The following is a 115,343-nucleotide window of genomic DNA, read 5'->3' as shown; positions in this document are numbered from 1 at the left end:
TCACTCGACGCTAAGACTATTCAGCTAAACAGCCCAAGCATCACCGCATCAAGTGAAAACCCACCTTCTATTGAAGCACTGAATAAAATCGAAACCCTGTTGCGTCAACTCCATCCCTGGCGTAAGGGGCCCTACAATCTTCACGGCATCGCTATCGACACAGAGTGGCGTTCAGATTGGAAATGGGATCGTGTCTACCCACATATCACCCCACTCAAGGGCAGAAGCGTGCTGGATATTGGCTGTGGAAACGGCTATCACTGCTGGCGAATGGCAGGTGAAGGGGCCGAATTGGTTGTTGGTGTCGATCCTACCCAGCTGTTTCTGGCCCAGTTTCTGGCGGTACGTCATTTTCTCGGGGAACAGTGGCCAGTACATCTGCTACCCATGGGAATTGAAGATATCCCAGAAAATCTCCGGGCCTTTGATACGGTGTTTTCCATGGGTGTCCTGTATCATCGGCGCTCCCCTATCGATCATCTGTATGAGCTGAAGTCCACGCTCCGCTCTGGGGGTGAATTGGTGCTTGAAACCCTGGTCATAAGCGGAGAGCAAGGGCAGGTGCTGGTACCCGAGGGTCGCTATGCGAAGATGCGGAATGTCTGGTTTATTCCAAGTTCAGCCACATTAGCCGGCTGGCTGGAACGGTGTGGGTTTACTAATGTGAAAGTTGTTGACGAGACACCCACCAGTATTAATGAGCAGCGCGCGACAGACTGGATGCATTTTGAATCACTGGTCGATTATCTCGATCCCGATGACCCTAGCCGTACAATTGAAGGTCATCCAGCCCCTCTTCGGGCCACACTGATTGCCACCTCAAGCTGATCAAGTAAATGGCTGGCGGCGCTCAGCCATGGCCTAAAGCCATAGCTGAGCGCCACACACGCCAAAACAACTACTTACTGGCAGCCATTTTCAGCGCCTGCTCAATAGCATCAGGTGCATCCGATATCTTCATGAACGTACTCATAGTCAGATCAGGGAAACTCTGGGCAATTCGAAATTTACCATGCAGCATATACACCTTGTTTCCTGAAACCAGCATATCATAGGGCAGATGTGCGGTATGACGTAGATCGGCCTGATCAATTATTTGCATTACCGGTTCATCCGATCCTGCACCCTGCTTCACCGCCACATTAAACAGCACCTCATCTTTGCCACTTATTTCTATGCGGGATATCTTGCTGACCCCCCCCTTGCCTGCCGCGAGCCCTGCCTCAACAGCTTCAAGCGCGGCCTGATGAGAATCATAACTGGCCAGTTCGACCTGCTCATCAAAATACGGCATAAACATCATGTAGTGATACTCTCGCAGGTTTTCCACCGTACGACCGCCTTCTGACCCAAAGGCTTTGTCGTTACCCAGAGCCACCTGCAGCTGATTTCCCGCTGCAGCGAAATCCCCGGACATGCGATAGACGTTGCCCATCCATTGCGGGTTGGTATAGCTCACCTGAACCATGCCATCTCTCTGCGTCAGCGAAACACGTAACGCCGCACCATAGCCACCCCATTGGGTAGCTGCCGCCTGTTTGCGTAGTCCTTCACTGGTGATGACCAGGATATGTGCGCCCGCATAGGGTGCATATTCACCCTCAATAGAAAATCCCGCCTTCTCCAAAGCAGCCGTTACTGAGGATAGTTTGTCGGTTAGTGAAACTTGCGAAGTCTCAGCAAGAATAAAGGGACGAAGCCGCTCTCCTTCCTGGGCCACAAGTGAAAAACTGGAAAACAGTAGTGACAGTAGCAAGACTGCCCATTGAACAGATCGCATAGAATCCTCCCAAGATGATGATGGGTCTTTTACAGACCTCTTTTCTCCGTACTTCAGTACGTTCTTAAAATCTAACAGATACGGGATGAGAATAACATTTGAAATTTTTATTTCGGTAATAAGCTGTTAACCAAATTAACCTTATTATGTTGCAGCTTATTGCAAAACGGATCGTATAAATCAGGCATTTCACCTTGCGCTGTTGAGCGTGCAATCGATAAAATGACCTTGATGGTTCCAAACGGCATCAGCCGATGGGATTAAAACGGGAACACGGGAAGGGTAAACCTTGGCCGTGGCTGCCCCCGCAACTGTAGTCGGAGAGTTCGTGTCATCTTGCCACTGGAGAGATCCGGGAAGGCGACACAAGAACGGTGACCCGCAAGCCAGGAGACCTGCCATCATCCACTTATCTTCTCAACGGGGCGGGGCGTCCCAAAGGAACAAATTAATGATGAACACGCTTATATCAGCGGATAGTACCGCTGTTTCACTCGCTTTCCATCCATGCAATCCAACATGTCAGGTCCCGGGCTTCCGTTACTGACTTTAGCGCCATTGCGCTTTTTACTCACAGATTACATGGGAAGGAATGATGCATTACAGTGACCCTGCGGCGTTTGCACAGCGCCTGAATAGCTGCCTGAGTAAGGCCCGAGTTTCTCAACTGGAATTGGCCAATAGAACCGGCCTTAAGCCAAGTCAGATAAACCATTTTTGTTGTGGCAGACGTCTACCCAACCTCAGAAATTTTACTAAAATTTGTCAGTCACTCCCGGCCGCAGACCCACGCTACCTGATGGGACTAAAGCATACTTGAAGCCTATCGCTTCTGGTCACTTTGCAATCAATACCGTTATTGTCCATGCTAGAGATGTGATGAGAAAACCTAATTTCTATAGCAATCAGGATTATGATCGCCTGGATCGTTTTCGAGATGATCCAGACTGGCTTGCCCATGTTATGCGATCAGATCAGACCCGCTTGTTACCCTTATGGCGTGGCCGTCATTTGGTATCAGAGGATCATCGACCCATCGCCTATCCGGCCAATAAGGATCGGGGGCTGATTGATCTCGCCAGTGAATGCGTTTTACTGGGGAGAGATAATAATCAGACAGTCTGGTTGGCCCTGGATATATCAGCGATTGATGAGGCAGCCGCTTCTCTGATCGGCGATGAAACCGATTGCTTCAGTGATTTGAGGACAGTAGGCCCTCTGATCGACCGACAAAGTGGCGCCATGCTCGCCCACGCGCGGGCAATGTTGCACTGGCATCGACAACACCGCTTTTGTGGCCATTGCGGCAGTCGAACTTCATCGACACGCGCAGGCCATTTACGCCTCTGCAGTAATCCTGATTGCGCACAACAACATCATCCAAGAACAGACCCAGCGGTCATTATGCTGGTGCAAGATGGTGATTATTGTCTGTTAGGCCGACAGCCTTCTTGGCCATCCGGTATGCACTCAACACTGGCCGGCTTTGTCGAACCGGGTGAAAGTCTGGAAGATGCCGTGGCGCGAGAAGTACAAGAAGAGGCCGGCGTTCTGATCACCGACATACGCTATCACTCATCACAGCCCTGGCCATTCCCCTCCTCCATTATGCTCGGTTTTTATGCGACCGCTGTTACTACCGATATTAGTGTGGATGGGATTGAACTTGAAAGCGCGGGATGGTATCACCGAAATCAGCTGTTAAACTCACCTGAGAATGAGTTGTTTCATCTTCCCAGACGAGACTCCATCTCCTGGCAACTTATAGAAACCTGGATGAAGCAAGGCGCATCATAATCAAAACAAAAGGGGTGATGAAGCACCCTTCATCACCCCTTATATCGATCATCACATCGGCTTTATTTAGGCAGATAGGCCTGCAGACTTTCAACCATCTGTTTGGCAGAGATTCCATGGGCAAACTTGGTAATAAATTCCCCATCCGGGGCCATTAGAAACACACTGGCCGAGTGATCCATGATATAGAGATCTGGATCACCGCCTTCTTCGATCACCTTCTCATACCTCACCTTGAACTGCCTCGCTACCCGCTCCACCATTGTCGTGGTACCGGTCAGGCCGACAAGATCCTGATTAAAGTATTTGACATAGTTCTTCATCACCTTGGCATTATCCCGCGCGGGATCAACGGTAATAAAGTAGGGTTTGATGAGTGCTGCCTTTTCACCCAACATATCCAGGGCCAGCGACATTACCTGCAATGAAGTTGGGCAGATATCCGGACAAAAAGTATAGCCAAAATAGATTAGCTGGAACTTGCCCAGCATATCCTTTTCCGTAACCAACTTGCCATTGTGATCAATCAGCATGAATTTGCCCCCAACCTTCGCCGTCAATGGAAGCTCATCATCTATTTCCCGGGGTTCACTTGCCGTGCCACTGTACTGCAGACAGTTTTTGATCGTATCCGTATTCTGCTGCATAAGATCGAAGTAGAGTTCCGGGCCCGCAGCAATCGTTGTCCCAAAACTATCCAGCACGCCTATATTGATATCTACCCCCTCAGTCAGCAATGAAAACTCGGGCATTGACATCTCGCGCTCAGTCAGTAGACAGGCGTAATAGCCCTCTTTCAACTTTACGTGACTCATTAGTAACTGACTGGCGTCGACGGGTTGTTCTGGCGATTGCGCCATCACTCCCCGGATTTTTAGTGCATAGGCCTGCTCAAAATATTGCAACGTATCAAAATAAGCCATGCCAACACCGCTTTTAAGACCCCGGTAGCCATATTCTAAACGGCGATCCAGCTCCGCTACACGAGCGAGCAACTTATCTCTATTGCGTTTATAGAGGTGTGCCCTAGCCACATCCGCATCCGTGAGTGCACGCGCCAGTTCATCCACCAGTATCAAGGTGTTTCTACTGTCCATCCAAAAGAAAGGATCCCGATCTGCACTCGCCTCACTCTTCGCCCAACGCGATGGCAGTATCTTCAGTTCGGGATTATCCAGCAGCGTCAGTACCTGAATACCCTTGTCAGAAGCTGATCGAACAGGTTCGATCATAAACTTCTCCAATTCCGGCCCAACCCAGACAATGACATTGGCTGTAGCAATGCGTAATTTTTGCTGCTCGTTCAACGCATAGCCAAAGGGTATGGCATCATCCTCGAGTAACAGATCAGGTCCATCTGTACCCGCCATCAATCCAGCCAGGATAGAATGAACCGGTTTGATGGTGGTAACCACTCGAAATGGGTCATCCGCCAGAATGCTCTGACAGAAAAGCATCAGAACAAGACTCAGCAAAGTTGTGTGTCGATGCGGAAAATATTTTCGTAAGATGCGATTCACTGCTTCTGTTTACCTTTTGATAAAATCGATTCGACTCAATTATTTGTCTGCGAATGCAGCGTCAAGTTTGACAATTGCAGCATCAACTTCGGCACTGAGCATAGCTTCTTTTGGGCAAACTGATCTATTTTCTATAAAGCTCAGAAAGGCCGTATTTGTTTCAGCATCAAACACCTCTCCAAACTGTCGACGCTTGGGAAGCGCCAACACTAACGCCTTCTTCATGCGCTGGGTTTCGGCTAAGAAACGACAATTCAAAGCGATACCGTTGAGTTCCCCCAGTTTCTTGATGGCACTGTATTGCTGTTCTGTGATGCCTTCAGCGCGTACTACAGAACTGATCAGTAAGGTAATTATCGCAATACTCAACCATTTGAAACGCATCATGCAGCTCTCACTATCTGGTCTTAAAGGGTAATAATCGATTAAAGCAGGGATTATAGACAGACTTACATGATGCCGTAATTGCTTGAAATCAATCCAACGCTAACACAGAATATTTTCTTTATTAATCTGTAATTTACGATGCGTCATCAGAATCTTGAGGTCCTGTATAAAATTCAGGCCAGCGAGCCTTCACCTCAGGCCCGTCACTGGCCAGTGCGATACAGGTATCCAATATACGAGGTTTTGTTTTAACTGGCTGCTGATTGGCCCGCTCTTCCAAGGCAGAGTGCATGGTCTGGTACGCTGTTGTCGCCAGCGGCCCCAACAGCTCCATCAAATGGGTGCAACTCGCTTTCCGTTCTACACGGCTTCTGACTTCACGCATCCAGCCGGGGCCAATCTTAATACCAATCAGTTCTCGCATTGCCTCTGCGGTCTGTTTACACACGGGATAAGGGGTATCATCAGACACAGCGACCACATCATGGATGACGAAATCCAGGTCCATGGTTACTCGCAGGTGAAGACCGTGAACAGGGGCTCCGGGCTCCATATAGCCACGATGCCGCGTATCAAAACCAAAGGTCTTGGTATCAGTCAAATGCGCTTCCAGATCCCACAGCCCATCCTGTCGAAGATAACCCTCGCAGCTGATTTTCCGGGTATGGAGATGTTCGCGCTCAACAGATCTAGGTAATGGCACAGCGATAAATTCTCAACTAATTGACAAAGTGGAGGAACGATAATGTCATCCGCAATGAATATCAAATCGAATACAGGTATCAATCGATACCCCAGATCCGCCGTAACCGCTTGACATCGTCGACCATCAACATCTAGTGTGCGTGAATATGCTAATTTTTCAGTACCTTATCATCATAATAACCTTGGCTATCGCCTGCGTTTCCCCACTCTCCGCCGAACCCATTGGTCACCCCATAACAATTGACACAACCACGGGCAGCAGGGATGCCCATATGGGAATTCAACTATTGGGCAGTCTCTCACTGAAGGGAAACTCAGCACTCGCGGAATTATCGGCGCTCTCTTGGGATGAAGATGAACAACAGCTTCTGGCCATCTCAGACCGAGGTTGGCTGTTACACCTCACACCACAATTTGAGGAAGGCAAGCTGATTCAGGTCGACTTGCAAAAAACCACTCCCCTCATGAACCGACAGGGTACACCTCTGCAGGGTGGATGGCGGGATTCCGAGGGATTGACCCTGGAAAAGAGTCAGAATGGCATTCGTGGTGATACCGCACTGATCATCTCCTTTGAGCGGCATAATCGCATTGACCGTTATTCCTCCGAGGGTAAATGGCTCGCTACCGAGCCGCTCCCTAAACTACTCAAAAAGAGCAGCTACCGCCCCAAGGGTAACAAAGGGCTGGAAGCCGTCACACTACACCCCACTCTCGGCATCATTACTGGGCCAGAATATCCCCCGAAGGGTAAATCACACTACTTGGTTAATAGCGCCAATCAGAAGTGGTTCTATACGCCCAAGGAACCAAATGGTGCTTTGGTGGCCCTTGAGGCCCTGCCCAATGGGGACCTGATCTTACTCGAGCGTGCCTATACCTCGATATTCTCGCCTTGGGTGATCAGTCTGACACGGATCAAGCTGGAAGATCTGATCCCAGATACGCAAGTACCCAGTAAATTGATTGCGCGTTTTGACAGCAGCGAGGGATGGCTGACTCAAAACATCGAAGGTTTGACGCGCCATCAGGGGATGAACTTCTTTATGGTAAGTGATGATGGCAACAAACCCTGGGCACAGACCCAGTTAATCTACTTTAAAATACTTGAATAATAACTTGGACTACTGTCTGGTCAGCTTGGTACCGTTCTGGCGTTCAAGCATCGGAGCCAGTTCTTTCCAGACATGTTCCAACATGCGAGGCTGTCCCTCTGCCCTGGGATGCAGACCGTCCCCCTGCATCCATTCAGTTCGGTCAGCAACACCCTCTAAAAAGAACGGTACCAGGGGTACTTCCCGTTCCTCAGCCAATTCCTGATATATCAACAGGAACTTCTCAGTGAATGCCTTGCCAAAATTGGGTGGCAACATCATACCCAACAACAAGGGACGACTCGGAACGGCCTGAGCAAGTGTTATCATCTGAGCAAGATGTTCACGGGTCTGACGATTAGTCAGCCCACGCAGGCCATCATTGGCACCCAGTTCAATGATCAATATATCGGGGCTGAACTGGGCAAGCGCACGTGGAAGTCGCGAGAGCCCACCCGCGGTGGTATCGCCTGATATGCTGGCATTAACCACTTTATGCGGATAACCCTGCTCGGCCAGACGGTGTTCCAATAAGGCAACCCAACCCTGGCTACGTTCAATGCCATAGGCGGCACTCAGGCTATCGCCGAGGACAAGGATAACCGGCTCTTCGGCGATTGCGTCGGACATAACAATAAACAGTAGTAGGAAGAGATGCTTCATGATCACAGATCATACATCAGAAACACCGATCATAAAGGCGAGTCATGTCAGAAAACAGCTGGATGGTCCAGGCGGCAGACTCACTATCCTTGATGATATTTCACTACAGCTCGCTGCGGGTGAGGTTACTGCGATACTGGGCGCATCAGGCTCGGGCAAATCAACGCTTCTGGGGCTGCTCGCCGGCCTGGATGAAGTAACAAGCGGTAACATTGAGCTATTCGGTAACCCCTTGAGCGGTTTGAATGAGGATCAACGGGCCGCTCTGCGGGCAGGGAAAGTCGGCTTTGTTTTCCAGTCTTTTCAACTGCTTCCGGGTATGACAGCACTCGAAAATGTAATGCTACCCCTGGAGCTGTCCGGCATAAAAAAACCTGCGACAGGCGCCACGGAGGCACTAAAACAGGTCGGACTGGCCGATCGGCTTCAGCATTATCCGGGACAACTCTCTGGTGGAGAGCAACAGCGCGTCGCTATTGCTCGGGCATTTGCCTCTGGCCCAAAGATCTTGTTTGCAGACGAGCCAACCGGCAGCCTGGATCAATCCACAGGCAATCTCATTATTGACCTGCTATTTCAGATGCGGGAACAGACGGGAGCAGCGCTGTTACTGGTTACCCACGATGAGCGCCTTGCAGCACGCTGCGATCATCGCCTGCTGATTGAAAATGGCCGTCTGGAGTCTGGGCGATGAGTTGGCTCTCTCTCGCATTGCGCTTTTTCCGCCGGGACTGGCGCAGTGGTGAGATGCGGTTACTCGTACTCGCCCTGATCGTAGCAGTAGCCGCCGTATCAGCCGTTGGCTTTTTCACAGACCGGGTAGAACAGGCGATGATTCGTCAGGCCAACCAAGTGCTGGCAGCCGATCTGGTGTTATCCAGCAATAACCCAATTCCTGAATCTTTTGAGAAACAAGCCAATCAGCTTGAACTACAGATTGCACACACCCTGACCTTTCCGAGTGTCATCGTGCACCAGGATGAAACCCAGCTGGTGGAAGTCAAGGCGGTCAGTAAGAACTATCCTCTGCGCGGTGATTTGCGCATAAGGACTGAATCCACCGCTAGCGAGCAGGTTGTTACCCTACCTCCAACACCCGGAAACCTGTGGGGCGAGGCAAGACTGATGGCGGCGCTGAATCTACAACCGGGAGCAGATGTCTCACTGGGTGAAGCGCGCTTTTCCTTGCAAAATATTCTGAGCAGAGACTCAGCATTAGGTAACAGCTTTTTTCGCTTAGGTCCTGAAGTAATGATTGCCTTGGAGGATATCCCTAAAACCGGATTAGTAACTCCTGCAAGCCGTGTTCGCTATCGGCTATTGATTGCCGGTGATCAAACACAGGTAGCAACCTATAAACGTTGGGCAAGCAACGAACTACCAACGGGCGTCCGTCTGGAACACTTGAGCAGTGCCCGTCCAGAATTGCGTAACGCACTCGATCGAGGCAGCCGTTTTCTTGGGCTGGCGGCGTTGGTCGCCGTACTGGTTGCCGGTGCTACCGTTGCACTCTCTACCCGGCAATTTGTTGAACGGCAATCTGACACCAGCGCCATCATGCGCTGTCTTGGTGCCAGCCAGTCAATGATCTTTAGTGTCCTCATTTTTCGACTCTGCTTACTGGGTTTGATTGCCAGTCTGCTAGGCATTGCCGGGGGCTGGTTGGCGCAGCATTTCCTGGCAGGTCTCCTCAGTGATTGGTTTGGAGGTGAATTGCCACCGACATCACTGCGGCCGGTGCTGATCGGTTTAGGCACAGGAATGATCACCTTAATAGGATTCACCCTGCCACCCGCAATTCGATTAGGTGCTGTACCACCCTTGAGGGTGTTACGGCGCGATCTGGGGGCCCCGCCCGTGAGCACCTGGCTGCTGATATTTTTTAGCATAGGTGCAATGGCACTGCTGATGTTTTGGCAGGCCGGTGATTTCATTTTGGCCCTGTGGGTATTACTCGGAACAGTAACCACTGTTTGCCTGCTGCTCATGACGGCCTGGTTACTCGTCCGTGTTCTTACACCGCTCCGACATCGAGGGGGCGCTTTATGGCGTCAAGGTCTCGCAGGTTTGGCTCGCGCCCCAGCCATGACGGCACTGCAGTTAACCGGTTTTGGATTAGGCATACTTGCCATGTTGTTACTGTCAATTATCCGCCTGGATCTATTATCGGCCTGGCAACACACCATACCTGACCAGGCACCCAACCATTTTCTGATCAACATTCAACCCGATGACGTAAACAGTCTAAACTCGTTCTTTCAAGAAAATAACATTCAACAGGCGGGTATCTACCCCATGCTGCGGGCACGTCTTACACACATCAATTCGCAGCCTGTATCGCCAGATCAATATCAGGATGATCGCGCACAGCGTCTGGTAGCTCGAGAATTTAATCTCTCCTGGGCGACTCAAATTCAAGAAGATAATCAGATCGTGTCTGGGTCTTGGTGGGAGGAACGCAATCAAGATAAACCGCTGTTCTCGGTTGAGGTCGATTTGGCCAATACACTGGGAATAAAGATAGGCGATCAATTGGCTTTTGATCTGGCGGGTGTACCTATTGAAGCACGGGTTTCCAATCTGCGGCGCGTACACTGGGATTCATTCCAACCCAATTTTTTTGTCGTTGGCACGCCAACTCTACTCAAGAGCCACCCTACCAACTACATCACCAGTTTCTATCTCCCGCCGGGTAAAGAGGCATCACTGGCTGCCCTAGTACGACAATTTCCATCGATAACCATTATCGATGTTAGCGCCATCATGCAGCAGATCAGAGAGATTATGCAGCGCGGTTCACTGGCGGTAGAGTATGTTTTTCTGTTTACCCTCGCTGCAGGTCTGCTGATGCTGTATGCCGGCATTCAAGCGAGTCGTGATTATCGAAGACAGGAAGCGATCGTGCTACGTACACTCGGTCTACAACGCAAAGGATTACTCACAGCCGCCGCAATCGAATTTGTAACGCTTGGTCTGCTGGCGGGTACCTTAGCCACACTCTGCGCCAATGTGACGGGCTGGTTTATTGCCACAGAAGTTTTCGGCTTTCAGTTTAATATGAATGCCTGGACCCTTCTCATTGGTATCATAGGAAGTGGTGCTGCCATCGGAGTTGCCGGCATCATTGCAACCTGGCCTTTGAGTATCAAACCACCCTTGCGCATGCTACAAAACGGATAATGAAAGAGGAGACGATCAACGCCTTCCTGTTAACCCGACATTGGCGTGACACACACCAGGGCATTGATTTACAGTTCTGGGCAAGCTCACCTTCCGGTCCTATTCGGCTGCTTTATCCCGGCCAACAAGCCGTCTGCTTTATAGCACGAGATGCGACAATACCTGCGAATGGATTCCAACTCACCCGCAAGCCATTACAACTCACCGACATGCACGGCAATCCGGTGGACGGTCTCTACTTCCAAAAGCAGCGACAACTTGAACAACTACGTGATCGCATCTCGGGTAGCAGCACCCTACTGATGGAATCAGATATCAAGGTCTCTGATCGTTTCCTAATGGAACGATTTATAACCGCCCCAATGCAGATCAAAGGCCAATCAGTGCAACGCAAGGGCTATATTGAACTGACCAATCCAAAGATAAGGCCCTCTGACTATCAGCCAAACTTCAGCTATTTGAGCCTGGATATCGAAACGGATGGCACAGCAGGCAATGTCCTTTCAATTGCCTATTGCGGCAATGGCATCGAAAAGATATTAATGCAAGGCAATGCAGAAGCGTGGCCATCTGATTTACCAATCCAGTGGTGTGCAGATGAGGCGATACTGTTACGCCAGTTTCTAAGCGATGTGCAACAACTGGATCCAGATCTGCTATTGGGTTGGAACGTGATCAACTTCGATCTTGATTATCTGGAAAGGCGCTGCCAATCACACCGCATACCCTTCTCACTCGGACGTGGTGGTGAGATTGCTGCGATACTACAACCACAACAAGCAGGACAGACCAGAATTGCCAGCATTCCAGGTCGCGTGGTACTGGACGGCATTGATAATCTACGCGCCGCTTTCTGGTCATTCGAGAGCTTCGCACTTAATCATGTCGCAGAAAAACTACTCGGTCGAAATAAATTAATCTCAGGCAACCAGGATAAGCTCGCAGAAATTCAACGTCAGTTTAAAGAGGATCGCCCCGCACTTGCCGCGTATAATCTTGAAGATTGTCGATTGGTAGAGGATATCTTCCATAAAACCGACTTGATTAACTTTGCCACACAGCGCTCGGCAATGACCGGATTATCACTTGGAAGACAAGGAGGCTCTGTTGCCGCCTTTGATAACCTCTATTTACCTCCATTACACCGGGAAGGGGTTGTAGCCTATGACATCGGTGCATTTCAGCATACTCAGAGTAGCCCTGGTGGATATGTCATGGACTCACAACCGGGAATCTATAAAAACGTTCTAGTGCTGGATTTCAAAAGCCTCTATCCCAGTATCATCCGTACCTTTCAGATCGACCCTCTGGGAATGGCCTTTCCTGGCAGCGACCCAATACCCGGTTTTCTGCAAGCAGAATTCTCACGAGAGAGGCACATTCTTCCTTCGATTATTTCCGACTTATGGGCTAAACGTGACATCGCAAAAGCGCAATCGGACAAGGCTCTGTCGCAGGCCACAAAAATAATCATGAATTCATTTTATGGTGTGCTAGGTTCTAGTGGTTGTCGATTCTATGACCCTCGCCTGGCCAGTAGCATTACCCGTCGTGGACATGAAATCATTACCCGCAGTAGAGACTGGCTTGAACAAGCGGGCTACCCGGTGATCTACGGTGACACCGACTCCGTCTTTGTTTTACTCGGCGAAACGTATGACGAGGAGCATGCCTCAGAGACAGGTAAAAAACTCGCGCATGAACTGAACCAATGGTGGAACAAGATAATACAGACTGAATTCAGACTGGTCTCTGCGCTGGAGATTGAGTTTGAAACTCACTTTTTACAGTTCATCATGCCTACCATCAGGGGCACTGAGACAGGTAGTAAGAAACGCTATGCCGGGGTAGTCCGTAATAAGCAGGGCGAGTGCGAACTTATATTTAAAGGACTGGAGAGTGTTCGCAGCGACTGGACACCGCTTGCTCAGCACTTTCAACGCGAGCTTTATAGAAGAATCTTTTTTAAAGAGCCTTATGAAGCCTACATCAGTAATCTTGTTATGCAATTGCGGCAAGGTGATCTGGATGATCAACTTATTTACCGGAAACGGTTACGCAGGAAATTGGATGAGTATCAGCGCAATGTCCCACCCCATGTTCAAGCTGCACGAAAACTGGGTAAATCGAGTCGCTGGATTAGTTATGTGATTACAATCAACGGACCAGAACCTGTTGAAAAGCTGAACAGTCCCATTGACTACCAGCACTACATTGATCGCCAGATCGAACCGGTAGCAGATGGCATTCTGCATTTCCTGGATGACAGTTTTGACAGAATAACGGCTAATCAGTTAACACTTTTTTAAGCCTGATGGACTCTCTACTTGTCAATATTACCATTCAGGATTCCTGCTTAATAACATTAGTAAATTGGCATCCGTAATTCCTGCCATCTGGAAGGACGCAGAGTTCATCAAAGAAATCCTGCGGCAAAAGCTCATAACTTTCAATCAAGTTTGTCTCATCGAGCATATCCAGATAGCCCATACAGCAGCCAGTTCGGTAGTTTTTCTTTCGCCATGCCGAATCATACCACTGTATGAATGCTTGCTTTATTGCCCGCATGTCATCATCAGATCGTGCCATCTCTTGCTCAAAAGACTTTGCAATATCGGCGTAGTGTTTGAACGTGAGTAACGTATGCCACAGATCAGGCAGACCTTTCTTTTTCATGCGCCATGCAAAAAGCACAGAAAAAGCCTGTACATCAGCCTCAACCGCATAGGTCATCCGCGTCATCTCATTCATAGAATACTCGAGTGTCTGGCGAAATCCACGATTCACCTGCTCTACGTGTCGCAACTCATGCAATACAATGGCTACCTTCTGATAAAATCCTAATGATTCTCGTACCGCAATAATATTGTATCGATAGTCATAATACCCTCGTGACCCATCTGCGCGATTTTCTATGCAAAAGGCAATGCCGGTAGTAACTGCTGTTTTCATCAAGGCCTCTGAATACTCAGCATCTTTTTGAATATAGGACAGAATATTTTTGAATAATTTTGCGGCAAGATGATCGGCATCTTCATCACCTGGAAAATAACAACGATTTCGACTCTCAGGATGCCAACCCCTTATATCAGTTGCTGTATCTGACTCAAAAAACAGGTATTCGCAATAACCCGGTAGCGGAAATAATAGAATCAAAATAATTGCAATAACTCTGGCACCTATCATTATTATATATGCCCCCCCTTTATACTGCCCCGATAACACGGCATTACAATGGCCATCCTATTAGCGCCATGAATGAGTAATAGTTCTTGCGTTTACAATAAGCGGTTTATATTAGCAAATAGCTATTACCCACCTATAAGTCTAATCAACTCACCTATTTTTCTATTGAGCTTGATCATTTATTCAGCAATAAAGCAATACACTCCTTTTGTTCGCCTACAGTTTCACAACAACAATCAATCGTGAAATATTTTTTCAATTTTCCAGGTCTTTTAAAGCAAGGGCCTTTGTTGAGGTCAACAACATCAAACTGGAGAATTACTATGAAACGTCTACTTATAACCGCACTCATTTCACTCTTTACGATTGGATCTGCTTCTGCTGATTTTGCGTCGGATTCACAGTATGACTTACTCTACACGCCTGCCACTTCGGTAGAGCTAGATAATTTACCCCCAACTGCTGCTGGTCGGACTACTATAATGGAAGAACACGAAAATCATGGTGGCATGCAAGATCATCCAAGTGAGAGAGTGTCAGGAATCTAACAACTTTTAACAGCAGGAATAAGAAGGCCACGCCCATTAAGGCGTGGCCTTTTGCTTTTTCTGGTTCAGCTGTCCCATTCAAATATTTTTTTATAAGCGTGAAATATTTACATCGTCCACCAGGTCTTTTATTGCAAGGACCACTGCTTAGGTCCACCAACAAATAACTGGAGAATTAATATGAAACACCTACTCATTACCGCACTGATTTCACTGGTTTCTATTGGAACCGCTACCGCTGATATCAACTCTGATTTGAATGTTGATCAGGTTTATGGATCAACTGTTAATAGCGGGAATAATTTTACAAGTCTTCCTGCTACCGCTGCAGGTCGTACCTCTGAGGCCAGTGAGCAAGGTAAATTTGGGGGTATGCAGGATCATCCCAGTGATCGCGTATCAGGCATATAATCACTAACCCAACGCAAAAAAAAACCACGTCTAATGTAGACGTGGTTTTTTTGTTCTTGCGCCAAAAGCTAAAATTGGGCCTATTTTTTTGGCAAACGACCCAACAAATAAAACTCATCATTGGTCCGCATACTGGTCAAATTGACCATACGGTTTGAGAGACCGAAGAATGCCGAGATTGCACCAATATCCCAGATATCCTCATCACTGAAACCATGCTCATGCAGCAACGCATAATCGTCGTCATCAACCTCATTGGCATTCAGGGTAATCTTCAAGGCAAAATCAAGCATCGCTTTCTGACGGGGGGTGATATCGGCCTTGCGATAGTTGGCGGCAATCTGGTCGGCAATCAGTGGATTTTTTTCACGTATGCGCAGAATGGCACCGTGAGCCACAACGCAGTAGATACATTGATTCCTGCTGGATGTGGCGACCACAATCATTTCACGTTCACCTTTTGTCAAACCACTCTCTTTCTCCATCAGGGCATCATGATAGGCAAAGAAGGCACGAAACTCATCGGGACGATGAGCCAAAGCCAGGAAAACATTCGGTATAAAACCAGACTTCTCCTGGACAGCTAAGATTACTTCTCGGATATCATCGGGCATCTCATTGATATCGGGTATGGGGAATCGGCTAATGGGTTTGTCTGACATGAATACCTCCGCATGAAGCGCTTTTATGGTTAAGTTTTTTAATCTGGATTTAGCGGTAGGGTGGGCACGTTTTTTATGCCCACGCGGATGACACGCAGCAATTACCCACGTGGGCACAGACGACGTGCCCACCCTACCGGGGATCAGTCAGCCGCGCTTAGTGCGCGAGCGACTTTAGAGGCCGGCTCACGCTGCAGATAGCCACTGATATAACTACCGGCCTGCAGTAGTTTCTCTATATCGATACTCATTGATATCGGGTATGGGGAATCGGCTAATGGGTTTGTCTGACATTGTTACCTCCGCTCTCTATTTTGTTTGTGTCGTGTACTTTTATTTCTTTACGGTAGGGTGGGCATGCTTTTTTGCCCACGCGAACACGTATCAATTAACCGCGTGGGCACAGACGACGTACCCACCCTACATGGGATCAGTCAGCCGCGCTTAGTGCGCGAGCGACTTTAGAGGCCGGCTCACGTTGCAAATAACGACTGATGAAATCACCTGCCTGTAGCAGCCTCTCCATATCGAGACCGGTCTGAATACCCAGTCCATTCAACATATAGAGCACATCTTCAGTGGCTACATTTCCTGATGCCCCTTTGGCATAGGGACAGCCACCCAAGCCAGATACAGAACTGTCAATGATTGATACACCGCGCTGTAACACGGCAAACAGATTTGCCAAAGCCTGACCGTAGGTATCATGAAAATGGGCGGCTAAATTTTCAACGGGAACACATTTGGTGACGGCATCAATCATCTGTTGTGCTTTGGCAGGTGTACCCACACCAACAGTGTCACCCAATGAAATCTCATAGCAACCCAGTTCATAGAGACTTCGTGCAACATCTGCTACACGTTCAGGCGCAATCTCACCTTCATAGGGACAGCCGAGAACACAGGAGACATAACCCCGCACCAATAATCCGTGCTGTTTAGCCTGCACCATGACATCACTGTATCGGGCGATACTATCTTCAATAGAGCAGTTGATATTCTTTTGGGTAAAACTTTCTGAAGCCGCTGCAAAGATGGCGATCTCTTTAACGCCAACTGAGAGCGCACTCTCAAGCCCTTTCAGATTCGGAACCAGCATGGGATAACTGACACCGGGTTTCTGGTCAATCTGCTGAAACAGTTCTGCACTGGAGGCCATCTGGGGCACCCATTTGGGCGAGACAAAACTACCAGCCTCGATAACCGACACACCTGCTTTCTCCAATCGCTCAATCAGCCCCAGCTTTACTTCTACAGGTACCGGCGCGGCCTCGTTCTGCAGGCCATCCCGCGGTCCTACTTCTACAATCTTTACGCGTTCTGGTAGTTGCACTCTCTATACCTTTTCAATAACGGTAGGCTGACAAATGTTTTTACCAACCAATAGACATATAGGATGAACCGATCTACTCAATCACCAACAAGGCTTCGCCATCTTCAACCTGATCTCCAACGGCAAAGCGTATCTCTTTTACAATGCCATCACTTGGCGCCGAGATGGTGTGCTCCATCTTCATCGCTTCAACAATCATCACGGCATCGCCCTGCTTAACCTCATCACCTTCAGCCACATTAATGGCAATTACATTACCGGTCATAGGTGCCACCAGACTGCCGCTGGCCGCTTCGCCTTCAAGGGCATCAAGTCGCGGATCGGTCAGGGTAAGCTGCCAGGAACATCCCTGATGCAGTATGGTCAGCTCCTGGTCATGCCGAATCACAGCGACTTTGAAGCGACGCCCTGACAAATCAGCCAGCAGATCACCATTCTCCAGGATCTCACCCGATACCAGGCATTCGCCTTCGGGAAGCTCCAGTAGATAAGCGCCATTACGATAGTGCGCAATCACACTGCCCTGCGCACTCTCTGTCGACCAGTGCAAGGCATGGAAGCTGTCTTGATTCATCCGCCAACCGCTACCACTTCCCCAGGGAGAAAAGGGATCGTGGGAGTCGGCCTGCTGCTGCAGTGTACGTTTCTGCTCGACCAACAACCCATGAAGTGCCGCTATCGCCAGTATGTCATCCGATAAAGACTCAACTACAGGAAAGAGTTCAGCCTCATGCTTCTCAATGAATCCTGTATCCAGCTCGGCATTGGCAAACGCCGGTAAGGCACAGAGTGTGGAGAGAAATTCCAAATTGGTGGTTACACCTACAATGCGATAATCAGCCAGTGCCGCACGTAACTTATGCAATGCACTGGCCCGATCCTCACCCCAGACAATCAGTTTTGCGATCATCGGATCATAATGAATACTCACCTCATCGCCCTGCTCGACACCGGTATCAACCCGCACACAAGGGCCCTGCTCAGGTGTCTGCAGATAGCGCAGTTTCCCGGTTGCCGGGAGAAAATCTTTTGCCGGATTTTCTGCATAGACCCGCGCCTCAAAGGCATGGCCATTGATCAGCAACTCAGATTGAGCCATGGGCAGTGGTTCACCGGAAGCCACCTTCAGCTGCCACTCCACCAGATCCTGCCCGGAGATCATTTCGGTGACAGGATGCTCCACTTGTAATCGGGTATTCATCTCCATGAAATAGAACTTGCCATCACTATCGAGCAGAAACTCCACCGTACCCGCGCCGACATAGCCTATCGCTTTCGCTGCATTGGTCGCCGCCTCACCCATCTCAGCGCGCAGCTCGGGGGTCATACCGGGCGCAGGAGCCTCTTCCAGCACTTTCTGGTGACGACGCTGGACCGAGCAGTCACGCTCAAACAGATGGACGGCATTGCCCTGTGTATCAGCGAACACCTGCAGCTCCACATGCCGAGGGGACAACAGATAACGTTCCAGCAACACCTTGTCATCGCCAAATGAAGCGATCGCCTCACGCTTGGCGGCGTTCAACCCGGTTTCAAAATCTGCTGAACTACTGACCACTCGCATGCCTTTACCACCACCACCGGCTGTGGCTTTGATCAGCAAAGGGTAGCCCATTTTATCTGCTTCACTTTTCAGTGTAGCCAGGGATTGATCTTCACCATGATAGCCAGGTACCAGTGGCACATTGGCCTCGGTCATAATAATCTTGGCCTCACTCTTCGAGCCCATCGCAACAATCGCAGAGGATGGCGGACCAATAAAGGCGATACCTGCCGCCTGACAAGCTTCTGCGAATTCAGCATTCTCAGACAGGAAACCGTAACCTGGATGAACCGCCTGGGCTCCCGATGCCTTGGCGACTTCGAGTATTTTATCGGCCCGCAGATAACTCTCTTTCGCCGGAGCCGGTCCGATCAGATACGCCTCATCACACAACGACACATGCATCGCATCAGCATCCGCCTCGGAATAGACAGCCACGGTGGTGATCCCCATGCGTCGCGCAGTACGGGCAACTCGGCAGGCAATCTCACCTCGATTGGCAATCAGAATCTTGTCAAACATCTCTTTTAATCCTCTGGTATCCAGGCGGGAGGGCGCTTATTGAGGAAGGCATTCAATCCCTCTTTTCCCTCATCCGATGCACGTGCAGCAGTAATACGTTGCGCTGTATCTTTGATTACCGCCTCGCTGGTTGGTTGCCGGGATACGGCAAAGATCAGGGATTTGGCAGCGGCCAGTGAACGGGGACCACCCATCAGCAGTTGATCAATCAATGCATCGACCTGCGTCTGAAGCTGTTCTTCAGGAACCACTTCATGCACGAGACCCAATCGGTGCGCTTCTACCGCGTCAAAACGTTCTGCTGTCAGGAAATAGCGGCGTGACGCACGTTCACCCATGGCCGCAATGACATAGGGAGAGATCACTGCGGGAATCAAACCGAGTCGAACCTCAGAGAGGCAAAACTTCGCACTTTCACTCGCCACCGCCATGTCACAACAGGCCACCAGACCCACACCACCGCCAAAGGCCGCACCTTGCACAACCGCTATCGTTGGCTTGGAGAGATTGTTGAGCCGCTCCATCAGACTCGCCAGCGCCATCGCATCTTTTAGATTTTCTGACTCACTGTAGTCAGCCATGCGCCGCATCCAACGTAGATCAGCACCGGCAGAAAAACTTTTTCCTTCTGAGCGCAACACCACAATGCGTGCTTTGGGATCAACCTCAACCGATTCAAGTGCCTGCAGCAGACGATTGATCAGCGCATCATCAAAGGCGTTATGAATTTCAGGACGGTTTATGGTGAGTGTCGCCACTCCCCGATCGTCCAGGTCAAGCGTTACTGAATTTTCTGCCATCATCTTCCCATCACTCCCTGTTTACATCCTGAAGATGCCGAAGGTGGTCTTTTCAACGGGTGCATTCAATGCGGCGGAGAGCCCAAGACCCAATACGGTACGTGTCTCTGCCGGATCTATGATCCCGTCATCCCAAAGCCGTGCACTGGCATAGTAGGGATGGCCCTGGTGTTCATATTGATCTTTCACTGGCGCTTTGAAAGCCTCTTCATCTTCTGCCGACCAGTTTTCACCCCGCGCTTCCATCGCATCCCGTTTAATCTGGCTCAATACATTGGCGGCCTGATCACCACCCATGACCGAGACCCGGGCATTGGGCCACATCCAGAGGAAACGTGAGCCATAGGCACGTCCACACATGGCATAGTTACCCGCACCAAAACTACCGCCAACAATAACCGTAAATTTCGGCACCTTGGCACAGGCCACGGCTGTTACCATCTTGGCCCCATCTTTTGCGATACCACCCGCTTCATATTTTTTACCTACCATGAAGCCGGTAACATTCTGCAGAAAGACCAATGGAATACCACGTTGGGCACAGAGCTCTACAAAGTGCGCGCCCTTCTGCGCCGACTCGGAAAAGAGGATGCCATTATTGGCAATAATGCCTACCGGATAACCGTGGATATGGGCAAAGCCACAGATCAAGGTTGTACCATAAAGCTTTTTGAACTCATCCAGCTCACTGCCGTCCACCACGCGGGCAATCACTTCACGTATATCAAACGGCTTGCGCAGATCATTCGGCACGATGCCGTAGATATCTTCTTTTGGATAAAGGGGTTCAACGGGTTGTCGCAGTGTCACCTCGGGTTGTTTTGTTCGGTTCAGTGTCTTAACCACACGGCGAGCCAGTCCCAGCGCATGGGAGTCATTCATGGCATAGTGATCCGTCACACCGGAGATACGAGAGTGCACATCGGCACCGCCCAGCTCTTCCGCTGTCACCACGGCACCGGTTGCCGCCTTGACCAGTGGCGGGCCACCCAGGAAGATCGTCCCCTGTTCTTTTACGATGATGCTCTCATCCGACATGGCCGGTACATAGGCGCCACCCGCAGTACAGGAACCCATTACCACGGCAATCTGCGGTATGCCCTGGGCCGACATATTGGCCTGGTTATAGAAGATGCGACCAAAGTGTTCACGATCAGGAAACACCTCATCCTGGGTTGGCAGATTGGCACCACCGGAATCCACCAGATAGATACAGGGGAGTCGATTCTCCCGCGCAATCTCCTGGGCGCGGATATGCTTTTTTACGGTCATGGGGAAATAACTGCCCCCTTTGACCGTCGCATCATTGGCAATGATCATGCACTCCTGGCCGGAGACACGCCCTATGCCGGTAATCACACCCGCTGCAGGCACTTCATTTTTATACATGTTGTAAGCGGCAAACTGGGAGAGTTCCAAAAAGGGTGAGCCCGTATCAAGCAATACCCGGATACGTTCACGCGGCAGCAGTTTACCCCGACTGAGATGTTTATCACGGGCGCGCTCACCACCACCCTCGGCAATGGTCGCCACGCGTTCACGAAGATCTGCCACCAATGCCTGCATGGAGGCTTGGTATTCCCGAAACTGCTCGCTTTTGCGATTGATACTGCTCTTGATGACCGACATTACCAGCCTCCTGTCTCTAACCAGCGATCAACCTGTTCAAGTCGGTCATTTCCCCAGAAGGGTTCGCCATCTACAAAAATGGTAGGCGATCCAAACACGCCTCTTGTTAACGCGGCTTCAGTTTCTTGTTTTAATCGCGCTTTCACTTCGGGTCTCTGAATCGCTTCAAGCAGTTCATTTGAATCGATACCGAGAGGTACCGCCAGCTCTGCAACCAGTTGTGGATCAGCACCATCACGCCCTTCAGCAAAAGTAGCGTTATAAACGGCCTTTGCCAGCCTCTTGGCCTTCTCTGGGTCATTATCTGTCAACCAGTAAAACGCCCGTGAGGGGGCCAGCGCCGCCTTGGGAAACCCGGCTGGCAGTTGAAAAGGAACGCCTTGCATACGTGCACATCGTTGCATGTCATGCAGTGAGTAATCACCCAGCAAGGGAATATCAACCAATGGACGCGCACCGGTTACTGCGAAAGTAGCGCCAACCAGGAAGGGGCGCCAGATCACTTCCCGGCCATGCCTGGCCGCCAGCGCATCAATCCTTGAACTGGCCAGATAACCGTAGGGTGAGTAAAAATCAAAATAGAATTCGAGGGGTGCGGCCATGCGTCAATCCTCTGCAAGGGCGCGAGAGATGACGATGCGCTGGATATCGCTGGTCCCCTCATAAATCTGGGAGATACGTACATCGCGATAGATACGCTCAACCGGGAAATCCTGCAGATAGCCGTATCCACCATGTACTTGGATGGCATCTGAGCAGATCCTTTCTGCCGCCTCGGAGGCAAACAATTTGGCCATGCAGGCCTGTTTCAGACAGGGCTCACCGGCATCACGCAGAACGGCCGCGTTCATTACCATCAGATGGGCCGCTTCCAGTTGTGTGGCCATGTCCGCCAGACGAAATCCGACAGCCTGATGGTTGATAATTGGGGTACCGAAACTCTCCCGCTCCTTGGCGTAACTCAGAGCGGCTTCATAAGCCGCTCGTGCCATACCCACACACTGGGCGGCAATTCCGATGCGACCACTCTCCAGGTTACTTAATGCGATCTTGTAACCTTCACCCTCTTTACCGATCAAATGATCGGCTGGTATGCGGCACTCATCAAAAAAGATCTGCGCCGTATCAGAGGCGTGCTGCCCCAGTTTTTTCTCTACATTGGCGACTTTATAACCGGGGTTATCCGTTGGCACTACAAAGGCACTGATGCCCCGTTTACCCGCCGCAGGATCGGTCACTGCAAAGACAATGGCGGCCTGTGCGTATTTGCCCGAGGTGATGAATTGTTTGGTTCCATTCAGGACATACTCATCACCCGCTCTTACGGCACGCATCCTCAAGGCTGAGGCATCAGAGCCCGCCTGGGGTTCTGTCAGGCAGAAGCAACCGAGCATATCACCCGATGCCAGTGGTTTCAGATAGGTCTCTTTCAGATAGTCACTGCCGAATTTCAACAAGGGCCCACATACAACGGAGTTATTGACACTGAGTATGGTTGAGCAGGCACCATCACCTGCGGCAATCTCTTCAATAGCCAGGGCAAAGGAGACATAATCCGTACCGGCACCACCCCACTCTTCTGGCATGGTCATGCCAAACAGGCCAAGGGCGCCCATCTCTTTCAGCTCATCGGAAGGAAAGATACTCTCCCGGTCCCATTCCGCTGCATTCGGGGCCAGCCGCTCCTGGGCAAAGTCCCGTGCCATATCACGGATCATGCGCTGTTCTTCAGTGAGGATCATTCAATGACTCCTGTCAGCTGACTAATAGTTACCGTAGGGTGGGCACGTCTTTAGTGCCCACGCGGTTGTCTTGTTTTGTGCGTCTACGTGGGCACCTACAACGTGCCCACCCTACCAATCTCGCTTAAACCCGCTCGATCGCAACAGCCGTGGCTTCACCACCACCGATACAGAGAGAAGCGACACCCCGTTTCAACCGTAGGGTGGGTACGTCTTTGGTGCCCACGCGGTTTTCTCGTATCGTGCTTCCGCGTGGGCACTGACAACGTGCCCATCCTACCGATCTCGCTTATACCCGCTCGATAGCGACGGCCGTGGCTTCTCCACCACCGATACAGAGTGAGGCAATACCTCGCTTCAGTCCCTGATTCTCCAGGGCCGCCAGAAGCGTTACTAGTATACGTGCACCTGATGCGCCAATTGGATGTCCGAGCGCACAGGCACCACCGTTGATATTGACCTTTTCATGATCAAGATTCATCTCGCGCATGGCCGCCATGGTGACAACTGCGAAGGCCTCATTGATCTCCCACAGATCCACTTCATCCTTGTTCCATTCCAGACGCTGTAACAGGTTCTGCATCGCATAGACAGGTGCTGTGGTAAACCAGCAAGGTTCACCGGCATAACCGGCATGACCATGGATAATGGCCTTGGGAGAAAGACCACGACGTTCTGCTTCGGAGGCACGCATCATCACCAGTGCAGCCGCACCATCTGAGATAGAACTGGAGTTGGCCGGGGTGACGGTTCCGTCTTTACGAAATGCGGGACGCAGGCTGGGGATTTTCTCAGGACGGGCATTGCCTGGCTGTTCGTCAATAGTCACTTCCGTATCACCACCGCGCCCTTTGATGGTAACGGGTGTGATTTCCCGTTCAAAGCGGCCCGCTTCAATTGCAGCGTTGGCACGACTCAGCGAGGCAATGGCGAAGTCATCCTGCTGTTCGCGGCTGAATTTAAAATGATCCGCACACTGTTCCGCAAAGGTACCCATCAAGGCACCACGATCAAAGTAGGCATCCTCCAGTCCGTCGAGGAACATGTGATCCATTACTTTGCCATGGCCTAGGCGATAACCGCCGCGCGCCCTGTCCTGCAGATAAGGGGCATTGGTCATGGACTCCATACCACCGGCAACCATCACATCGTTGGTCCCAACTTTGAGTAGGTCATGGGCCAGCATCACCGCCTTCATACCAGAGCCACATACCTTGCTGACACCGGCACAGGTGGTACTTAATGGAAGGCCGGCTCCCAGTACCGCTTGGCGAGTCGGTGCCTGGCCAATGCCAGCGGTCAGTACATTACCCATCAGTACTTCCTGTACATCTTCGGGACTGATGCCGGCCCTGCTCACAGCCGCCGCAATAGCGGCTGAACCCAGCTGCGGCGCAGTCAATGATGACAGGGAACCCTGAAAACCACCCATCGGGGTACGGGCGATATCAACGATGACAATAGGATCACTCATGGGAAAACTCCGGTTTGTTCAATATTACAATTCAGCTTGTTATCGCAGGGGTCAGAGTCAATGCATAGGGGTCGGAGTCGATCTGGATCGACTCCGACCCTTTAACAAATTATCGGGTTTCGTTAAACAACTCTCGGCCGATCAACATACGGCGTATTTCTGAAGTACCTGCGCCAATCTCATAAAGCTTGGCATCTCTCAGGAAACGGCCTGTTGGATATTCGTTAACATAACCATTACCACCCAGGGTCTGAATTGCCTCCAGTGCCATCCAGGTTGCTTTCTCTGCGGAGTAGAGAATGGCACCTGCCGCATCCTTTCGAGTCGTCTCACCGCGATCACACGCTTTGCCGACGGCATAGACATAGGCTTTGCAAGCGTTCATGGTGGTATACATATCCGCCATCTTGCCCTGCATCAACTCAAACTCACCGATCGGACGCCCAAACTGTTCACGCTCATGGATATAGGGCACCACCACATCCATACAGGCCTGCATAATGCCCAGTGGCCCACCGGAGAGCACGGCTCGTTCGTAATCGAGCCCACTCATCAATACCTTCACACCCTGATTGAGTCCACCGAGAATATTCTCTTCCGGGACTTCCACATCTTCGAATACCAGCTCGCAGGTGTTGGAACCACGCATACCGAGCTTATCCAGTTTCTGGGCACTCTTAACACCAAACTCGCGCTCAATGATAAAGGCCGTAATCCCTTTTGGTCCGGCCTTAAGATCTGTCTTGGCATAGACCACCATCACATCAGCATCAGGGCCGTTGGTGATCCACATCTTGTTACCGTTTAATACGTAACGATCACCCTTCTTTTCCGCCTTCAGTTTCATTCCCACCACATCAGAGCCAGCATTGGGCTCAGACATCGCCAGGGCACCAATGTGATCACCACTGATCAATTTGGGCAGGTATTTCTCTTTCTGTGCCTGGCTGCCATTGCGCTTGATCTGATTAACGCAAAGATTTGAGTGCGCACCATAGCTCAGGCCGATCGAGGCGGAGGCCCGGCTGATCTCTTCCATGGCCACCATATGCGCCAGGTAACCCATCTCACTGCCACCAAACTCGTCCGAAACCGTGATACCCAACAGGCCCATATCACCAAATTTTTTCCAGAGATGATTGGGAAATTCATTTTTCTCATCGGTCTCTGCTGCTATAGGGGCAATCTCGGCCGCCGTAAACTCCTGCACGGCATCCCGCAACATCTCTACGGTTTCACCCAGATCAAAATTCAACGAAGGCAGATGGATCATTCACTTTCTCCTTAGGAGGGACGCATCGACACTTCGATCGACCCTAAAAATCGTGGACAGGTCAGGGATTCCGGCAAAACCAGACTACAACTGCGCATAACGGTCTAACTTATCCAGTGCATTGAGATATTTCGAGATCCGCAGTCTCCTCGACAATCAAGAAGAGAACATATATTACGTTTACGTTAACGTCAACTAGATAGTTACAGCTTAAACACATTCAAATTCAAACTGGGTGATCACACCATCAAGGGTAGTACGCTTTAGAAAGAAGAACGAAAAACAGAGGATGAAACAATAATTTCATCCGTTGGCTGGAATTATAAAGTAATAGGTACTGATCAACCCTCACCCATCTCCTCAAGCACAGTGACAGCACGCTTCTCTACACTCTCCATTTCGTGTAATACGGCCTCAATGTCCTGACGTTGCTGCTCCAGCATCTCACGTCGATCTTTGATTTTTCCCAGAAGGAATCGTAGCTGTGCCGTTTCGCCAGGGGCGGTATCATAGAGATCAAACATTTCTTTAACCTCTGACAGCGCAAACCCAAGCCGTTTGCCCCTTAATACCAGCTTTAAGCGAACGCGATCCCGCTCACGGTAGACCCGCCTACGCCCTTTGCGACTAGGTGATATCAGCCCCTGATCTTCATAAAAACGGATTGCCCGCGGGGTTATATCAAACTCTTTGGCGAGTTCGGAGATGGTATAGGTCGTGCCTTTCATGATGTCGGCAGTATCGGACATGTCAGTGTGTATTTCTTCCATTAGCATATTCTATCCCGAGTAACTGTGCTTTTATACTCCAGCGTGCTCCCAAAGTTTAACGGGAGTAGAGTGAGAGTCCCTCTGTTTTCTGGGCAAAGTCGACTGCATTAATCTCTTTTGATGCCATAATCTGGTGTGTGGTAAACGTCATGGCATTACCAGTTACCCACAGTTATAACCTACGTTTACGTAAACGTCACTATACTTTCAATTCCCAGGACTGACCATGGGACATTTTGGGACCTGCATCGCTAGACAATGCGCCATTGACGTTTACGTTAACGTAAGGTAGTTTTAGAGTGCTGAGGCGCTAAAAGATCAGCACTGCTGAGTCTGTATAGTCACCTTTAGAACAGCATTATTTACATTATTATCTGATAGTTATAGAAACAACTGGAGACATCATGTCAAACGCCCCACAGGCAAGCAATGTCGTCGGAATTGCGCAACAAAAGCACAAAATTCGCTTCGTCACCGCCGCCAGCCTCTTCGATGGTCATGATGCCTCCATCAATATCATGCGACGCATTCTTCAGTCGCAAGGCGCTGAAGTCATTCATTTGGGACACAATCGTTCGGTTGCTGAGATCGTCAACGCAGCCCTGCAGGAAGATGCCCAAGGTATCGCGATCAGCTCTTATCAAGGTGGCCATGTCGAGTATCTGAAATACATGGTCGACATGCTCAAAGAGCGTGGCGGCAGTGCAATCCGTATCTTTGCTGGCGGTGGCGGCGTCATCGTGCCCGAAGAGATCAAAGCGCTGCACGAGTATGGGGTGACACGCATCTTCTCCCCTGAAGACGGCCAGAAGTTGGGTCTACAGGGCATGATCCAGATGGCCATGGAGCAGAGTGACTTTGATCCCGGCCAATACGCTCCTGACAGTATCGATCCGTTAACGGATGGTGACTGGCGCGCCCTCTCCCAGATTATCACCCAGCTCGAAAACAGCCCGCCAAACAATGCGCTGGCAGACAAGATCACAAAGGCCGTTGATACACTCGATAGAAAGATCCCTGTACTAGGGATCACCGGAACCGGTGGATCAGGCAAATCCTCACTGACCGACGAACTCATTCGCCGTTTCAGACTGGGCCAGCAGGATCAGCTAAAGATCGCCATTGTGGCAGTGGATCCTACGCGCAGAAAGACCGGCGGTGCCTTGTTGGGCGACCGTATCCGAATGAATGCCATTGAGCATCCGAATATCTATTTCCGCTCCGTTGCCACCCGTGATGCGAGTGGTGAGGTACCGGAATATGTCGCTGATATCGTCAAGGCGTGCAAACTCTCTGGGTTTGATTTCATCATTGTTGAAACACCCGGAATCGGCCAGGGCGACGCAGGGATTGTGCCGCTAGCCGATGCCTCACTGTATGTGATGACTCCAGAGTTCGGCGCACAGAGCCAGCTGGAAAAGATCGACATGCTGGACTTTGCCGACTTTATCGCCATTAACAAGTTCGACCGGAAAGGAGCCGATGATGCTTTCCGCGATGTCCGAAAACAGGTGCAACGAAATCAGGAGGCCTTCACCACGCCCGTTGAAGAGATGCCGGTATACGGCACCATCGCTGCACGCTTCAATGACGAAGGCGTCACGGCCCTCTATCACGGCCTACTGGATAAACTCGCCACACTTGGCCTGAAAGCATCAGAAGATGCCCTGCCCCGCAGCAGCGAACGCCGCTCAACCGGAAAGCAGGTCATCGTTCCACCGCAGCGGGCGCGGTATCTAGCTGAAATTTCTGAAACCGTTCGCGACTACAAAAAGACTGTAGAGATACAGGCACGCATTGCCCGGGAACGTCAACAATTGACCGAGTCCAAACGCATGCTGAGTGAGGCAGGCACCGAGGTCGACACACTCGACAGCCTGATTACCGAACGGGACAACGCCCTGGATCAACGGGCGAAAAAGCTTTTGGAGATCTGGCCCCAGGTTAAAGAGAGCTACGCTGGCGATGAGTATGTGGTGAAGATCCGCGACAAAGAGATTCGTACTCAGATCACCCGCACGACACTTTCTGGTACCAAAATACGTAAGGTCGTTCTGCCCAAGTATGAAGATCATGGCGAGTTGCTGAAATGGCTCTTGCTGGAAAATGTTCCCGGCACGTTCCCCTACACCGCCGGTGTGTTTGCATTCAAGCGTGAAGGTGAAGATCCAACCCGGATGTTTGCCGGTGAAGGCGATGCATTTCGTACTAACCGTCGCTTTAAAAGACTCTCGGAACACGCTGATGCAAAAAGACTTTCCACTGCATTCGACTCCGTCACCTTATACGGCTGCGACCCGGATGAGCGCCCGGATATCTACGGCAAGATCGGTAACTCTGGCGTCTCCATAGCCACTCTGGATGACATGAAAGTGCTCTATGATGGCTTTGATCTGTGCAACCCCAGCACTTCGGTCTCGATGACTGTTAACGGCCCGGCACCAATGATTCTGGCGATGTTCCTGAATACCGCCATTGAACAGCAGATCAGCAAATTCGAGGCGGATAATGGCCGGCAACCCACCGATGAGGAGATCCAGAAGATCCGTGCCTGGGCACTCTCCAATGTACGTGGCACGGTGCAGGCCGATATTCTGAAAGAGGACCAGGGTCAGAACACCTGTATCTTCTCCACCGAATTCGCACTCAAGCTGATGGGCGATATCCAGGAGTATTTCGTCCATAACCAGGTGCGTAATTTCTACTCGGTCTCGATCTCCGGCTATCACATTGCCGAGGCTGGAGCGAACCCGATCTCCCAGCTCGCCTTCACCCTCTCCAACGGTTTCACCTACGTGGAGACCTACCTAGCCAGGGGCATGGACATTGACGAGTTTGCACCCAATCTCTCTTTCTTCTTCAGCAACGGCATGGACCCTGAGTACACCGTTATGGGGCGTGTTGCCCGGCGCATCTGGGCCACCGCCATGCGCTTCAAGTATGGTGCGAACGAACGCAGTCAGAAACTAAAATACCATATCCAGACATCGGGTCGCTCCCTGCATGCCCAGGAGATGGATTTCAATGACATTCGCACCACACTGCAGGCCCTGATTGCCATCTATGACAACTGCAACAGCCTGCACACCAATGCCTATGACGAGGCGATCACCACACCGACAGAAGAGTCTGTGCGTCGCGCGTTGGCTATTCAGTTGATCATCAATAACGAGTGGGGCCTGACCAAAAATGAAAACCCCAACCAGGGCGCTTTCATTATTGATGAGCTCACCGATCTGGTTGAAGAGGCCGTGCTCAGTGAGTTTGAGCGTATCTCTGAACGTGGTGGCGTATTGGGTGCCATGGAGACCGGCTATCAACGCGGCAAGATTCAGGATGAATCGATGCACTATGAACACATGAAGCACGACGGCTCGCTCCCGATCATCGGCGTCAACACTTTCCTTAACCCGAAAGGCAATCAAGAAGTGACCATAGAACTGGCCCGTTCCACCGAAGATGAAAAGCTGAGCCAGATTAAACGTCTACGTGAATTCAATCAGCGAAATCGCACTCAGGCCGGTGCAGCTCTGGAGCGTATTCGCTCCGCCGCCATCAACAATCAGAACATCTTCGTAGAACTGGTGGATGCCGTGAAATACTGCTCTTTGGGCGAAATATCCAACGCACTCTATGAGGTGGGCGGCCAATATCGCCGAAACATGTAGACAGCTGGGGGGAGCCTCAAGGCTCCACAAAACTCTAAATAACTTTAGTGTATGATCATAACTACATGTTAATTATATCTAAAGTTACTTTACACAAAGACATTACTCATTTGCAAAAAGCAACTCTTTGCAGAGTGGGCAAAAATCCTTTTTAATAAGCACTATATTTCATTCATGCTAGAGGTTCATATGCAAGTTAGTTCAGTTGGTGTCATTGGCGCCGGTACAATGGGTAATGGCATTGCTCAGGTATTTGCCGCATCCGGTTTTAAAGTAATCCTGCACGACATCGCGGATGAACCACTTCAGCGTGGCCTCTCCACCATCGAGCAAAGCCTGAGCCGCATGGTTAAAAAAGAGAAAATCAGTGAAGCTGACAAGACAGCGACACTGGCTAATATCTCTGGCGCCACCAACCTGGAAGCGCTGGCATCGGTCGACCTGGTGGTTGAAGCGGCCAGTGAAAATCTGGAGATCAAGAGTAAGATATTCCAGGAACTCGATCGCATCTGTAAACCCGAGGCAGTGCTTGCCACCAATACCTCATCCATCTCACTGACCCGCATAGCCCGCGAAACAAAACGCCCAGAGAAAGTCATCGGTATGCACTTCATGAACCCGGTACCGGTGATGAAACTGGTCGAGGTCATTCGCGCCCTGCAGACCAGTGATGAGGTCTATGCGCTGATTGATGGGCTATCGAAACAGATCGGTAAAACACCCGTTGAGGTTAATGACAGCCCGGGCTTTGTTTCCAACCGTATCCTGCTACCCATGATCAATGAAGCCATCTATGCCCACTATGAAGGTGTCGCCACGGTTGAAGCGATAGATGATGTAATGAAATTAGGTATGAACCACCCAATGGGGCCTTTGGCTTTAGCCGATCTGATCGGCCTGGATACCTGTCTCTCCATCATGGAAGTACTGCATGAAGGCCTGGGTGACACGAAGTATCGCCCCTGCCCCCTGCTCCGCCGCATGGTTGATGCAGGCTATCTGGGCCGCAAAAGCGGCAAGGGCTTCTACGACTATTAATAGCATGTGGGGGTTGGGGTCAAATTTTGGATTAGATCCAAAACCAGACAACAACTGGTCGAGTAATTTGACTCCACACCCTTTATGAAAATATCAGACACCAAACAGCCGAGATGATTATGGAATACGAAAATATTCTGCTAGAGCAGGTTGAGCCAGGTATCTATCAGCTCACAATCAATCGCCCTAGAAGCTTTAATTCACTCAACAGCGCCACTCTGGACGAAATATATGCGGCAGGGGAATCTCTAGCGAACAGTGCTGATGCTCGGGTTTTGCTCGTTACCGGGGCCGGAGAAAAGGCCTTTGTTGCCGGCGCAGATATACCTGAAATGAAGGACAAAACCGCCCTGGAGGGACAGGCCTTTTCACAAAAAGGAATGCGCGCCTTTCGTCGGCTAGAAACACTCGCAATACCCGTCATCGCTGTAGTCAACGGTTACTGCCTAGGGGGTGGATGCGAACTCGCCATGAGTTGTGACTGGATTATTGCCTCTGAAAAAGCCCTCTTTGGACAACCCGAAGTCAATCTTGGTGTGACGCCTGGATTTGGTGCCAGCCAGCGACTACCGCGTCTGGTAGGTCGAGCCAAGGCCATGGAACTACTTGTCACGGGGAGACAGATCAAAGCCGCCGAAGCCGCCGAGTGGGGGTTGGTCAATCATGTCTATGCCGCTGATGAATTGATGGAGAAGGCCCTTGAGACCGCTCGACTGATTTGCACAAAAGGACCTGTCGCCGTCAACTTAGTCAAGCAGGCGGTACAGCGGGGCCAGGATATAGACTTGGAGAACGCCTGCCTGCTCGAAAGTGAAGTATTTGGTCTCTGTTTCTCTACCGACGATCAGAAAGAAGGCATGGGGGCCTTTTTGGAGAAGCGTTCAGCCGCGTTCAAATGCCGCTGATCCGTACCTGCAGACTTTAATACAGGCTCGCCTCCCTTTAACCGCCCACCTGCTGGGCGGTTTTTTATTAAACCCGACCTGAATCACTCAGAGGTTGAAAAGAATTTTCACTCCCAATCTATCAATCTGCACTTGAAGGTATACACTCAGGCAATGTCCAAGCCTGTTGTTAATCGGATAACTCAAAAAAAAGCATCCCTGTTTCGAAATCAAGGACAATCACTTATTGACCACTCGTGATTTTTTAATTAGTGTTGCCCTATTAAGTTACGTTTACGTAAACGTAATATTATTATCACATTGATATTTAAACCGCGAATAAATTTACACACAAAAGCGGTTGGTAATCGAACGCAACGTTATTCACATGAGGGGGATACAGCTCCATGGCACTGAAAGACATTCTGGTTCATATCGACGACACGCCATATTGTGAGAGGCGCTTCAAGATTGCCCTTCAAATTGCCAAACAGAATGAGGCTGGAATCACTGCCCTGTTCGCCCGCGCAGACCCCAGTTTGAAAGGCTTTGAACCCAACATGAAAAAGCGCCATGAGGCGCACGAAGCGTTGAGCGAGAAGATCCATAGCCGTTTCGCCAAGCTGGCGGACAAGGCCGGAATTACGCTGACCTGGGTTACTGCCAAATTACCCAGCAGTTCGGATCAGGTCACCAACCAGGTAATCCAACAGACGCAACAGTCCGATATGATCATTGTTGGCCAGCATGATAATAAAAGCGCTGATGGCAGTGTGCCAGAGGATATGCCAGAGCATCTTGTTCTGGAAACCGGGCGCCCTGTATTGATCATCCCCTATGCCGGTGAATTTAAAAGTGTCGGCAAAAAAGTGGTGGTCGCCTGGACATCAGGCCGGGAATCTGTACGCGCCCTGAATGACGCTATCCCTTTGATGGGAGAAGCAAAAAAAGTGAAAGTTGTTGCCATCAATCCCAAGAAAAATACCAAGAAAGAGTCCGGTGTAACCGCTGAGCAAGCGGCGGCACACCTCACGCGCCACGGCATTAAAACAGAAAGCGATCAGTTCTCAACCCGTGGAGTTGATGAAGGAAATTTGATTCTAAACTGCCTAGCTGATGAGCGAGCTGATTTACTGGTAATGGGCGCTTATGGCCACCACAGATTCCGCGAACTGATCTTGGGTGGGGTTACTCAAAAGGTGTTTGAGAACATGACCACACCGGTTTTGATGTCGCATTAAAAACATAACAATGAGGGAAGAGATCTCCCTTAAATGGCAACCCTGGCGGATGTGCTCTGATTACCCGAGTAAAACTCCGAAAAGATTGTAAACAACAGAAAATCCAGGTTGACCATTTAGCTATTTTTAATTAGTGTTGGGCTTTAATTTACGTTAACGTAAACGGAAATATAAGCCAATTGACGTATACGTTAATTGCGGATAATAAAAAATAGCCGCCATAAAGATCCGACACGCATTTTCGAGCCGATAGTGGCGTCAATCGATTACTAAATTACTGGCGCAATGTCGCCGGATCATTGAAAGTGAGAGGAGTTGAGGGAATGTCTTTACCCCCAAACCAACCGGGTGGGCAAAACAGCGAGGTGCTTGATACTTTTCCCAAGCTATTGCTGAATCATGCCAAGGTTCGTGGCGATAAAATCGCCATGCGTGAAAAAGATCTAGGTATCTGGCAGTCATGGACCTGGTCCGAAGTCGCTGATGAAGTGCGGGCCCTGGCTTGTGGATTAGCGGCTTTGGGTTTCAAAAGCGGTGACAAACTTGCCATTATTGGTGATAACCGCCCCCGCCTCTACTGGGCAATGGCGGCAGCTCAGTGTCTCGGTGGTGTCCCTGTACCCCTCTATCAGGATTCAGTTGCTGAAGAGATGATTTATGTACTGGATAACGCCGATGTGCGTTTCGCCATTGTCGAGGATCAGGAGCAGGTCGATAAACTCCTAGAAGTAAAAGAAAAAGCCCCGAAAATTGAACATATCCTGTTTGATGATCCACGTGGTTTACGTCACTACGACTACCCCTTCCTGAGCAGCATCGATAAAGCGCAGGAGCAGGGTCGCCAGTATGATGAAGCCCATCCTGGATTTTTTGATCAGTCAGCGCTATCAGGCAGTGGAAGCGATGTGGGTATCATGCTCTACACGTCTGGAACGACGGGCAATCCCAAGGGCGTGGTGCTGACGAATGACAATGTCATAATCACCGCACGCAACGGCATCATCCGTGAAGGATTAACCGAAAACGAAGAAGTGTTGGCCTATCTGCCAATGGCATGGGTCGGTGACAACCTTTTCTCCTATGCACAATCCTACGTCGCCGGTTTTACCATTAACTGTCCGGAGAGTGGCGCGACAGTCTTGACGGATCTGCGCGAGATTGGTCCGACTTATTACTTCGCCCCACCCCGCGTTTATGAAAACATGCTGACGCAAGTGATGATCCGCATGGAGGATGCCAGCAAGATCAAACAGAAGATGTTCCACTACTTCATGGATCACGCGAAGAGCACCGGAACCCGTATCCTGGATGGCAAGCCGGTCTCGCTCATGGACAGACTGATTTACAAGCTGGGTAACTTTTTTGTCTACGGACCATTGCGTGACGTATTAGGACTCGGCCGAATCAAGCTGGCCTATACGGCCGGTGAGGCCATTGGCCCTGAAATCTTTGATTTCTACCGCTCACTCGGCATTAACATCAAACAGCTCTATGGACAGACAGAGGGCATGGTATTCATCTGCGTACAACCCGATGGCGAAGTGTATGCCGATACCGTTGGCACCCCAGCCATCGATGTTGAAATCAAGATTGATGACAACGGTGAAGTGCTTTATCGCAGCCCTGGCGTCTTCCACTCCTATTATAAGAATCCGGAATCAACCGCCAAAACCAAGACTGATGATGGTTGGGTATTTACTGGTGACGCGGGTTTCTTCGCAGAGAATGGTCATCTGAAAATCATTGATCGTGCAAAAGATGTCGGCAAGCTCAACAACGGCACCCTGTTTGCTCCGAAGTATATTGAGAACAAACTCAAGTTCTTCTCCTTTATTAAGGAAGTGGTCGCATTTGGTAATGAGCGCGACTACGCCAGCGTCTTTATCAACATCGATCTGGAAGCGGTAGGTAACTGGGCGGAGCGTCGTAATCTCGCCTACTCTGGTTATACCGATTTGGCCAACCAGGATACGGTCTACGACATGATTCAAGAGTGTGTCGAACAAGTTAATCTGGATCTGTCAAAAGATCCGCTGCTCAGTAACTCTCAGATCAAACGCTTCCTGGTACTGCATAAAGAGCTGGATCCGGATGACGGTGAGTTAACACGTACCCGCAAGGTGCGGCGTAATTTCATCGCAGAGCGTTATGGGCCTTTAATGGGTGCACTCTACTCCGATGTAGCCGTTCAACATGTCGAAACACAGGTGAAGTTTGAGGATGGACGTACCGGCGTATTAACCGCCGATGTAAAAGTACGCAACGCCAAGACATTCACACCAGTGAAAGCGGCCAGCTGAGGATCAGGTAAACACTATGAATGAACGTAATTTTGGAGAGGTCATCCTCGACCTGAAGGGCATTTCACTCTCCTTTGGCGCCATGCGCGTTCTGAATAACATCAGCTTCAACGTCAGACAGGGTGAGATCCGCTCCATCATCGGACCAAACGGTGCTGGAAAGAGTTCCATGCTCAATGTCATCAACGGCGTCTATCATCCGCAGGAGGGTGAAATCACCTTCCGTGGTGAAGTACGTAAAGAGATGAAGGTACATGAAGCCGCCGGTTTTGGCATTGCCCGCACCTTTCAGAACATCGCCCTTTTTAAAGGCATGAGCACGCTCGATAACATCATGACAGGTCGTAACCTGAAGATGAAATCCAGCATGCTTGCGCAGGCTATCTATTGGGGTAAGGCACAAAAGGAAGAGATCGAGCACCGGAAAAAGGTGGAAGAGATCATCGATTTCCTTGAGATCCAGGCAATTCGCAAAACACCGGTTGGTCGCCTCCCCTACGGCATGCAGAAGCGTGTGGAACTGGGACGTGCACTCGCCGCCGAGCCAGAGATTCTGCTGCTGGATGAACCGATGGCCGGAATGAATGTGGAAGAGAAAGAAGATATGTCGCGTTTTGTTCTCGACATCAATGACGAGTTCGGAACCACGATAGTTTTGATCGAGCATGATATGGGCGTGGTCATGGATATCTCGGACCGTGTTGTGGTTCTGGATTATGGCCGCCAGCTTGCCGATGGCACACCCGATGTGGTGCGCAGTAACCAAGACGTGATTGACGCCTATCTTGGCGTTTCACATTAATTCGGGAGATTAATCATGCGCGTCGAACGCGATGTCATCTACATCATATTTGCTTCACTTCTACTGATGGTCATCATCCCCTGGTCGGCTGGGATGCTATCAGAGGACATTTTCTTTGAGTGGCCATTCTTCTTTGAGGTTGCTATTGGCGGCTTGTTAGCTGGCGTTATGTATTCGCTGGTGGCCCTCGGGTTTGTACTGATCTTCAAGGCCTCAGGTGTTTTCAATTTCGCGCAGGGCGCCATGGTGCTGTTCTCTGCACTCACCCTGGTCGGCTTGAATGAGATGGGCCTACCCATGTGGCTCTCTATCATCGCCACATTGATTGTCATGTTGATACTGGCCATTGCCATAGAGCGCGTGGTACTCCGGTCACTGGTCAATCAGGAGCACATCATCTTGTTCATGGCTACCATTGGTATCGCCTATTTTCTGGATGGCTTCGGTCAGACCATTTGGGGATCAGAGGTCAAACTGTTGGATCTCGGTTTCTCCCAAAACCCCGACTTCTACTTTGGTGGTCTGATCCTGATCAACGATTTTGATTTGATCGCGGCAGGTATTGCCGGCGTATTGGTTATCGCGCTGGCCCTGTTTTTCCAATACACCCGCATTGGACGCGCATTGCGTGCGGTAGCCGATGATCATCAGGCCGCCTTAAGTGTGGGTATTCCCCTGAAACATATCTGGGTGATTGTCTGGGCAGTGGCGGGTATTGTGGCACTGGTCGCTGGCATCATGTGGGGAAGCAAGTTAGGCGTACAGTTTTCACTGGCGCTCATTGCACTGAAAGCCCTACCGGTATTGATCCTCGGTGGATTCACCTCGGTACCCGGCGCCATCATTGGTGGCCTAATCATTGGTGCTGGAGAAAAACTGGCTGAAGTATTCATCGCACCCATGATCGGGGGTGGTATTGAAGACTGGTTTGCCTATATGTTGGCACTGGCCTTCCTGGTGTTCCGTCCGCAAGGGCTGTTTGGCGAAAAGATTATTGAGAGGGTGTAACTGATGTTTTACCGTGAAGCTGGAGAATTCAAGGCATCCTATCAGAAGGACCAGGCCATCCTGCCGATTCGTCAGGACCGTTGGTTTATATGGGCTATTATTGCCATCGCCTTTCTGGTCATACCTGCCGTTTCAAGTGATTACTGGTTGGGCACTATCATGCTGCCGTTCCTCATTCTTGCCCTGGCAGCACTGGGCCTGAATGTACTCACCGGTTACGCCGGACAGTTAAGTCTGGGAACCGGTGGTTTCATGGCAACGGGTGCCTTTGCGGCCTATAAACTGGCCACGATGTTCCCTGGGATGCACATACTTTTTGTATTGCTGTTCTCGGGTGCAATCACTGCCGGGGTAGGCATTCTATTCGGCATACCCTCTTTACGGATTAAGGGTTTTTACCTTGCCGTTGCCACGCTGGCCTCTCAGTTCTTCCTGATCTGGATGTTCAACAAATTTGGCTGGTTTACCAATTACAGCGCCTCTGGTGTAATCACAGCCCCTCAAATGACTGCCATAGGCGATATCATGGTGACAGGTGCTCATGCTACTGTTACTGCAAAATACCTGTTTGCATTATCGATCGTCACACTGTTGGCACTGATCACAAAAAACCTGGTTCGCTCCAATATCGGCCGTGAATGGATGGCGGTACGTGATATGGATATTGCTGCTGAAATTATCGGCATAAAAATGCTGCCGACCAAACTCAAGGCGTTCGCTTATAGCTCTTTTCTGTGTGGTATCGCAGGCGCACTCTGGGCATTTGTGCACACCGGCTCTGTAGAACCCCTGGCCTTTGATGTGAACCGTTCTTTCCAGATACTGTTCATGATCATTATTGGAGGACTGGGTTCCATCATGGGCGCCTTCCTCGGAGCCGCCTTTATCGTATTGCTGCCTATCTTCTTGTCCAACGCCCCACACTGGTTTGGTTTGAATATAGCTGTCGACCTCATATCACACATCGAAGCCATGGTTTTCGGTGCGTTGATCATCTTCTTCTTGATTGTCGAGCCGCACGGCCTCGCCCGGCTCTGGCAAATAACGAAGGAAAAACTGCGGCTCTGGCCGTTCCCTTACTGATTAAGGGTCAATTGAAATGCATGATCACGAATCCGCTCAGGATAACTTGAGATTGTTCAGATGGAGGAAACAACGAGTGAATATAAATAAAGTAAAAACAGGCCTAATTGCTGCTGCAGTTGGAATGGCAAGTCTTGTTGCAGCACCCGCTGTAATGGCTGCTGACGGTCAGTTCGTCGGTTCCCTAGTGTATCGTACTGGCCCTTATGCGCCAGGCGGTATCCCCTGGGCTGATGGCTTCGCTGACTACATCAATCTGCTCAACGAGCGTGATGGTGGCATCAATGGTGTAAAACTGGATCTGGAAGAGTGTGATACCGCTTACAACACCGACAAAGGTGTTGAGTGTTACGAGCGCATGAAAGGCAATGGCCCCACTGGCATGCCTGCAGTAATGCCGCTCTCTACCGGTGTTACTTATGCTCTGTTGGATCGTGTTGTTGCTGACAAGATTCCGCTGATCACTTCAGGTTATGGTCGTGCAGATGGTGCTGACGGTACTGTCTTCCCATACGTATTCGTGCCACCTGCAACTTATTGGGGTGGTGCAGATATCGCAATCAATTACATCGCCAGTGAAGAAGGCGGTTACGGAAATCTGAAAGGCAAAAAAGTGGCCTTGGTCTATCATGACTCCGCCTACGGTAAAGAGCCCATCAAGACCCTTGAGGCGCTGGCTGGACAGCATGGCTTCGAGCTGTCGCTGTTCCCTGTTCCACATCCAGGTCTTGAACAGAAAGCAACCTGGCTGAAGATTGGTCGTCAGCTACGTCCTGACTATGTGCTGATGTGGGGCTGGGGTGTCATGAACGCGACGGCTATCAAAGAAGCTGCTGCCGTCAACTTCCCACGTGAAAAGTTCATCGGTGTTTGGTGGTCAGGTAATGACGCTGACATGGTTCCTGCCGGTAAAGCGGCTGTAGGTTACAAGTCCCTGCAGTTCAACGGTGTAGGCGCTGATTTTGACGTTCACAAGATGATCAAAACTGTTCTCTACGGCAACAACAAAGGTTCTGCTAAATCAGTCGATGGTATTGGTGAAGTCGCCTATAACCGAGGCCTCCAGAGTGCTGTAATCTTAACTGAGGCCCTGCGCAGTGCCATGGGTGAATTTGGTAACAAACCAATGACCGGTGAGCAAGTACAGTGGGCTATGGATCGCCTGGATATCACTGAAGCCCGTCTGAAAGACCTGGGTGCAGAAGGCCTGTTTGATCCCATCAAACTGAGCTGTTCTGATCACCAGGGTAAGGGTCGTGCGAAAGTCACCCAGTGGGATGGTAAGCAGTGGAAGGCCATCAGTGACTGGATTGAGCCAAACAGCAGCATGCTTCGCGGTATGTATGTTGAATCTGCGGCAGCCTATGCCAAAGAGAAAGGCATCACCCCACGTGATTGTAAATAATCACAGTTAACGATGGATTAAACCATCGGACGACGTCCCTGCGGCCACTTATTTCTGGCTGCAGGGACATCCTCCAACACTTAGAAACAACAGGCACAGCATGACTGACAACTCAACTGCCTTCTTAGAGGTCAACAACATCGAGGTGATCTACGATCACGTCATTCTGGTGCTCAAGGGTGTTTCCCTGGAAGTCCCAAAGGGTGGCATCGTGGCACTGCTTGGCGCTAACGGTGCGGGGAAATCAACCACGCTGAAAGCTATATCAAATCTCCTGGGTGCAGAACGCGGGGATGTCACGAAAGGCAACATCCTTTACAAAGGCGAAGCGGTTGAGAGTCTGAATCCATCAGATCTGGTTAAGCGCGGTGTTGTTCAGGTGATGGAAGGTCGTCACTGTTTCGAACATTTAACCATTGAAGAGAATCTATTGACCGGGGCATATACCCGAAAAGATGGACGTAAAGCAATCGCTCAGAGTCTTGAACTAATTTACGACTACTTCCCTCGCCTGCGTGAACGTAGAAGCAGTCAGGCGGGATATACCTCGGGTGGTGAACAGCAGATGTGCGCGATCGGACGCGCCATGCTGGCAAAACCCGACATGATTTTGCTGGATGAGCCCTCAATGGGTCTTGCACCTCAGTTGGTTGAAGAGATCTTCGAGATCGTCAAGAAACTGAATCAAAATGAAGGCGTCAGCTTCTTGCTGGCCGAACAGAATACCAATGTTGCACTCCGTTATTCCGACTATGGCTACATCATGGAGAATGGCCGCGTTGTAATGGAAGGCAACGCCAAAGAACTCAGTGAAAACGAGGACGTCAAAGAGTTCTATCTGGGACTCTCCTCCGAAGGCCGCAAGAGTTTCCGTGACGTGAAGAATTACCGTCGCCGTAAACGCTGGCTGGCATAATCGATTGTCTTTGTGGCGACCGCTGGTTGCCACTCCATTCACTCAACGGCAACAACAGGCGCGCTGACAAAAAGCAACCAAGCCGTTGGATGTACCCTGAAGCAACTTTGTTTTGTTCAGGAATAGCAGATCACTCAAGATGCGGGCTAGCAGCACTATGACTCACTACTACGACGAACTGGAAACCCAGGACACACAGACCCGACAAGAGGCCTTAATTAAAGCCGTTGCCGCACAGGTAGCCCACGCAAAAAACAACACCGTTGCTTACGGAAAAATATTCGCTGACATCAAACCTGATGAGTTGACTTCTGTAGGGGCGATCGCTCAACTGCCTCTTACGCGAAAATCTGCATTAATAGAACTACAAGCTGCAGCAAAACCCTTCGGTGGTCTGGCCGCTGTTAGACCACCAGAACTGACACATATTTTCGCTTCCCCCGGTCCGATTTATGAGCCCGGATCAAAGCGTAAAGATTTCTGGCGATTCAGTCGTGCCCTGTATGCCACCGGATTTAGAAAGGGTGAATTGGTGCATAACTGCTTCTCCTACCATTTCGTTCCGGCCGGCCTCATGTTGGAGAGCGGTGCCCATGCATTAGAATGCGCTGTCATTCCTGCCGGTGTGGGACAAACAGAACTGCAAGTGCAGACCATTGCGGATCTCCGCCCTGATGGTTATGTCGGCACACCCTCATTTCTCAAAATCATCCTTGAAAAAGCCGATGATATGGGTGCTGATGTAAGCAGTATGAAAAAGGCATTAGTCTCAGGTGAAGCGCTACCTCCCCCGCTACGTGAAGGTTTCAAGAAACGGGGTATCCAGGTACTGCAATGCTACGCCACTGCAGATTTGGGTGTCATTGCCTATGAAACGGAAGCTATGGAAGGACTAGTCATTGATGAAGGCGTCTATGTAGAGATCGTTAGACCAGGCACGGGTGAACCGGTTGCCGATGGCGAGGTGGGTGAAGTAGTCGTCACCAGTCTAAATCCCGATTACCCGCTAATACGCTTTGCTACCGGTGATCTCTCCGCCATCATGGCAGGCACCAGTCCCTGTGGAAGAACCAATCGACGCATCAAGGGCTGGATGGGCCGCGCTGACCAGACCGCCAAGGTTCGTGGCATGTTTATCCATCCAGAGCAAGTAGACAAGGTCATCAAGCGACATCCCGAGATCAACAAGGCCCGATTGATGGTAGACTGGATCGACGAGAGTGATTCGATTACCTTGCAATACGAGACAACAAGCCACTCAGATGCTTTGGATAGTGCCATTGCCAACAGTATCCGTGATATTTGTAAGGTAAGAGGAAATGCACAAGTTATGGGGCTTGGATCACTACCCAATGATGGAAAAGTGATCGACGATATTCGCAAGTACGATTAAATCCTCCGGCCGACCCCATTTTCTGGCAGAATAGCGTATTGACCCCTGAGTGTTGTATTCCCCCTCTCCAAAAGGAGAGGGTCTTGAGGCATGCCATGAACAACCAGAATTTTTTATCCGGATTCCGTGTCCTGGATCTCTCACAGTACATACCGGGGCCTTTTGCTACCCGAATGCTTTCCGACCTCGGGGCTGATGTTATCAAGGTAGAGCCACCTCGTGGCGATCCGATGCGCAATTTCATGCTATCGGATAACGCCATGCCTTCAGCGCTGTATCGTCACCTGAATCGTGGAAAACGCATTGTCAGGCTTGATCTCAAGTCCGATCAGGGCAAGGCAGAACTGAGTCGTTTGATAAAACAGGCGGATGTTCTACTGGAGTCCTTTCGCCCCGGTGTGATGGATCGACTCGGCTTCGACCGTAACCGATTGGAACTGCTTAATCCGCAACTCATTCACTGCGCCCTATCCGGTTTCGGGCAGAATGGCCCCTATCGGGACCATGCCGGCCATGACCTCACCTACTGTGCCGCCAGCGGCGCACTAAGTGCAACAGGCACGGTCAATCAACCCGTGATGATGTTCCCACCCTTGGCCGATCACGCCGGCGCCATGCAGGCGGTTAACACTATTCAGGCCGCCCTGTTAGGCCGTGTAAAAACCAACAAGGGTGCCTTTATTGATATCAGCTTGTTTGACTCCGCAATGGCCTGGCAATACCTGGGACTGAGTGAAGCCGAAGAGAAGTCAGGGATACAACGGGAACAGCTCCTGCTCAATGGTGGTGCTGCCTGTTACAACATCTATGAGACCGCTGATGGACACTTCTTTGCCCTGGCACCGTTGGAGGCAAAATTCTGGCAGGCATTTTGTGAAGCCGTAGATCGATCAGTCTGGATATCCCGGCATTTGGAAAACATGCCTCAGACGGCATTGATTGCTGAGCTGCGTGAGCTGTTTCTCTCGCAACCTCTGGAACATTGGCAGCAGCTACTGGATGGAGTGGATTGCTGTTTTGAAATCATACCCACGCTGGATCAAATCAAACAACATCCACAGATTGAAGCCCGTGGACTGTTGAATGATTGGGAACCCAATTATCCAGCCTGGATCAATGGCGCCCCCTGCAAAAACTTAACGCAGATGGTAAAGCTGAATGAGGGTGTTTCTGTTGATTGGTTGCCGCTAAATGCTGAGTAGGAGAAGTGAACAGGTGATCCGGTTCGCTTCTCCTACCTGTAATCTTATCCGATAGTAATAGACGGCAATTCAGGTCTCTCCAATCGCACCTTCTGGTCGGGCGCAATCACACGGGCATCCCCTTTCGCGACTAACGCACCATCTTGATTAACCACCTTACAATCAAGTGAAACATGTTTTTTCTCATCCTGCTTCCCGGTTACCGTCAAAGTAACCGTGATCTCATCGCCCGGTCTTACCGGTCTTCTGAATTGTAGATTTTGTTCGAGATAGATCGTACCAGGCCCAGGTAATACCGTAGCCACAGCGGCCGATATAACAGACCCGGTCCACATGCCATGACCAATGCGGCCTTTAAACAGGGTCTCTTTGGCGAACTCATCATCCAGATGCACAGGATTGACATCGCCCGAAATCTTGGCAAAGAGAATGAGGTCATCTTGGGTAAGGGTTTTACTGAAATCAGCCGTCATGCCGATTTCCAACTCGTTGTACGGTATGTTTTCCATTATGGCCATGCATCACTCCCGATCATCAATAAAAACCTTGCCAGGATATGAATATAGCCACAATAGGCGCTAAACCGGATGTCCCAGCTTGCGCAGATGCTGTCTCACATTCTGCCTGGCCAATGGTATCAGTTTCTGATTGATACCGCGGTAAAGTCTTTGCACCATCTGCTCCAGATCATATCCCTGCTCTAGCAGTTCTGTAATTTGTAGCTCGCGCTCTTGTCGATGCTGCAGCGTCTTCTCCACCAGATAGGTTCCACCGATAGGGATACCATGTGATGAGAGAATCGCGCGGGGTTGCAGATCAATGACGCGCTGCAGACTCTCAAAGTAGTGCTGCATGTTCCCTTCCGGCTCAGGTATCACCACGGTTGCCATGGGTTGAACCAGATCAGCCACAAAAAACCACGCCATATCCGTGGGCGCAAAGCCGATCATGCCATCATCATGACCCGGTAATTCATAGCAGTGCACATCACGCCCAAGCCATTGAGTCAGGTGCGTTCCTTCTTCGACATGAATCACCTCAATCTGATCGAGATAATCGTCACCATGCCCAGCCAACAGACGTTGCTCTGTTATGCGTGAACAGCGAATCGGTAAATTCAGTCTTCGCGCAATATCCGGCGATCGTTCATGGTGATCACGATGATGATGAGTAATCAGTATGCCATCAACCGGATACCGTTTGAGGGTATTCAGCAGACGTTCCATCACCGCGTCATCCGCTGGTGCGGGATCGACCAGATAACGTGGCGCATCACCCGTTCCGATAATCAGGGCATAGGTATACTCCGCAGGAGGAAGCGTGTTGGAGCGTGTTGGAATGTAGCCAAGACCATGAATCATCTCAAGATAGGCCAGCTCTTGGTCTGCATCGTACTCCAGGGTGATGGGGGCAATCTTGCGTATACCCATGTCACGCGCTAATGCCCGAGCTGTACGCATTACCGGGATAACCATCATCCCTTCACCGGAGGTATAACGCTGTAGAAACGCCTCGCCCTTCATCCAATCAGACCAGGCAATCTCGTTGCTATCAGGTTTAAACTGCGGCTTGGATTTGAGTACGATCTTATAATAATGCGCGTGAAAACGTACCCGTTCGAATGCAGGTGTAATGGCGATGCCCAACAACTCAATCTGTTCAACCTGATCAGCATGAATCGCCCGCTCCAGATCGAAACCCAACTCCTCCTCCACTTCCCTGATTAGGGCACGGATACGCTCGGGTTTGAATTCGGCTATCAGTGGATGATCGTATGTAAATGCCGCATCTTCCTCATCCACCTTACCGCCGGGAAAGGCATAGTAGCCGGGAAAGGCTCGCAGGTAATCCTGGCGTTTGATTACAAACACCTCATCTTCATGTACCAGAATGGCTGCTACTGCATCGCGCATTGAATCACCTGACTATGGTTTGTTACAAATGATACCATAGTCAGGCAACCATAAGGCTAAACTTGCTTTATTAATGATTAAACGAGGAAATTTTGGGGTAGGCATACAAACTATAAATCCAAGATTTTTGTTCTTGCGGAATATTAGTTTTAAGCACTCTTTAGACAGGAATGAATTCTTTCAATATATATAATCCACACAATGTAAGGTTCTATGGATTTTAATATCAGCTTTTCTTTTTTTCTAACTCAACAACTGCCTTCTGAAGATTGATAAGTGCTTCAGGATAGAGAAATCCATTAATTTGTTGTTCAATTGCTATACCTAGAGGACCAAGTGTCGCCTTTAGCAAGCCAGCATGCTTAGCAAAGTAAAGATTTGCATCTAGACGCGAGCCCGTTAGAAGAGATTCCAGTTCGGCCAAAATATGAGGCACTTTTTCCAAATCATCCTCAGTCGGAAGAAATTGCACATCTTCAATTGGTAGCACCTCAAGAATAGCAGCCGCTATACATTGATATTCTCTTTTCACATTTTCTGCCAGCTCTAAGATATCCACTCTGGCATCACCTTCTTTTACAGCACTCTCTAACACGGCTGCTAAATCTTGTACTACGATAGCGCCAATATTACCAGAAGCACTCTTCAGCGTATGCGCCAGTAGTCTTGCTTGGTCTTGATTCCCGGCCAATAATTGCTCATAAAGCTCCTGCGTGCCGCTTGTGTAGTCAGTGGCATAACGGCGTAAAAGCTGCAGATAGGCCCCAATATTTCCATTCAAAGTCGCTAGTCCTAATGCTACTTCAAGTCCGGTAATATGAAGAAGTTGCTCAGGCAAAACCGGCTGTAAATCCAACACTCCAGGCATTGATGACATTGGTACGCCTGACAACTGTGTATAAGGTAGCGATAACCGGCCTGTAGATTCTGATTTTTTTGGCAGCCACTTAAGTAGAATTGTAAAGAGTTGTTTTGGACTAACCGGCTTTGAAATGAAATCGTTCATACCCGCTACTTTACTGGCATGGCGGTCTTCATCGAATGTATTAGCTGTCATAGATAAGATAGGCTTTGTCTTCCAGCCCGACAATTTACGTATGGCTTTTGTAGCTTTCAGCCCATCCATATTCGGCATTTGAATATCCATCAAAATCAAGTCGTAGTGATGTTTTTTTACTTTCCGAATAGCTATCATGCCATCTTCGGCAGTATCTACATCAATTCCTACTGAATGCAAAAGCTCCAGTGCCACTTCGCGATTAATCTGGTTATCTTCTACCAGCAAAATGCGGACCCCTTTATGGTATAAACGAATCTGGCTTTCGGGGTCGCCCTCAAGTTGGCCAGTTGTAACAGGGAATACACCATGGCCACGATCCAGTAGGGTTGTTAGCCAAAACGTACTGCCTTTATCTACCGTACTAGTAACACCAACAGTACCACCCATCAAATGAGCCAATCGGCGAGTAATCGCTAAACCAAGCCCTGTACCGCCATACTTACGTGTGGTCGAGGAGTCCGCCTGTTCAAATGCTTCAAAGAGTTCTTGCTGTTTGCCGGCAGGTATACCAATACCAGTATCCTCTACCTCAAAGCGTACAAGCAATGTGTTGTCGCCCTTCTCTTCTAACAATAATGCACGTAAAGTTATGGCTCCTTGTTCAGTAAATTTCACAGCGTTTCCAGCATAATTTAATAAGGCTTGGCGAAGTCGTGTTGGATCACCACGCAACCAGAGCGGTACAGAATCTTCATCGACTTTCACAATAATTCCCTTGGCGGCAGCTTGCCCTCCAATCAACGACCTGATGCTATCCAGAATAGTAGACAGGTGAAAATCTGTACTTTCAATCTGCATTCTCCCCGCTTCAATTTTCGACAGATCAAGAATATCGCTAATAATCGAAAGTAGGTGTTGACCGGCATTATCTATTTTATCCAATCTCGCCATCTGTTCAGGTCTGGCACCGGCTCTTTTCATCAAATGGGTAAGACCAAGAATGGCATTCAATGGCGTGCGGATCTCATGGCTCATGTTGGCAAGAAAGGCACTCTTAGCCTGATTCGCTGCTTCAGCACGGCCCTGGGCTTCAGTTAATTGCTGTGTGCGTTGCTCAACCAGTTGCTCAAGATGATCCCGGTATTCACTCAACTCTTCTCCAAGACGCTTCTTTTCAGTGATATCTTCTTTCACCGCGACATAATGAGTTGTCCTCCCGTCCTTTTGTCGAATCGGGGAAATAATGGCGAATTCCACAAACTCAGTTCCATTTTTACGTTTATTGATAAACTCCCCTTTCCATGATTGTCCGTTTTTCAATGCTTTCCACATAGCACTGTAGGTCTTCTCTGGGGTCATGGTAGACTGAAGCATACTTGGATTTTTTCCCATCACTTCTTCACGAGAATAACCCGTAACTTGGCAAAAGGCCTCGTTAACGTACTCGATTTCTGCTGAAACATTAGTGATGACGATACTTTCTGGACTCTGCTCAACTGTCAGTGACAGTTTCCTGAGCTGCTCATCCACTTGCTTGCGATCGGTGATATCACGAACCATAGCCAATATGGTGCCATCAGGCATCGTCGTAGCAATGACATCTGCTACAAATGTAGTACTATCCTTGCGCAGAAACTCCCACTCCTGTTGATAATTTGCATCTGAATTAATTATTTCTAGTGCCGGTTTTATCTTTGATGACTCTTTTTCTTCGGTTATTTGAGAGGCATCCATTCCTATCAGTTCCTCCCGTTCATAACCTAACATCTGACACATTCTTTCATTAGCATCGAGATAATTGCCCTCACTATCAGCAATCAGAATGCCATCAGGCGCATACTCAAAGAGTGCGCGGTATCGCCGTTCACTATCACTTAGCGCATGATTTGATTGTTCTGCCAGCTTTCGGGCTGCAACGGCATCCTCCATCAAATTCAAGGCCGCCATTCGTGCTCTTTTTTGCTCTTCGAGCTGTAGACGCTGTTGTTCATGGAGAGCATTATCTGCATCTTTTATACTGGTAATATCCTCTGAAAAAATAACAATACCGCCAACAGTTTCATCCACTTTGTACCAAGGTCTGACTTCCCATCGTAACCACTGAGCTGAACCATCCCTTCGATCGAACCTATCCTCTTCTTCTCGAATCACTTCACCGTTCATACCTCGGCGGTGAATAGCCTTCCATCGCTCTTCGATTTCTGGAAATACTTCATAGTGTGATAACCCAATAATATTCTGGCTGGCAAGCCCATAATCGGTAAGCCACCGCTGGCTGGCCGAGAGATAATGCATATCACAATCAAACATCGCCAATGCAGCAGGTGCATGCTGAATGAATAGTCTCAGCTGCTGCTTACTCGCCTGTAAATCTATTTCTGCCTCTTTACGTGACTGGATATCTTCTATTACAGAGATAAAATGATCTGGTTCTTCATCACTGTTTTTTACCAAGGACACCGTGAGTTTTATCCATACTATTTGACCATTCTTCTTTAAATACCGCTTCTCAATTGAATAGGTTTCAATCTCCCCTGAAAGAAGACGTTTTAGATAGGACAGGTCTTCTGCAAGATCATCCGGATGGGTTATATCCTGAAAGGTCAGTAATAGCAGTTCTTCTTGGCTGTAGCCAACAATCTCGCACAACCGCTGATTGACACGAAGCCAATGACCACTTGGAGAAACCAGTGCAATGCCTACTGCCGCCTGCTCGAAAGTATCACGAAAGTATTGTTCACTTTCGCGCATAGATAATTCAGCAATCCTGCGCATCTCTGAGACCTCATCGAGTTGCTTATGTACTTGAACTATCTCTGCAATGAAAGACGCTTCATGTCCCCCTTTTCTTTGTGTAGTCAGTGCGGTTAAATCATTACTCAGTTGGCGACTCGCCCGTCTCCCACTCAAAATACCAATCATTGTGGCTATAAACAAAGCAAAGGCAAGAGCGATTGCTGATCTGACCAGTGGTTGATGCCGTACTTTTTGCGGGATACCCAGTACTACGGACCAGGGTGCGATTGTTGAATTAACTATAAAACGCCCTGATTCTGAGACATCCCCTTCAGGGTCAACACCAACGGGGGAACGGCGAGCAATAACTTCACCACGCCCATCGAGTAGACTAAGTACCCAGCCATCTGGCAGTGCAATCTGCTCCATACGCGCTTGGAATTGACTGACTTCAAATATACTAAGAAGTAGAAAAGCTGTTTTCCCCGCACGTTGAGCAGGTACTGCAATAGCTACGAGTGGAACTTCTGCAATAGGCCCAAAAAAGGTATCGCCAACAGCGGGTTTTTCTGTTGCTAACGCAGTAGTAACTGCAGAGTGTCCTTTCGGTCGCGGCAAAACTGGTAAAGCAGTACCGTATTCTGTTCTCGTATTGAACAGCATCTGTAAATCAAGATCCGCAAGAATTACGTGGCTACCAAAATTCGCATAAAAACCCTGCGCTTCTTGGTAAAGGATGCCCCACTCCTTTTCATCATCTGCTAAAGGCGATACGGCAAGGATGCCAAGGGCATTAATACGGGCCAAAAGATGCTGATCGATTGCAACTGAAAAGTTTTTTGCTAAATTCTCTGCTGTACGATCTCGTTCGTCACCTTGAACGCGCACGCTTTCTACTGCGAGGAAAGCAGCCAGTAGAACTACTGGCAAAATACTGTACCAGACTAACCTTGAAAGGAACACATGCAATGAGGTTTCAGGTTGCTTTTTAATTTGCTTTTTTGGGGAACCGGCAGGAAGCGAAGTCATGGATGATCGCACTCCCCTGTCCTGACTTCGACATCAAGGAAAGCAAGTGAGTAGGGAGGCTTTTCGCCTAACTGAATTGAGAGCACATTGATATTTTTCTTTAATTCGATAATATCCATTTCACGGCCAACCGTAAGCTCATTAAACCTTTGTAACTCTTCATTTCTTGTTTTCAACTCCTCAGCCTGTCCGATCAAGGCCTCCTCTGATCTTTTTCTCTCTGTAATATCCTGAATGCTACCCACCGCTGTTTGAGCTACACCTGAAGCATCTCGTGTCAATTCGCCGACGGCCCTCACCCACTTTATCAACTCTCCAATTACAATTCGATATTCAATATCATAGGGGTCGCCATCCAGCCCTCTGTTTATCGCCTGTTCCACCTTTTCTCTATCTTCTGGATAGACCAAATTATAAAATTCCTCAAGGTTTTTAGGGTGCATATTCGAATAACCAAAAATATATTCAGCCTCTGCTGACCAATCCAACCGCCCCTGATTAATGTCGAAACACCAACTACCCAAGCTGGCAATTTTCTGTATGCGTCTCATACTGACTTCATTATCAATCAAGGCCTGTTCAGCATTACGTCGCTCAGTTACATCCATAGCCATACTGATGACCAATCGACGACCATCGGGAAGCGACCCTAGCGGAGCTGAACTGAATTCCCATATCCGCTTATCACCCAACTTTGTCTGTATGTTGAAATCACCTTCATATACACGACGATTGGCTTCAAATAGTTTATCAATATCACCCTTTATACGAGTCCACTCTTTTCCATAGGCCAAACGTGTCCAGTCACTAATCGTTTGAAGTTCGTCGCGGGTATAACCGGTAATCTCACACCAGGAATTACTGACTTGAATTATTTCACCACCTTCGGCATGCAGCAGTATTGGAAAAGGGGATTCCACAACAACACTTCTAAAACGTTGCTCGCTCAAGCGCAGAGACTCTTCAGCAACTTTACGGGCTGTAATATCTGTACTGGTTCCAATCATACGTCCACCCTCTCCTTGAGCATCACGCGTTACCAATTTTCCTTTATTAAGAAACCACTTCCACTCACCAGTAGCGGTCCTTTGCCTGAACTCAACCCGATATTCGGGTACACTTCCAGCAATATAGTCTCTATAAGCTTTTACAGCTTTCTCACGGTCATCTGGATGTAATCGTTTAATCCAGTTTTTACGAGTCTCTCTGAATATTTCTGGGTCATATCCCAACATCTGGGCATATTCCTGACTCACAATTGTCGTACCTTTTTTGACATCGACATCGAAGATACCTTGATTTGAGGCACTGAGCGCCAATTTAAGCCGTTCCTCGCTCTCTTTAAGTGCTTCACTTAATCCCTGACGTGCTATTTTGCTGGAAAGGACGGCACCGAGGATTACTGTAAGCAATGGATAGAGAATTAAAACCGGAAGGCTAACATCTTGCAGTACTTTATCCGCGATGTCGGTAGGAAGTGCCCGCATCAGCAATAACATCACAACGTGTACAACAACACCTAACCCTAGAAGTTGACGCCACCTGACTGAAGCTAACTGTATATGCCCCCAGTACCTCCAGGCCATTCCTATCAAACCAGAAGCAATAATCACTGAGACGCCTACCCACGCTCCCGCCCCACCCAGAAACAAACGATAGGTGAGAGCCATAAGCATGGCTACTACCGTAGGAACAGCCCCGAAGAAGAGCCCCGATATTGCAATCACCACTGAGCGCACATCAAAAAAGACGCCCGGAAGGAGTGATAATGGGACCATCATAACGCCAACACAGATTACTCCCAGAAAAATACCCATAATGAGAGGTCTGTAATTAAGCCTGCCAATAGCTATAAATTCAGTGGCAAGATCCAAAACCTGCACAACAGCCAGTAAAAGAACCGAATTGAATAGTAAAGAGGTAAATACAGCTTCCGACATTTCAGCTCACTTTTCATGGATCTGATCAGTTCGAAAAAGAATGAGGATTAATTACAACCCCTCAATATTTTCTGTTAGGTAAAGCCAACACTTTATATACCATTGAAAAATATCAAACCTAGGCTCCGAATGCCTGAAAAACAGACTTAGCCAACCTCTTTGTATTTATCGGCAATGGCAATAAATGATTCGAAAGATACAGTAAAGGCATCCACAATGTCAGGATCAAAGTGCTTGCCCCTATCATCGATAATGATAGCGCGTGCTTTTTTTGCTGGCATTGGTGACTTGTAGACACGTCGCGATATCAGTGCATCAAAAACGTCGGCTAAAGCCATAAGGCGTGCAGGAATAGGTATTTCATCCCCCTTTTTACCATCTGGGTACCCACTTCCATCCCATTTCTCGTGATGACCAAGTGCAATTTCCTGAGCTATATTAAGAAAATCTATACTGCGGTCAGCACGCTGTAATGCGCGCTGAATCGCTTCTCCTCCCAATCGTGTGTGGGTTTTCATGATTACCCACTCTTCATCCGTTAATTTGCCAGGTTTGAGCAGTATATGATCCGGAATACCAACCTTTCCAATATCATGAAGTGGTGCGGATTTGACCAGCAAATCTATATTCGTGTCGGTCAGGAAGTCAGAGAATTTTGGGTTTTTCTGCAAATATTTGGCAAGGACCCGAATATACTCTTGGGTGCGCCGTATATGGTAACCTGTTTCCGGGTCGCGGGTTTCTGCCAGTTCCGCCAATGCATTAATAGTGACATCCTGGGTCAGTAAAATATCCTTCATCCGCCGCTTCACTTCAGCTTCGAGTGACATATTTTGATTTTTAAGCAAATCCCTCGCTAACTTTAATTCAAGCTGGGTATGTACCCTGGCCAGTACAATAGGTGGACGATAGGGCTTGGTAATATAATCCACTGCACCCAGTTCCAGGCCCATTTCTTCATCCTTGATCGAACCAAGTGCAGTGACAAAAATTATGGGGATATCTTTTGTTTCCGGTTTTTCCTTCAACCGCCTGATAACCGCGTGTCCATCCATCTCCGGCATTAATACATCAAGGAGGATAAGATCAGGTTTTGGCTCACTAGAAGCGATCAGCAACGCCCGTTGCCCTGACCGTGCAGCAAGAACCTGGTAGTGAGCATGGAGTAAAGACCCAAGCACTTCAAGATTACCTGGGTCATCATCGACGATCAGAATAATCCGCTTAACATCCTCACAATCACCAAAATATTCTATATTTTGACTCAATATCAGATACCCCCTCAGAATCAATTCCGACCCCCACTCCTTATTCTAGTGTAGACTAAGTAAATCCAATTGATAATGAGCTAGATCAGAAGGACGGGGGGCAATACAGAACATAGGAAATGAAGATGATTCGCGGCATATACATTAAGCAATGTCGTCAATATTATAATGTTTTTTTGGGACATCCAAGTCCCCCTTGTGCCCCGATCGTCCTGCGTCTGTGCCGCTTTGCTTCCCCTCTGGCGCTATGTGCACGACGGGTAATCAGTCTCGCCTCACGACTACCAGGGACTACGTACCTTCGATTTGCTCTCCATGGCACGCAAAACAGAGATTTATTTCCCCTTATGACAGCAATAGACACTTATCTTACGTATCTTTTAAAAGACTCATAGCGGTACTCAATGACTAGCCACCCTTAGCTGTAATTCAGTAATCCAACCCCCCACCGCCTGCAGTGGGCGTTGGCGATTCGCCTGACTTACCCAGGCCACCACGGCATGCCGTTTGGCACCGACTGACTTCACCTCCGGCAACTTCACCCGCCAAGTCAAATCAGATGACTCAGTTTCACTCAGCCCTACTACAACAAATTCATGGGCGAGTGCACGCCCGCTGTTCTCACCGGCCGCCACTTCTGTGTTTATACCAAAGGCCAATACCGCCACATAGAGTCGCAGATCTCCCTGTGCTGCCCGAACCGGGTCAAACTGTGCCGATAACCCTTGATCACTAATTTCAACAGACAACGAACCGGTTTGGCTACCCGATCCTTCGGGTAATGAACTGGACCGACTGCGCCACTCTTTCCCATTCAGTAGTACGCCCGGTGTATAGACCGTTCTTATACCGCCCTCTTTTTGATAGCGGTATTGCCGGTTACTGAAACGGGCCTGCGCAAAACGATCCTTCCAACCAATGTAATCCCAGTAGTCGACATGAAAGGCCATGGGAATGACCTGTTTCCAGAGCTTTTCATCATCAACAAAACGATTTAGCCAAGCCTCTGCAGGCGGACAACTGCTACACCCCTCCGAGGTATAGAGTTCAACCATCACAACCTGTTCCTGACTACTGGCAAATCGTACCGTTTCAGCCAGCGCACTTCCTACGAACAGGCTACCAAACAACAGTGAATAGCAGAGTGATCTGACGTAGGTTGCTGTATTCATCATTTGTACCCTCACTGCTTGCTCATGGAGAACTGTTCCATGAACTCGCTATATCCCGCCTGCTTTAGCTTTTCGACCGGGATAAACTTTAGCGAGGCAGAGTTGATGCAATAACGTAAGCCCGTAGGTTTTGGCCCATCTTCAAATACATGGCCCAGATGAGAGTCCCCATAACGTGAGCGCACTTCAGTACGACGCATACCCCAAGCCCAGTCACTCTTTTTCAAAACATGACTCTCTACCAGCGGCTGTGTAAAGCTGGGCCAACCCGTACCTGATTTAAACTTATCTTTTGAACTGAACAAGGGCTCTCCAGAAACCACATCGACATAGATACCCTCTGCCTTGTTGTCCCAGTAGGCATTACTGAAGGCCCGCTCTGTGCCATCCTTCTGCGTCACCTTGTATTGTTCAGGTGTCAGCATCTGCCGTATCTGTTCATCGGCGGGCCGGCTCCAACGGTCACTCATCTGCTCACTCATAGCGGGTTTTTCATTTTCAGCATAAGTCGGGATAACAGCCTGCCCCACCAGCAGTGGCACAATAAGTAGCGGTATTACGTAGCGTTTTTTCATGATTTTTCCTCTTTCAGTAGCTGACTGGATCGCTGCCCAAAGGATCGTAACGGCCCTGTGAACTTTTCACGGACATGATCGGGCAGACGAAACAGCATGAGTACAATAAAAATGGCCAGGTAGTTCAAAGGTGAGAGCACGTCAGCCTTGACCAACCAGAGATAATGAATGACGCCACCCAGACCACAGAGATAAACCAGCTTATGCAGGCGCTTCCAACGCTTGCCCCCAAGCCGTTTGATCATGCCATTGGTCGATGTGGCGGCCAGGGGAATCAGCATCAAAAACGCGCTGAATCCGACCGTCACATAAGGACGCTTGACAACGTCCTCCAGAATGGCCGTCATATCAAAGCTGTGATCCAGCACGGCATAGGTCATAAAGTGCAACAGTGCATAGAAGAAACTATAAACACCGATCATGCGGCGCAGACGGACCAGCTCAGAGATACGGGTCAGTTTACAAAGTGGTGTAATGGCCAGCGTCAACAACAACAACAGACGCAATGCCCAAAGCCCGGTCTGATGGGTAATGGTCTCAACGGGATTGGCACCCAGGTTGTCAGAAAAACCTTGTTCAACCAGCAGTGCCAACGGCAGCAACAGCACCAGAAACAGTACCGGCTTGATGACTCTGCTGATAAACTGTCCACGCGTCATTCCCTGCACTCCCAATTAGAAAAACTTCTTCAGGTCCATACCACTGTAAAGTGACGCCACCTGATCAGCATAACCATTGAACATCAGGGTCTCCTGCTTCAACCAATTGCCGATGCGGCGCTCTTTCTTCTGGCTCCAACGCGAATGATCAACGGTAGGATTCACGTTGGAGTAGAAACCATACTCGCTCGGCTGTACCTGATTCCAAGTGGATACAGGCTCCTCTTCAGTAAAGCTTATGCGTACAATTGACTTGATACTCTTAAAGCCATACTTCCACGGCACTACCAAACGCAGGGGTGCACCATTCTGATTGGGCAGTTCAGCGCCATACATACCCACCGCCAACATCGCCAGTGGATGCATCGCTTCATCAATGCGTAAACCTTCTCGATACGGCCACTCTAATACACGTCTTTTCTGGCCCGGCATGCGCTCCGCATCATGCAGGGTATAGAAAGAGACATACTTGGCCTTAGAGGTCGGCTGAAAGCGCTTCAGGGCATCACCCAATGAGAACCCCACCCAGGGAATCACCATAGACCAGGCTTCAACACAGCGCAGGCGATAGATGCGCTCCTCCAGGGTGTGCGGTTTAAGAATATCTTCCAAGGTATAGGTGCCCGGTTTTTCACAAGCACCATCCACAGTGACTGACCAGGGTGACGTTACGAACGCCTGACTGTTCTCTTTAGGATCACTTTTACGCGTACCAAATTCATAAAAGTTGCAGTAACTGGTTGCATCATCAAAGTCTGTCAGTTTTTCATCCGTGCTGAAGTTACTCTTTGCCAAAGCAGGATAGACACGCTTTCCCGGAGCGGCTTCAGCCCATGACTGCTTACTCCAGGGTAGTCCCATCACCGAGGCGGCAATCCCCACACCCAGCAGACCACTGTCACGTATGAATGCGCGCCGGTTCAGATAGGTGTTCTGATCGGTAATTTCAGATGGTTTGATATCAGCAGGCTTTTTAATCAACATACTATAATTCCTCAACGGGCGACTCGTGCATCACCTAACATGGAAGATAATATGACAAAAACGAATGACGCCCACATCACCCAAAGTTAACAATTTCATAACATTGGGGTAGAAGCCTGTTTTAAATGGATATATTTGTATCAGTTGGAATGTGCCCTGGAAAGCAGGGCAAACTATACGTATACCGTCGTATTGGCCAGTAGCCTAAAGGCCAGCCAACTTGATATCACTATTGAAGTGTTGGTTAATAGTGATGGTCTGAATATGCAAATCTTTCGGCTTACCCACAATACTCGTGCTACTGGTTTCTGCTTTCGTCACTCCTGCCATTGAGTATCTTAAATCCGCTACCACCAACTAGCAGTGCCACGATGAACGCAACTACAAATGGTCCTGAGGTAAAGCCAGGATCGAGTACCACCTGCCCCGGTTCGTCTGGATTACTGCGCACTCGGATCAGGGCTCCAGGAGAGTATCGTTCCCTGACACGACGCTCCAAGGCCCCCTTTGGCCCGACTTGGTAAAGACTGGCCTCAAACGGCGCCCTACCCTGCGGCTGGACATGCAATCGAATGCTCAGCGTATACTCGTCAGCCATGTGGGGATTAAGCTGGATACTGGCTGACTTTACCTGTGCACTATCCAGTGGCCAGCTACGTACAGTATCCAAATATCCAGAGCCACCAAAACCGATAAAATAGAACGCTAGACTAGCCGCCACAAACCAGGGGAGCGCTTTGCGCATACGGATTGAGAAAGGTATCTGAGTGGCGCTCCTCTGCTCCGACATATGAGTTTAGTCCTACAGTTAATCTTCATTCCATGCAATGAGTATTCAGAACCATTAAATAGCTAACCGTTAATTGCACAGTCGTTTTGACCAACAGACCGAAAGCGATCAGTCTATTGGCAGAATAGCCTGCCTATTTGGAACAAGCACTGGAAATTTCACGCATGTTCTGTCCAAAAAGCGTCATATTAGACTTGGGTACATATCTATTACTAATTCTCACAAATCCGCAATCAGCGTATGTGCCCTGAGTTGAATCAATCGGACGCTTTGCATCGTAGGGGAGGATTGCACATTGCCCCTCAATCGTCAGTAGTGCATTGCTATCTTTGTCTAGCTTCGCCGAAACATCCTTGAGATGTCTAAAGTCGACCATAATCTGGTAATACTGTGTCGCAAAAAGGGTGGCCTTAGCGGCGAACACGCCAACACAACCTTCACCACTATAATTGGTGAGCGTATACATAGGATTCAAAAAGTAGGACTCATTAGATGCTCTAATCACCTCTGCAAGACTTTTGTGCAGGGTCGCAATCCTAGTGGCAGGATCAACAGATTTTGGCTTTTCCGGTAGCGGTGCACGTGCGAATGGCCTGGATTCAGTACCATGGGGTAGCCAGCTGTAGATAAACTCAGGAACCCTATCCTGCTCATGCTCATCGACCATCTTCATCGCGTCATAGAGAAGGGCTTTCTTGGCATTTCCTAGCAACGCATCCTGTTTAACATCCGGCCCTTGTCCATGTGCCTTATTGATGATGTCGCGGATCGGCGCATAACCATTTTTTACGTTACTGTTTTTCCACTCTGCATACAACTTACTCGCCACAAATTTAGTTACACGCGCCCACGCCATATCACCCAAGTACGCCAAGGTGACCATGTCTGCCATAGGCACATCACCCTTGAGCCAATATTCGTTCATATTTTTGGGTGATCGCAATAACCCTAAGGCATGCCGCGCATCGGCATCCGGTGCTTGCAGTGTGGCCATTGCACCATCCGGCCCCTTAACCTTCATCCCCTTTGAACCTTCAGCTACCAGTGCCGACAACATCTGCTTCTCAGCCGCATCTATCTTACCGTCGGAAAGCACAGCATAGGAAAGCGTGAAGGCAGCCACCCTGTCGAATTGTTTGGTAGAAATAGCCTGAACTGCATGAAATGCCGACTCGTTTACAGTAGCCTCCGCGCTAGTAGGGGTGGCGGCCCAAACGGAATTCACACTGAACATCATGTTTGCAGCCAGGCAGGCGCCCGACCAGAATATTGAAGCCTGCATAATAAAGTTCTCTTAAAAAATGTGCACAGTATCTCAATCATGTATCGAGATCAGCGAAATCTCTTTCACGACTTAGCACGGTTCTATTTGATTTGAAGTGTCTAAACTCACTCACATAGAGTAATGTTCTAATGGCTCACATGCCGCAGTAACAACCAGATACGTTTACGGATATTATTTACTCGAACATGCCAGCGATACTTTTCATTGCGCTTGACGTGCGGATAGCGAAGCTTCAGGTCATTCAGCTTGTCATAGATCGATTCGACCAACGCTTCCGTCGTTTTGCCCTGCCAGGATGCAAGATCGGTTCCCGCCAGTGAAGGAAAGAGTGCGATCTTGCCCCGCTTCAGGGTATTAAAGTTAAAACCCACATTGGCGAGTCGCTTATACTCAGTGACTGAGACCTTCTCAATCACCTCGCCCAGATCAACTCCATCTCGCACAACAATATCGAGATAGATCAGGTTGTCTTTCAACTCACCAATCAACGCCCTTGAGTCGCCCTTGCTCTTTTTCCACCAGGCCGTCAACTCTTTTGCGGCCGAGCCTGCGGAGGCCAGTGATTTCAGTACAGTGGGGGTTGCTATATCCATTGCGCGCCTGTTGCCGTTCTTTATTCTAAATAGGGTACGAATCTAATCACTTAACTAACAAATAGTACACTGCCTGCCATCAGCAGCAACGCAACATGGGGGAAGGCTATCGTGGGTCTTATTGCTTGATGCAGATACTCATGGATAAGCCCTATTGTTGATGGTCGGCTTTTTGAGTAGACACTATTAAACTGGTAGGCCCGACTATCACCATCTTCCGGTGTTTGTTTATTCGATAAATAGCCTTCGAGCTGCAACAACCGATTCTCAATACGGGACTGAAAGGTTTTCCAGATGGCATCCTGTAACCATAAGATCAATAACAGGAAGAGAACGACAACGCTCAGTCTATTGCTGAAAAAGACCGCGCTGAGAACAACAACACTGACAAGCTTAATCAGCAACGAATACTTTTCATAGCTATCAAACTGGTTTTGCAATAAACACCATTCACTGGCGAGATCAGACTTTACCATCGTGCTCGACGCTTTCCCTATCGCTAGGCCACTTACAACAACGGCACCCATTGGGTGCCGTTGCCGTTTGTACTGTTTATGCGCTTAAACTTAAAGTGGAACCACTTTATTAGCACAGGGGCCTTTCTGGCCTTGGCCTACTTCAAACTCTACTGACTGGCCATCTTTAAGCGTTGCATAACCGCCACCGCTTTGAATCTCTGAATGATGCACAAAAAGATCTTTTCCGCCATCCTCTGGAGTGATGAAACCAAAACCTTTGTCCGCATTGAACCACTTAACAGTGCCTTTACTCATAATGATCTTCTTAAAAATGTGGTGAAAAAAATTGTTTTCCTCCGTTCGAATTCACCGTTTCAGAACAGAGAATGACAGTATAGCAACACACAGGGGGTTAACGCTATAAAACAGTTTAAAGCTGAATGCTGCCGTGCAGCAGGCAAGCAACTCACTTCATAGTCTTTTTTATGTGTATGTGGGTGTTCGCTTTTAATAAGCTGGATCTATAGGTTGTTTTTATAATATTAGCGTTTACTGTGATTTTACCCCGTTTTAGTTCACGGCGCTTACCCGTTTGGTAGGGTGATGTGATGGTCTCCTCCCCCCCTACCTGGCTAATTACCACTCTGTAATCGTTTGCAACAATGAAACCACGAAATTGGATTGCTGCTACATACGCACTTAATATTATGAAGAATGCTACTCGGACCGAGATTGCTACCGCCCAAGGCCAATTGAAAGGTGCGGCATTGCTGATCGGGAACAACAGAGAAAAACCATGGGCGAATCTTTCAAGGATCTACAAACCTACAACTACAAACGCATTAACCGGTATCTCCTTCTTTAGGCCGGAAAGGCTATCGATTACCGCATTGTATCTAGCGTAGCTTTTCTTCTTCTCATCTGCCGCAACATCTTTCGCTACGTCCTCAACATAGGCATACAAGGCATAAGATAGTGTCCCAGCAATCATCGTGAGCACGATAAATGCCGACAAGAGTTCTTGAAAGATTGGTGTAGCCAATTCTTGCGTATGGTAGATAATAAGCAAAGCTATGCTAAACGATAGTGTGAAGATCAAAACAAACCTAGGAAAAGGGAACGCAACTGTTTTAGTGCTCCCTCACGGATGGGCTCTTGTCATTCGCACTCTGTTATTGGTAATAAACAGCAAAGCCACTCGCTAAAATAAGCAGCATCTAACCGATTCATCGTCTGAAGTGCAAGCATAGGTAGGTGGTGCTCAGCATCCTGGCTATGCGGGCGCTCCTTGCGTTTGATCTAGACTAACAAAGTTCATTAAAGAGGTGAACTAATTTCATATCCCGTATCAATGCTCGTACTCACTCATAGCTGATCTCCAGAAATGCCTGCCGCTTGTTTCACTAATATGTATATAGAAAAGGCTAATGAGACAGACCTTTTATATTCGATATATATTTGATCTATAAGATAATTAATGCAGGGCGACTTACTCCCACAGGATAAACCAATCCAGTCACTTTAAGCAGTGTTGTTGCTAGAAATGAAGGGTAATTATAAACCGAATAAAATCTAGAGTGAGGTTGTCAACGCCAGCATGACAAAAGAACAACTGCTCCACCGTTTTTATCATATGCTGGTCCCGACATTCGACCAACTCGCTGAATTAAGGGACAAAGAAACACTCAAGGTTGATATTCTCGCTGGTATTACGGTAGCCCTGATTCTTGTCCCCCAATCGATGGCTTATGCCCAGCTGGCTGGGTTACCCGCCTACTACGGTCTTTACGCTTCCTTCTTACCGCCGATGATTGCGGCAATATTTGGTTCTTCGCGTCAACTCGCAACGGGTCCGGTGGCAGTAGTCTCACTGATGACAGCCGCATCCTTAGAGCCCCTTGCGGCATCTGGCAGTGAAGGTTTTTTGATGTATGCCACACTGCTGGCCATCCTGATTGGGCTCTTTCAGGTTTCACTGGGTGTGTTGCGGCTCGGTGTGCTGGTTGATTTTTTATCACACCCTGTCGTGCTTGGATTTACCAGTGCGGGCGCAATTATCATTGGCACCTCTCAAATCAGCAAACTGTTTGGTGTAACGGCTGAACGTGCCGATCATCATTATGAGACAGTCTATAACGTCATTCAGGCGGCCTTAACCGACACACATTGGCCCACGGTCTTCATTGCGTTGCTCTCAATTGGTATTATGGTAGGCATTCGACGTTGGAAGCCGACATGGCCGGCGGTATTAATTGCGGTTGTATTCACAACCCTCATTTCCAAAGCCACTGACTTTGCAAAACGAAACGGGGCCATCGTCGGTGAGATACCTGAAGGACTACCGGGCATCGCAATTCCTCAGTTGAGCTTCGACATCTTCCTGGATTTAATAACGGCTGCCATCATCATCTCATTGATCGGATTTATGGAAGCCATCTCAATTGCCAAGGCTATGGCTGCCAAGACCCGGCAACACCTGGATGCCAATCAGGAGCTGTTTGGTCAGGGGCTTTCAAACATTGCCTCAGGTCTGTTCAGCGGATATCCGGTATCGGGTTCCTTCTCCCGCTCTGCCGTCAATATCAATGCCGGTGCCCGCACGGGGTTTTCATCCATAGTCACGGCTGCCGTCGTGGGTATTACCCTGCTATTTTTGACCCCGCTGCTTTATCATCTTCCACAAGCTACTTTGGCGACTATTATTATTATTGCCGTTGTAGGCCTGGTGAAAATTGAACCGATCAAACATGCCTGGAAGGTGGAGAAACATGACGGCATAGTAGCGGTCATCACCTTTGTTCTGACATTATATATGGCACCCCATCTGGACAAGGGCATTCTGGCTGGGGTGTTCCTGTCGATGGCACTGTTCATCTACCGTACGATGCGCCCAAGATTTGCCATGGTCAGTCGACATCCAGACGGTACTTTCCGCGACCTGAGTGTTTTCCCTGAACTCGAAACCTGTAAAAACATCATCATCATCCGTTTTTACATGTCGCTCTACTATGCCAACGCCGGTTATTTTGAGACAAAGGTGTTGCAGGTTTTTGCAGAACATCGTGATGCCAAGTACATCATCATCGATGCGGAAGGTATCAACATGGTGGACTCAACAGGCGAGATGGTATTGACCCAACTGCGTGAGCGTCTTGAGGCCGCAGGCGTGATTGTGCTGATCGCACGAATGAAACGTCAATTTATGCAGAGCATGCGCAAGGCGGGTGCCATTACCACAACGGAAGATGAACGCTTCTTTTCCCGCCTTACTTTTGCACTGGAATATGCCTGGGATCAGATGGAGTGTGATCAGTGTGATAATTCGAAGGGATGTCCGCTGCGCATCAGCGTTGCAAGAAAACAATATGATGCACGGGAAGGCACACCGGCTCTTCCAACACCCGTCGATAAGATACGAACTCTGGTAACAGAGGAGTAGCGTTGTCACTCAGCAGGCAAGTAAACGCTATCCACTATCCTGCATAAGTTACTACAAGATAACCCTCTGCCCTGCCATTGCCCACGTTACGGATACTGTGTTCAACATCAGCCCGGTAATGCGCTGAATCACCCTTCTTTAACGTGCATTGATCGGCCTCAGAAACAATAGCAACACTCCCTTTATTAAGCGTAAAGAGTTCCTTTGTGCCTTCAAAATGGGCCGCACTGGTGAGTGCGGCACCGGGAGCTATACTGATTTCATAGAACTCGATACTTTTCTCCATATTGAGTGGTGAGAGCGTACGGATACGGCATTGATCATCAGAGCGATAGAGATGGGAGGCATCATCCGCCCGGATCACTTCAATGCCAGACTGAGTCCAGGGTTCATGAACCAGTTCGCCGATTGAGATGGAAAAGGCCTGGGCGATTCGACAGGCGACTGTGAGGGTTGGATTGGCCTGTCCCCGCTCAATCTGACTCAGCATCGATCGGCTGACGCCAGAGGCCATGGACAGTTCTTCCAGGGTGAAGCCACTTTTTTTACGCAGCAGTTTCACACGCTCGGAGAGCGTCGAGGCGGTGTTGTCTACATCGGTAATAGTTGAGCTCATTAACCACTTCTCTATTAGAGGATATTTTTCTTGTATAGCGGAATAATTGATTCTACTATACGCCACAGCATTCCATTATAGCGGAAATTAACATGGATACCATGAAAGCACTCGTCAAAGCCGAGGCAAAACCTGGAATCTGGCTACAGGATGTCCCGTTACCCGTCCTTGGCATCAATGATGTGCTTATCAAAATCAAGCGGACAGCGATCTGCGGGACCGACATCCACATCTATAACTGGGATAGTTGGGCACAAAAAACCATCCCGGTACCCATGGTGGTAGGCCATGAGTTTGTCGGTGAAATCGTTGAAGTCGGCAGTAATGTCATTGATTTTAAACCAGGCCAGATAGTCTCCGGTGAAGGACATGTTGTGTGTGGGCGCTGTCGTAACTGTATGGCCGGTCGTCGTCATCTCTGTGCTCATACCAGTGGTGTCGGGGTCAACCGCACCGGTTCATTTGCGGAATATCTGGTGCTGCCGATGTCCAATGTCTGGGAACATCGACCTGGCATTGATCTGGATGTTGCCGCCATATTTGATCCCTTTGGTAATGCAGTACACACTGCCCTGCAGTTTGATCTGTTGGGTGAGGATGTATTGATCACAGGTGCCGGCCCTATTGGTGCGATGGCCGCTGCTGTTTGCAAACATGCCGGCGCACGTCATGTTGTGATCACGGATGTCAATCCCTGGCGTTTGGAGCTGGCAAAAAAACTCGGGGCCGATCGTACCGTTGATGTACGGAGCGAGCGCCTTGAGGATGTCAAAAAAGAGCTGCACATGAGTGAAGGTTTCGACGTAGGCCTGGAGATGTCCGGTAATGCCGCCGCATTCAATGAGATGATCAGTCACATGTGTCACGGCGGAAAAATTGCCCTCTTGGGCATTGTGGGTGAAGAGACACAGATCGACTGGAACACAGTGATCTTCAACATGTTGACTATTAAAGGGGTCTATGGACGTGAGATGTATGAGACCTGGTACAAAATGTCAGTATTTATTGAATCGGGCTTAAATATCGCACCGGTCATTACACACCACTACCATTACACGGATTTTCAGGCCGGTTTCGATGCCATGTTGTCGGGACAATCCGGCAAAGTCATTCTGAATTGGGAAGATTAGGATCAGCACCATGTATGGACCATTCAAACAACATCTGCAACAACAGCTGGATGCCATCCACGAGGCGGGGTTGTATAAAGATGAACGAATCATTTCATCGCCTCAAGGCGCTCATGTGTCAGTGCAACAGGGCGCCGAGCTATTAAATCTCTGCGCCAATAATTATCTGGGTTTGGCACAGCACCCCGCCATTCAGGCGGCGGCAAGGCGTGGGTTGGATGAGTGGGGATACGGTCTGGCATCTGTACGCTTTATCTGTGGAACACAGACTATTCATAAGACTCTGGAAGATCATTTGAGCCAGTTTCTCGGCATGGAAGAGACCATCCTCTACCCTTCTTGTTTTGATGCCAATGGTGGTCTGTTTGAAACACTGTTAGGTCCCGAAGACGCGGTAATCTCAGATGAATTGAATCACGCTTCGATTATTGACGGGGTCAGGCTGTGTCGGGCGACGCGTTATCGTTATACGAATAACGACATGGCCGATCTTGAGCAGCAATTACAAGCCGCGGACGCAGCAGGCGCTCGATTTAAACTGATTACGACCGATGGCGTCTTCTCAATGGATGGCTACATCGCACAGCTCGATAAGATCTGTGACTTGGCCGAGCAGTACGGTGCACTGGTGCATTTTGATGACAGCCACGCCGTCGGTTTTGTTGGTGCATCCGGCCGTGGCACTCATGAACAGTGTGCCTGTATGGACCGGGTTGATATTACCACCGGCACGCTGGGTAAGGCGTTGGGCGGAGCTAGCGGCGGCTATACCAGTGGTCGTCGAGAGATTGTTCAGCTATTACGGCAACGCTCGCGCCCCTATCTATTCTCGAATACCGTCGCACCACCCGTGGTGGCCGGTGCTATAGAAGCATTAAAACTGCTCGAAGGTTCGACCGTACTGCGCGACAAGCTGGAACAGAACACTCGACTGTTCCGCAGCGGCATGGAGCAGGCCGGTTTTGACCTTCTGCCAGGAAATCATCCCATTGTACCCATCATGCTCTATGACGCCCCTAAAGCCGCAGAGTTCGCTCAACGCATGCTGGAAAAAGGGGTCTATGTAGTGGCCTTCTCTTATCCGGTGGTACCGCAAGGTCGCGCACGAATTCGCACACAGATTTCAGCGGCCCATACGGAAGCGGATCTACAACAGGCGATCGGCGCCTTTGCTGAAGTTAAGCGAGAGATGGGGATATAACACCGGGATCAATCGACCGGCGTATAGTGCTTTTTTAATAACTCATACGCCTCTCGAATCTCAATAAATATTGCCTGCTCGCCCCCCTTATCCGGGTGATGCAGTGTGATAAGTTCCCGGTAGCGCCGCTGAATAATTTCCCAATTCAGATTTTCACTGCCGCTCAGGCCCAATCGTTGTAAAGCTTCAGCTTGTTTATCAATCGCGTAATAACGATCCCAGAAACCACTCAATAGATGGGATACATCCGACGCTGTTGTCTCATGCAGATTGTCCCAATCGAGATAGTAACGACGCAGCGGCTCATTGGCAGAGATATCCATACCGGCAGAGGGAGTGGCATCCTTACTGGCTACAAATTTGATGAGTAGTGGATCAATCTGCAGACTCATACCCCACTCCAGCATGGAGTCCTGAATCTGATACAGGGCATTCATCACCAAAAAGTGCTTTTGAAAAAGCGCCAGGTTAGCGGACGATGCCTGTTCAATGAAGTGATCGCCCTCCTTCATCAGTCGAGCGATCAGCTCATGCTCGCTCATCCCCTCCGGTGTATCATGCAACAGGGCAAGTATCGGTACGATCAGTGGGTTGTTATGCATGCCCCCATTATCCATACTTCTTGAATCTACGGTTAATTTTTGGGTAATTCACTATGTGCACCCTTGTCATTCTCAATCGTCCAGGACATCGCTGGCCACTGCTGCTGGCAGGTAATCGGGATGAGATGCGTGACCGCCCCACTTCACCACCTGGCCGACACTGGCCCGATCAACCGGACGTAGTTGCCGGACTCGATCATCTCGGTGGAGGAACCTGGATGGGGATCAACCAGCAGGGAGTAGTGGCTGTAGTGATGAATCGAGAAGGCGCATTGGGGCCAGCCGCTGACAAAAAGAGTCGTGGAGAGCTGGTACTACAAGCGCTGAACTTCAACGCATCCAGCGAAGCGACCAATGCACTCCAGTCGATCAATCCTGATCATTACCGTGGCTTCAATCTATTTATTGGTGATAAACGAAGCTGTTATTGGATACGTAACACAGATAGCGACTCAACGCATAAACTGGCCTGTTATAAAATTGACCCCGGCCTGCACATGCTGGCATCGCGGGAGCTGGATGATTTGAGTCACCCGCGGATCAATCGCTGGTTGCCGCACTTTGTGAATGCTGAACTCCCTGAGCCTGATAATCAGCAGTGGGAAAGTTGGCGTCTGTTACTCGCGGCACGCACCACCCCGGACTCGCTGGATGGACACGACGCCATGAACATGGATCTTCCGATGGGGTTCGGTACCGTATCCAGTTCACTGATCGCCATGCCCGATTCGGCCGAACGTGACAGTCCTGTATGGCTCTATGCCGATGGCGCTCCCGACCAAGTCACCTTTAATGCCGTCAATCTTGAATCATAAAACCGATTGATCAACGGGCATTTTCACGTAACTCACGCTAAACTCAGTTAGATAACAAGAGACATTCTGGATCTAAGTACAATAGATAAAGGATATAGGGGACAGGTTATGCAACGCGCAATAAGGCAGGGTCAGTGGTATTTCAAACTGGCCATATTCTCTCTTCTGCTTTTCACCAGTATCGCCTCAGCCCAGGAGTGGGTTTATACCGTAGTACCTGGCGACAATCTTTGGAACTTCTGTGAAAAATATCTTCACAAGGTCAGCTACTGGAAAAAGGTTCAGCAGATCAACAACATAAAAAGACCCAAGCGTATGCAACCTGGCACTCAGGTACGAGTACCCATGGAGTGGATCAAACACAATGCCGTACACGCAGAAGTACTAACCACGCGCGGTAAAACGACACTCATCAAAGCTGACGGGGCACGCGTCGAAGCACCTGCACCCGGCACCCGGATCGCACTGGGCGATCAACTGGAAACAGGCCCGGAGAGCAATGTCACTGTTCGTTTTGCCGACAAATCCCTTATTACATTGCATGCGGATAGCACCATCCTGTTTGATCATCTCTCGGCTTATGGCGAGACGGGCATGGTGGATTCAAGGCTTCATCTATTGAAAGGCCGTGGCGACACGCGTATCACACCGGCATCCGGTCCTGGCAGCCGATTTGAGATTCGTACACCCTCTGCGATCAGTGCTGTTCGTGGCACCGAGTACCGACTCTCCAGCAGCGAACAGAGCAACGCCTCTACATTTGAGGTACTGAAAGGCAAGGTAGCGGTCTCTGGCGAACAGAAGACCCAACTGCTGCCCGCCCGATTTGGTACCCGTGTCGAAGTAGGCAAGCCACCCCTACCCCCGCGTGAATTGTTGCCGCCGCCTACCCTTGACACCCTGCCCGAAAAAATCCAGCAACTTAACTGGCCGGTTACATGGCAGTCACTCAAAGGTGCTGAGCGTTATCGTGCCGAAATCTCTCAACACGCTGATTTTCTCTCGCCGCTCTGGCAGCAGCAGATTTCAACAGCACGCGTACCCCTTCCCGATCTTCCGGATGGTGACTATTTCTTTCGTGTCAGGGGTATTGATGAGATTGATCTTGAGGGTATAAACCAGACAATACGTTTGACCCTGGACGCACGCCCCCAACCACCCGTCCCATTATCGCCAAATAATGCAGGTGTCTTCAGAGGCAATTTACCGAACTTAAGTTGGAGTGCATCGGCGGATGCCAGCGCCTACCGATTACAGATTGCCCAGGATGCTGAATTCAATCAGCTGCTGATTGATCAGAACAACCTGAGTGAAACAGGGTTCGCCACTACAGCGCTGAAACAAGCCGGTAAATATTACTGGCGCCTCTATTCTATCAGTGAATCGGGTGAACAGGGCCCCGTCAGTGATGTTCGTCAGTGGGAAGTCAAATTAATTCCAGACAAACCGGAAGCAAGTATTGCCGCCACAGAGTCAGGGATCACCACTTCGTGGAGAGCCGGGATTGCAGGCCAGACTTATCAAATTCAACTCGCAACGGACACTGAGTTTAAAGAGCTTCTGAACAACGAGTCGCTGAAGGAACCGAACTGGCAGCTACAACCTGTTACTGGCCAGGTTCGCTACTTCCGCGTCCGATATATTGAACCCGATGGATACGAAGGCCCCTGGGGCGCCACCCAACGGATTGACCCAACCCCGGATAATAGTTGGATCTACACTATTCTAACCGGGGTACTGGGTATCCTATTGATCTAATAGGACACCCTCTTGCATTATGGGCAAGGGTCTCGTGTTCAGGCTCTTGCTCGCAGTCGGCTCAGTACCCGCACTGCGGGAAAAGAAACGTACTCAACGTCGCATCTGCTCATGCGGCTCGTCCTGAACGCCGCGTATAACTCTGACTAAAAATACGCGCGCCCGGCACCACCGCCGTTCCTGCTTTCAGCGCTTCCCTAAACTGAATGATAGATTTAAGAAGCGCGTCGAGATGATAATCACTCTCGGGCGCACTTTTCAGATCGGACAGACGGCTCTCCAGTTCCTGCTGATAGTGAAAGCCTTGATTGATCGCCGGATTAGGGTGATATTTTCCTTTCATCGTAGATGCTCTGCTGTTTCCAGTGGTAAAAATGAGTGCCTATTAAACCGACCACTTATTACAGTCACGTTAACGCACGCTTACAGATTGGCTACATCAAGGTGGGCAGAAGGTGTTCGCAATCCATTTGTACACATCAGTGGTACGCCGATGAAGACATGGGGATCTTCAGGGCGTCATCTGACCTGGAGCAACTGATCAAGCATAAAAAGCAGAATCATCGCACACAGCCGCATTTTTTATGTCTATAGTAATAATTAGAAGGGAGGGTATTTTACCCTTCCAGGTTAACGTGGCAGGCAGGCTGTGGAACACACCAATGACTCAATGATGCGGCTGCTAGCGATGTATTTCTCGCCCTTTGCACTGCCTCATCTGACTCCCGACAAACACGCCAGCTGGAAAGAGAGGCAGCGTATTCACCGCCTCAATATGTTGCATGTACGACCCTTTATGCGGCGATATATCTTTCGTTCAGGTCAGTTGGTGCTTGGATGCTTCTTTGCATCCTTGCTGTTTGCCGCCCTGCTTCCTATTCCACTGCTGGCGATTGCCGCCAGCTTGGGCATTATCCTAGCGGTCATTCATACCGCAATCCTGATTTTCATCCAACAATCAGCTAATGATATCGCTGCGAAAGCAGGCCAAAAAAACGATGAAATTGAGATGTAATATCAACTGACTCATCTGCGCAAGGCTTTACAACACAATAGAAAGTCAACACATCAAAACAGCGCGTGCTTAGGTGTCCGGGGGAATGGAATGGCATCCCGAATATTCTCCATACCCGTTACATAATTGACCACCCGCTCGAATCCCATTCCAAATCCAGCATGCGGCACGGTGCCATAACGGCGTAAATCTCGATACCAGGAGAGATCGCCTTCAATACCCAAAGATTGAATACGCTTATCCAACACCTCTAAGCGCTCTTCACGCTGACTGCCACCAATGATTTCACCAATACCCGGAACCAGAACGTCCATTGCCGCCACACTCTTCTCATCATCGTTAAGCCGCATATAAAAGGCCTTAATAGACGCTGGGTAGTTAACCAAAATAACGGGCCTGCCCACATGTTTTTCTGCGAGATATTGTTCATGTTCAGACTGTAAATCCAGCCCCCACTTAACGGGATATACAAAGGCCTCCCCACTCTTGATCAGGATATCGATGGCATCACTGTATTCCATCATCTCAAAGTCACTACTGATCACAGCATCCAAACGCTCAATGGCCTGCTTATCGATACGCTGGGCAAAAAATTCCATATCGTCTTGGCGTTCATCCATAACAGCCTTAAAAATATACTTGAGAAAATCCTCAGCCAACCGGGCATTGTCATTCAGATCTGCAAAGGCCACTTCCGGTTCAACCATCCAAAATTCAGCCAGATGCCGACTGGTATTGGAGTTTTCGGCACGAAAGGTGGGGCCAAAAGTGTAGACTTTACTCAGGGCAAGGGCATAGGCCTCTGCATTGAGTTGGCCCGATACCGTTAAAAAGGCCTCGCGGCCAAAAAAATCCGTCTCAAAATCAACCGCACCACTTTTGCTTCTCGGAAGATTACTCAAATCCAGCGTGCTGACCCGAAACAGCTCCCCTGCTCCTTCACAATCACTGGCAGTGATAATCGGTGTATTCACCCAATGGTAATTCTGCTCATGGAAATAGCGATGGATTGCACTCGAAAGCGTTGTCCTGATCCGCGAAATGGCACCGAAAGCATTGGTTCTGGGCCTGAGGTGGGCTACCTGCCTGAGATACTCGAAAGTATGTCTTTTCTTTGCAATTGGGTAGGTATCCGGATCATCCACCCAGCCAATAACAGTTATTGCCGTCACCTGGACTTCACGGGCCTGCCCTTGTCCCACCGAAGCACTCAGTAGACCCGTAACCTCTACAGAACACCCTGTGGTGATCTTAAGCACCTCACTGGAGTAATTTTCCAAATGATTGGGAATCACAGTCTGAATTGCATCAAAACAGCTACCATCATAGACAGCAACAAACGAGAAGCCCGCTTTCGAATCCCGGCGCGATCGTACCCATCCCCGCACAGTCACTTCACTGTCAAGTGGTATAGCGTCTGAAAGAAGGAATTTGATATCGTGATTGTCCATGCTGACCCACCCAATATTAAGAGAGCCGTCATTATACATAGGAGTTTGAGCAATCGCATGGGCACATCAGCGATGAATCTGACGTCGAAGTTCAATCTTAGGTGGGAAGTCCAATAGCCGTAGACGGGGCGCCCTGTCCTGGCAATCGATGATCATTCATTGCCAGCACCAACTCTCTAGTCTCAGTGCGTAGCTGTCCTGCCAACGGGGTGGCTTTCGGTTTTGAAAAGAGAAATGATTCAAGCGCGCGCACGCTCTTCATACCCTGTTGCCATTCACCTTTCTGCGCTAAATCTGTGGCACTACGCGTATAGAACCTATGGGCAGCCATGAGTTGAAAATCGAGCAACTTCAACTGATGGGTCTTGCGTTCGACCGCAGAGATCGACCGCCCTAGCAATTGGTTATTGAACAGCCCGATTGCTTCATTCACTCCAACGATGTAACGATTTAACAGCGCAATGGAAGTAATCGCAGCCCCATTTACTGCATCCGATCCTTCAGACTCCGCTCTGGCGCGTTCTTGTGCCTGCTGAATTAACTGGTTCAGTTGTGGTTGTCGGGGAAATATCTGACGTATCGTGATATAGCGCGCAAGTAGTTCATTGCGGAGTATCTTTCCGATGCCCTGAGGCAAGCCTACTCCCTGCGTCTTATCCAGTACCGCCTCAATCTGCTGAGCCACCACCATGATCTGATTTGCAGCCTTCCGCTTTGTCGCAATGTACTGCTCATACTTCTGTGACAGGCTGGCCATTAACAGCAGTGTGAGAAGCAGGCCGCCTATTACCACAAACAATCGCAGGTGTTCAGGTATCAGGTCGAGCATGGTTGAGCATTCACCTGTGGTGATTAATCAAGCCAAGATACATGAGAGGGCCGAGTGAACCCACAATCATGCACGCGCGTTAAGAACCTCCTGCAGTTTTGCAGCAAGCTCCAGTGGCTGGAATTTAGGCACATAGGCGTCTGCACCTACACCTTTTCCCAATTCTTGGTTCGCATCAGCAGAGAGAGATGAGTGCATAATGACAGGAATGTCGGCCAGTCTGGGGTCAGACTTTATTTTCTTGGTCAGTACATAGCCATCCATCTCGGGCATCTCTACATCGGTCAGAACCAGTTGAATGAAATCACTGGCCTTCTTTCCGGTTGCCTCAGCACGATCAGCAATATCCTTTATCTTTTGCCATGCCTCCATGCCATTCGAGGCACTGAAGTGCTTTATCCCAATGTGGTCAAGTGTGCGCGTTATCTGGTCTCTGGCAACTGAAGAGTCATCAGCAAACAGAATGGTAATGTCATCCCGGTCTATCTGCTCAATACCTTCAAAGAGGTCTTCACTCTCACCAAAACCAGAGGTTTTAGCCAGCACCATCTCGACGTCCATAATCATGACAATCCGACCATCGGTCAGCTCCGTCACCGCAGTAACGAGCCCACCGTGCTGCTGCGCCATCATATTGGGCGGAACCTTCACATCTTCCCAGGCCAGTCGGACAATATTATCCACCGAATGCACAAGAAACCCTTGCACATGTTTGTTGTACTCAGTGACGATAAGGATACTTGGTTTCTCATCCGTCTGTACGCCGCAAAATTTGGGTAGATTGATAATGGGGATCATACTTCCCCTTAGACTCACCATACCCTCAACAGAGGCTGGCATATCCGGGGCACGGGTAATCGCAGGTATATGCATCACCTCACGGACTTTGAATACATTGACGCCAAAAGTTTCTTCTCGTCCGGTGACTGAATCGTGTCCGAGGCTAAACAGTAGTACCTCCAATCGGTTGGTGCCTGCCAACTGAGTACGACTGTCTACAGAATCAATGAAATTTGCCATTATTTACCGCCAATCAATGGGTTAGTGATATCGTAAAGTAACTATTCTCTGGCTGTTACTGAATGTTTTATCGCGCTCGATGGTTAAGATAGCGGCCATTCACAGGATAGCTTTAGGATATTCACAACAGTTGGAGGGAGTAATCATATCTTTCTGTTTTTGCTTGATTTTACCTCACCTTGACCTATCTCGGCAGGCCAACAAATTCGAGCATTCCCTGATCAAATCCCCCTATACGATAATCTTGTAATTACCGCCTAATAACTAACAGCGAGGTGCCTCCTTTATCGTTATTTGACGAATTACTGAAAAAGCGAACCATTTCATTAAATTTCCGTTATAAATTGCCGCTATCTAGCTATGATTAAACGGAAAAGCCCCACAGAACTTTCCAATCGTCGACAGGAAAGCTCGGAGGGCGCTTTAGGGTGTCACCAAGTTGTATGGCTATAGGCCAGTTAGGTTGAATATGGAACTATCGGCACAACAAAAAGCACTTCGCGACAAGTACGATCGAAGGGACGTTTTGGGATTAATTCGTCTTATTGATCAGATCAAAAATGCGCCTGACTATATGTCTACTTACAGACGCTTACTGGCTCAGGGAAAGCTTTCAGCCAACTCATCCAAGATCGAGGAATTGGCAACCGCTCTACTCAGCGAGCTAGAAGAGACACTGGATACAAACAATGAGCGCACAATCGAAGCCAGTTATTTCGAAATTTGTGAGCAGATCAAACGGAAATTCGGTGAGGAAGCCGCCAATACCTACATCAGCACCAAGATGCCGGATGACTTCATCACGGCGATCCGCCAAGATTCTGAAAGCAGCGATTCAAAGAAGTTATCAGACGATCTGGTTGAGGAGTATAAAAACGCCCTTATAAAGATTGAAAAAGGCAGGCGTTCAGTTATTGAGCTTTTGCAACCCTACAGTAATTTTCCATTAAAGCATGCTGACATACTGAACAGTGAATTTAATAACATCTATGGTCTGCTTCGCTCAAACTATAAGTATCTGGCTGTCAAACCCTATCTGATAAAAATCGTTCAACTCATGCTAGGTGACGATTGCGTAGACGGCATGCATGACAAAGATGATGCGGAACTGAAAAGATGCAATCTTTTTAGAGACTATATTACAAGTGGCATCGAACCATCCTTAACCACCCAGATCTCATTGCACTTTGCATTCAATAGATTGATGAAGTACATAAAGAAACATCAACTGTTGCCAGAAGAGGTCTATAGCAAAATCTGGAATCAGATTACCTTTGTTCTGCATTACAAAGGGTCATCCCCATTATCACCAAAAGCCCGAAAACTGTTTAATGACCTACTCATTCAGATCAACAATGATGAGCCGGCTATTTTAAGAAAGCTGGCCGCTACATTTGTTGATGAATATCTTTGTGCAGAAGAGCAGATGCGCATCCGCCACAGAATGATTGAGTCTGAGTTAGCACTTACCAATGAATTCATGAAGCAAGTTGGCCCAGCGGCGAGTAGTCAATCTGAAGAGAATGAAAGCAAGATAAAGATCGCATTGGAGAAAATGATCTGCCTAAAAGAGGTTTTCGAACTCTCTACCAAGCAGATGCAAACTGCGGCTACCAAACCTTTCACTGAACTGGAGCGTGCTGCACTGAGCATTTCTACCGCACTCAGTCCGACACAACTCGCAAGCTGGATAAAGATCTACTCCATACTTTTCTCCAATGCCAACCTACTCTCTCACAGTCGGGCAATCGCCACAAAAGAACAGGATATTCAACTGGAAAAAATGCGCGGCTTGATCTCCGACCTGACTACCTATCATTTAATCCAGAATGTTGCACAGTTAAAGGTTGTCGTTGATCGTTCCATGCTGGGACCAGAAGATGAGAAGGTTTCACACTTTAAACAATTTAGCGATATATTAAAAATCAAACTCCATGGCTTGATGGATCATGACAAACAGAAAGATAAATCGCTCAGAGAGATGATTGATGAGCTGGTCTTTCTAAATAACGATGCGGCCCAGTTTGTAATTGCCGAAACCTTTGCTGGCTTTCAGGATATTGTTGACGCCTTTAACTCCAGCGCCAGTGATTATTTTGTGCGTGATAAAGAGGCCCTTTTAAAAGAGTCGCGCTCACTCTATAACGAAATCTGCAATCAATGCCTTAAAGGTGTAATAAAGAGGCCTATTGTTCTGAAAAAGAACAGAGGGTCAGAACCGACAGAGAAAAAACAGTCTTGGCTTGGTCGACTATTCTCATGATAGCTGGCTACATTCTAAGATCAGCCCGCTAATCTACAACAGGAACAAAAACAGTGTTTATCTATGCGGGCGATGAACTGGCACGTTATGGATTTGGAGAGGGGCATCCCCTTGGCCCTGATCGCTTCTATGCCTTCTGGAACGCACTTCAGTCATCGGACCTGATCACCAAGGCAACGATCAAGACACCCATCCAGGGACATAAGGTAGACGCACTGCTATTTCATACAGCTGACTATGTACAGCGCGTTCAGGATCTCTCTGAGATCGGAGAAGGTATGCTGGACAGCGACACACCCGTTATACCAGGCATTTTTACAATCGCCCTGACGGTTGTTGGCACAGTGTTGGATGCCATTGATCAGATAATGCATGGCAATACCCGACAAGCTTTTGTGCCTATCGCTGGCTTACACCATGCCAGCCGTTCAGCATCAGCCGGCTTTTGTGTCTTCAATGATTGTGGAATTGCCATTGAGGCACTGCGCCAGCGCTATGCCACTCAACGTATCCTGTACATTGACATCGATGCCCATCATGCGAACGGTGTTTTCTATGCGTTTGAAGAAGACCCAGATCTGTTTTTTATTGACGTCCATGAAGACGGTGGCTCCCTTTACCCTGGAACAGGAAGTACTACAGAATCTGGGAAAGGGAGTGCCAGGGGCACGAAGTTAAACATACCCCTTCCGCCAGGCGCTACCGATGAGCTGTTTTTTAGTAACTGGTCACGTATCACTGAATTTATGGAAAAGCATCGCCCTGAGTTTATTATTTTTCAATGTGGTGCGGACAGTTTAGCCGGTGATCCAATAACCCATATGCAGTTCAGTACTGAAGTACATTTTCAGACGGCTAAAATGCTTCAGCACTATGCAAAGAAACACTGCCATGGACGTATATTGGCACTGGGTGGTGGCGGATATAATCATGACAACATTGCTAATGCCTGGGCCCAGGTTATTCGTGGTTTACTCTGCGAATAAACAGAAACTCGCTCAGCCCTACATTTATGGTTATACTCCGAGCTGTTTATTTGAAAGTAAAGATTCAGCAGTCGAAGAATAATTACGCTGACAATCACTCAAAATAACATACATGAATAACAACCTATCATTGACACCCTTCAGGATTCTTGTTGCCTCTAGTGAGGCCCAATCATTAATGGGCTCAGATGCTCTCGCTGAATTTGTCACCACACTCTCATATACACTGGGCGCAATGGGGCATGATATCCGGCTAGTTCTGCCGGCTTATCCCCATTTAATCGCACAAGCCAAGCGGTTTACTCAACAATCCCGTGTTTGCGTGGCTGGATCGACACATACTGCACGGATACTACAGGGAAAACTGAATCCAAATATCACTGTCTATTTGATCGATATACCTGGTCAATTTGATACGCCCGTCAATCATGGTAGTTATAATGAAACATCAAGCTGGAGAAATGAACATTTAGCCTTTGGCTGGTTCAGCCGTGTCGTAACATTAATGGCGGTTAATCAGGCAGGCCTTAACTGGCAACCGGACCTGCTTCACTGTAATGGCTGGCAAAGTGCATTAGCAATCGCCTTGCTTGCTGGAGAGTGGAGCCGTCCTACCACAGTTTATACCCTACATGAAAACCAACATCCGTTTTTGACCAGTGAACAGATAACCCCTTTATCCATTCCTGTAGAATTATTAAAAACCGGTACGTTAGCAATTGATGGACACTTTTCATTTGAGCGGGGCGCCTTGTTGACTGCAGACCATATAACCACACCTAGCCCAGGTTACTGCATCGAACTGGTCAATGAACAAACAAGCTATCCCTTGGCAGGTCTCCTAAAAACAAGGCTGGAACGTTTCAGTGCCGCCCCGGCAGGAATCGACTATCACCGCTGGAGCCCCACCACCGACCCCCATATTGAGCAGCACTTCGACAGTTCATCTTTTGAACTGAAGCGGATGAATCGCCAGCGACTGTTATCGGAGTTTGGTATTGAGCTGAACGATCACGATCTCTTGATTAGCTATATAGGTTCCAGCATCACTCCCCTGGAATCAGATCTACTAATCAAACTGCTGCCAAGGCTGGAACAATTTACACCACTCAAACTGCTGGCGGCCGTACCGGGTCCAGACGAGTACATTGAAAAACTGAAAAAACGTTCCGAAACACTTGCATCATCATTTGTGTTGCAGGTCGATAAAGATGATGAACCGCTAAAGCATCGCATCATCGCCGGCAGTGATTGCCTGTTGCTACCCGATCAGTCATACACGTCGCCCTTCCTGGCCCAATGCGCCCTGAGCTATGGAACAGTACCCATCGTCCACGGCACCGGTAGTATGCAGGAAGTTTTAACAGATGCGACACCCTCCAATCTGCTGCACGGGGTGGCCACTGGATTTCTTTACAGTGAAAACACACTTGAGCAACTGCTACAGGCCCTGGGAAGGGTTCATGCGTTTCATGCGAAACCGGCTATTTGGTGGAAAAAACTCGCACTGCACGGCATGAATCAGAGTTTTCATCCTTCAGAAACAGCCCATGGATATCTCAAGATTTACCAAAGCGCTATTGATAATCCGGCAGCAAGTCCCGCGACAGAATAGTCTGCTGAGTCATTATACTGGGTATGATGAGTCGATATGAGAGAGACTGTTATTCAGCGTTGTCCTGCTTTCGGATACTGCGAAAACGCCGTATCCAGGGAGTCTCAAGCTTATTATTCTCAAGCAGTCGTTTTTTGGCTTGGATCGCCTGCTCCATCGTCTCAAAGCTTCCCATTAATACGCCATACCAGCGATATCCAAAACGCCCAAAGGCAAAGGATGTCACCTGCTGCCCATCACTTTTTAGTGTACGCGCAACACGTTCAGCACTCTCTTGCTTATCACTGCTAAATACTTGCAGGGTAAAATTCTCGTCCGGCTGCTTTTCAATCCAGTTCATATCGTCAAAATTTTCTACCGCCTCCCCGGACTGAGCGGGATGCGTTGCGATAGGATTACTAACAATAGAGGTTGCACTGCCAGTAATCGCTGCAGTGTTTTCCGTCACCAACCTATTCTGCAAACGATAGCTCGTTTGCTTCGACAACACGCTACCTTCAACACCATGATTCTTTGCAAGCACATCGGGATCATTTTCAATAATAACACCCATTGCGACTGTGCTGACCGCGGCCTGTTGCAATTCACTTGTGCTGCTGTATGAAAAAACCTCAGCCTGAGGCTTATCGATATCTGTTACCCCAAGGCGGGCCAAGGTCTCAAGCGCCTGGGGAGAACCGTTCTTTGCTGCCCGCCGATACCATTCTGTAGCTTTGTCAATATCTTGGGTGGCACCACGCCCAAGATAATGTACCGCACCCATCTTCAGCTGTGCGCTCACAAACTCCTGCTCAGCTGAGCGACGCCACCAATAGAGGGCAAGCTCTGAATCCTGCTCAATCAACTGACCACTCTGATAATTATTTCCCAGATGATACTGGGCCGGTGGGAAATCCCCTTCGGCGGAAAGCATTAAAAAGGTCAAGGCCGTCTCTTCACTCTGTTCAACACCCAAGCCCTTGGAAAAAAGTATGCTCAGATAAAACTGTGCGCGCGCATTCCCTTTATCGGCCTCTGGAACCCAATACTCATAGGCATCCCGCCATTGCTTTTTCTCGAAAGCCGCATAACCAGACTGGATGGGATCCGCTGTCGCAAACGCCAAAGCACTGCAGAACATCAGTCCGACAAGCATAAGTTGATGTAACTGAGTACGCGTCATCATACAGGTGGAAAAATAACAGGCGCTGGCTTCACACCCAGACCTGTACTTTCAGATACAATAGCAATGGCCTCTTTTCTACCCCGTTCAAAGGCCTGATCCTGCTGCATCGATTCGGGCAATGCTTCACTATATTCTTCTTTACGCATGTAGAGTGTCTGAGTAGGAAAGGCGAATTCCACTCCGAGTCGCTTGGCAAGACGCAATATATCCAGCAAAAAACGGTGTCGTTCACGTAACTCGGTATTCCATTCTGGCGTTTCCCAAAAAACGTAGAGCAATACATTGAGAGACGATGCTGCAAACTCATTGAGATAGACTTGATAATAATCTTTACGCATATAGGGGTGTTGTCTAATGAGCTCCCGAATGCCTTCACAAAAGGCCTCAATCCGATCAGGGGATGTGTCATAGGTTAGAGATAGTTTGCAAGACAACCTTCTGAATCGACGTTCACCCATATTATCAACATCAGCGGTTATAAACTTTGAATTGGGTACAGTCACTACAGAGTTATAGAAGGTTCGAATGCGCGTACTACGAAAGCCGATGCGCTCTACGGAGCCTTCAACAGAACCCACAATAACCCAGTCACCGACAGAGAAGGTACGATCCATCAAAACGGTTATTGAACCAAAGAGATTTTGCACCATATCCTTCGCCGCCAAGGCAAAGGCCAAACCACCCAATCCAAGACCCGCCAACAAGCTGGAAATGTCGACATTGATATTATCGGCGATAAAGACAAAACCGATTACGGTGATGAATATTTTGAGTGTTTTTGGAATCAGCGGTACCAGCGCGTCATCAAATTTATTATCTGTCGACAGCGCCCTGCGCATCATGTAGATGGCAACGATATCGACTAATCGATAGGCCGCCCAGACGCCAGAGAGACTGGCTAAAAATTTTACTGCGACCAGCAGTATCAATAACGACTCTTCACCCAGTCCAAGTAAATTAATCCCAATCCACCAGATGACGGCCATCACCATCAACCCAAATGGACGCAGTACCTGGTCCGAAAGTGCCCTGAATTCAGTGCTGCTGGTACGATTCTTCCAGCCACGCACCAAGCCGCGCAAGAAGAGAGAGATCAGCTTATCGGCCACTACGCCAATAAGGATGATGAGCAATATCCCAAACCACTGCCAATTCTCCAGCAAAAAGTCACGCGCCTTGAATCGTTCTGGAATCTGTTCTCTTAATCGCAAATGCAAAGGTAGATAGTTTGTTTCACGCTCGTCCCCTTTGACCTTCTTGGTTGTCGCCAACTCATCCAGTATCAGTGGCAGTTTATCAACGCCTTCACGGTCAAACAGCCAGCGCCCATCCTCCATCTGCACAATCTGGATAGCGCCGCTCTTATAATTAGAGAACAGATAAGGCTTTCCTGTGGTGCGTGTTGGCAGACGTTTGGTATCAACTATCCGGGTGCGATCCATTACCTCTAGCAGCATCCAGGCAAGATCACGCCCACGCTCTTTACGTACCAGTTGATTAACACCAGACAGATCGAGCGTAGTCATCGCATCGACAATGCGTTCCGGATCACCGCGTTTGATATCATTCATAGCATGGAGAAAGGTCTCCATAGTCGCACGCGGAGAATTGAGTGTCGCCGGTGGTGCCAGTCGCTGCCTGGCTTCTTCGGCGGTTTCCTTACTCTCCTGAGAAATAGCCGTCGGGCAAAAGCTGAACATCAAAAGCAGGATCAACAATAACGAGCGCCACATGGTCTTCGGTCCCTTTGTTCACACACAACAAGCGTAAATAGTACCTTTATGCTGAGGCACTGTCTAAATTGAACCGATCAAATGAGATCACAGCCAGGGTCGTCAGCGAAGCACAGCGAGGTAACGGTATATATGAAATTTTAGCGTCAGCGATTTTAAGGCAGGAAAAGATCATGGGCGGCCATCCTGGCCAGCTCACGTCAATAGCGTAGAGTATTGCTCAATCCAGGGTAGTTTGAATATTATCGATCAGTCTTGCCTTACCAAGATAGGCCGCTGCCAGGATTACCAGAGATTTATCATCGCTGGAGGGTTCAGCCAGATTATCCGCCCTGCGAATAGCATAGTAGTCGGGCCTGAATCCCTCTGATTCCAGATTAGCCATAGCTTGTTGCTCGAGCGCGGCAAAATCAGATTGACCTCTCTTCAGTGCGGCAAGTGTGCGCTGCAACTGACGATAAAGAGCCGGGGCAATGGTTCGTTGGGAATCGGTCAAATAACCGTTACGGGAGCTTCGTGCTAATCCGTCCACTTCCCGTACCGTTGGCAACCCCTGTATCTCTACAGGCATTGCCAGATCCTCAACCATCTGCCGGATTACCAGTAACTGCTGGTAATCTTTTTCACCAAACAAAGCAATATCCGGCTGTGCCATATTGAAGAGTTTGCACACCACGGTCGCAACGCCAATAAAATGACCCGCACGAGAAGCACCACAGAAGAGCCCCGATAAACCAGGCACTTCAACCTTGGTCTGCAATTCTTGAGGCCGATGGTACATTTCATCCACTGTGGGAGTGAACAGCAGGTCCACTTTTACCCCACTTAGCTTGTCAGAGTCATTGATCAGGGTACGGGGATATGAGGCAAAATCCTCACCCTCTCCAAACTGTAGCGGATTAACAAATATTGTAACGACGACCCGATCAGCCAATGTACGGGCCTTACGCACCAGATCAAGATGCCCTTCATGCAGGTTTCCCATGGTAGGAACTAACGCCACTTTCTGACCGGCGGCACGCCAGCCTGCTACAGAACGACGCAGATCTGTAACAGTTTCAACGGTAATCATTTAAAACTGTGCTCCTCTCCAGGGAAAGATCCGTCTTTAACTGCCTTTACATAATGACTGATCGCCTCAACAACTGACGATGCACCTTGCAGAAAATTCTTCACGAAACGGGGACTCTGACGCGGGGTAATACCGAGCATGTCATAGATGACCAACACCTGCCCGTCACAACCAGGACCTGCGCCAATACCGATGACCGGAATCTCCAGCGCTTCACTGATCTCCCGGGCAAGTTCAGTTGGCACACATTCCAACACCAGCATCTGTGCGCCAGCCGCCTCAAGCGCCAAGGCATCTTCTTTCATAATCCGTGCGGACTCATCATCCCGACCCTGAACGCGATAGCCGCCCAACTTGTGCACCGATTGGGGCAACAGGCCCAGATGAGCACAAACAGGGATTCCGTTCGCCGTCAATTGACGTACTGTCTCAAGCTGAGTAGCACCGCCCTCGAGCTTAACCATGTGGGCACCGCCATCTTTCATAAGTCGACCGGCAGTCCCCAATGCCTGCTCTGCAGAGCTATAGCTCATAAAGGGCATATCGGCGATCAAAAGGGCATTTCGACGCCCTCTCGCGACACATTTCGTGTGGTAGACAATCTCTTCCACATCCACTGGCAGTGTGCTCTCCTGTCCCTGAATCACCATACCGAGCGAATCGCCCACAAGAATGACTTCTGCGCCGGCATCTTCAATGAGGCTGGTAAAACTTGCATCGTAACTGGTCAAAACAGCAATCTTTTCATGCTGTTGCTTCATTTTTATCAATGTCGCGGTTGTTACATGGGACATAGCTTTTTACCCCGTTTTCTCTTTTTCCACTGTTAGTCGGAATCGGATACCCGTTTTGTGCAGCGCAATATTACAACAAGAGTGGTGCCGGATTGAAATAATGTTTTCCACTGCGAACCGTACAAATCTGTTCCAGCAGTAACTGATAGTCCTTTTCCCGGTCTACCGGGTTGATCTCCGCCGCATTTATTATCAACAAGGGTGACTTGTCATAATGGTAGAAGAAATCCGTGTAGGCGTCGCTCAAGCGCTTTAAATACAAGGCATCCATACGCCTCTCCTGGGGGCGACCACGTTTACGAATTCGCTCCATAAGCACATCAATCGGGGCCTGGAGGTAAACCACCAAATCAGGTGATGGCGCCTCCATAGCAACTCCACCATAAACCTGCTCGTACAGCTTTAATTCGTCCTTATCCAGGTTGATTTCAGCAAACAGGCGATCTTTTTCCAGCATATAGTCCGCCACCAAGGCTGAGCGAAACATATCCCGCTGCCGCAGTCCCTGGAGCTGACGACTGCGCTGAAATAGAAAAAACAGCTGAGTGGGAAAGGCCGCCTGACGGCCATCGTTATAGAAACGATCAAGAAATGGGTTCTCTTCTACCGCCTCCAGTAAAGTTTCCGCTGAAAAACTCTTCGCCAAGCGGTTAACCAGACTGGTCTTGCCTACACCAATAGGTCCTTCAACAACGATATAACCGGGCGGTGTAGTCTGTCTGTCACTCATATCTTGACAGACCCTTCGATGGGCAGTTACCAACCAGTAAATCCAACGCCCCTAAACCAGGCACAACCAGTGATGGGGCGATCTCTTGCAAGGGGTAAAGAACAAAATCGCGCTCGGCCAGTCCAGGATGGGGCAGCGTCAATCTCTCATCAGACAATGCCATCTCCGCATAGATAAGCAAATCCAAATCCAACGTGCGGGCACCCCAACGCCGCTCACGTTTACGACCATGACGCTGCTCGATCGCCTGCAGTTCTGCAAGCAGCTGGTGGGGGGTGAGTGTGGTTTCAATCGCCGCAACGGCGTTGATATAGTCGGGCTGATCGGCGGGACCCATCGGAGGGCTTCGATAGAGAGACGAACAAGCCAGCACATGACTCTCTGGCAGCTGTTTCAGTTCACTGCAAGCCAGTTGAACTTGCGAGACGGGATCAGCCAGATTGCTGCCCAGTCCAATATATGCGGTCACCGGGACCCTTTTTACAACACGATCCATAGGTCTCAGACTTATTCCGAACCAGGCGGGTTAGCATTGCGTCTTCTACGACGCCGACGCTTACGGGGCTTGTCACCCACGTTATTGGCCTGTCGAATCAATTTATTCCGATCCTCGCCTTCTGTCTCCTGGAACAGGGTCCACCAACTAGCCAACTCCTGATCAACCTCGCCGGACTCTGCCCTTAGCAGCATAAAATCATAAGCCGCTCTGAATCGAGGATGTGTCAATAAGCGGTGGGGACGTTTCCCCGCCCGCTGTTCAAAACGATGCTGCAGATTCCAGATCTCGCGCATGGGGATGCTAAACCGTTTGGGTATTGATACCCGACTCAATTGGGTCATCAGAATATCCGTACCCGCTACTTGCATCGCCTGAAGCGGCGATTCTCCCGCATCTCTCAAACGTTTTGCCAGCAACCTAACTGGCTCCCACAACAAGACTGCAAACAGAAAGGCGGGGGTCACCGGCTTACCCTCGCTAATGCGGGTATCGGTGTTTTCAAGTCCCCGATTCACGAAGGTGATGGGAAACTTATGGTCTTCATAACTCAGGCTCCTCTCAGTCTCGGGGAACAGTTCGCTGAACAGGCCGTAGTGACGCAACTTCTCAAAGGTCTGCAAGGCTACACCCGCCATGAACAGCTTCAGCACCTCTTCAAACAGACGAGCCGCTGGCACGCTTTGGAGCAAATCGCCCAATTCAAACAGTGGTTTTTCACAGGCGGGATTAATGACAAAACCGAGTTTAGCCGCAAATCTCACTGCCCGTAACATCCGAACCGGATCTTCGCGATAGCGCGTTTCCGGATCACCCAGCAAACGCAGCATCCCAGCCTTCAGATCATCAATACCACCGGCATAGTCCACAACAGAGAAATCTTCAATATTGTAGTAGAGAGCATTGATGGTGAAATCACGACGCAGGGCATCCTCTTCGATGGTGCCGTAGATATTATCTCGGACCAACATACCGTTCTCAGTCTCGCGATCCCCCTGAGACTCGTCCTGCATGCTGCGAAACGTGGCGACCTCAATAATATCGCGGCCAAAATGGACATGAGCCAGCCGGAAGCGCCGTCCAATCAGTCGGCAGTTACGAAAGACCTCTTTCACCTGTTCGGGCGTGGCATCAGTGGCCACATCAAAATCCTTGGGTTCCCGACCCAGCAAAAGATCACGCACGCCCCCACCTACCAAGTAGGATTGATAGCCGGCGTTTTTAAGTCGATACAGTACCTTAGTGGCATGTTCACTGATATTGGCCCTGGAGATATTATGGTCAGAGCGAGATATAATTTGCGGCGTAGCTATTTTATTTATTCCTTATCTACATCAAAAAAATGCTGCGCCCAGAGTGTACAGAATAGCGGGGGTAAAAAAAATGGTAATAACAACTTGAGCCGAAACAAACCCTGAGTATAATACACCGGCCTGAGCATACTGCTCCCTTCGTCTAGTGGCCTAGGACTCCGCCCTCTCACGGCGGCAACAGGGGTTCGAGTCCCCTAGGGAGTACCAGATATAAACCAGTTAATTCAATGAGTTAGCTGGTTTTTTTCAGCACAACTTAATCGTTTATCTCCTCACTTATAAATCAAGCCGGAAAACAATCAGAATTTATTGAAAAAAACGGCTCCCGAAGGAGCCATTTGTAATATCAGTAAATAAGGTGGCTGTTGATCAAGAATCCCAACCCCACAGGGATGGCTTTTACTTTACCCCCATACTCATACCTGATTTCATCTCCACCATAATGACATGTGTGGGTGTCTCTCCCACATTCTCGCCAACATGTGTTTGTGCATCCGAATAGAGTACATCTCCCGCCTTGAACTCGCGCATGATGACCTTGCCCCCAGGCAGCATTAGCTTCCGCTTAAAGGGTACGAGCGCATAAAGCACGAATGCTGGGTGGCTGTGCTCATGCGTCTTTTCTCCGGGCATATCCTTGTAATCAAGCACTCGAACTTTGTCATTTTCAAAGAGAACGCTATATTTGTCGCCATCTGAAACAACTGGATCTTGCGCAAATAAAGGCATCGCCATGAATGATAGTGTGAATATGGCTAGTATATTTTTCATTTCAATTCCTTATGACTACCAATAGACCAGCGTGGGAATTTGCTGCTCACCCGAATCGAATTGTTCGACTAGTAGCCAATAGAACCGACCAGGGAGGCCGTGACCACGCACACGCCCGTGTGCATAGTGGATGACTATAGTGAACGAAAGATCATTTACAATGGTTTTGCATAAATAATATGCATACTTTTTACATATAACACACTGAATGTATGGTATTTTTCTTACCGGAACATCAACAACGACCCACCCACGCCCCACATAGTTAACCCTATAAGCAGGTCCAACACCTTCCACGCACGCACAGTTGAAAAAAGTTTACGTAAGGGCTTACCCAGCAATGCCAACAAAGAGAACCATAAGACCGATGCGGTGACAGCACCAACGGCAAATTCAAGCCGTTCTGCTCCGGCATAGAGTCCACTGATCGAACCCAGTAATACCACGGTATCCAGATAGACATGGGGATTGAGTAGTGTCAGGCCCAGTGTAATCAGAATGGCCCGCCGTGCTGTCATCAAGGCACCGGGCCCGGCTTCCAGCATCGCGCTTCGCCTGAAGAGTGAATAGAAGGACTGGAGGCCATAGATGAACAGGAACAGCGCCCCACCCCAGGTAGCCAACACAATCCACTGTGGATTTGATGCCACCAGTGACCCCATCCCCAAGGTACCCAGCATGATCAGCAAGCCATCGCAGAACATACAGACCAAGGCGATCAGACCGGCATGCTGCCCCTTGATACTCTGGGTCAGCACGAAGGCATTCTGTGCACCGATCGCGATTATCAGACCAGCCCCAATACCCAGCCCCTGTAGATAGGCCAACCCACTCATTAAAAATCGCTCCCAAAATTGATGTTCAATAAGTGGATAATAGAACCCGTGCTATAATTAGCCTATCTAATGTTTTTAATATTACTTAAGTAATTCTAATATGCTTGATTATCGCCAAATGGAAGCTCTGGCCGTGGTGCTTGAGCAGGGTAACTTCGAGAAGGCAGCCGACACGCTCTGCGTCACCCAGTCCGCCGTTTCACAGCGCATAAAACAACTGGAAGAGCGACTTGGCTGCCTGTTGCTGGTACGCGCCAACCCCCTCTATGCGACCGAAGAGGGTAAGCGGCTACTGGGCCACTTTAAACAGGTGCAATTTCTTGAACAAGAGATGATGAACCAGATGCCAGGCAGTGAGGAAAGGCCTTTTCTGAAGCTGCCACTGGCGATCAATGCAGACTCGCTGGCCACCTGGTTTTTCAGTGCCATGGCACCCGCTGCCATCAAGGCCCGTCTACTGCTGGATATCAAGATTGATGATCAGGATCAGACGCTGAGCCTGTTAAAACAGGGCGTGGTGATGAGTTGTATCAGCACTCAATCCCAGGCTCTGCAAGGCGGTCTCTCGACCTATATCGGCACCATGCCCTATATCGCCGTCGCCTCACCTGCCTTTATCAAGACCCATTTCAGCGCAGGCGTTACGCGACAGACGCTGAAAACAACACCCGCAGTGACCTTCAATCACACCGACAATCTGCAACATCAATACCTGAAACGCTTCTACCGCATTCAGCCAGGTGAGTACCCCTTTCACACGATCCCGTCAGCGGAATCCTTTGTAGATATCGCACAACAGGGCATGGCCTATATCCTGGTCCCTGAACTTCAGGTCGCCGCGCAACTGAAGTCTGGCACTTTAAAGGAGATCGCCCCGGGCAATCAACTGGATGTGCATCTCTACTGGCATCAATGGCGACTTCAAAGCCCGCTGAGTCGGGAGATTTCAGCGGCCCTGATCAAGCACGCCAGAAAGTTGCTACCGCAACTATTGAAACATTAAGCGCCCCGCCGCCAGGCGTGAAAGCGCCCTACCCAAGCAAACACTTTCTCTGGCGCATGGGCGCGTTTCCAGTTACCTGCAGCAAACTTGTTCGCCTCGGTCCAGGTCGGGTAGATATGGATAGTGCCGAGTATCTTGTTAAGACCCAGACCGTGTCGCATCGCGGTTACAAACTCGGCAATCAGATCCCCCGAGTGTTCACCCACGATCGTTGCACCTAAGATCTTATCTTTACCTGGTACGGTTAGCACTTTGACAAAACCGTGCGCCTCGCCATCCGCAATGGCGCGATCCAGATCATCCAGACCATAGGTGGTCACCTCGTAGGCCACACCCTTCTCTTTCGCTTCCAGCTCATTGAGGCCGACACGGGCTACCTCTGGATCAGTAAAAGTGGCAAAGGGGATCACTGAGTAGTCCACCTTGAATTTACGGAATGAACCGAATAGCGCATTAACCGCCGCATACCACGCCTGATGAGCGGCGGTATGGGTAAACTGATAGGGCCCCGTCACATCACCACACACATAGATATTGGGGAAGTTGGTCTGCAGAAACTCATTGGCCTCAACGGTGCGCTGCTGGTTCAGTTTGACACCCAGCTCCTCAAGCCCGAAGCCGGTGGTATTCGCCGCCCGGCCTACGGCCACCAGCACCTGATCGAAAGGAATGGTAACGGCTTCACCCTGATGTTCTGCCGTCAAAATATTTTCACCATCCACCACGGCGAATGATTTTGCCATATGCCCGGACAGGACAATAATCCCTTCGGCCTGGAACCGTGCGGTCACCAATTCAACCACATCCTCATCTTCCCGAATCATCAGACGTGGGGCCATCTCTACAATGGTCACTTCCGATCCAAAACGAGCGAAACTCTGGGCCAGTTCACAACCGATGGGGCCACCACCCAGAACCAGGAGACGCTTCGGAAGGTCACGCAGTGTCCAGAGATCATCCGAGGTGAGATAAGCAATCTGGTCCAGACCGGGAATAGGCGGCACGAAAGGACGGGCACCCGTAGCCACAATGATGTTGTGTGTCGTCAGGGTCTGGCCATTCACCTCGATCTCATAAGGTGATTTGATCATCGCCTCCCCTTCAATGACATCCACACCCAGTCCGGTATAGCGTTCAACCGAGTCATGGGGTTCGACCTTTTTCACCACCCGCTGGACACGTTCCATCACTTCCGAAAAATCAAACTCGGCAGAGGCGGATTTGAAACCAAACTCTTTCGCCCGGCGGGTCTGCGCCAGATAACGTGCCGAACGAATCAAAGCCTTGGAGGGTACACAGCCTGTATTGAGGCAATCGCCACCCATCTTGTGCTTCTCGATCAGTGTTACCTTGGCCTTCACGGCTGCAGCAATATAGGCGGAGACCAGCCCACCTGAGCCGGCACCAATCACGATGAGATTACGATCAAACGTTGCCGGCTTTGTATAGCCTTCCAGCACTTTTCTTGACTTGATGCCATCCAGTATCTTGCGGGCAATCAGGGGAAAGAGACCCAGCAACACAAAGGAAAAAATCAACCCGGGCGAGAGTATGCCCGACAGCGACTCTATCTTGCCCAGTTGTGTACCGGCGTTGACGTAGACGATAGTCCCCAACAGCATGCCCACCTGACTGACCCAGGCGAAGGTGGCCGTTTTGAGTGTGGTCAGCCCCATGGCTAGGTTAATGACAAAGAAGGGGAAGATTGGCACCAACCGCAGTCCGAACAGATAGAAGGCCCCGTCCTTTTCAATACCTTCATTGATCGCCTTCAGCTTGTCACCAAATTTATCTTGCACCATATCCCGCAATAAAAAACGCGAGATTATAAAGGCCAGCGTGGCACCCAATGTCGAAGCAAACGAAACCAGAAGCGTACCCCAGACCAGTCCAAAAATGGCTCCGATAGCCAACGTCATCACCGCCGCACCCGGCAGTGAAAGCGCGGTAACGACCACATAGATCAGGAACAGCACGGCAGCCGTTTGCAGTGGATTGGCGGCCTTGTAGCGCTCCAACTCGGCCTGTTGTGACTTGAGATAGTCCAGGCTGAAGAACTGGCCCAGATCGAAAATGAAGAAACTGGCAATCAATATGGCCAGTACTATCAGCATGATAAAGCGGTTGCGGTTCATGGGGTTCCCCTAGTTATTAATGTTTCTTATGACAAATGACCGCACGAAATCCCTTTTTATTTCCAGCGGAAGAGCACTGCCCCCCGCTTCTCTTTTGCTTAGTGTAGCCTTCCCTGAAGTTAAATCCCCGATAAATAGCAATTCAAATGGCCATAAAAATTCCATTCATACACTAACGCTTGCGTTATAATGCCCGATTTCGCCCCTCAAGATTAACGACAAGAACCTCAAGTGATCCATGGATAAGACTTACGACCCCCACAGCCTGGAAAAACGCTGGTATCAAACCTGGGAAAAGCGCGGTTACTTCGCCCCCACCAGCGACACCGAAAATGGCACACCCTACTGCATCATGATCCCGCCGCCGAATGTTACCGGTAGCCTGCATATGGGCCATGCCTTCCAGGATACCATCATGGATGCACTGACCCGTTACCATCGCATGAAGGGTGATAACACCCTGTGGCAGGCGGGTTCTGATCACGCCGGTATCGCCACCCAGATGGTGGTAGAGCGACTGATCAATGCAGAAGGCAAGACCCGGCACGACTACGGTCGGGAAAAATTCCTGGAGAAGGTGTGGGAGTGGAAAGGCCAGTCTGGTGGCACCATTACCAGCCAGTTGCGTCGCATGGGTGCCTCGCTGGATTGGGAGACCGAGCGCTTCACCATGGATGATGGCCTGTCCGATGCGGTAAAAGAGGTCTTTGTCCGGCTGTTTGAAGAGGGCCTTATCTACCGCGGCAAACGTTTGGTTAACTGGGATCCGAAACTGCACACTGCAGTATCCGATCTGGAAGTGCTCTCGGAAGAGGAGAACGGCTTTCTCTGGCACATGCGCTATCCGCTAACCAACGGTCAGGGCAATCTGATTGTGGCCACCACCCGCCCCGAGACCATGCTGGGTGACTGTGCTGTTGCAGTGCATCCCGGTGATGAGCGGTACAAACATCTGCTGGGTGAGTTTGTTGAACTGCCACTAACCGGCCGTCGCATCCCGATCATTGCGGATGACTATGTTGATCCCGAGTTCGGCACCGGCTGTGTAAAGATCACCCCGGCCCATGACTTCAACGATTACCAGGTCTGGATGCGCCATCGGGATGAGAAGGCGATATCTGAACAGCCCAATGGCGGTTTGATCAATATCTTCACTGTCGACGCCGCCATACGTGACCATGAAGAAGATGAAGAAGCGGTAATACCCGCTGAGTTCATCGGCATGGACCGGTTTGATGCGCGTAAAAAAGTGATTGCTGATCTTGAGTTACAAGGACTGCTGGAAAAGATCGACGACCACAAACTGATGGTACCTCGCGGTGACCGTTCCGGCTCTGTGATCGAACCCTTCCTCACGGATCAGTGGTACGTAAAAGTTGAACCACTGGCCAAGCCGGCTATAGAAGCCGTCGAAAACGGCAGCATCAAGTTTGTCCCGGACAACTGGAAGAACACCTATTTTGAATGGATGCGCAATATCGAAGACTGGTGCATCAGTCGCCAGATCTGGTGGGGACATCGCATCCCGGCCTGGTATGACGATGAAGGCAATGTCTATGTCGGTCGCTCCGAAGCCGAGGTACGCCAGAAACACAATCTGGCTGATGACTACGCACTGAGTCAGGATGAAGATGTTCTCGACACCTGGTTCAGCTCCGCACTCTGGCCCTTCTCTACCCTGGGTTGGCCAGAGAACACTGACCGCGTGAAGACCTTCTACCCGACCAGTGTATTGGTCACCGGTTTTGACATCATCTTCTTCTGGGTCGCCCGCATGATCATGATGGGTCTCAAATTCATGGATGATGTCCCTTTCAAAGAGGTCTATGTCCATGGTCTGGTGCGTGATAGCCACGGTGACAAGATGTCGAAATCCAAGGGCAACGTACTCGATCCGATCGATCTGATCGATGGCATTGAGCTGGAAGCACTGGTAGCAAAACGAACCAGTGGCATGATGCAGCCACAACTGGCCAAGAAGATTGAGAAGGCAACACGCAAAGAGTTCCCAGACGGTATCCCAAGCTTTGGCACCGACGCCTTGCGTTTCACCTTCGCCTCACAGGCTACCACGGGTCGTGATATCAAATTCGACATGGGTCGTATCGAGGGTTACCGCAACTTCTGTAACAAGCTGTGGAATGCCGCACGCTATGTGCTGATGAATACTGAAGATCAGGATTGTGGTCAGAGCGGCGGCGAGTTGGAGTTCAGTCAGGCGGATCGCTGGATTCTGGCAAGACTCCAGGCCACCATCAGCACCGTGACCGATGCCTCTGAAAGTTATCGCTTTGATCATGCTGCCAAGGCGATCTATGAATTCACCTGGAACGAGTATTGCGACTGGTATCTGGAGCTGTCCAAACCAGTCCTGACAGGTGAAAGTGCCAGCGAAGCCGCGAAACGCGGTACCCGTCATACGCTGGTCAGCGTTCTGGAACAGCTGCTGCGCGTGGCACACCCCATCATGCCTTACATTACCGAAGAGATCTGGCAGCGGGTCGCGCCACTGGCAGGCATCAGCGGTGAAACCATCATGACCCAGCCATTCCCGGTCAGAGACATAACACTGGCCGACCAAGCTGCTGTGGACGAAATGGAATGGGTGATGCAGTTCATTTTGGGTATCCGCAAGATCAAAGGTGAGATGAATATTGCACCCAGCAAACCGCTGCCCGTCCTGCTGCAAAATGCCAGCACGGAAGATGAGGCTCGCCTGGTTCGCAATCGCCATTATCTGGATTTCCTGGCACGGCTTGAGTCAGCCACCCTACTGGGAACCGACGACGATGCACCCGAGTCAGCCATTGCGCTGGTCGGAAAAATGAAGATCCTGATCCCGATGGCCGGTCTAATCGACAAGGAGGCCGAGATCAGCCGTCTGGAAAAAGAGATCGGCAAGGTGCAGCAGAACATCGCACGCATTGAGGGCAAACTCAACAATCCAAAATTTGTTGATAAAGCGCCAGAAGCTGTCGTACAGAAAGAGAAAGATAAAGTTGCCGCTGATCTTGCCGTACTGGAGAATCTGCAACAACAGCTCAGCAAGATACAGGCGCTGTAAGTGACCCACCAGATCAACAGGCTGCTGCGCATAAAATAGATTGCACATCAGCCTGTGATCGCTAGACTTGTAGTTACATTGAACCCTGAAGAACCAGTCTATGATCTCTATTGACGCACAACACGAAGAATTGAGAAACAGACTGTACGAGATCCGCCTGGAACACCGGGATCTGGATGATGCGATTGCGGCACTCGCAGAGATGCCCCATAAAAACGACCTGCTGCTCAAGCGACTCAAAAAACGCAAGCTGATGCTGAAGGATGAGATCACCCGTCTTGAAGATGAGATGATCCCTGATCTCGACGCCTGACCGATACTATAGGTAACCCCATGAAAATCACCCGACTGAGCGAATGCGAAACAACACCGGTTAATATGGAAGGGATTCAGGGCGTTATCAAACAGGTCCCTGTTGGCAAGACCGATGGAGCGCCCAACTTCTCCATTCGTGTGTTTACAGTTGAACCGGGTGGCCACACACCGCACCATTCCCATGAGAGTGAGCATCTCAACTACATTCTTGAAGGTAAGGGCGTAGCCATGGAGGGTGATACTCCCCGCGAGATTCAGCAAGGTGATTATCTGCTGGTGAAGCCTCATGAGGTGCATCAGTATCGGAATACCGGGAATCAGCCGTTGGTGTTTATGTGTATGGTGCCGTCTGAGTATGAGTGATAGATCGACCTTTTTATTCCGGCTTTTGTTCTAGGCAAAATTTCGTATCGCTACGCGATGTTTTTTATTGGGGGTCCCGGCCCCCTTCGCCGGGTTACTTTTAGGGGTAAAAGTAACCAAAACCCTCGCTCCACCACACCACCCCTTCGGGGTTCCCTGCGTTTCTCGCCGGGCACGGGGCGCGTATAAACTCGCCGCCTAGGCGGCTCAAACAGATACGCGCCTTGATCCGTACCCGGCTGCGATACTCGGTGGTGCGGAAGTCGCACAGCGGGAGGGGTACCCTGCGCCGCGCTCTTTTCTAAAAAAGAACCAGATGTGAATTTACCCTCGACCTTTTCCCCTCCGGCCTGTCGAGCATCGCAGGGGTGAGCGGAAACAAGCGCTAATTTGTCTGAGCCGCTTTAGCGGCGAGTTTATTAGCGCGCCGCCCACACCGAGAAGCACAGAGGACCCGAAGGGCAGGACGATGGGGAGAGACTTTTGGGTACTTTTGGTCACAAAAGTACCTCGCAAAGGCCGCAGGCCGTGTGAAATAAAAAGATCATGGTGTTACTGATCTGTTTCAGATCAAAAAATTGTCACATTGTGACACTACAGCCCAATCCATTAATTCACAATCCGATCTAAAACCATCACATCGTTAAAACAAATCAACGAAACGTTACATGTCCGGCAAAATATTGACCCGCTCTTCAACGTAACCTATTGATTTCATGTGATACCAATATTGGCACACCCTATGCATTTACTATCGACAAGACAGAGGATTTGGAGTCACAGACATGAAACAATCAGAGCTCGAACCCTATGAACTGATACCAGCAACAACCAACGATGAGGAGATCAAACAACGTGGTCTACTGAGTCAACACTGCCTGAAAGAAGAGAACCAAAAATTCGAGGGAACCCAGGGGATCAGCCAGAACAACCGACACACCGACTTCGTCCCAGCCTTTAAGGATAACGTTTCAGGTACCTGTGTTATCTCCCGATTTGCAGACGGGTCACCTGCCCCTGTTCATGTACTGGACGGCTTGCCTATCGCCTGGATTACGGGCTACGACGAAGCGGGCCACGTGAGCACGGTACGTAAAGGAATTGTTGCGGGCTTTCTAAGGGATGCGCATTTCTACACACGAGATGAGGCCGCACTTAGCGTCTGAGAGAGCAAACAAGATACCCAACTAACCTTCCCTTTTGATCAGAGTCCCTTCCCGCCGGATAATTTCTTCAGCACATGCGCTGTCGCTACCATGGCAAAGGTTGAGGTAACGGTCATAGCGGAGCCAAATCCTCCGCAATGCAATCCACTCCCCTGTGTACCCCCTGCAGGCTTCTCACTACAGACCGCACCCTTACCATCCGGATAGACCTGCTGCTCATCTGAGTAGACACAGGGCAGATCGAATTTACGCTTCGGATTCGAAGAGAATCCATACTCCTTGCGCAATAACTTTCGAGTCTTGGCGAGCAGTGGATCATGTTGCGTTTTATAAAGATCGGTCAGCCGTACCTTCAATGGATCCGTCTGCCCACCTGCACCACCCACTGTTATCAATCGGATCTTGTTACGGCGACAGTGGGCGATGAGTGCGGCCTTGGTCTTGTAGGCATCAATGCAGTCGACCACATAGTCGAAGTCCGCTGTAAGCAATTGGTCAAGATTATCCAGTTCAACAAACTCCTCGATTCTGGTTACCCTGCAGTCAGGATTGATGGCCAGAATACGATCCGCCATCGCATCCACCTTGGCCCGTCCAAACTGGTCCTCCAACGCATGGATCTGCCGATTTACATTGGACTCGGCCACATTATCCAGATCGATTAACGTCATGCCACCTACGCCACTGCGTGCCAGCGCCTCGGCCACCCAGGAACCCACTCCGCCAATCCCGACCACACAAATATGTGCCGCTGCAAATCGTTCCAGACCTGACTGGCCGTAGAGTCGCGCGATACCACCAAAGCGTCTTTCATAATCCATAGGCATGACTTAATAATTCACTTCATAAACAATGATATTAATCTTTATATTCAATATGATAAATAGATTATCTAATATATTAGATTAATTGTAATAACTGCCCTATTGTACGGCCCTTCAGCACAATAGCCCACTCTCCTGTTGACCCGCTTTATTACTCTGGGATATGGTAAATATACCGTTCGGTATATTTTAGGATTGTAATGGTTAGCAAAGGCATCCGCACACGCCAACTTATTATTGATAAATCACTTCAACTCTTTTCCGTAAAGGGCTATCACAACACATCTATCAATAATATATTAGAGGCTACCAGCCTGACAAAAGGCGGCCTTTATGGTCACTTCTCCAGCAAGGAGGCCATCTGGTATGCCGTCTATGATGAGGCCGTAAAGCGCTGGCATGCAGTGGTGTTTAAGGGTGTATCGGCTATTGACGATCCGCTTCTCAGAATAACCAGGGTCATTGAAAACGATCTCATGCATTATCTCGGTGGCCATACTTTCGATGGCGGCTGCTATTTCCTCAATTCCCTGGTCGAGCTCTCCGGGCAATCACCCGAAATGAGCCGCCATATGCTGCGCGGGTTTATCCGCTTTTCCAAACTTTTTCAACTTTGGCTGGAAGAGGCCGAGACAAAAAAGCTGATCTCACCAGGACTCAATTATCGGGAGATTGCCAACTTCATCTTTATCTCGGTCAATGGCGCTGCCGCCCTCTATGCCGTGGTAAAAGATGACACCATCTTGCAACAGACCTCCTCGCAACTTAACCACTATCTTCACCAGCTGAAGCGCTAATCCAGGGGCGGTCAGGGCGATACGTACAATCAATATATACCTTTCGGTATATTTTAAATGCAGGGAGGGGGGACCACAGACCTCCGGGACACTGATATGAGCAGACATCTGAAACGCATTAAACAGTTTCAACGCGCCATGGTAGAACAGGGCATGGGAGCCGCCCTGCTCTTCTATTCACGGGATATTTTCTATTATGCAGGCATAGCTCAGCCGGCATTTCTTGCCATTTTTCCCGATGACTACCGCCTGTTTGTCCGCAGTGGTTACCCCTATGCGATCCAGACTGCAGGCATAGAAGCCTCCCATATCACGGAAGAACGGCGTCTCGACTTCATCTACCAGGAGTACTTCTCTTATCTCTGGAACAAGACATTGGGCATTGAACTGGATCTATTGCCGGCTAAACAGTACCTGGAATATCACGCCCTGTTTCAGGGCTTTGAGATCGTCGACGCCTCACCACTGATCCTCGCCCAGCGTGCGGTCAAGTCAGATTATGAGGTCGAACAGATACGTCGCGCTTGTCGTATTGTGCAGGCCGGCCAGAAAACGGTGCAAGAGAACCTCCGTCCCGGCATCTCCGAACTGGAACTCTCGGCAATGATCGAAAACAGCCATCGACTGGCCGGTCACGAGGGTGGTATTTTTCTGCGCCATCCGGACCTGCCGCTGGGCATGGGCCCGATCAGCTCCGGCAGCAATCTGCGTGATTTTACCGGCATCGTTTACTCAATCTCCGGCATCGGCCTGAGCCCCGCTCTCCCCATAGGGCCATCCAATCGAATTATTGATGAAGGTGATCAGGTAGTAGTCGACATCCCCAGCATGGTCAACGGCTACCACGCCGATCAATCACGAACCTATATTGCCGGTAAGGCCAGACCCAGGGTTCGGGGTATGTATGCCGATCTTAGAGAGATCTCCGATTATGTGATCGATAGCATCAGACCTGGCATGGGCTGTGATCAGGTCTATGATCTGGCCATGGAGAAGGCCGCAGAGATGCGGGTACAGGATCAATTCCTGCGCTTTACCGGTGACAGTCGCTGTAGACTGATTGGACATGGCGTTGGCATAGAAGTGAATGAGCCTCCGGTACTGATCGCCAACAACCGTGCGATAATCCCCGATAACTGTGTACTCGCCATTGAGATGCACATGCTGGACAAGCAGGCCGGTGTCGTCAAAATAGAGGATACTGTTCTGATCAGCAGCGCAGGAAACGAAATATTGACCAAGGCGTCCCGGAATCTGATTGAGACCGCTGTCGCCAGCTACTAGAGGCAACGGTAATGACAACAGAGCGTATTGCACTGATCGGGGCTGGGGCCGCGGGCAGTGCGATAATCCTGGCACTGCATCAGGCGGGCTATCCAATCATTGGTGTGGCCAGCAGACGACTTGATTCTGCCAAACAGTGTGCGGAGCGGGTTGAATGCCCTCTGGCCACCACAGATGCTGCCAAAGTGTCGGTCAATGCCGACATCATCTTCATTGCCACGCCGGATGACCAGATCACGACTGCGTGTCAGGCCATCGCTGATCAGGGGGTCATTCGGCCGGGCCAGCTGTTTATTCATCTCAGCGGTGCACGGACATCCGATGCACTAGCCGCGGCCCAGCGTAAAGGGGCAGAAACGCTATCCCTTCACCCGATTCAAGCACTTGCCGATCCGGTCAAGGGTGCCTCACTGCTCAAGAACACCTATTTCTGCCTTGAGGGAACAGCTGCCGCTGTTACCAAAGCAATGCCACTGATTAACTCACTGTCAGGCAAAACCCTTGTAATACCTGCGACTAAAAAGGCCCAGTACCATGCCGCTCTGTGTATGGCATCAAATTACCTGATCACCCTGGAATCCGTTGCAGTCAGTCTGCTTGAACAGATCGGAGTTGATCGTATGGCCGGGATGCAGGCACTCCTACCGCTGATCCAGGGAAGTGTAGAAAATCTGGCTCATTCAGGATTGCCCAACGCATTAACCGGCCCTATAAGCCGAGGCGATGCAGAGACCATTGCTCATCACATCGATAGCCTGCGTGATATACCGCAGGAGTATCAGTCGCTGTATCGGATACTGGGAAAGGAGACCATTCAGTTGGCACTGGATAAAGGGGGTTTAAGCGCTGAAGCGGCAGAGCAGATCAAGGTTCTGCTAACTCCCCTACCACCCGATGAGTGCCTCATCACTTAATCGCTGAAACCGCGGCTAAAAGCCTTCAAATACGCTCTGGGTACTGTTGGCCCGGGCAGTGTTGATGTTGCCTTCGCTGATAAACTCAAGGAATTGGTCGTCAGTCATTGGCTGGCAGAGCATATAGCCTTGAAAACAGTGACAACCCCGTTTTCTTAAGAAGTCGAATTCACGACTGTTTTCGACCCCCTCTGCCACGACACTCAGACCCAGCTTGGAGGCCATGGTAATGATCGCCTCAACGATGCTGACGGTTTCCGGATCCTTGATGATATCGTTGACAAACGAGCGGTCAATTTTGATCTCATCCAGCGGTAATCGCTTAAGATAGGCCAAGGAGGAGTAGCCTGTACCAAAATCATCAATTGAGAAACGTACGCCCAGTCGCTTAAGATCCACCATCTTGGCCATTACCTCATCAAGATTGGTGACCAGCATGTTTTCGGTCAGCTCCAGTGTCAGGCGTGATGGATTCGCGCCACTCTCCTTCAGATAGTGCGCCACTTGCATTGAGAAGTCGGCCTGCTGAAACTGCTGGGGACTGATATTGACCGAAAGATGAATCGGCCCGGCCTCGGTGTACTCATCGGCCAGTTTGCGCAATAACTTGCATGAAACTTCCAGCACCTGATTCCCCAACGAAGTAATAATGCCGATATCTTCCGCTACCGGGATAAATTCACTGGGCATAATCAGCCCACGGGTAGGATGCTTCCACCGCAACAGCGCCTCTGCACCCAGGGTATTCCCTGAAAAATCGTGTTTGGGCTGCCAGAGTATTTGTAACTCACCACGCTCCAGGGCTTGGCGCAGATCATTCTGAATATGCAGTTGATCCTCGGAGAATTTGCGCATGCTGGGCAAGAAGAAACGGAGCGTATTACGACCCGCCTCTTTGGCACGATACATGGCTGTATCGGCCTGCATCAACACATCGTCAGCCGTCTCATCTTCTTGAGGAAATAACGACACCCCAATGCTGGTTGTTGCATACAGCCTGTGGCCCTGCACCTCGTAAGGCTGAGAGAGTGCCGCCAGCACCTTATTCGCAGCCATATCTACATGCTGAGTGTAATCCTCGATCGTCGAGTCCTCTTCTGCCAGCAACAAAACAAACTCATCACCCCCCAGGCGTGCTGCGGTATCTTCTCGGCGAACACACTCGGTCAAACGTCGGGCCACTTGCTGCAGCAGGGCATCACCAATCGGATGCCCCAGTGTATCGTTAATGGTTTTAAAGTTATCCAGATCAAGGAACAGTAATGCGCCGATGCGTTCGTGGCGCCGGCAACGCGCCAGGGTCTGATTCAGACGGTCAAGCAACAAGCGTCGATTGGGAAGATCGGTCAACGGATCATATGTGGCCTGATACTCCACCAGCTCCTGAGCCTGACGCTGCTTGGTGACATCCCTGAAACTCCAGACTCGCCCTACCGTTTCCCCTTCTATCTTCTGTGGGTGAGAGCGACTTTCAAAGATTCGGCCATCGGTAAAACGGAGAATATCTCGGGTCGCCTCATCTGTTTGGGCCAGTTGTTCTCTAATACGATTTATAAAATGCTCAGAATTTTCCATCAGCGGGGCAGTAAAGGCGTTAAACCACCTCTGAGCATCACTGTGATCAAGTTCTTGGGGGATATTCCAAAGCGAAACAAACTTGGTATTGTAGATAACGACCCGTAGCTCATTATTTAACACCAAAATCCCATCCGTTGTGGAATTGAGTGTCGCCTTGAGTAAGGATATCGTCTCTTTAAGCTGCTGCTTGTCCACATCCTCAGTAGATGACACCGGCCATAAACCCTCTGCATGTGCAACGGGCTGAACAGCACTGTGGCTGCGCTTTCCACGGGACTCCGTCTGTGAAATTAGCGCATCAAGCTCTTCCATTTTGCCATTCAAAATCTCCAGCTCAGACCGAAGATCCTGTTCGACACTGCCGTTATCTGTCATATCCAATTCAGACACGCGGTTTCCTCATATGATTGGCAGATCAATCGTCACTCAGTCCACAAAGATGTACAAGGCAAAAGAAAGCATTGACTTATCTACTCGATAAATCAAAAACTTACATTTCGAACCTGTATCAATGCGAGATTAGAATAGCCTTCGCCTGCTTCATCTTCTCATTATTTATTATTGCATGACCCAGTTAAGGCCTTGATTCTTATTTCTACTTTACGGGAGCAATAAACCCAATAAACTCTATGCCCATACCCTGTGGAATTCAATCCTGATCCTGCCCAGTGGTCAGATCTACCCGACAAAACCATGACTGAGATGATCTTTAACCAACCACTTCAACAACTTATAACCGGACATCTCGATCCAGAGCTGAATTGGCACAGTCGCTGTCACCCAATAAAGGGATACCTTCCTCAGTACGACACAGCTCCCCTGTTCATCAAACGCGAAGATGAACTGAATGCCAATGCGGTTGGAACCAAGCACAGAAAATACCTCAGCCTGCTACCGAACTTACAGCATAGCGGCATTAAACAGGTAATCTTGATAGGTAGTGCACACTCTAATAATGTTTTTGGTCTGAGTCAGATGCTGCTCAGCTTGGGTTATCAGGTAACGGCGCTCGTCAAGGCTCCCGGAAACAGGGCATTAACCGGTAACCACCTGCTACTCAACATGCTCCTCCCTCCCTCACAGATTGTCTATCTCACTCACCAGGAGTGGCCCAAGGTGTTACAGATGGCAGAGGCTATGTCATTGAAACTGAATAGACAGGGCATCAAGACGACCGTCATTCCAGAAGGCGGGTACAGTGAAGCGGTACTTCCCGGCATCCTGACTTTGGCTGGCGACATTCAGAAGAATAGCGATCAACTGAATACACAATTTGAGGGGATCTGGACAGATAGCGGCACCGGTGTCAGTGCCATTGGGCTGCTGCTGGGCATGCGGCTACTCGGTATTACAGAGCCGACTGTTCATATAACCCAGATTGCCGGTACACCCGAAGAGTTCCATCAGCGTTATCGACAATTTGAAAAATGGATGGAGAAACTCCAGCGGTCTCCACTGCCGAAACCCGCCCCCAAGGTTCGCCTGCTACGCCCTGCTACGGCCGCATCGTATGGAAGCATCAACAAGACCCTTCTGAAAGAGAGCTGGATCATTGCACGTGAAACCGGTTTATTGATGGACCCGGTCTATTCAGTGAAGCATCTCTATACCGTCAAATGCGAAATGATGCTGGCTCAACCAATTGGACCACAGCTTGTACTTTATAATGGCGGCACGCTCGGCATGAGCGGATTTCAATCACAGCTTGCATCTCAGGAATCAATAGTGTAAAAACATTTCATCTGTAAAAACCGGAAACGGGACGAGCAAGACAAAATCATGAAAATTCGCGGGCTGATGGTAGTGGTATCTCTAGTAGTGGTGGTCGTAAATCGACTGCTCGGAGATCCTATCGGCTAGCATTTTACCCAAACCCGAATAAGACCTCCGAATCGAAAGATCCGGGGGTTTTTTTTTGCCTTTGAAAGAAGCGGAGCAGAAAAAGAGATGAATGGTGCAGAGTATATCGTTAACAAACTGATTTCAGAGGGAATCGACACCCTGTTTGGCTATCCTGGTGGCTGCATTATGCCGCTCTATGACGCACTGATTGAGAGCCCTATCAAGCATATCCTTTGCCGCCATGAACAAGGAACCGCCTTTGCCGCCAACGGCTATGCCCGTGCCACCGGTCGTACCGCCGTCTGCCTGGCCACATCCGGCCCTGGCGCCACCAACCTGATGACCGGCCTGGCCGATGCCTACATGGATTCAGTTCCAATGGTTGCCATCACCGGTCAGGTCCCCACTGGCCTGATTGGCACCGATGCCTTTCAGGAAATAGACGTCCTTGGCATGAGTCTGCCCATTACCAAGCAGAGCTTTCTGGTTGAGCACATAGACCAATTACCCGAGATCCTCGACCAAGCCTTTCAGATTGCCCAGGAAGGCCGCCCAGGTCCAGTCCTGATTGATCTGCCGAAAGACATTCAACTGGCCACTCTTTCAGAAGAGCTTCGACCACAGCCCACAGAAGGAGAGACCACTCCAGATAGCCCCTCTGAACAGTCACTGAGCCAAGCAATCGAACTGATCAAGGCCAGCAGACAACCCATAATTTATGCGGGTGGCGGGGTTGTATTGGGGGACGCCATCATCCCCTTTCGTCAATTTGTCGAGACCACCGGCATTCCCACAGTGCTTACACTGAAGGGATTAGGCACACTGCCCGGCAACCACCCGCTTAACATGGGCATGCTGGGCATGCATGGTTCTGCAGCGGCCAATCAATGTGTACAGGAGTGCGATCTGCTGATTGCTGTCGGCGTCCGCTTCGATGATCGAGTGACCGGAAAACTGAGCAAGTTTGCCCCCCATGCCAAGGTGATCCATCTTGATATCGATCCGGCAGAGATTGGCAAGTTGCGCCAAGTAGCTTGTGCCCTGAGGGGAGATATCCGCTCTAGTCTAAAAGCACTGGCTTGTACGCTTGAAATCAGCTCATGGCAGGCACAGTGTAAAGCCGCACATGAACGTGACGGTTTCACACTCCCTCCGGAGCAAGGTATTACCGGCCCCCATTTCATGCGCCACCTTTCAACAATTACCCGGGGCCACGCCATCATAAGCTGTGACGTCGGCCAACATCAGATGTGGGTTGCCCAGCATTACGCCTTCGATCACCCACGCAAGCACCTGACCAGTGGTGGTCTGGGTGCCATGGGCTTTGGCCTGCCTGCCGCCATCGGCGCACAACTGGCACTCCCTGAAACAGCTGTGATCAATGTTGCCGGTGATGGCTCCTTCATGATGAACGTCCAGGAACTGGCCACTATTGCCCGCTATCAACTGCCTATCAAGATCATCATCCTGGACAACCAGGCGCTGGGCATGGTTCGCCAGCAACAGGAAGTCTGTTACCAAGGCCGCTACAGCGAGATTGATCTCTCTGACAACCCGGATTTCTGCGCCATGACAGCGGCCTTTGGCATACCCGCCTCCAGCATCTCCGATCCTGCAGACATGGGTTACGCCATCAACAAATTGATGGAGACAGCGGGCCCAGCGCTGCTGCACGTCAGTATTGCAACCGAACATAACGTCTGGCCGATGGTCAAGCCCGGCGATGCAAACGACCAAATGATACAAGGAGCAAGACAATGATATACAGCCTGCATATTCAAGCGCGTTCTAACCCCGCTATGCTGGAGAAAATTCTCCAGACCAGTCGTGTCCGTGGTTTCACCATACGATCAATGGATGTCAAAAACAGCACTGCCACACAGCAGTTAAAAATCCATCTGACGGTTGAGAGTAATCGACCACAAGAGCAATTGGTCACCCAATTGAACAAACTTCCTGGTATCGACAAGTTGACGGCCCTGCATGCTGTTGAAGAAGCTGCTCCGCTGCAAAAACAGCATTCGCATGCTATCTCCATGATGTATCCAATGTAATGGCTGATCCTTAACCACATCAGATACAGGGTTGATGGTTTCTGGGAGTCGGGCATCATTTCAGCTAACATCACCCTCTTTTGTAGTGGAGACCTTACTGGATGAAATATATCGGTGCTCATGTGAGTGCAAGTGGTGGCGTAGAGAATGCACCTCTTAATGCCCAGGCCATTGGTGCGACTGCCTTTGCGCTGTTCACTAAAAACCAGCGGCAGTGGAAAGCCAAACCACTAACAGACAAGAGCATCAGCCAGTTTCGGGACAACCTGAACGCGGTGGGTATTGCAGCAGAGCATGTATTGCCCCACGACAGTTATCTGATTAATTTGGGGCACCCTGAAGCCGAGGCCCTGCAGAAATCCCGTGAGGCCTTTCTGGATGAGATGCAGCGCTGCGAACAACTGGGCCTCAAGCTGCTCAATTTCCACCCCGGCAGCCATCTAAAAAAGATCCCGGAAGATGAAAGCCTGGCAATTGTCGCAGACTCCATTAACTGGACATTGGATCAGACCAACGATGTCATTGCAGTCATCGAGAACACCGCAGGACAAGGAACCAATCTAGGCCATCGCTTTGAACACTTGGCGACCATCATTGAGGGGGTTGAAGATAAGTCTCGGGTGGGCGTCTGCCTGGACACTTGCCACACCTTCACCGCGGGCTATGATCTGCGCACAACCGAGGCCTGTGAAGCATCCTTTGCCGAGTTTGAAAAGATTGTCGGTTTCCACTACCTGCGGGGTGTACATCTTAATGACAGCAAGCCAGATCTGGGTTCACGGGTAGATCGGCATGAAAGCCTGGGCAAAGGCAAACTGGGCTGGACGGTATTTGACTACATCATGAATGACCCCCGATTTGATGACATCCCCATGGTACTGGAGACAATTGATGACTCGCTCTGGGCAGATGAGATAAAGCAGCTTTACGCGCTACAGAAATAACCCCGTGAAAAGGGTTCGAAATCAGTTGACCTTTTGTCAGGAATCATTAAACTACCGCGCTCCAACGTTGGTTGAATGCCTTGCAGACAACCAGTTTGAACCTCAGTGGAGCGGTAGTTCAGTTGGTTAGAATACCGGCCTGTCACGCCGGGGGTCGCGGGTTCGAGCCCCGTCCGCTCCGCCACTCTTCATAAAAAAACGGATGCCTCGGCGTCCGTTTTTTTATGCGCGCCTGAAACTCTGCAACACGACAAATTTTCGGTCGGCAGCCACCTGCTGCACATTCCCAAATAGGCGTTTCAGCTTGACGTGATAGTTCAAATGACGATTTCCAATCACACGTAACTCACCGCCATTGCGTAATACCTTACGCGCCTGGTTAAACATGCGCCAGGCGATCTCATCCCCCACTACACTACCCTGATGAAAAGGGGGGTTACAGAGAATCAGGTCCGCACTCCCGGCTTTAAAACCAGTTAACCCATCACCCTGAACAAAATGAACAGCGTTTTTTAGCCCAGAGCCATGAAAAGTCTCCCGCGCACTGGCTACTGCCATTGCCGACTCATCGACAAAATGAACCATTGCCTGCAGATTCTGCTCGGCCGCAATCAGACCGATCACGCCATTACCACAACCCAGATCAATAATGTCCTTGTAATCAGAATTAGAAGGTATATGTTTCAGCAGTAGACGGGTACCGATATCCAGACTGTCTCGGGAAAAGACATTGGCGTGATTAACCACGGAGTATTCGGTTCCCTCCAAGGTATAGACCACTGGATAAGGCGAAGGCGGACACCTCAGTGACTCATCCGGAGCCGTAAAAATTAACCGAGCCTTCTTCCTCGCCAACGAGGTCTTGGTCGATCCAATAATCCGTTCAAACAGCTCAAGCGTGGAGTTATGGATCTGTTTTACCATGCCACAACCCACTATCCGCGTTTCGGGTTTCAGGTGGGGACGTAGCCGAATCAGTTCGTCTTCCAGCAGGCCCAGTGTCTTGGTTACCCGCACCAACACCCAATCATAGAAACCTTCATGACTCACTAGCGTGTCCATGATTTGTACCGCATCACTGACCAGACCATTTGTCTGCAAATTTTCACGGGTCGACCAGGCAGACAGATACGAATCGGTCAGCATGCTAGGCTGATGCTCGGCAAGTGCACAACTCAGCGCACCGAACCCATCATTAAGGATCAAGATACGACCGCTGATGTCAGTACCGACCTGAGCCAATAGATACTCATCCGCCGCATCCCAGGCACGCAGGGTTTCATTTTTACGCAAGGGATAACGATTCAGTGTCAACGAACCTTGGTTCGTTTCAAGTTGCTGCATGATGAGTACCGATTAAATAGATATCATAACGGGTGTTGGGACTGGTGATAGAAACAGACGGTTTCTGCTCACCCAGAAAAGGGGCCTTGGCAGGTCGCTTAACCACCACCCGACGAGTCGCCAGCACAAGCGCCCGCTCAAGCAACGCCGCACTGTCCTGATCATCACCCAGCAGCAGTTGAAACAGGCGCATCTCCTTTTTCACCTTGGCTGATTTTTCACGATGAGGATACATCGGGTCCAGATAGACCACCTCCGGGCTGGTAGTGCCTGAGGAATATGACCGGCCATCCAGATGCTGAAGTTTCATGCGGGAAATGATTGGCCCGATATCCGCATCATCCCGGGCCCGATTTAATCCATCCTGCAACAACGCATAGACCACTGGGGAACGCTCTATCATTTCCACTTCACAACCCAGCGTGGCCAGAACAAAGGCATCACGCCCCAGCCCTGCCGTCATATCCAGTACCCGAGGTGTCCAGCCTTTTTTCAGGCCTATCGCCTTAGCAAGCGGCTGCCCTCTTCCACCACCAAACTTTCGCCTGTGGGCCGCCTTACCCTCGACAAAATCGACTTGCACAGGGCCCGGTGCATCCGGGCCAAACTGCCTAAGCTGCAGGGCACCCTCTGTTACCAACAGCAACAGACCCGTCTCAGTACCGTCTGGTTGAATGAGAGGCACGGCTAAATCTGCCGCCAAGGCCGCTGCAACAGATTGCACATTCGGTGAAGCGGCAGCTATTCCCAAAAACAACGGCTTTTCAGACACAAACAAATCCTGGTTAGCGATCGAGACGCACTCAATACATCGTAGTAACTGAAAGCATTATCCCATTATCGCCAGAGATCGACATCCTTTCCCTGCTCCCGGATGTGCTCGGCCCGGGCAGAAATATAGCGCTGAAAACTGGGCTCAGTTTTGTACGCCGTGGATAACAGATAATCAAAAATCGATGCCGTGTGAAAACGTTTGAAAAACGCCTCTGATCGAATCACTTCGCCTGCTTCAGAATCGAACAATACAATTGAGGGGGCATAGGCAACCGACAACTGTTTAGCCCACGCTCTTGCCGTCATTTTTTCACCAGAAGGCGTGATTATTGGTGTTTCAGACCACATATCAAGCTGCACTGCATGTGTCTGCCCCGCCAGTTGCGCAATCTCCGGGTCACTCAACAACGCCTGATGCATCTCCTCACAGGCAGGACACTCCTGTTGCTCAAAAAAGATCGCCATCGGACCTTTGATCAGACTCAGATCATGTGGACCAGCATTAAAAAACGGTTGCGAGTGAAGTTTTTTACCCATCTGTAGATTAGGCCGATGGGATGCGAGATAGTCGCGAAAACTGAGCTGCTGTTCCTGTTTTTTGCCGATGTAGTCGAGCGCCTGCTTAAAGGTTGCAGGTGGCGTATAACCATTCAGCCGGAGTGCCACTTGCCCCGACTCATTCAGAAACAACAGCGTTGGGGTAAACTGAACACGCAGAGTTGCAGCGAAGCTTTTCTCCGTCTGCTCCTGTCCGGCCATATCCAACACTGACCGATCACCCCACATATTAATTCCGATGACATCCAGCTCCTTTTTCATCTGCTGCTCAATAGCAAGTTGCGACAGGTTACGCTCCACCATCAGGCTGCAGTAGGGGCAGCCATTCTGGTGAAAAAACAGCATAACCCGCCGACCGGCGTGAGTTGCTTCGGTTACATCCTCACGAATATCCAGAAAACTCTCTTTGAACCAAGCCGGATACACCGTCTCCTTGGCCCCCAGAAAACGGCCTTGGGTATCTGCACCTACCACCCCGTAAAACAATCCTGCCCAGAGCAAAACGAAAGTCAGCCCTACAAATCGTTTCATTAGCATTGGCCTCCCACCCAAAACACTGGTAATTTAACTGCAAGCATAGCAGGCATTGGTTCAGTCAATGTCGTCTAAATTGATTGAATCCTATTCAGCAAAGAACCAGGAGGAAGTATGAAAATCTCGGTTGATATGACACCCGAAGAGATGCGGACACTGATGGGCTGGCCCGACGTTCAGGGTCTCCATGAAGAGATGATCAACAAGATACGGGAACAGATGAATGCCGGTGCTGAAGGCTATGACCCACTAAGCCTGATGCAGCCTTTCTTTACCCAATCGGCCAACTCAATGGAGAGCCTGCAAAAGATGTTTGCGGGAATGATGAGCGGCTACGGAAAAAAATCGGATTAAACGGCGCATGTCGGAATCAGGCCTTTTCACTCCGGCATTTTAAATAATGCGTATCAGGCCAGATAGATATCATAAAAAAAGTACAGTATAATACCGATACTAGCCACAATCACAAATCCCCTCACCCAGAGGGGTGGCAGCTTACGCGAGAGATGGGCCGCCACATAGCCACCGGCCAAAGTACCGATAAGAACCACCGTACCCTCATACCAAGCTATGGCGTCCTCAACAATAAACAGGGCAATTGCAATCAGTGATACTGCTGTTGAAACCAACAGCTTCAGACCATTCATGGCATTGATATTGGTGTAGCCTGCCAGCGCCAGATAGCTAAGAATGATAATTCCCAAGCCTGCGTTAAAGAATCCCCCGTAGACGGCCACACCCAACAACAATAACAACAGCAACACGCCGCCCACCGACGACGCATGGCGATGCCGACCCGCTAACTGTTTAAGCAGACGATTGAGCGTCCCACCATAGATAAACAAGAGTGTGGCAAATAACAACAACCAGGGAATCGCTTCACGAAACAGCGATTCGGGCGTCTGTAACAGCAACCAGGCGCCGGCGATACCGCCGATCAGACTGATTACTATGAACTTTGGCAACTCACTCTTGTGGGCCAACAAATCCTTGCGGAAGGCGTATGCACCGCTCATATAGCCGGAACAGGAGGCAAAGGTATTGGTTGCATTGGCACTGATTGGCGGCACCCCCACAAATAACAGTGCCGGAAAGGTAATGAAGCTCCCGCCTCCCGCAATGGAGTTGATCACACCACCCAAAAAACCGGCGATAAAAAGAAACAGCAATTCAAATGGCATAAATGTCCAGCACGTAGCCCTAAAGAAAAAAGCATAGCAATGAAACAGGCTTAACAGACAGATACAGCTGACTATTTACAGCAAAGTATCTGTACCGTTTCATTTTACAACCTGTTTTTTGTATGCGCGTTATTCAATCGGATTTAGCCGTGCAGTGAAGTGTCGCAATACGGGCGGTTCATAGGTAAAGGTTAGACCCTTAATTCGCGATACCCGATCCTTAATGGCAATCAGGCTATCAGCAATGTAGTCCATGTGATCATTGGTATAGACACGCCGTGGTATGGTCAGTCGCAATAACTCCATAGACGACTCTTTCTGTTCACCGGTTTCCGGATCTCTCCCCAGGAGCAATGAACCAATCTCCACACCCCGCACGCCCCCTTCAATATAGAGCTCATTGGCCAGGGCATGGGCCGGAAACTGATCACTGGGGATATGCGGCAGGAATTTACCGGCATCGACAAATACGGCATGCCCACCCGTCGGGTATTGAATGGGAATCCCCGCCTCTCTCAGTCGTTCACCAAGATACTCCACCTGTCCGATGCGGTATTTAAGGAAGTCTTCATCGGCACACTCCCAAAGACCGATATTCAAAGCCTCCATGTCCCGGCCATTAAGACCACCATAAGTGACAAAACCCTCCATTGGCACACACAAGACTTGGGTATCACGATAGAGTTCTTCATTATTCTTGAAGCAACAGAGTCCACCCATGTTGACCATCGGGTCTTTCTTGGCCGACATGGTAAAGACTTCCGCATAGGCAAACATCTCGCGTATCACATCGCCAATCGGCGTGTCATGGTAGGCTGGCTCACGCTGTTTAATAAACCAGGCATTCTCCGCAAAGCGCGCCCCATCAATGATCACCATGATGTCGTTCGCTCTTGCCAGATCAGCGACAGCACGGATATTCGCCATGGAGACAGGCTGCCCACCCGCTGAGTTGCAAGTAATCGTGACGATAATCCCCACAACATTTTCTGGGCCAACGGTGGCAATGGTTGCCGCTAGCTTTTCCAAGTCAAAGTTACCCTTGAAGTCATACCAAGTAGCCGTATCAGCCGCTTGAGGCGTGAGCACATTGATCGCCCGTGCTCCACTCATCTCCACATGTGCAGCGGTAGTATCAAAATGATAATTGGAAATGAAGACGGGCTTCTTCGCGGCTTTATGCTTTACCAGTGTGGGAAACAGTATCTGCTCTGCACCGCGACCTTGATGCACAGGAATAACGTGCTGATAACGAAACAGTGTGCGCACCGACTCTTCGAGGCGGATAAAACTACGGCTACCCGCATAGGCCTCATCACCCACCATCAAACCGGCCCACTGGTTGGCACTCATGGCACCTGTGCCTGAATCGGTCAGCAGATCGATATAGACATCCTCACTCTTCAGTGAGAACGGGTTGTATCCTGCCGCTTCAATCGCTCTTCGCCTTTCGGCTTCAGTAGTGACCTTAATCGGCTCGACCATTTTGATACGAAAGGGCTCGGGTATACGTTTCACAGTCACCTCAAATCTCACTGAAAAGGATTGGATAGATTTTGTACAACTACAGATGCAACTCAGTGTACTCAGCGAAGCATAAATGTGTAAAACTCATAATAATCATTACTATTATGAATATTCTGCATTTTATTGCGGGTAAATGAGGCAAGTATGGGAATCAAGCTGAGTATCAGGCATCTACAGATGATCAAGCAGATTGCGGAATGCGGCAGTGTCACAGAGGCCGCTAATGGTTTGGGAGTGACCCAATCTGCCTTGAGTCATCGTATCAGAGAGACGGAACGACTATTGGGTACGGTCATCTTCTATCGCAAAAACAAGTTGCTCACCCTGACCAATGCAGGCAAACGACTACTCCACTCGGCAGAGATTATTCTTGGCGAGGTAACGCGGGTTGAATACGACATCAGCAAACTGTCACAGGGTATTGAAAGTATTGTTCGCCTGGGGACTGATGTGTATGGCAGCTATCATTGGCTACCCCAATTTCTAGGTGAATTTAATCGATCCCACCCAGAGATTGGCACTGAGATTATTGCCGACGTCTCCCTCGATCCTTTGGCCGCACTAAGACGTGGCGATATTGACCTGGCAATTATGCCCTCTATGATCCCCGCGGAACTGTTCCAAACCAGTCGATTGTTTAGAGATGAACTGCTCGCCATCTTACCCCATGCCCATGCAAAGGCCGGTCAAGCCTGGCTTGAACCCGAGGCATTCGCCAGTGAAAACTACATCACCCACCACACTAATCCAGAAAAGGGATTGGTCTATGAACAACTGTTCAGTTGCTATAACGTGTTGCCACGACAGGTGATGCGCATGGGCATCATGGAAGTGATTATTGAGTTCGTCCAGCACGGCTTTGGCGTCAGTATTCTGCCAAGCTTTACCATCTGTAAACACCTGGAGAGCAAACGTATCTCAACCATGCGAGTGACGGAGCAAGGCCTGTTCGTCGATTGGCATACAGTGATGCGGAGACATGAGCCTGACGACTCACCTACCACAATTTTTTCACGAGCGCTTTCAGAATGGACGCATTGGAAAGAATCGGTTAGCTATAACGCTTAACTCCGAATCACTCTGACACGAAAAGAGCGCCCCTTCAATTTGCCTTGGCTCAATTTGTTCAGCGCCTGTTTTGAGGCCGACTGACTAACCGCAACATAGGCCCAATTGTCAGCAATAGTAATCTTGCCAACCTGTTTACCATCAATGCCGTTTTCACCGGTCAAGGCGCCCAGAATATCCCCTGCACGCACTTTCTGCTTCTTTCCACCATCAATCTGCAACGTCACCATTGCCGGTTTCATGGCCTGCTTGTCGAGCAGTGATAACGACGGCAAAGGCTCACTATCAAGTATCGGATCAATATTGGTTTCAAGCAGAGCCACCCGATAGCTCTCTTTTTCACTGTACAGAGAACAGGCGATCCCCTTGCTCCCAGCCCGACCTGTGCGCCCTATTCGATGTACATGAACCTCTGCATCATGGGCAATATGGTAATTGATCACCGCATCCAAGGTGTCAATATCGAGTCCTCGCGCGGCCACATCGGTAGCCACAAGAACAGAGGCACTTTTGTTGGCAAAACGTATCAGTGTTTGATCACGATCTCTCTGCTCCAAATCACCATGCAATGCCAACGCACTAAAGCCATAAGCAATTAGCTGATCAGCCACCTCCTGCGTCTCTCTTTTGGTATTACAGAAGACCAATGATGACTCGGGATTAAAATGCATCAATAAGAGTCGCAAGCCCAGGAAGCGTTGATTATCATCCTGGACCTTGTAAAAATGCTGCTCAATCGAGACATTATCATGGGTTGACGCTACTTGTGCCATGACAGGTTGGCGCATAATACGTTTGGCAATCTTTTGAATCTGTTCGGGAAAGGTAGCACTAAAGAGCAGTGTCTGACGCTGCGCGGGGATCTGCTCGATGACCTTATCCAGGGTTTCTTGAAAGCCCATATCCAGCATGCGATCAGCTTCATCCAACACCAGCAGATTCACTTCGTCCAGCTTCAATGTTCCCCTGTTGAGATGATCCTCAATACGCCCTGGTGTTCCGACTATGACATGTGCTCCATGCTCTAGTGAACCCACCTGCGGTCCAAACGGCATGCCACCACACAAGGTGAGTACTTTAATATTATGAATACCACGCCCCAACTTACGAATCTCAGTAGCGACCTGATCGGCCAACTCACGTGTAGGGCACAACACCAGCGACTGTATGCGAAAGCGTTTCACGTCCAACTTCTGCAATAACCCCAAGCCAAAGGCAGCGGTTTTACCTGAGCCGGTTTTACCCTGAGCAATCACATCCTTACCCGCCAATATTGGAGGTAAACTCTCCTGCTGTATGGCGGTCATCTCTGTATACCCAAGAGTGGAGAGATTTTCCAAAAGATCACTGTGTAGATTCAGGGAAGAAAAAGAGAGCTGACTCAAAACGGGTATCCTTTGAATAGTGGGCTGAATTATAGTGAGTCTGACTGATTCGGCAGATGGGTTGGAAACCAGCCATGAATGAGCCGGTTAAAAATGCGGATAGACCAGAAGAGACAATGGCGAGAAGTATAACATGGACAGGGCCGGAAAAAATGCCGTCGGTTCAACTCGCTGTTATTGGAATAGCACGTGAATCTCATTCGTTAATCGATTCGCGCGCTATTCATACGATGAATAAAATAAAATTAGCAATCGTCCATACAAGAAGTAATCATTCCAACAACTGTACCTTTGGTATCTTGAACGATCGCAATACGCCCCACATCCGGAACATCAAAAACCGGATCACATGCCGTATTTGATCATCAGTTACCCGGCTGAAATCTATTCCTTTTGGGAAGTACTGCCGAATAATGATATTCCTCGCTGATCATAGTGACCATACCGATTGTGATAAGACTTGGATGCTATCCGCATGTGTGTATACAACTCACCACCAGCCGCCTTGTCAGCATAAATCAGTTGTTAGACTGTTTCGTGATGCAACAACATGTCGTTAATGTCCTGTATATGGACTCCTCCTCGTTTGCAAGTAACCTGTGTTTGACGGTAGGCGCGACTGCATACGTATATCCGGCCTCTTAATGTGGCATACGCAGATGCCGGGCCATAATGGGT

General features: G+C 49.6%; 100 protein-coding genes, 2 tRNA genes and 1 riboswitch (1 of these 103 running past the window's edge). Of the genes, 47 read left to right on the top strand and 55 right to left on the bottom strand.

What is annotated here, in order from left to right; all coding sequences use genetic code 11:
* A protein-coding gene (gene cmoB, locus FHP88_RS00885; protein ID WP_335341588.1) for a tRNA 5-methoxyuridine(34)/uridine 5-oxyacetic acid(34) synthase CmoB crosses the window boundary here: on the top strand, positions 1-828 show its 3' portion. Its footprint begins 150 nt before the window's first position; only the last 828 of its 978 coding nucleotides appear in the window; its start codon lies off the left edge, out of view; its stop codon occupies positions 826-828.
* 70 nt (positions 829-898) lie between these two features.
* On the opposite strand, the gene FHP88_RS00880 is transcribed toward cmoB, so the two are convergent.
* Positions 899-1,780, bottom strand: a complete 882-nt coding sequence (locus tag FHP88_RS00880) for a hypothetical protein (RefSeq protein ID WP_144357103.1) — start codon at positions 1,778-1,780, stop codon at positions 899-901.
* A gap of 215 nt (positions 1,781-1,995) precedes the next feature.
* Positions 1,996-2,198: riboswitch (cobalamin riboswitch) on the top strand.
* Positions 2,199-2,372: 174 nt separating this feature from the next.
* Here FHP88_RS00880 and FHP88_RS19500 point away from each other — a divergent pair.
* Both FHP88_RS19500 and nudC read left to right on the top strand, forming a co-directional pair.
* Complete coding sequence (locus FHP88_RS19500) at positions 2,373-2,600, top strand: helix-turn-helix domain-containing protein (protein ID WP_420492986.1); 228 nt, start codon at positions 2,373-2,375, stop codon at positions 2,598-2,600.
* Positions 2,601-2,659: 59 nt separating this feature from the next.
* Positions 2,660-3,577 (top strand): NAD(+) diphosphatase, encoded by a 918-nt coding sequence (gene nudC / locus FHP88_RS00875; protein ID WP_144357102.1) that lies wholly within the window; start codon positions 2,660-2,662, stop codon positions 3,575-3,577.
* A 62-nt stretch (positions 3,578-3,639) separates the two neighbouring features.
* Here the strand turns inward: nudC and FHP88_RS00870 are convergent, their stop codons facing one another.
* The 3 genes from FHP88_RS00870 to FHP88_RS00860 form a co-directional block, all read right to left on the bottom strand.
* A complete protein-coding gene (locus FHP88_RS00870; RefSeq protein WP_144357101.1) occupies positions 3,640-5,034 on the bottom strand; it encodes a metal ABC transporter solute-binding protein, Zn/Mn family in 1,395 nt (464 codons plus the stop codon).
* Between the two features lie 102 nt (positions 5,035-5,136).
* Entirely contained in the window at positions 5,137-5,484 is a 348-nt protein-coding gene (locus FHP88_RS00865; protein ID WP_144357100.1) for a hypothetical protein, read from the bottom strand.
* A gap of 133 nt (positions 5,485-5,617) precedes the next feature.
* Positions 5,618-6,187: a DUF2889 domain-containing protein gene (locus tag FHP88_RS00860; protein WP_144357099.1), complete on the bottom strand. Its 570-nt coding sequence runs from the start codon at positions 6,185-6,187 to the stop codon at positions 5,618-5,620.
* Between the two features lie 274 nt (positions 6,188-6,461).
* On the opposite strand from FHP88_RS00860, the gene FHP88_RS00855 reads away from it, so the two are divergent.
* A complete protein-coding gene (locus FHP88_RS00855) occupies positions 6,462-7,304 on the top strand; it encodes an esterase-like activity of phytase family protein (protein WP_186297549.1) in 843 nt (280 codons plus the stop codon).
* A gap of 9 nt (positions 7,305-7,313) precedes the next feature.
* Here the strand turns inward: FHP88_RS00855 and FHP88_RS00850 are convergent, their stop codons facing one another.
* The gene (locus FHP88_RS00850; protein ID WP_144357097.1) at positions 7,314-7,946 is read right to left on the bottom strand and encodes an arylesterase; all 633 of its coding nucleotides are present in this window, start codon (positions 7,944-7,946) and stop codon (positions 7,314-7,316) included.
* On the opposite strand from FHP88_RS00850, the gene FHP88_RS00845 reads away from it, so the two are divergent.
* The 3 genes from FHP88_RS00845 to FHP88_RS00835 are packed head-to-tail and all read left to right on the top strand — an operon-like array spanning position 7,945 to position 13,435.
* Positions 7,945-8,640 carry an ABC transporter ATP-binding protein gene (locus tag FHP88_RS00845; RefSeq protein WP_144357096.1) on the top strand — a complete coding sequence of 232 codons (696 nt, stop codon included), beginning with the start codon at positions 7,945-7,947 and terminating at the stop codon, positions 8,638-8,640. The genes FHP88_RS00850 and FHP88_RS00845 overlap by 2 nt on opposite strands.
* Entirely contained in the window at positions 8,637-11,126 is a 2,490-nt protein-coding gene (locus tag FHP88_RS00840) for an ABC transporter permease (RefSeq protein WP_144357095.1), read from the top strand. Before FHP88_RS00845 ends, FHP88_RS00840 begins: the two co-directional genes overlap by 4 nt.
* The gene (locus FHP88_RS00835) at positions 11,126-13,435 is read left to right on the top strand and encodes a DNA polymerase II (protein WP_144357094.1); all 2,310 of its coding nucleotides are present in this window, start codon (positions 11,126-11,128) and stop codon (positions 13,433-13,435) included. The genes FHP88_RS00840 and FHP88_RS00835 overlap by 1 nt, the downstream gene beginning before the upstream one ends.
* Positions 13,436-13,469: 34 nt before the next feature.
* On the opposite strand, the gene FHP88_RS00830 is transcribed toward FHP88_RS00835, so the two are convergent.
* Positions 13,470-14,312: a DUF6782 family putative metallopeptidase gene (locus FHP88_RS00830; protein ID WP_144357093.1), complete on the bottom strand. Its 843-nt coding sequence runs from the start codon at positions 14,310-14,312 to the stop codon at positions 13,470-13,472.
* A 323-nt stretch (positions 14,313-14,635) separates the two neighbouring features.
* Here FHP88_RS00830 and FHP88_RS00825 point away from each other — a divergent pair, with 323 nt between their 5' ends.
* Complete coding sequence (locus FHP88_RS00825) at positions 14,636-14,860, top strand: hypothetical protein (RefSeq protein ID WP_144357092.1); 225 nt, start codon at positions 14,636-14,638, stop codon at positions 14,858-14,860.
* 180 nt (positions 14,861-15,040) lie between these two features.
* Positions 15,041-15,271, top strand: coding sequence for a hypothetical protein (locus FHP88_RS00820; RefSeq protein ID WP_144357091.1), 231 nt, complete (start codon positions 15,041-15,043; stop codon positions 15,269-15,271).
* Between the two features lie 80 nt (positions 15,272-15,351).
* Here FHP88_RS00820 and FHP88_RS00815 read toward each other — a convergent pair whose 3' ends face one another.
* The 10 genes from FHP88_RS00815 to FHP88_RS00770 all read right to left on the bottom strand — a co-directional run bounded on the left by FHP88_RS00815 (position 15,352) and on the right by FHP88_RS00770 (position 27,019).
* On the bottom strand, positions 15,352-15,933 hold the full coding sequence (locus tag FHP88_RS00815; RefSeq protein WP_144357090.1) for a peroxidase-related enzyme: 582 nt from the start codon (positions 15,931-15,933) through the stop codon (positions 15,352-15,354).
* A gap of 430 nt (positions 15,934-16,363) precedes the next feature.
* Positions 16,364-17,266, bottom strand: coding sequence for a hydroxymethylglutaryl-CoA lyase (locus tag FHP88_RS00810; RefSeq protein WP_144357089.1), 903 nt, complete (start codon positions 17,264-17,266; stop codon positions 16,364-16,366).
* A 73-nt stretch (positions 17,267-17,339) separates the two neighbouring features.
* Entirely contained in the window at positions 17,340-19,331 is a 1,992-nt protein-coding gene (locus FHP88_RS00805; RefSeq protein ID WP_144357088.1) for an acetyl/propionyl/methylcrotonyl-CoA carboxylase subunit alpha, read from the bottom strand.
* Between the two features lie 5 nt (positions 19,332-19,336).
* Positions 19,337-20,134 carry an enoyl-CoA hydratase/isomerase family protein gene (locus FHP88_RS00800; RefSeq protein WP_335341587.1) on the bottom strand — a complete coding sequence of 266 codons (798 nt, stop codon included), beginning with the start codon at positions 20,132-20,134 and terminating at the stop codon, positions 19,337-19,339.
* Positions 20,135-20,152: 18 nt separating this feature from the next.
* On the bottom strand, positions 20,153-21,760 hold the full coding sequence (locus FHP88_RS00795; protein WP_144357087.1) for a carboxyl transferase domain-containing protein: 1,608 nt from the start codon (positions 21,758-21,760) through the stop codon (positions 20,153-20,155).
* Positions 21,760-22,362 (bottom strand): 2-hydroxychromene-2-carboxylate isomerase, encoded by a 603-nt coding sequence (locus FHP88_RS00790; protein WP_144357086.1) that lies wholly within the window; start codon positions 22,360-22,362, stop codon positions 21,760-21,762. The genes FHP88_RS00795 and FHP88_RS00790 overlap by 1 nt, the downstream gene beginning before the upstream one ends.
* Before the next feature lie 3 nt (positions 22,363-22,365).
* On the bottom strand, positions 22,366-23,502 hold the full coding sequence (locus FHP88_RS00785) for an acyl-CoA dehydrogenase (protein WP_144357085.1): 1,137 nt from the start codon (positions 23,500-23,502) through the stop codon (positions 22,366-22,368).
* Between the two features lie 289 nt (positions 23,503-23,791).
* Positions 23,792-24,976 (bottom strand): acetyl-CoA C-acyltransferase, encoded by a 1,185-nt coding sequence (locus FHP88_RS00780; protein WP_144357084.1) that lies wholly within the window; start codon positions 24,974-24,976, stop codon positions 23,792-23,794.
* A 109-nt stretch (positions 24,977-25,085) separates the two neighbouring features.
* Entirely contained in the window at positions 25,086-26,246 is a 1,161-nt protein-coding gene (locus FHP88_RS00775) for an isovaleryl-CoA dehydrogenase (protein ID WP_222106666.1), read from the bottom strand.
* Between the two features lie 344 nt (positions 26,247-26,590).
* Entirely contained in the window at positions 26,591-27,019 is a 429-nt protein-coding gene (locus FHP88_RS00770) for a MerR family transcriptional regulator (RefSeq protein ID WP_144357082.1), read from the bottom strand.
* Between the two features lie 404 nt (positions 27,020-27,423).
* Between FHP88_RS00770 and icmF the strand changes: the two genes are divergently transcribed.
* The 12 genes from icmF to FHP88_RS00710 all read left to right on the top strand — a co-directional run bounded on the left by icmF (position 27,424) and on the right by FHP88_RS00710 (position 43,959).
* Complete coding sequence (gene icmF / locus FHP88_RS00765; protein ID WP_144357081.1) at positions 27,424-30,687, top strand: fused isobutyryl-CoA mutase/GTPase IcmF; 3,264 nt, start codon at positions 27,424-27,426, stop codon at positions 30,685-30,687.
* 189 nt (positions 30,688-30,876) lie between these two features.
* The gene (locus FHP88_RS00760; RefSeq protein ID WP_144357080.1) at positions 30,877-31,725 is read left to right on the top strand and encodes a 3-hydroxybutyryl-CoA dehydrogenase; all 849 of its coding nucleotides are present in this window, start codon (positions 30,877-30,879) and stop codon (positions 31,723-31,725) included.
* A 119-nt stretch (positions 31,726-31,844) separates the two neighbouring features.
* A complete protein-coding gene (locus tag FHP88_RS00755) occupies positions 31,845-32,630 on the top strand; it encodes an enoyl-CoA hydratase-related protein (RefSeq protein ID WP_144357079.1) in 786 nt (261 codons plus the stop codon).
* Positions 32,631-33,016: 386 nt separating this feature from the next.
* The gene (locus FHP88_RS00750; RefSeq protein ID WP_144357078.1) at positions 33,017-33,850 is read left to right on the top strand and encodes a universal stress protein; all 834 of its coding nucleotides are present in this window, start codon (positions 33,017-33,019) and stop codon (positions 33,848-33,850) included.
* A 323-nt stretch (positions 33,851-34,173) separates the two neighbouring features.
* Positions 34,174-36,150, top strand: coding sequence for an AMP-binding protein (locus FHP88_RS00745; protein ID WP_144357077.1), 1,977 nt, complete (start codon positions 34,174-34,176; stop codon positions 36,148-36,150).
* Between the two features lie 16 nt (positions 36,151-36,166).
* Entirely contained in the window at positions 36,167-36,952 is a 786-nt protein-coding gene (locus tag FHP88_RS00740) for an ABC transporter ATP-binding protein (RefSeq protein WP_144357076.1), read from the top strand.
* A gap of 15 nt (positions 36,953-36,967) precedes the next feature.
* Positions 36,968-37,960, top strand: a complete 993-nt coding sequence (locus FHP88_RS00735; RefSeq protein ID WP_335341586.1) for a branched-chain amino acid ABC transporter permease — start codon at positions 36,968-36,970, stop codon at positions 37,958-37,960.
* 3 nt (positions 37,961-37,963) lie between these two features.
* A complete protein-coding gene (locus FHP88_RS00730; protein WP_144357075.1) occupies positions 37,964-39,043 on the top strand; it encodes a branched-chain amino acid ABC transporter permease in 1,080 nt (359 codons plus the stop codon).
* Between the two features lie 76 nt (positions 39,044-39,119).
* Positions 39,120-40,448: an ABC transporter substrate-binding protein gene (locus FHP88_RS00725; RefSeq protein WP_313957275.1), complete on the top strand. Its 1,329-nt coding sequence runs from the start codon at positions 39,120-39,122 to the stop codon at positions 40,446-40,448.
* A 100-nt stretch (positions 40,449-40,548) separates the two neighbouring features.
* Positions 40,549-41,364 (top strand): ABC transporter ATP-binding protein, encoded by an 816-nt coding sequence (locus tag FHP88_RS00720; RefSeq protein ID WP_144357074.1) that lies wholly within the window; start codon positions 40,549-40,551, stop codon positions 41,362-41,364.
* A 157-nt stretch (positions 41,365-41,521) separates the two neighbouring features.
* Positions 41,522-42,757 (top strand): phenylacetate--CoA ligase family protein, encoded by a 1,236-nt coding sequence (locus FHP88_RS00715; protein ID WP_144357073.1) that lies wholly within the window; start codon positions 41,522-41,524, stop codon positions 42,755-42,757.
* A 95-nt stretch (positions 42,758-42,852) separates the two neighbouring features.
* Positions 42,853-43,959, top strand: coding sequence for a CaiB/BaiF CoA transferase family protein (locus tag FHP88_RS00710; RefSeq protein WP_144357072.1), 1,107 nt, complete (start codon positions 42,853-42,855; stop codon positions 43,957-43,959).
* 44 nt (positions 43,960-44,003) lie between these two features.
* On the opposite strand, the gene FHP88_RS00705 is transcribed toward FHP88_RS00710, so the two are convergent.
* From FHP88_RS00705 to FHP88_RS00635, 15 genes are all read right to left on the bottom strand, one after another.
* Positions 44,004-44,477: a MaoC/PaaZ C-terminal domain-containing protein gene (locus tag FHP88_RS00705; protein WP_144357071.1), complete on the bottom strand. Its 474-nt coding sequence runs from the start codon at positions 44,475-44,477 to the stop codon at positions 44,004-44,006.
* 60 nt (positions 44,478-44,537) lie between these two features.
* A complete protein-coding gene (locus tag FHP88_RS00700; protein ID WP_144357070.1) occupies positions 44,538-45,872 on the bottom strand; it encodes an NUDIX domain-containing protein in 1,335 nt (444 codons plus the stop codon).
* Between the two features lie 226 nt (positions 45,873-46,098).
* Positions 46,099-50,637, bottom strand: a complete 4,539-nt coding sequence (locus FHP88_RS00695; protein ID WP_144357069.1) for a PAS domain S-box protein — start codon at positions 50,635-50,637, stop codon at positions 46,099-46,101.
* Complete coding sequence (locus FHP88_RS00690; RefSeq protein WP_144357068.1) at positions 50,634-52,577, bottom strand: PAS domain S-box protein; 1,944 nt, start codon at positions 52,575-52,577, stop codon at positions 50,634-50,636. Before FHP88_RS00690 ends, FHP88_RS00695 begins: the two co-directional genes overlap by 4 nt.
* A 146-nt stretch (positions 52,578-52,723) precedes the next feature.
* Positions 52,724-53,833 carry an HD-GYP domain-containing protein gene (locus FHP88_RS00685; RefSeq protein WP_420492987.1) on the bottom strand — a complete coding sequence of 370 codons (1,110 nt, stop codon included), beginning with the start codon at positions 53,831-53,833 and terminating at the stop codon, positions 52,724-52,726.
* A gap of 413 nt (positions 53,834-54,246) precedes the next feature.
* Complete coding sequence (locus FHP88_RS00680; RefSeq protein ID WP_144357067.1) at positions 54,247-55,020, bottom strand: DUF1223 domain-containing protein; 774 nt, start codon at positions 55,018-55,020, stop codon at positions 54,247-54,249.
* Between the two features lie 8 nt (positions 55,021-55,028).
* A complete protein-coding gene (msrB, locus tag FHP88_RS00675; protein WP_144357066.1) occupies positions 55,029-55,592 on the bottom strand; it encodes a peptide-methionine (R)-S-oxide reductase MsrB in 564 nt (187 codons plus the stop codon).
* The gene (locus FHP88_RS00670) at positions 55,589-56,251 is read right to left on the bottom strand and encodes a sulfite oxidase heme-binding subunit YedZ (RefSeq protein ID WP_144357065.1); all 663 of its coding nucleotides are present in this window, start codon (positions 56,249-56,251) and stop codon (positions 55,589-55,591) included. The genes msrB and FHP88_RS00670 overlap by 4 nt, the downstream gene beginning before the upstream one ends.
* 15 nt (positions 56,252-56,266) lie before the next feature.
* Positions 56,267-57,235, bottom strand: a complete 969-nt coding sequence (gene msrP / locus FHP88_RS00665) for a protein-methionine-sulfoxide reductase catalytic subunit MsrP (protein ID WP_144357064.1) — start codon at positions 57,233-57,235, stop codon at positions 56,267-56,269.
* 298 nt (positions 57,236-57,533) lie between these two features.
* Positions 57,534-58,025, bottom strand: coding sequence for a DUF3592 domain-containing protein (locus tag FHP88_RS00660; RefSeq protein ID WP_144357063.1), 492 nt, complete (start codon positions 58,023-58,025; stop codon positions 57,534-57,536).
* Positions 58,026-58,158: 133 nt separating this feature from the next.
* Positions 58,159-59,307: a hypothetical protein gene (locus FHP88_RS00655; RefSeq protein ID WP_144357062.1), complete on the bottom strand. Its 1,149-nt coding sequence runs from the start codon at positions 59,305-59,307 to the stop codon at positions 58,159-58,161.
* 128 nt (positions 59,308-59,435) lie between these two features.
* Positions 59,436-59,903: a hypothetical protein gene (locus FHP88_RS00650; RefSeq protein ID WP_144357061.1), complete on the bottom strand. Its 468-nt coding sequence runs from the start codon at positions 59,901-59,903 to the stop codon at positions 59,436-59,438.
* Positions 59,904-59,953: 50 nt separating this feature from the next.
* A complete protein-coding gene (locus FHP88_RS00645) occupies positions 59,954-60,379 on the bottom strand; it encodes a hypothetical protein (protein WP_144357060.1) in 426 nt (141 codons plus the stop codon).
* 90 nt (positions 60,380-60,469) lie between these two features.
* Positions 60,470-60,676, bottom strand: a complete 207-nt coding sequence (locus FHP88_RS00640) for a cold-shock protein (protein ID WP_144357059.1) — start codon at positions 60,674-60,676, stop codon at positions 60,470-60,472.
* Between the two features lie 502 nt (positions 60,677-61,178).
* Positions 61,179-61,430, bottom strand: a complete 252-nt coding sequence (locus FHP88_RS00635; RefSeq protein WP_144357058.1) for a hypothetical protein — start codon at positions 61,428-61,430, stop codon at positions 61,179-61,181.
* A 528-nt stretch (positions 61,431-61,958) separates the two neighbouring features.
* On the opposite strand from FHP88_RS00635, the gene FHP88_RS00630 reads away from it, so the two are divergent.
* The gene (locus FHP88_RS00630) at positions 61,959-63,800 is read left to right on the top strand and encodes a SulP family inorganic anion transporter (RefSeq protein ID WP_260843119.1); all 1,842 of its coding nucleotides are present in this window, start codon (positions 61,959-61,961) and stop codon (positions 63,798-63,800) included.
* Positions 63,801-63,834: 34 nt separating this feature from the next.
* Here the strand turns inward: FHP88_RS00630 and FHP88_RS00625 are convergent, their stop codons facing one another.
* Positions 63,835-64,416 carry a helix-turn-helix domain-containing protein gene (locus FHP88_RS00625; protein WP_144357057.1) on the bottom strand — a complete coding sequence of 194 codons (582 nt, stop codon included), beginning with the start codon at positions 64,414-64,416 and terminating at the stop codon, positions 63,835-63,837.
* A gap of 101 nt (positions 64,417-64,517) precedes the next feature.
* On the opposite strand from FHP88_RS00625, the gene tdh reads away from it, so the two are divergent.
* Positions 64,518-65,546, top strand: coding sequence for an L-threonine 3-dehydrogenase (gene tdh, locus FHP88_RS00620; RefSeq protein WP_144357129.1), 1,029 nt, complete (start codon positions 64,518-64,520; stop codon positions 65,544-65,546).
* A gap of 10 nt (positions 65,547-65,556) precedes the next feature.
* On the top strand, positions 65,557-66,747 hold the full coding sequence (gene kbl / locus FHP88_RS00615; RefSeq protein ID WP_144357056.1) for a glycine C-acetyltransferase: 1,191 nt from the start codon (positions 65,557-65,559) through the stop codon (positions 66,745-66,747).
* An 8-nt stretch (positions 66,748-66,755) separates the two neighbouring features.
* On the opposite strand, the gene FHP88_RS00610 is transcribed toward kbl, so the two are convergent.
* Entirely contained in the window at positions 66,756-67,349 is a 594-nt protein-coding gene (locus FHP88_RS00610; RefSeq protein WP_186297547.1) for a DNA-J related domain-containing protein, read from the bottom strand.
* Positions 67,350-67,402: 53 nt separating this feature from the next.
* Here FHP88_RS00610 and FHP88_RS00605 point away from each other — a divergent pair, with 53 nt between their 5' ends.
* Both FHP88_RS00605 and FHP88_RS00600 read left to right on the top strand, forming a co-directional pair.
* Positions 67,403-68,164 (top strand): NRDE family protein, encoded by a 762-nt coding sequence (locus tag FHP88_RS00605; protein WP_144357054.1) that lies wholly within the window; start codon positions 67,403-67,405, stop codon positions 68,162-68,164.
* A gap of 108 nt (positions 68,165-68,272) precedes the next feature.
* Positions 68,273-69,922, top strand: a complete 1,650-nt coding sequence (locus FHP88_RS00600) for a FecR domain-containing protein (protein WP_144357053.1) — start codon at positions 68,273-68,275, stop codon at positions 69,920-69,922.
* Between the two features lie 109 nt (positions 69,923-70,031).
* Here the strand turns inward: FHP88_RS00600 and FHP88_RS00595 are convergent, their stop codons facing one another.
* The gene (locus tag FHP88_RS00595; RefSeq protein WP_144357052.1) at positions 70,032-70,265 is read right to left on the bottom strand and encodes a hypothetical protein; all 234 of its coding nucleotides are present in this window, start codon (positions 70,263-70,265) and stop codon (positions 70,032-70,034) included.
* Between the two features lie 306 nt (positions 70,266-70,571).
* Here FHP88_RS00595 and FHP88_RS00590 point away from each other — a divergent pair, with 306 nt between their 5' ends.
* Entirely contained in the window at positions 70,572-70,937 is a 366-nt protein-coding gene (locus tag FHP88_RS00590) for a hypothetical protein (protein ID WP_144357051.1), read from the top strand.
* Positions 70,938-70,990: 53 nt separating this feature from the next.
* Here FHP88_RS00590 and asnS read toward each other — a convergent pair whose 3' ends face one another.
* From asnS to FHP88_RS00575, 3 genes are all read right to left on the bottom strand, one after another.
* A complete protein-coding gene (asnS, locus tag FHP88_RS00585; protein ID WP_144357050.1) occupies positions 70,991-72,388 on the bottom strand; it encodes an asparagine--tRNA ligase in 1,398 nt (465 codons plus the stop codon).
* A gap of 97 nt (positions 72,389-72,485) precedes the next feature.
* Positions 72,486-73,217, bottom strand: coding sequence for a hypothetical protein (locus FHP88_RS00580; protein WP_144357049.1), 732 nt, complete (start codon positions 73,215-73,217; stop codon positions 72,486-72,488).
* Positions 73,218-73,283: 66 nt separating this feature from the next.
* Positions 73,284-74,237, bottom strand: a complete 954-nt coding sequence (locus tag FHP88_RS00575) for a chemotaxis protein (RefSeq protein WP_144357048.1) — start codon at positions 74,235-74,237, stop codon at positions 73,284-73,286.
* A 469-nt stretch (positions 74,238-74,706) separates the two neighbouring features.
* Here FHP88_RS00575 and FHP88_RS00570 point away from each other — a divergent pair, with 469 nt between their 5' ends.
* From FHP88_RS00570 to FHP88_RS00560, 3 genes are all read left to right on the top strand, one after another.
* On the top strand, positions 74,707-76,500 hold the full coding sequence (locus tag FHP88_RS00570) for a hypothetical protein (protein ID WP_144357047.1): 1,794 nt from the start codon (positions 74,707-74,709) through the stop codon (positions 76,498-76,500).
* Positions 76,501-76,553: 53 nt separating this feature from the next.
* Positions 76,554-77,486, top strand: a complete 933-nt coding sequence (locus FHP88_RS00565; RefSeq protein WP_144357046.1) for an acetoin utilization protein AcuC — start codon at positions 76,554-76,556, stop codon at positions 77,484-77,486.
* 112 nt (positions 77,487-77,598) lie between these two features.
* Entirely contained in the window at positions 77,599-79,101 is a 1,503-nt protein-coding gene (locus FHP88_RS00560) for a glycogen synthase (protein ID WP_144357045.1), read from the top strand.
* Between the two features lie 49 nt (positions 79,102-79,150).
* Here FHP88_RS00560 and FHP88_RS00555 read toward each other — a convergent pair whose 3' ends face one another.
* The 7 genes from FHP88_RS00555 to pcnB all read right to left on the bottom strand — a co-directional run bounded on the left by FHP88_RS00555 (position 79,151) and on the right by pcnB (position 86,413).
* On the bottom strand, positions 79,151-80,266 hold the full coding sequence (locus tag FHP88_RS00555; RefSeq protein ID WP_144357044.1) for an SPOR domain-containing protein: 1,116 nt from the start codon (positions 80,264-80,266) through the stop codon (positions 79,151-79,153).
* Positions 80,263-81,999: a mechanosensitive ion channel family protein gene (locus tag FHP88_RS00550; RefSeq protein ID WP_144357043.1), complete on the bottom strand. Its 1,737-nt coding sequence runs from the start codon at positions 81,997-81,999 to the stop codon at positions 80,263-80,265. Before FHP88_RS00550 ends, FHP88_RS00555 begins: the two co-directional genes overlap by 4 nt.
* A 220-nt stretch (positions 82,000-82,219) precedes the next feature.
* Positions 82,220-83,071, bottom strand: coding sequence for a pantoate--beta-alanine ligase (panC, locus tag FHP88_RS00545; RefSeq protein WP_144357042.1), 852 nt, complete (start codon positions 83,069-83,071; stop codon positions 82,220-82,222).
* Complete coding sequence (panB, locus tag FHP88_RS00540) at positions 83,068-83,865, bottom strand: 3-methyl-2-oxobutanoate hydroxymethyltransferase (protein ID WP_144357041.1); 798 nt, start codon at positions 83,863-83,865, stop codon at positions 83,068-83,070. Before panB ends, panC begins: the two co-directional genes overlap by 4 nt.
* A gap of 70 nt (positions 83,866-83,935) precedes the next feature.
* Entirely contained in the window at positions 83,936-84,595 is a 660-nt protein-coding gene (locus FHP88_RS00535; protein ID WP_144357040.1) for a deoxynucleoside kinase, read from the bottom strand.
* Positions 84,588-85,064, bottom strand: a complete 477-nt coding sequence (gene folK, locus FHP88_RS00530; protein ID WP_260843118.1) for a 2-amino-4-hydroxy-6-hydroxymethyldihydropteridine diphosphokinase — start codon at positions 85,062-85,064, stop codon at positions 84,588-84,590. Before folK ends, FHP88_RS00535 begins: the two co-directional genes overlap by 8 nt.
* A 38-nt stretch (positions 85,065-85,102) precedes the next feature.
* Positions 85,103-86,413: a polynucleotide adenylyltransferase PcnB gene (gene pcnB, locus FHP88_RS00525; RefSeq protein WP_144357038.1), complete on the bottom strand. Its 1,311-nt coding sequence runs from the start codon at positions 86,411-86,413 to the stop codon at positions 85,103-85,105.
* A 122-nt stretch (positions 86,414-86,535) separates the two neighbouring features.
* Between pcnB and FHP88_RS00520 the strand changes: the two genes are divergently transcribed.
* Positions 86,536-86,611: transfer RNA gene (locus tag FHP88_RS00520), tRNA-Glu, on the top strand.
* 192 nt (positions 86,612-86,803) lie between these two features.
* Here the strand turns inward: FHP88_RS00520 and FHP88_RS00515 are convergent.
* Positions 86,804-87,175, bottom strand: coding sequence for a cytoplasmic protein (locus FHP88_RS00515; RefSeq protein ID WP_260843117.1), 372 nt, complete (start codon positions 87,173-87,175; stop codon positions 86,804-86,806).
* 224 nt (positions 87,176-87,399) lie between these two features.
* Positions 87,400-88,011 carry a LysE/ArgO family amino acid transporter gene (locus tag FHP88_RS00510; protein ID WP_144357037.1) on the bottom strand — a complete coding sequence of 204 codons (612 nt, stop codon included), beginning with the start codon at positions 88,009-88,011 and terminating at the stop codon, positions 87,400-87,402.
* Positions 88,012-88,111: 100 nt separating this feature from the next.
* On the opposite strand from FHP88_RS00510, the gene FHP88_RS00505 reads away from it, so the two are divergent.
* Complete coding sequence (locus FHP88_RS00505) at positions 88,112-89,014, top strand: LysR family transcriptional regulator ArgP (protein ID WP_144357036.1); 903 nt, start codon at positions 88,112-88,114, stop codon at positions 89,012-89,014.
* On the opposite strand, the gene FHP88_RS00500 is transcribed toward FHP88_RS00505, so the two are convergent.
* A complete protein-coding gene (locus FHP88_RS00500; RefSeq protein ID WP_144357035.1) occupies positions 89,011-91,149 on the bottom strand; it encodes an FAD-dependent oxidoreductase in 2,139 nt (712 codons plus the stop codon). The two genes, FHP88_RS00505 and FHP88_RS00500, sit on opposite strands and share 4 nt — an antisense overlap.
* A 238-nt stretch (positions 91,150-91,387) precedes the next feature.
* Between FHP88_RS00500 and FHP88_RS00495 the strand changes: the two genes are divergently transcribed.
* The 4 genes from FHP88_RS00495 (at position 91,388) to FHP88_RS00480 (ending at position 96,057) form a co-directional block, all read left to right on the top strand.
* Entirely contained in the window at positions 91,388-94,213 is a 2,826-nt protein-coding gene (locus FHP88_RS00495; protein ID WP_144357034.1) for a valine--tRNA ligase, read from the top strand.
* Between the two features lie 100 nt (positions 94,214-94,313).
* Positions 94,314-94,526 (top strand): YdcH family protein, encoded by a 213-nt coding sequence (locus tag FHP88_RS00490; RefSeq protein WP_144357033.1) that lies wholly within the window; start codon positions 94,314-94,316, stop codon positions 94,524-94,526.
* 20 nt (positions 94,527-94,546) lie between these two features.
* Positions 94,547-94,891: a cupin domain-containing protein gene (locus FHP88_RS00485; protein ID WP_144357032.1), complete on the top strand. Its 345-nt coding sequence runs from the start codon at positions 94,547-94,549 to the stop codon at positions 94,889-94,891.
* 785 nt (positions 94,892-95,676) lie between these two features.
* On the top strand, positions 95,677-96,057 hold the full coding sequence (locus FHP88_RS00480) for a dihydroorotase (protein WP_144357031.1): 381 nt from the start codon (positions 95,677-95,679) through the stop codon (positions 96,055-96,057).
* A gap of 38 nt (positions 96,058-96,095) precedes the next feature.
* On the opposite strand, the gene tcdA is transcribed toward FHP88_RS00480, so the two are convergent.
* Positions 96,096-96,878 carry a tRNA cyclic N6-threonylcarbamoyladenosine(37) synthase TcdA gene (tcdA, locus tag FHP88_RS00475; RefSeq protein ID WP_335341585.1) on the bottom strand — a complete coding sequence of 261 codons (783 nt, stop codon included), beginning with the start codon at positions 96,876-96,878 and terminating at the stop codon, positions 96,096-96,098.
* 203 nt (positions 96,879-97,081) lie between these two features.
* Here tcdA and FHP88_RS00470 point away from each other — a divergent pair, with 203 nt between their 5' ends.
* The 3 genes from FHP88_RS00470 (at position 97,082) to FHP88_RS00460 (ending at position 99,876) form a co-directional block, all read left to right on the top strand.
* Positions 97,082-97,678, top strand: coding sequence for a TetR/AcrR family transcriptional regulator (locus tag FHP88_RS00470; protein WP_144357029.1), 597 nt, complete (start codon positions 97,082-97,084; stop codon positions 97,676-97,678).
* A gap of 96 nt (positions 97,679-97,774) precedes the next feature.
* On the top strand, positions 97,775-98,962 hold the full coding sequence (locus FHP88_RS00465) for a M24 family metallopeptidase (protein ID WP_186297545.1): 1,188 nt from the start codon (positions 97,775-97,777) through the stop codon (positions 98,960-98,962).
* Positions 98,963-98,973: 11 nt separating this feature from the next.
* On the top strand, positions 98,974-99,876 hold the full coding sequence (locus tag FHP88_RS00460) for a Rossmann-like and DUF2520 domain-containing protein (RefSeq protein WP_144357027.1): 903 nt from the start codon (positions 98,974-98,976) through the stop codon (positions 99,874-99,876).
* Between the two features lie 15 nt (positions 99,877-99,891).
* On the opposite strand, the gene FHP88_RS00455 is transcribed toward FHP88_RS00460, so the two are convergent.
* Positions 99,892-101,844, bottom strand: a complete 1,953-nt coding sequence (locus FHP88_RS00455; protein ID WP_144357026.1) for a putative bifunctional diguanylate cyclase/phosphodiesterase — start codon at positions 101,842-101,844, stop codon at positions 99,892-99,894.
* A 303-nt stretch (positions 101,845-102,147) separates the two neighbouring features.
* Here FHP88_RS00455 and FHP88_RS00450 point away from each other — a divergent pair, with 303 nt between their 5' ends.
* The 5 genes from FHP88_RS00450 (at position 102,148) to FHP88_RS00430 (ending at position 106,478) form a co-directional block, all read left to right on the top strand.
* Complete coding sequence (locus FHP88_RS00450) at positions 102,148-103,185, top strand: hypothetical protein (protein WP_144357025.1); 1,038 nt, start codon at positions 102,148-102,150, stop codon at positions 103,183-103,185.
* A 216-nt stretch (positions 103,186-103,401) separates the two neighbouring features.
* On the top strand, positions 103,402-105,057 hold the full coding sequence (ilvG, locus tag FHP88_RS00445) for an acetolactate synthase 2 catalytic subunit (RefSeq protein WP_144357024.1): 1,656 nt from the start codon (positions 103,402-103,404) through the stop codon (positions 105,055-105,057).
* Positions 105,054-105,350 (top strand): acetolactate synthase 2 small subunit, encoded by a 297-nt coding sequence (ilvM, locus tag FHP88_RS00440; protein WP_144357023.1) that lies wholly within the window; start codon positions 105,054-105,056, stop codon positions 105,348-105,350. Before ilvG ends, ilvM begins: the two co-directional genes overlap by 4 nt.
* A gap of 101 nt (positions 105,351-105,451) precedes the next feature.
* The gene (gene nfo, locus FHP88_RS00435) at positions 105,452-106,294 is read left to right on the top strand and encodes a deoxyribonuclease IV (protein ID WP_144357022.1); all 843 of its coding nucleotides are present in this window, start codon (positions 105,452-105,454) and stop codon (positions 106,292-106,294) included.
* Between the two features lie 107 nt (positions 106,295-106,401).
* Positions 106,402-106,478 (top strand) — tRNA-Asp (locus tag FHP88_RS00430).
* A 38-nt stretch (positions 106,479-106,516) separates the two neighbouring features.
* Here FHP88_RS00430 and FHP88_RS00425 read toward each other — a convergent pair.
* The 3 genes from FHP88_RS00425 to FHP88_RS00415 form a co-directional block, all read right to left on the bottom strand.
* Positions 106,517-107,638, bottom strand: coding sequence for a methyltransferase (locus FHP88_RS00425; protein ID WP_144357021.1), 1,122 nt, complete (start codon positions 107,636-107,638; stop codon positions 106,517-106,519).
* Positions 107,625-108,410, bottom strand: coding sequence for a class I SAM-dependent methyltransferase (locus FHP88_RS00420; RefSeq protein WP_260843116.1), 786 nt, complete (start codon positions 108,408-108,410; stop codon positions 107,625-107,627). Before FHP88_RS00420 ends, FHP88_RS00425 begins: the two co-directional genes overlap by 14 nt.
* A 65-nt stretch (positions 108,411-108,475) precedes the next feature.
* Positions 108,476-109,501, bottom strand: coding sequence for a thioredoxin family protein (locus tag FHP88_RS00415; protein WP_186297544.1), 1,026 nt, complete (start codon positions 109,499-109,501; stop codon positions 108,476-108,478).
* A gap of 117 nt (positions 109,502-109,618) precedes the next feature.
* Here FHP88_RS00415 and FHP88_RS00410 point away from each other — a divergent pair, with 117 nt between their 5' ends.
* Positions 109,619-109,858, top strand: a complete 240-nt coding sequence (locus tag FHP88_RS00410; protein ID WP_144357019.1) for a hypothetical protein — start codon at positions 109,619-109,621, stop codon at positions 109,856-109,858.
* Positions 109,859-109,911: 53 nt separating this feature from the next.
* Here the strand turns inward: FHP88_RS00410 and FHP88_RS00405 are convergent, their stop codons facing one another.
* Both FHP88_RS00405 and FHP88_RS00400 read right to left on the bottom strand, forming a co-directional pair.
* Positions 109,912-110,685 carry a sulfite exporter TauE/SafE family protein gene (locus tag FHP88_RS00405; RefSeq protein WP_144357018.1) on the bottom strand — a complete coding sequence of 258 codons (774 nt, stop codon included), beginning with the start codon at positions 110,683-110,685 and terminating at the stop codon, positions 109,912-109,914.
* A gap of 129 nt (positions 110,686-110,814) precedes the next feature.
* Positions 110,815-112,203 carry a tryptophanase gene (locus tag FHP88_RS00400; RefSeq protein WP_144357017.1) on the bottom strand — a complete coding sequence of 463 codons (1,389 nt, stop codon included), beginning with the start codon at positions 112,201-112,203 and terminating at the stop codon, positions 110,815-110,817.
* Between the two features lie 153 nt (positions 112,204-112,356).
* Between FHP88_RS00400 and FHP88_RS00395 the strand changes: the two genes are divergently transcribed.
* Positions 112,357-113,280 carry a LysR family transcriptional regulator gene (locus tag FHP88_RS00395; RefSeq protein WP_260843115.1) on the top strand — a complete coding sequence of 308 codons (924 nt, stop codon included), beginning with the start codon at positions 112,357-112,359 and terminating at the stop codon, positions 113,278-113,280.
* Here FHP88_RS00395 and dbpA read toward each other — a convergent pair.
* Positions 113,277-114,665, bottom strand: a complete 1,389-nt coding sequence (gene dbpA / locus FHP88_RS00390; protein WP_144357016.1) for an ATP-dependent RNA helicase DbpA — start codon at positions 114,663-114,665, stop codon at positions 113,277-113,279. The genes FHP88_RS00395 and dbpA overlap by 4 nt on opposite strands.
* Positions 114,666-114,739: 74 nt before the next feature.
* On the opposite strand from dbpA, the gene FHP88_RS00385 reads away from it, so the two are divergent.
* Positions 114,740-115,027 (top strand): hypothetical protein, encoded by a 288-nt coding sequence (locus FHP88_RS00385; RefSeq protein WP_144357015.1) that lies wholly within the window; start codon positions 114,740-114,742, stop codon positions 115,025-115,027.
* Positions 115,028-115,343 lie beyond the last annotated feature (316 nt).

It is taken from the genome of Sedimenticola selenatireducens (assembly GCF_007625115.1).
Classification (GTDB): domain Bacteria; phylum Pseudomonadota; class Gammaproteobacteria; order Chromatiales; family Chromatiaceae; genus Sedimenticola; species Sedimenticola selenatireducens_A.
Note: the sequence above shows the minus strand (reverse complement) of the source record. Positions and strands in the feature narration are given on the sequence as shown.

Bases quoted from the DNA above. Each gene is read 5' to 3' on its own strand.
- FHP88_RS00855 (WP_186297549.1), top strand. From the start codon at position 6,462: ATGGGAATTCAACTATTGGGCAGTCTCTCACTGAAGGGAAACTCAGCA.
- msrP (WP_144357064.1), bottom strand. From the start codon at position 57,235: ATGTTGATTAAAAAGCCTGCTGATATCAAACCATCTGAAATTACCGAT.
- FHP88_RS00750 (WP_144357078.1), top strand. From the start codon at position 33,017: ATGGCACTGAAAGACATTCTGGTTCATATCGACGACACGCCATATTGT.
- FHP88_RS00560 (WP_144357045.1), top strand. From the start codon at position 77,599: ATGAATAACAACCTATCATTGACACCCTTCAGGATTCTTGTTGCCTCT.
- FHP88_RS00840 (WP_144357095.1), top strand. From the start codon at position 8,637: ATGAGTTGGCTCTCTCTCGCATTGCGCTTTTTCCGCCGGGACTGGCGC.
- FHP88_RS00690 (WP_144357068.1), bottom strand. From the start codon at position 52,577: ATGTCGGAAGCTGTATTTACCTCTTTACTATTCAATTCGGTTCTTTTA.
- FHP88_RS00865 (WP_144357100.1), bottom strand. From the start codon at position 5,484: ATGATGCGTTTCAAATGGTTGAGTATTGCGATAATTACCTTACTGATC.
- FHP88_RS00820 (WP_144357091.1), top strand. From the start codon at position 15,041: ATGAAACACCTACTCATTACCGCACTGATTTCACTGGTTTCTATTGGA.
- FHP88_RS00650 (WP_144357061.1), bottom strand. From the start codon at position 59,903: ATGGATATAGCAACCCCCACTGTACTGAAATCACTGGCCTCCGCAGGC.
- FHP88_RS00770 (WP_144357082.1), bottom strand. From the start codon at position 27,019: ATGGAAGAAATACACACTGACATGTCCGATACTGCCGACATCATGAAA.
- FHP88_RS00815 (WP_144357090.1), bottom strand. From the start codon at position 15,933: ATGTCAGACAAACCCATTAGCCGATTCCCCATACCCGATATCAATGAG.
- FHP88_RS00515 (WP_260843117.1), bottom strand. From the start codon at position 87,175: ATGAAAAATATACTAGCCATATTCACACTATCATTCATGGCGATGCCT.
- FHP88_RS00630 (WP_260843119.1), top strand. From the start codon at position 61,959: ATGACAAAAGAACAACTGCTCCACCGTTTTTATCATATGCTGGTCCCG.
- msrB (WP_144357066.1), bottom strand. From the start codon at position 55,592: ATGAAAAAACGCTACGTAATACCGCTACTTATTGTGCCACTGCTGGTG.
- FHP88_RS00575 (WP_144357048.1), bottom strand. From the start codon at position 74,237: ATGGCAAATTTCATTGATTCTGTAGACAGTCGTACTCAGTTGGCAGGC.
- FHP88_RS00655 (WP_144357062.1), bottom strand. From the start codon at position 59,307: ATGCAGGCTTCAATATTCTGGTCGGGCGCCTGCCTGGCTGCAAACATG.
- FHP88_RS00610 (WP_186297547.1), bottom strand. From the start codon at position 67,349: ATGCATAACAACCCACTGATCGTACCGATACTTGCCCTGTTGCATGAT.
- panB (WP_144357041.1), bottom strand. From the start codon at position 83,865: ATGTCCCATGTAACAACCGCGACATTGATAAAAATGAAGCAACAGCAT.
- FHP88_RS00780 (WP_144357084.1), bottom strand. From the start codon at position 24,976: ATGAGTGATCCTATTGTCATCGTTGATATCGCCCGTACCCCGATGGGT.
- FHP88_RS00825 (WP_144357092.1), top strand. From the start codon at position 14,636: ATGAAACGTCTACTTATAACCGCACTCATTTCACTCTTTACGATTGGA.
- FHP88_RS00745 (WP_144357077.1), top strand. From the start codon at position 34,174: ATGTCTTTACCCCCAAACCAACCGGGTGGGCAAAACAGCGAGGTGCTT.
- FHP88_RS00415 (WP_186297544.1), bottom strand. From the start codon at position 109,501: ATGAAACGATTTGTAGGGCTGACTTTCGTTTTGCTCTGGGCAGGATTG.
- FHP88_RS00680 (WP_144357067.1), bottom strand. From the start codon at position 55,020: ATGATGAATACAGCAACCTACGTCAGATCACTCTGCTATTCACTGTTG.
- FHP88_RS00495 (WP_144357034.1), top strand. From the start codon at position 91,388: ATGGATAAGACTTACGACCCCCACAGCCTGGAAAAACGCTGGTATCAA.
- FHP88_RS00570 (WP_144357047.1), top strand. From the start codon at position 74,707: ATGGAACTATCGGCACAACAAAAAGCACTTCGCGACAAGTACGATCGA.
- FHP88_RS00535 (WP_144357040.1), bottom strand. From the start codon at position 84,595: ATGAGTGACAGACAGACTACACCGCCCGGTTATATCGTTGTTGAAGGA.
- tcdA (WP_335341585.1), bottom strand. From the start codon at position 96,878: ATGGATTATGAAAGACGCTTTGGTGGTATCGCGCGACTCTACGGCCAG.
- asnS (WP_144357050.1), bottom strand. From the start codon at position 72,388: ATGGACAATCACGATATCAAATTCCTTCTTTCAGACGCTATACCACTT.
- FHP88_RS00595 (WP_144357052.1), bottom strand. From the start codon at position 70,265: ATGAAAGGAAAATATCACCCTAATCCGGCGATCAATCAAGGCTTTCAC.
- FHP88_RS00405 (WP_144357018.1), bottom strand. From the start codon at position 110,685: ATGCCATTTGAATTGCTGTTTCTTTTTATCGCCGGTTTTTTGGGTGGT.
- FHP88_RS00580 (WP_144357049.1), bottom strand. From the start codon at position 73,217: ATGCTCGACCTGATACCTGAACACCTGCGATTGTTTGTGGTAATAGGC.
- FHP88_RS00670 (WP_144357065.1), bottom strand. From the start codon at position 56,251: ATGACGCGTGGACAGTTTATCAGCAGAGTCATCAAGCCGGTACTGTTT.
- FHP88_RS00845 (WP_144357096.1), top strand. From the start codon at position 7,945: ATGATCACAGATCATACATCAGAAACACCGATCATAAAGGCGAGTCAT.
- FHP88_RS00795 (WP_144357087.1), bottom strand. From the start codon at position 21,760: ATGTCGGTCATCAAGAGCAGTATCAATCGCAAAAGCGAGCAGTTTCGG.
- FHP88_RS00700 (WP_144357070.1), bottom strand. From the start codon at position 45,872: ATGCGCGATGCAGTAGCAGCCATTCTGGTACATGAAGATGAGGTGTTT.
- FHP88_RS00640 (WP_144357059.1), bottom strand. From the start codon at position 60,676: ATGAGTAAAGGCACTGTTAAGTGGTTCAATGCGGACAAAGGTTTTGGT.
- FHP88_RS00695 (WP_144357069.1), bottom strand. From the start codon at position 50,637: ATGACTTCGCTTCCTGCCGGTTCCCCAAAAAAGCAAATTAAAAAGCAA.
- FHP88_RS00830 (WP_144357093.1), bottom strand. From the start codon at position 14,312: ATGATAGGTGCCAGAGTTATTGCAATTATTTTGATTCTATTATTTCCG.
- FHP88_RS00605 (WP_144357054.1), top strand. From the start codon at position 67,403: ATGTGCACCCTTGTCATTCTCAATCGTCCAGGACATCGCTGGCCACTG.
- FHP88_RS00490 (WP_144357033.1), top strand. From the start codon at position 94,314: ATGATCTCTATTGACGCACAACACGAAGAATTGAGAAACAGACTGTAC.
- FHP88_RS00720 (WP_144357074.1), top strand. From the start codon at position 40,549: ATGACTGACAACTCAACTGCCTTCTTAGAGGTCAACAACATCGAGGTG.
- FHP88_RS00740 (WP_144357076.1), top strand. From the start codon at position 36,167: ATGAATGAACGTAATTTTGGAGAGGTCATCCTCGACCTGAAGGGCATT.
- FHP88_RS00505 (WP_144357036.1), top strand. From the start codon at position 88,112: ATGCTTGATTATCGCCAAATGGAAGCTCTGGCCGTGGTGCTTGAGCAG.
- FHP88_RS00465 (WP_186297545.1), top strand. From the start codon at position 97,775: ATGAGCAGACATCTGAAACGCATTAAACAGTTTCAACGCGCCATGGTA.
- FHP88_RS19500 (WP_420492986.1), top strand. From the start codon at position 2,373: ATGATGCATTACAGTGACCCTGCGGCGTTTGCACAGCGCCTGAATAGC.
- FHP88_RS00500 (WP_144357035.1), bottom strand. From the start codon at position 91,149: ATGAACCGCAACCGCTTTATCATGCTGATAGTACTGGCCATATTGATT.
- FHP88_RS00485 (WP_144357032.1), top strand. From the start codon at position 94,547: ATGAAAATCACCCGACTGAGCGAATGCGAAACAACACCGGTTAATATG.
- FHP88_RS00790 (WP_144357086.1), bottom strand. From the start codon at position 22,362: ATGGCCGCACCCCTCGAATTCTATTTTGATTTTTACTCACCCTACGGT.
- FHP88_RS00425 (WP_144357021.1), bottom strand. From the start codon at position 107,638: ATGCAGCAACTTGAAACGAACCAAGGTTCGTTGACACTGAATCGTTAT.
- FHP88_RS00660 (WP_144357063.1), bottom strand. From the start codon at position 58,025: ATGTCGGAGCAGAGGAGCGCCACTCAGATACCTTTCTCAATCCGTATG.
- FHP88_RS00785 (WP_144357085.1), bottom strand. From the start codon at position 23,502: ATGATCCTCACTGAAGAACAGCGCATGATCCGTGATATGGCACGGGAC.
- FHP88_RS00510 (WP_144357037.1), bottom strand. From the start codon at position 88,011: ATGAGTGGGTTGGCCTATCTACAGGGGCTGGGTATTGGGGCTGGTCTG.
- FHP88_RS00450 (WP_144357025.1), top strand. From the start codon at position 102,148: ATGACTGAGATGATCTTTAACCAACCACTTCAACAACTTATAACCGGA.
- FHP88_RS00625 (WP_144357057.1), bottom strand. From the start codon at position 64,416: ATGAGCTCAACTATTACCGATGTAGACAACACCGCCTCGACGCTCTCC.
- FHP88_RS00870 (WP_144357101.1), bottom strand. From the start codon at position 5,034: ATGCTTTTCTGTCAGAGCATTCTGGCGGATGACCCATTTCGAGTGGTT.
- FHP88_RS00735 (WP_335341586.1), top strand. From the start codon at position 36,968: ATGCGCGTCGAACGCGATGTCATCTACATCATATTTGCTTCACTTCTA.
- FHP88_RS00880 (WP_144357103.1), bottom strand. From the start codon at position 1,780: ATGCGATCTGTTCAATGGGCAGTCTTGCTACTGTCACTACTGTTTTCC.
- FHP88_RS00470 (WP_144357029.1), top strand. From the start codon at position 97,082: ATGGTTAGCAAAGGCATCCGCACACGCCAACTTATTATTGATAAATCA.
- ilvG (WP_144357024.1), top strand. From the start codon at position 103,402: ATGAATGGTGCAGAGTATATCGTTAACAAACTGATTTCAGAGGGAATC.
- FHP88_RS00805 (WP_144357088.1), bottom strand. From the start codon at position 19,331: ATGTTTGACAAGATTCTGATTGCCAATCGAGGTGAGATTGCCTGCCGA.
- FHP88_RS00800 (WP_335341587.1), bottom strand. From the start codon at position 20,134: ATGATGGCAGAAAATTCAGTAACGCTTGACCTGGACGATCGGGGAGTG.
- FHP88_RS00710 (WP_144357072.1), top strand. From the start codon at position 42,853: ATGAACAACCAGAATTTTTTATCCGGATTCCGTGTCCTGGATCTCTCA.
- FHP88_RS00460 (WP_144357027.1), top strand. From the start codon at position 98,974: ATGACAACAGAGCGTATTGCACTGATCGGGGCTGGGGCCGCGGGCAGT.
- FHP88_RS00395 (WP_260843115.1), top strand. From the start codon at position 112,357: ATGGGAATCAAGCTGAGTATCAGGCATCTACAGATGATCAAGCAGATT.
- FHP88_RS00385 (WP_144357015.1), top strand. From the start codon at position 114,740: ATGAATGAGCCGGTTAAAAATGCGGATAGACCAGAAGAGACAATGGCG.
- FHP88_RS00705 (WP_144357071.1), bottom strand. From the start codon at position 44,477: ATGGCCATAATGGAAAACATACCGTACAACGAGTTGGAAATCGGCATG.
- FHP88_RS00850 (WP_144357097.1), bottom strand. From the start codon at position 7,946: ATGAAGCATCTCTTCCTACTACTGTTTATTGTTATGTCCGACGCAATC.
- FHP88_RS00550 (WP_144357043.1), bottom strand. From the start codon at position 81,999: ATGTGGCGCTCGTTATTGTTGATCCTGCTTTTGATGTTCAGCTTTTGC.
- FHP88_RS00555 (WP_144357044.1), bottom strand. From the start codon at position 80,266: ATGATGACGCGTACTCAGTTACATCAACTTATGCTTGTCGGACTGATG.
- FHP88_RS00760 (WP_144357080.1), top strand. From the start codon at position 30,877: ATGCAAGTTAGTTCAGTTGGTGTCATTGGCGCCGGTACAATGGGTAAT.
- FHP88_RS00835 (WP_144357094.1), top strand. From the start codon at position 11,126: ATGAAAGAGGAGACGATCAACGCCTTCCTGTTAACCCGACATTGGCGT.
- FHP88_RS00715 (WP_144357073.1), top strand. From the start codon at position 41,522: ATGACTCACTACTACGACGAACTGGAAACCCAGGACACACAGACCCGA.
- FHP88_RS00600 (WP_144357053.1), top strand. From the start codon at position 68,273: ATGCAACGCGCAATAAGGCAGGGTCAGTGGTATTTCAAACTGGCCATA.
- ilvM (WP_144357023.1), top strand. From the start codon at position 105,054: ATGATATACAGCCTGCATATTCAAGCGCGTTCTAACCCCGCTATGCTG.
- nfo (WP_144357022.1), top strand. From the start codon at position 105,452: ATGAAATATATCGGTGCTCATGTGAGTGCAAGTGGTGGCGTAGAGAAT.
- kbl (WP_144357056.1), top strand. From the start codon at position 65,557: ATGTATGGACCATTCAAACAACATCTGCAACAACAGCTGGATGCCATC.
- FHP88_RS00645 (WP_144357060.1), bottom strand. From the start codon at position 60,379: ATGGTAAAGTCTGATCTCGCCAGTGAATGGTGTTTATTGCAAAACCAG.
- FHP88_RS00410 (WP_144357019.1), top strand. From the start codon at position 109,619: ATGAAAATCTCGGTTGATATGACACCCGAAGAGATGCGGACACTGATG.
- icmF (WP_144357081.1), top strand. From the start codon at position 27,424: ATGTCAAACGCCCCACAGGCAAGCAATGTCGTCGGAATTGCGCAACAA.
- FHP88_RS00480 (WP_144357031.1), top strand. From the start codon at position 95,677: ATGAAACAATCAGAGCTCGAACCCTATGAACTGATACCAGCAACAACC.
- FHP88_RS00755 (WP_144357079.1), top strand. From the start codon at position 31,845: ATGGAATACGAAAATATTCTGCTAGAGCAGGTTGAGCCAGGTATCTAT.
- nudC (WP_144357102.1), top strand. From the start codon at position 2,660: ATGAGAAAACCTAATTTCTATAGCAATCAGGATTATGATCGCCTGGAT.
- panC (WP_144357042.1), bottom strand. From the start codon at position 83,071: ATGATTACCGTTGAAACTGTTACAGATCTGCGTCGTTCTGTAGCAGGC.
- FHP88_RS00730 (WP_144357075.1), top strand. From the start codon at position 37,964: ATGTTTTACCGTGAAGCTGGAGAATTCAAGGCATCCTATCAGAAGGAC.
- tdh (WP_144357129.1), top strand. From the start codon at position 64,518: ATGAAAGCACTCGTCAAAGCCGAGGCAAAACCTGGAATCTGGCTACAG.